118 protein-coding genes, 1 pseudogene and 1 other annotated feature (2 of these 120 cut by a window edge) are annotated in these 112878 nt (G+C 55.5%); of the genes and pseudogenes, 98 read left to right on the forward strand and 21 right to left on the reverse strand.

All coding sequences use genetic code 11. The features are described 5' to 3' along the window. A protein-coding gene (locus tag Q4T40_02935) for an efflux RND transporter permease subunit (GenBank protein ID MDT8900192.1) crosses the window boundary here: on the forward strand, positions 1-1934 show its 3' portion. It extends 1165 nt beyond the left edge of the window; only the last 1934 of its 3099 coding nucleotides appear in the window; its start codon lies beyond the left edge, outside the window; the stop codon is at positions 1932-1934. Positions 1935-2269: 335 nt separating this feature from the next. Here the strand turns inward: Q4T40_02935 and Q4T40_02940 are convergent, their stop codons facing one another. After that, entirely contained in the window at positions 2270-3070 is an 801-nt protein-coding gene (locus Q4T40_02940; GenBank protein ID MDT8900193.1) for a MetQ/NlpA family ABC transporter substrate-binding protein, read from the reverse strand. Positions 3071-3256: 186 nt separating this feature from the next. Between Q4T40_02940 and Q4T40_02945 the strand changes: the two genes are divergently transcribed. Genes Q4T40_02945 through Q4T40_02955 form a run of 3 tightly spaced genes read left to right on the forward strand, consistent with a single transcriptional unit; the run spans position 3257 to position 5272 of the window. Next, positions 3257-3562 (forward strand): YerC/YecD family TrpR-related protein, encoded by a 306-nt coding sequence (locus tag Q4T40_02945; GenBank protein ID MDT8900194.1) that lies wholly within the window; start codon positions 3257-3259, stop codon positions 3560-3562. Then, complete coding sequence (gene hisZ / locus Q4T40_02950) at positions 3559-4761, forward strand: ATP phosphoribosyltransferase regulatory subunit (GenBank protein ID MDT8900195.1); 1203 nt, start codon at positions 3559-3561, stop codon at positions 4759-4761. The genes Q4T40_02945 and hisZ overlap by 4 nt, the downstream gene beginning before the upstream one ends. Next, on the forward strand, positions 4745-5272 hold the full coding sequence (locus tag Q4T40_02955) for an HD domain-containing protein (GenBank protein MDT8900196.1): 528 nt from the start codon (positions 4745-4747) through the stop codon (positions 5270-5272). Before hisZ ends, Q4T40_02955 begins: the two co-directional genes overlap by 17 nt. 54 nt (positions 5273-5326) lie before the next feature. On the opposite strand, the gene Q4T40_02960 is transcribed toward Q4T40_02955, so the two are convergent. Beyond that, the gene (locus tag Q4T40_02960) at positions 5327-6280 is read right to left on the reverse strand and encodes a D-2-hydroxyacid dehydrogenase (protein MDT8900197.1); all 954 of its coding nucleotides are present in this window, start codon (positions 6278-6280) and stop codon (positions 5327-5329) included. Between the two features lie 146 nt (positions 6281-6426). Here Q4T40_02960 and hisG point away from each other — a divergent pair, with 146 nt between their 5' ends. The 8 genes from hisG to hisIE are packed head-to-tail and all read left to right on the forward strand — an operon-like array spanning position 6427 to position 12832. After that, a complete protein-coding gene (gene hisG / locus Q4T40_02965; protein ID MDT8900198.1) occupies positions 6427-7092 on the forward strand; it encodes an ATP phosphoribosyltransferase in 666 nt (221 codons plus the stop codon). Beyond that, a complete protein-coding gene (gene hisD / locus Q4T40_02970; protein MDT8900199.1) occupies positions 7089-8456 on the forward strand; it encodes a histidinol dehydrogenase in 1368 nt (455 codons plus the stop codon). Before hisG ends, hisD begins: the two co-directional genes overlap by 4 nt. Then, the gene (gene hisC / locus Q4T40_02975) at positions 8431-9492 is read left to right on the forward strand and encodes a histidinol-phosphate transaminase (protein ID MDT8900200.1); all 1062 of its coding nucleotides are present in this window, start codon (positions 8431-8433) and stop codon (positions 9490-9492) included. The genes hisD and hisC overlap by 26 nt, the downstream gene beginning before the upstream one ends. 3 nt (positions 9493-9495) lie before the next feature. Continuing rightward, positions 9496-10083 carry an imidazoleglycerol-phosphate dehydratase HisB gene (hisB, locus tag Q4T40_02980; protein MDT8900201.1) on the forward strand — a complete coding sequence of 196 codons (588 nt, stop codon included), beginning with the start codon at positions 9496-9498 and terminating at the stop codon, positions 10081-10083. After that, complete coding sequence (gene hisH, locus Q4T40_02985) at positions 10083-10700, forward strand: imidazole glycerol phosphate synthase subunit HisH (GenBank protein MDT8900202.1); 618 nt, start codon at positions 10083-10085, stop codon at positions 10698-10700. Before hisB ends, hisH begins: the two co-directional genes overlap by 1 nt. Continuing rightward, positions 10697-11431, forward strand: coding sequence for a 1-(5-phosphoribosyl)-5-[(5-phosphoribosylamino)methylideneamino]imidazole-4-carboxamide isomerase (gene hisA, locus Q4T40_02990; protein ID MDT8900203.1), 735 nt, complete (start codon positions 10697-10699; stop codon positions 11429-11431). Before hisH ends, hisA begins: the two co-directional genes overlap by 4 nt. Position 11432: 1 nt before the next feature. Continuing rightward, positions 11433-12191 carry an imidazole glycerol phosphate synthase subunit HisF gene (hisF, locus tag Q4T40_02995; GenBank protein MDT8900204.1) on the forward strand — a complete coding sequence of 253 codons (759 nt, stop codon included), beginning with the start codon at positions 11433-11435 and terminating at the stop codon, positions 12189-12191. Continuing rightward, positions 12188-12832 carry a bifunctional phosphoribosyl-AMP cyclohydrolase/phosphoribosyl-ATP diphosphatase HisIE gene (gene hisIE, locus Q4T40_03000; protein ID MDT8900205.1) on the forward strand — a complete coding sequence of 215 codons (645 nt, stop codon included), beginning with the start codon at positions 12188-12190 and terminating at the stop codon, positions 12830-12832. The genes hisF and hisIE overlap by 4 nt, the downstream gene beginning before the upstream one ends. A gap of 81 nt (positions 12833-12913) precedes the next feature. Here the strand turns inward: hisIE and Q4T40_03005 are convergent, their stop codons facing one another. The 6 genes from Q4T40_03005 to mug all read right to left on the reverse strand — a co-directional run bounded on the left by Q4T40_03005 (position 12914) and on the right by mug (position 18392). After that, entirely contained in the window at positions 12914-13954 is a 1041-nt protein-coding gene (locus tag Q4T40_03005; protein MDT8900206.1) for an ornithine cyclodeaminase family protein, read from the reverse strand. Between the two features lie 40 nt (positions 13955-13994). After that, the gene (locus Q4T40_03010) at positions 13995-15356 is read right to left on the reverse strand and encodes a sodium/glutamate symporter (GenBank protein MDT8900207.1); all 1362 of its coding nucleotides are present in this window, start codon (positions 15354-15356) and stop codon (positions 13995-13997) included. Positions 15357-15429: 73 nt separating this feature from the next. Further along, positions 15430-16515, reverse strand: coding sequence for an NAD/NADP octopine/nopaline dehydrogenase family protein (locus Q4T40_03015; protein MDT8900208.1), 1086 nt, complete (start codon positions 16513-16515; stop codon positions 15430-15432). 161 nt (positions 16516-16676) lie between these two features. After that, on the reverse strand, positions 16677-17537 hold the full coding sequence (locus tag Q4T40_03020; protein MDT8900209.1) for a MurR/RpiR family transcriptional regulator: 861 nt from the start codon (positions 17535-17537) through the stop codon (positions 16677-16679). 156 nt (positions 17538-17693) lie between these two features. Next, a complete protein-coding gene (locus Q4T40_03025) occupies positions 17694-17825 on the reverse strand; it encodes a hypothetical protein (protein ID MDT8900210.1) in 132 nt (43 codons plus the stop codon). Positions 17826-17855: 30 nt separating this feature from the next. Then, positions 17856-18392, reverse strand: coding sequence for a G/U mismatch-specific DNA glycosylase (mug, locus tag Q4T40_03030; GenBank protein MDT8900211.1), 537 nt, complete (start codon positions 18390-18392; stop codon positions 17856-17858). A gap of 88 nt (positions 18393-18480) precedes the next feature. Here mug and Q4T40_03035 point away from each other — a divergent pair, with 88 nt between their 5' ends. Beyond that, complete coding sequence (locus Q4T40_03035; GenBank protein MDT8900212.1) at positions 18481-19314, forward strand: hypothetical protein; 834 nt, start codon at positions 18481-18483, stop codon at positions 19312-19314. After that, positions 19307-20257 (forward strand): hypothetical protein, encoded by a 951-nt coding sequence (locus tag Q4T40_03040; protein ID MDT8900213.1) that lies wholly within the window; start codon positions 19307-19309, stop codon positions 20255-20257. The genes Q4T40_03035 and Q4T40_03040 overlap by 8 nt, the downstream gene beginning before the upstream one ends. A 31-nt stretch (positions 20258-20288) precedes the next feature. On the opposite strand, the gene Q4T40_03045 is transcribed toward Q4T40_03040, so the two are convergent. Genes Q4T40_03045 through Q4T40_03055 form a run of 3 tightly spaced genes read right to left on the reverse strand, consistent with a single transcriptional unit; the run spans position 20289 to position 22712 of the window. Beyond that, on the reverse strand, positions 20289-21179 hold the full coding sequence (locus Q4T40_03045; GenBank protein MDT8900214.1) for a DMT family transporter: 891 nt from the start codon (positions 21177-21179) through the stop codon (positions 20289-20291). A gap of 7 nt (positions 21180-21186) precedes the next feature. Continuing rightward, on the reverse strand, positions 21187-22284 hold the full coding sequence (locus Q4T40_03050; GenBank protein ID MDT8900215.1) for a 4Fe-4S binding protein: 1098 nt from the start codon (positions 22282-22284) through the stop codon (positions 21187-21189). A 14-nt stretch (positions 22285-22298) separates the two neighbouring features. Next, positions 22299-22712 carry an Lrp/AsnC family transcriptional regulator gene (locus tag Q4T40_03055; protein MDT8900216.1) on the reverse strand — a complete coding sequence of 138 codons (414 nt, stop codon included), beginning with the start codon at positions 22710-22712 and terminating at the stop codon, positions 22299-22301. A gap of 118 nt (positions 22713-22830) precedes the next feature. Here Q4T40_03055 and Q4T40_03060 point away from each other — a divergent pair, with 118 nt between their 5' ends. Beyond that, positions 22831-23583, forward strand: coding sequence for an MBL fold metallo-hydrolase (locus Q4T40_03060; protein MDT8900217.1), 753 nt, complete (start codon positions 22831-22833; stop codon positions 23581-23583). A 91-nt stretch (positions 23584-23674) separates the two neighbouring features. After that, a complete protein-coding gene (locus Q4T40_03065; GenBank protein MDT8900218.1) occupies positions 23675-24880 on the forward strand; it encodes a divergent polysaccharide deacetylase family protein in 1206 nt (401 codons plus the stop codon). 1336 nt (positions 24881-26216) lie between these two features. On the opposite strand, the gene Q4T40_03070 is transcribed toward Q4T40_03065, so the two are convergent. The 5 genes from Q4T40_03070 to Q4T40_03090 all read right to left on the reverse strand — a co-directional run bounded on the left by Q4T40_03070 (position 26217) and on the right by Q4T40_03090 (position 31217). After that, a complete protein-coding gene (locus Q4T40_03070) occupies positions 26217-27383 on the reverse strand; it encodes an aminotransferase class I/II-fold pyridoxal phosphate-dependent enzyme (protein MDT8900219.1) in 1167 nt (388 codons plus the stop codon). Then, a complete protein-coding gene (locus Q4T40_03075) occupies positions 27380-27859 on the reverse strand; it encodes an Lrp/AsnC family transcriptional regulator (GenBank protein MDT8900220.1) in 480 nt (159 codons plus the stop codon). Before Q4T40_03075 ends, Q4T40_03070 begins: the two co-directional genes overlap by 4 nt. Positions 27860-27958: 99 nt before the next feature. Continuing rightward, positions 27959-28170: a binding site (T-box leader), on the reverse strand. A 78-nt stretch (positions 28171-28248) separates the two neighbouring features. Next, positions 28249-29043, reverse strand: a complete 795-nt coding sequence (locus Q4T40_03080) for an ATP-binding protein (protein MDT8900221.1) — start codon at positions 29041-29043, stop codon at positions 28249-28251. Between the two features lie 55 nt (positions 29044-29098). Further along, a complete protein-coding gene (locus Q4T40_03085; GenBank protein MDT8900222.1) occupies positions 29099-29920 on the reverse strand; it encodes a TIGR03915 family putative DNA repair protein in 822 nt (273 codons plus the stop codon). Beyond that, positions 29886-31217 (reverse strand): putative DNA modification/repair radical SAM protein, encoded by a 1332-nt coding sequence (locus tag Q4T40_03090; GenBank protein MDT8900223.1) that lies wholly within the window; start codon positions 31215-31217, stop codon positions 29886-29888. Before Q4T40_03090 ends, Q4T40_03085 begins: the two co-directional genes overlap by 35 nt. A gap of 162 nt (positions 31218-31379) precedes the next feature. Between Q4T40_03090 and Q4T40_03095 the strand changes: the two genes are divergently transcribed. Beyond that, a complete protein-coding gene (locus Q4T40_03095) occupies positions 31380-33008 on the forward strand; it encodes a putative manganese-dependent inorganic diphosphatase (GenBank protein ID MDT8900224.1) in 1629 nt (542 codons plus the stop codon). Positions 33009-33068: 60 nt separating this feature from the next. Here the strand turns inward: Q4T40_03095 and Q4T40_03100 are convergent, their stop codons facing one another. Beyond that, positions 33069-33965, reverse strand: a complete 897-nt coding sequence (locus Q4T40_03100; GenBank protein ID MDT8900225.1) for a LysR family transcriptional regulator — start codon at positions 33963-33965, stop codon at positions 33069-33071. 317 nt (positions 33966-34282) lie between these two features. On the opposite strand from Q4T40_03100, the gene pcrA reads away from it, so the two are divergent. The 52 genes and pseudogenes from pcrA (at position 34283) to Q4T40_03360 (ending at position 80504) form a co-directional block, all read left to right on the forward strand. Beyond that, positions 34283-36475 carry a DNA helicase PcrA gene (gene pcrA, locus Q4T40_03105; protein MDT8900226.1) on the forward strand — a complete coding sequence of 731 codons (2193 nt, stop codon included), beginning with the start codon at positions 34283-34285 and terminating at the stop codon, positions 36473-36475. A gap of 5 nt (positions 36476-36480) precedes the next feature. After that, on the forward strand, positions 36481-38517 hold the full coding sequence (gene ligA, locus Q4T40_03110) for an NAD-dependent DNA ligase LigA (protein ID MDT8900227.1): 2037 nt from the start codon (positions 36481-36483) through the stop codon (positions 38515-38517). Between the two features lie 50 nt (positions 38518-38567). Next, positions 38568-38858: an Asp-tRNA(Asn)/Glu-tRNA(Gln) amidotransferase subunit GatC gene (gatC, locus tag Q4T40_03115; GenBank protein MDT8900228.1), complete on the forward strand. Its 291-nt coding sequence runs from the start codon at positions 38568-38570 to the stop codon at positions 38856-38858. Between the two features lie 11 nt (positions 38859-38869). After that, a complete protein-coding gene (gene gatA, locus Q4T40_03120) occupies positions 38870-40333 on the forward strand; it encodes an Asp-tRNA(Asn)/Glu-tRNA(Gln) amidotransferase subunit GatA (GenBank protein ID MDT8900229.1) in 1464 nt (487 codons plus the stop codon). Between the two features lie 3 nt (positions 40334-40336). Then, positions 40337-41770, forward strand: coding sequence for an Asp-tRNA(Asn)/Glu-tRNA(Gln) amidotransferase subunit GatB (gene gatB, locus Q4T40_03125; GenBank protein ID MDT8900230.1), 1434 nt, complete (start codon positions 40337-40339; stop codon positions 41768-41770). A gap of 21 nt (positions 41771-41791) precedes the next feature. After that, positions 41792-43006 carry a diguanylate cyclase gene (locus Q4T40_03130; GenBank protein MDT8900231.1) on the forward strand — a complete coding sequence of 405 codons (1215 nt, stop codon included), beginning with the start codon at positions 41792-41794 and terminating at the stop codon, positions 43004-43006. A gap of 6 nt (positions 43007-43012) precedes the next feature. Continuing rightward, positions 43013-44104: a M20/M25/M40 family metallo-hydrolase gene (locus Q4T40_03135; protein ID MDT8900232.1), complete on the forward strand. Its 1092-nt coding sequence runs from the start codon at positions 43013-43015 to the stop codon at positions 44102-44104. Positions 44105-44269: 165 nt separating this feature from the next. Next, positions 44270-44950, forward strand: coding sequence for a CPBP family intramembrane metalloprotease (locus tag Q4T40_03140; GenBank protein MDT8900233.1), 681 nt, complete (start codon positions 44270-44272; stop codon positions 44948-44950). Between the two features lie 15 nt (positions 44951-44965). Further along, positions 44966-45211, forward strand: a complete 246-nt coding sequence (locus Q4T40_03145) for a hypothetical protein (GenBank protein ID MDT8900234.1) — start codon at positions 44966-44968, stop codon at positions 45209-45211. 170 nt (positions 45212-45381) lie between these two features. Continuing rightward, on the forward strand, positions 45382-47823 hold the full coding sequence (locus Q4T40_03150; protein ID MDT8900235.1) for an ATP-binding protein: 2442 nt from the start codon (positions 45382-45384) through the stop codon (positions 47821-47823). Then, positions 47820-49187, forward strand: a complete 1368-nt coding sequence (gene rlmD / locus Q4T40_03155) for a 23S rRNA (uracil(1939)-C(5))-methyltransferase RlmD (protein MDT8900236.1) — start codon at positions 47820-47822, stop codon at positions 49185-49187. The genes Q4T40_03150 and rlmD overlap by 4 nt, the downstream gene beginning before the upstream one ends. A 368-nt stretch (positions 49188-49555) precedes the next feature. Beyond that, positions 49556-49783, forward strand: a complete 228-nt coding sequence (locus tag Q4T40_03160; protein ID MDT8900237.1) for a helix-turn-helix transcriptional regulator — start codon at positions 49556-49558, stop codon at positions 49781-49783. A 74-nt stretch (positions 49784-49857) separates the two neighbouring features. Continuing rightward, a complete protein-coding gene (tcmP, locus tag Q4T40_03165; GenBank protein ID MDT8900238.1) occupies positions 49858-51093 on the forward strand; it encodes a three-Cys-motif partner protein TcmP in 1236 nt (411 codons plus the stop codon). After that, entirely contained in the window at positions 51090-51875 is a 786-nt protein-coding gene (locus Q4T40_03170; GenBank protein ID MDT8900239.1) for a radical SAM protein, read from the forward strand. Before tcmP ends, Q4T40_03170 begins: the two co-directional genes overlap by 4 nt. A gap of 58 nt (positions 51876-51933) precedes the next feature. After that, a complete protein-coding gene (locus tag Q4T40_03175) occupies positions 51934-53829 on the forward strand; it encodes a hypothetical protein (protein MDT8900240.1) in 1896 nt (631 codons plus the stop codon). 266 nt (positions 53830-54095) lie between these two features. Continuing rightward, positions 54096-54245, forward strand: a complete 150-nt coding sequence (locus tag Q4T40_03180) for a hypothetical protein (GenBank protein MDT8900241.1) — start codon at positions 54096-54098, stop codon at positions 54243-54245. 162 nt (positions 54246-54407) lie between these two features. After that, the gene (locus Q4T40_03185; protein MDT8900242.1) at positions 54408-54800 is read left to right on the forward strand and encodes a sigma factor-like helix-turn-helix DNA-binding protein; all 393 of its coding nucleotides are present in this window, start codon (positions 54408-54410) and stop codon (positions 54798-54800) included. An 80-nt stretch (positions 54801-54880) separates the two neighbouring features. Then, on the forward strand, positions 54881-55075 hold the full coding sequence (locus Q4T40_03190) for a hypothetical protein (protein ID MDT8900243.1): 195 nt from the start codon (positions 54881-54883) through the stop codon (positions 55073-55075). After that, complete coding sequence (locus Q4T40_03195) at positions 55068-55391, forward strand: rRNA biogenesis protein rrp5 (GenBank protein MDT8900244.1); 324 nt, start codon at positions 55068-55070, stop codon at positions 55389-55391. Before Q4T40_03190 ends, Q4T40_03195 begins: the two co-directional genes overlap by 8 nt. After that, the gene (locus tag Q4T40_03200; GenBank protein ID MDT8900245.1) at positions 55388-56524 is read left to right on the forward strand and encodes a DUF2800 domain-containing protein; all 1137 of its coding nucleotides are present in this window, start codon (positions 55388-55390) and stop codon (positions 56522-56524) included. Before Q4T40_03195 ends, Q4T40_03200 begins: the two co-directional genes overlap by 4 nt. A gap of 4 nt (positions 56525-56528) precedes the next feature. Continuing rightward, positions 56529-57110 carry a DUF2815 family protein gene (locus Q4T40_03205; protein MDT8900246.1) on the forward strand — a complete coding sequence of 194 codons (582 nt, stop codon included), beginning with the start codon at positions 56529-56531 and terminating at the stop codon, positions 57108-57110. A gap of 64 nt (positions 57111-57174) precedes the next feature. Continuing rightward, positions 57175-59109, forward strand: coding sequence for a DNA polymerase (locus Q4T40_03210; GenBank protein ID MDT8900247.1), 1935 nt, complete (start codon positions 57175-57177; stop codon positions 59107-59109). A gap of 86 nt (positions 59110-59195) precedes the next feature. Further along, on the forward strand, positions 59196-59978 hold the full coding sequence (locus Q4T40_03215) for a phage antirepressor KilAC domain-containing protein (protein ID MDT8900248.1): 783 nt from the start codon (positions 59196-59198) through the stop codon (positions 59976-59978). Next, positions 59965-60390 carry a DUF4406 domain-containing protein gene (locus Q4T40_03220; GenBank protein ID MDT8900249.1) on the forward strand — a complete coding sequence of 142 codons (426 nt, stop codon included), beginning with the start codon at positions 59965-59967 and terminating at the stop codon, positions 60388-60390. The genes Q4T40_03215 and Q4T40_03220 overlap by 14 nt, the downstream gene beginning before the upstream one ends. Further along, positions 60387-62780 carry a phage/plasmid primase, P4 family gene (locus tag Q4T40_03225; protein ID MDT8900250.1) on the forward strand — a complete coding sequence of 798 codons (2394 nt, stop codon included), beginning with the start codon at positions 60387-60389 and terminating at the stop codon, positions 62778-62780. The genes Q4T40_03220 and Q4T40_03225 overlap by 4 nt, the downstream gene beginning before the upstream one ends. Positions 62781-63220: 440 nt before the next feature. Beyond that, on the forward strand, positions 63221-63511 hold the full coding sequence (locus Q4T40_03230) for a VRR-NUC domain-containing protein (protein ID MDT8900251.1): 291 nt from the start codon (positions 63221-63223) through the stop codon (positions 63509-63511). Beyond that, a pseudogene (locus Q4T40_03235) lies at positions 63508-64876 on the forward strand (DEAD/DEAH box helicase). The gene Q4T40_03230 and the pseudogene Q4T40_03235 overlap by 4 nt, the downstream one beginning before the upstream one ends. Beyond that, entirely contained in the window at positions 64863-65501 is a 639-nt protein-coding gene (locus Q4T40_03240; protein ID MDT8900252.1) for a hypothetical protein, read from the forward strand. The pseudogene Q4T40_03235 and the gene Q4T40_03240 overlap by 14 nt, the downstream one beginning before the upstream one ends. Before the next feature lie 132 nt (positions 65502-65633). Continuing rightward, positions 65634-65987 carry an HNH endonuclease signature motif containing protein gene (locus Q4T40_03245; protein ID MDT8900253.1) on the forward strand — a complete coding sequence of 118 codons (354 nt, stop codon included), beginning with the start codon at positions 65634-65636 and terminating at the stop codon, positions 65985-65987. A gap of 304 nt (positions 65988-66291) precedes the next feature. Further along, on the forward strand, positions 66292-66774 hold the full coding sequence (locus Q4T40_03250; GenBank protein ID MDT8900254.1) for an RNA polymerase subunit sigma-70: 483 nt from the start codon (positions 66292-66294) through the stop codon (positions 66772-66774). Continuing rightward, positions 66767-68035: a site-specific DNA-methyltransferase gene (locus tag Q4T40_03255; GenBank protein MDT8900255.1), complete on the forward strand. Its 1269-nt coding sequence runs from the start codon at positions 66767-66769 to the stop codon at positions 68033-68035. The genes Q4T40_03250 and Q4T40_03255 overlap by 8 nt, the downstream gene beginning before the upstream one ends. 47 nt (positions 68036-68082) lie before the next feature. Beyond that, on the forward strand, positions 68083-69276 hold the full coding sequence (gene dcm / locus Q4T40_03260) for a DNA (cytosine-5-)-methyltransferase (protein ID MDT8900256.1): 1194 nt from the start codon (positions 68083-68085) through the stop codon (positions 69274-69276). Positions 69277-69280: 4 nt separating this feature from the next. Next, a complete protein-coding gene (locus Q4T40_03265; GenBank protein ID MDT8900257.1) occupies positions 69281-69619 on the forward strand; it encodes a hypothetical protein in 339 nt (112 codons plus the stop codon). Between the two features lie 87 nt (positions 69620-69706). Continuing rightward, positions 69707-70018, forward strand: coding sequence for a hypothetical protein (locus Q4T40_03270; protein ID MDT8900258.1), 312 nt, complete (start codon positions 69707-69709; stop codon positions 70016-70018). A gap of 146 nt (positions 70019-70164) precedes the next feature. Next, positions 70165-70362 (forward strand): hypothetical protein, encoded by a 198-nt coding sequence (locus Q4T40_03275; GenBank protein MDT8900259.1) that lies wholly within the window; start codon positions 70165-70167, stop codon positions 70360-70362. Continuing rightward, on the forward strand, positions 70359-71177 hold the full coding sequence (locus tag Q4T40_03280; GenBank protein MDT8900260.1) for a hypothetical protein: 819 nt from the start codon (positions 70359-70361) through the stop codon (positions 71175-71177). Before Q4T40_03275 ends, Q4T40_03280 begins: the two co-directional genes overlap by 4 nt. Further along, positions 71167-71385 (forward strand): DUF4314 domain-containing protein, encoded by a 219-nt coding sequence (locus tag Q4T40_03285; protein ID MDT8900261.1) that lies wholly within the window; start codon positions 71167-71169, stop codon positions 71383-71385. Before Q4T40_03280 ends, Q4T40_03285 begins: the two co-directional genes overlap by 11 nt. Positions 71386-71502: 117 nt before the next feature. Further along, positions 71503-71976, forward strand: coding sequence for a phage terminase small subunit P27 family (locus tag Q4T40_03290; GenBank protein MDT8900262.1), 474 nt, complete (start codon positions 71503-71505; stop codon positions 71974-71976). Beyond that, positions 71976-73565: a terminase large subunit gene (locus Q4T40_03295; GenBank protein MDT8900263.1), complete on the forward strand. Its 1590-nt coding sequence runs from the start codon at positions 71976-71978 to the stop codon at positions 73563-73565. Before Q4T40_03290 ends, Q4T40_03295 begins: the two co-directional genes overlap by 1 nt. Positions 73566-73640: 75 nt before the next feature. Further along, on the forward strand, positions 73641-73901 hold the full coding sequence (locus Q4T40_03300; protein MDT8900264.1) for a type II toxin-antitoxin system Phd/YefM family antitoxin: 261 nt from the start codon (positions 73641-73643) through the stop codon (positions 73899-73901). Then, positions 73894-74202 (forward strand): type II toxin-antitoxin system RelE/ParE family toxin, encoded by a 309-nt coding sequence (locus Q4T40_03305; GenBank protein MDT8900265.1) that lies wholly within the window; start codon positions 73894-73896, stop codon positions 74200-74202. The genes Q4T40_03300 and Q4T40_03305 overlap by 8 nt, the downstream gene beginning before the upstream one ends. A 70-nt stretch (positions 74203-74272) precedes the next feature. Continuing rightward, entirely contained in the window at positions 74273-75511 is a 1239-nt protein-coding gene (locus Q4T40_03310; GenBank protein ID MDT8900266.1) for a phage portal protein, read from the forward strand. Beyond that, entirely contained in the window at positions 75508-76200 is a 693-nt protein-coding gene (locus Q4T40_03315; protein ID MDT8900267.1) for a Clp protease ClpP, read from the forward strand. Before Q4T40_03310 ends, Q4T40_03315 begins: the two co-directional genes overlap by 4 nt. Positions 76201-76220: 20 nt before the next feature. Continuing rightward, positions 76221-77417 carry a phage major capsid protein gene (locus Q4T40_03320; GenBank protein MDT8900268.1) on the forward strand — a complete coding sequence of 399 codons (1197 nt, stop codon included), beginning with the start codon at positions 76221-76223 and terminating at the stop codon, positions 77415-77417. A 14-nt stretch (positions 77418-77431) separates the two neighbouring features. Next, positions 77432-77656 carry a Head fiber protein gene (locus Q4T40_03325; protein MDT8900269.1) on the forward strand — a complete coding sequence of 75 codons (225 nt, stop codon included), beginning with the start codon at positions 77432-77434 and terminating at the stop codon, positions 77654-77656. After that, positions 77649-77915: a head-tail connector protein gene (locus Q4T40_03330; GenBank protein MDT8900270.1), complete on the forward strand. Its 267-nt coding sequence runs from the start codon at positions 77649-77651 to the stop codon at positions 77913-77915. The genes Q4T40_03325 and Q4T40_03330 overlap by 8 nt, the downstream gene beginning before the upstream one ends. A gap of 8 nt (positions 77916-77923) precedes the next feature. Next, positions 77924-78262 (forward strand): phage head closure protein, encoded by a 339-nt coding sequence (locus Q4T40_03335; protein ID MDT8900271.1) that lies wholly within the window; start codon positions 77924-77926, stop codon positions 78260-78262. Beyond that, on the forward strand, positions 78246-78608 hold the full coding sequence (locus Q4T40_03340; GenBank protein MDT8900272.1) for an HK97 gp10 family phage protein: 363 nt from the start codon (positions 78246-78248) through the stop codon (positions 78606-78608). Before Q4T40_03335 ends, Q4T40_03340 begins: the two co-directional genes overlap by 17 nt. Further along, positions 78605-78997 carry a DUF3168 domain-containing protein gene (locus tag Q4T40_03345; protein MDT8900273.1) on the forward strand — a complete coding sequence of 131 codons (393 nt, stop codon included), beginning with the start codon at positions 78605-78607 and terminating at the stop codon, positions 78995-78997. The genes Q4T40_03340 and Q4T40_03345 overlap by 4 nt, the downstream gene beginning before the upstream one ends. Positions 78998-79003: 6 nt before the next feature. Further along, positions 79004-79795 (forward strand): phage tail tube protein, encoded by a 792-nt coding sequence (locus Q4T40_03350; protein ID MDT8900274.1) that lies wholly within the window; start codon positions 79004-79006, stop codon positions 79793-79795. 17 nt (positions 79796-79812) lie between these two features. Beyond that, entirely contained in the window at positions 79813-80172 is a 360-nt protein-coding gene (locus Q4T40_03355; GenBank protein MDT8900275.1) for a hypothetical protein, read from the forward strand. Then, positions 80169-80504 carry a hypothetical protein gene (locus Q4T40_03360; protein ID MDT8900276.1) on the forward strand — a complete coding sequence of 112 codons (336 nt, stop codon included), beginning with the start codon at positions 80169-80171 and terminating at the stop codon, positions 80502-80504. Before Q4T40_03355 ends, Q4T40_03360 begins: the two co-directional genes overlap by 4 nt. Before the next feature lie 71 nt (positions 80505-80575). Here the strand turns inward: Q4T40_03360 and Q4T40_03365 are convergent, their stop codons facing one another. After that, positions 80576-82144: an IS1182 family transposase gene (locus Q4T40_03365; protein ID MDT8900277.1), complete on the reverse strand. Its 1569-nt coding sequence runs from the start codon at positions 82142-82144 to the stop codon at positions 80576-80578. Positions 82145-82304: 160 nt separating this feature from the next. Here Q4T40_03365 and Q4T40_03370 point away from each other — a divergent pair, with 160 nt between their 5' ends. The 10 genes from Q4T40_03370 (at position 82305) to Q4T40_03415 (ending at position 95904) form a co-directional block, all read left to right on the forward strand. After that, a complete protein-coding gene (locus Q4T40_03370; GenBank protein MDT8900278.1) occupies positions 82305-85142 on the forward strand; it encodes a tape measure protein in 2838 nt (945 codons plus the stop codon). Further along, positions 85139-85501: a hypothetical protein gene (locus Q4T40_03375; GenBank protein ID MDT8900279.1), complete on the forward strand. Its 363-nt coding sequence runs from the start codon at positions 85139-85141 to the stop codon at positions 85499-85501. Before Q4T40_03370 ends, Q4T40_03375 begins: the two co-directional genes overlap by 4 nt. After that, positions 85501-89904 carry a hypothetical protein gene (locus Q4T40_03380; GenBank protein MDT8900280.1) on the forward strand — a complete coding sequence of 1468 codons (4404 nt, stop codon included), beginning with the start codon at positions 85501-85503 and terminating at the stop codon, positions 89902-89904. Before Q4T40_03375 ends, Q4T40_03380 begins: the two co-directional genes overlap by 1 nt. Continuing rightward, positions 89901-90911: a hypothetical protein gene (locus tag Q4T40_03385; protein ID MDT8900281.1), complete on the forward strand. Its 1011-nt coding sequence runs from the start codon at positions 89901-89903 to the stop codon at positions 90909-90911. The genes Q4T40_03380 and Q4T40_03385 overlap by 4 nt, the downstream gene beginning before the upstream one ends. 12 nt (positions 90912-90923) lie before the next feature. Next, complete coding sequence (locus Q4T40_03390) at positions 90924-91562, forward strand: hypothetical protein (GenBank protein MDT8900282.1); 639 nt, start codon at positions 90924-90926, stop codon at positions 91560-91562. A gap of 15 nt (positions 91563-91577) precedes the next feature. Then, the gene (locus Q4T40_03395) at positions 91578-92009 is read left to right on the forward strand and encodes a phage holin family protein (protein MDT8900283.1); all 432 of its coding nucleotides are present in this window, start codon (positions 91578-91580) and stop codon (positions 92007-92009) included. 36 nt (positions 92010-92045) lie between these two features. Beyond that, complete coding sequence (locus tag Q4T40_03400; GenBank protein MDT8900284.1) at positions 92046-92630, forward strand: N-acetylmuramoyl-L-alanine amidase; 585 nt, start codon at positions 92046-92048, stop codon at positions 92628-92630. A 3-nt stretch (positions 92631-92633) separates the two neighbouring features. Further along, the gene (locus Q4T40_03405; GenBank protein MDT8900285.1) at positions 92634-93263 is read left to right on the forward strand and encodes a hypothetical protein; all 630 of its coding nucleotides are present in this window, start codon (positions 92634-92636) and stop codon (positions 93261-93263) included. Between the two features lie 75 nt (positions 93264-93338). Beyond that, a complete protein-coding gene (locus tag Q4T40_03410; protein MDT8900286.1) occupies positions 93339-94640 on the forward strand; it encodes a recombinase family protein in 1302 nt (433 codons plus the stop codon). After that, on the forward strand, positions 94552-95904 hold the full coding sequence (locus Q4T40_03415; protein MDT8900287.1) for a recombinase family protein: 1353 nt from the start codon (positions 94552-94554) through the stop codon (positions 95902-95904). Before Q4T40_03410 ends, Q4T40_03415 begins: the two co-directional genes overlap by 89 nt. 117 nt (positions 95905-96021) lie before the next feature. Here the strand turns inward: Q4T40_03415 and Q4T40_03420 are convergent, their stop codons facing one another. Next, positions 96022-96324 (reverse strand): helix-turn-helix transcriptional regulator, encoded by a 303-nt coding sequence (locus tag Q4T40_03420; GenBank protein ID MDT8900288.1) that lies wholly within the window; start codon positions 96322-96324, stop codon positions 96022-96024. 123 nt (positions 96325-96447) lie between these two features. Here Q4T40_03420 and Q4T40_03425 point away from each other — a divergent pair, with 123 nt between their 5' ends. The 19 genes from Q4T40_03425 (at position 96448) to Q4T40_03515 (ending at position 108939) form a co-directional block, all read left to right on the forward strand. Continuing rightward, the gene (locus tag Q4T40_03425; GenBank protein MDT8900289.1) at positions 96448-96672 is read left to right on the forward strand and encodes a helix-turn-helix transcriptional regulator; all 225 of its coding nucleotides are present in this window, start codon (positions 96448-96450) and stop codon (positions 96670-96672) included. Between the two features lie 24 nt (positions 96673-96696). Beyond that, positions 96697-97365: a GGDEF domain-containing protein gene (locus Q4T40_03430; GenBank protein MDT8900290.1), complete on the forward strand. Its 669-nt coding sequence runs from the start codon at positions 96697-96699 to the stop codon at positions 97363-97365. A gap of 11 nt (positions 97366-97376) precedes the next feature. Continuing rightward, positions 97377-97565 carry a hypothetical protein gene (locus Q4T40_03435; protein ID MDT8900291.1) on the forward strand — a complete coding sequence of 63 codons (189 nt, stop codon included), beginning with the start codon at positions 97377-97379 and terminating at the stop codon, positions 97563-97565. 312 nt (positions 97566-97877) lie between these two features. After that, a complete protein-coding gene (locus Q4T40_03440; GenBank protein ID MDT8900292.1) occupies positions 97878-98315 on the forward strand; it encodes an arsenate reductase ArsC in 438 nt (145 codons plus the stop codon). A gap of 89 nt (positions 98316-98404) precedes the next feature. Next, positions 98405-98818, forward strand: a complete 414-nt coding sequence (locus tag Q4T40_03445) for an arsenate reductase ArsC (GenBank protein MDT8900293.1) — start codon at positions 98405-98407, stop codon at positions 98816-98818. 631 nt (positions 98819-99449) lie between these two features. Continuing rightward, positions 99450-99812 (forward strand): metalloregulator ArsR/SmtB family transcription factor, encoded by a 363-nt coding sequence (locus tag Q4T40_03450; GenBank protein ID MDT8900294.1) that lies wholly within the window; start codon positions 99450-99452, stop codon positions 99810-99812. Between the two features lie 92 nt (positions 99813-99904). Further along, complete coding sequence (arsD, locus tag Q4T40_03455) at positions 99905-100240, forward strand: arsenite efflux transporter metallochaperone ArsD (protein ID MDT8900295.1); 336 nt, start codon at positions 99905-99907, stop codon at positions 100238-100240. 1 nt (position 100241) lies between these two features. Then, positions 100242-101129 carry an ArsA family ATPase gene (locus Q4T40_03460; GenBank protein MDT8900296.1) on the forward strand — a complete coding sequence of 296 codons (888 nt, stop codon included), beginning with the start codon at positions 100242-100244 and terminating at the stop codon, positions 101127-101129. Continuing rightward, positions 101122-102015, forward strand: a complete 894-nt coding sequence (locus Q4T40_03465) for an ArsA family ATPase (protein MDT8900297.1) — start codon at positions 101122-101124, stop codon at positions 102013-102015. The genes Q4T40_03460 and Q4T40_03465 overlap by 8 nt, the downstream gene beginning before the upstream one ends. A 12-nt stretch (positions 102016-102027) precedes the next feature. After that, on the forward strand, positions 102028-102369 hold the full coding sequence (locus Q4T40_03470; protein ID MDT8900298.1) for a hypothetical protein: 342 nt from the start codon (positions 102028-102030) through the stop codon (positions 102367-102369). Between the two features lie 14 nt (positions 102370-102383). Further along, complete coding sequence (arsB, locus tag Q4T40_03475) at positions 102384-103445, forward strand: ACR3 family arsenite efflux transporter (GenBank protein MDT8900299.1); 1062 nt, start codon at positions 102384-102386, stop codon at positions 103443-103445. Between the two features lie 364 nt (positions 103446-103809). Then, on the forward strand, positions 103810-104160 hold the full coding sequence (locus tag Q4T40_03480; GenBank protein MDT8900300.1) for a hypothetical protein: 351 nt from the start codon (positions 103810-103812) through the stop codon (positions 104158-104160). Positions 104161-104383: 223 nt separating this feature from the next. After that, the gene (locus tag Q4T40_03485; GenBank protein MDT8900301.1) at positions 104384-104677 is read left to right on the forward strand and encodes a metalloregulator ArsR/SmtB family transcription factor; all 294 of its coding nucleotides are present in this window, start codon (positions 104384-104386) and stop codon (positions 104675-104677) included. Positions 104678-105037: 360 nt separating this feature from the next. After that, positions 105038-105232, forward strand: a complete 195-nt coding sequence (locus Q4T40_03490) for a hypothetical protein (protein ID MDT8900302.1) — start codon at positions 105038-105040, stop codon at positions 105230-105232. 464 nt (positions 105233-105696) lie between these two features. Then, a complete protein-coding gene (locus Q4T40_03495; protein MDT8900303.1) occupies positions 105697-106050 on the forward strand; it encodes a PadR family transcriptional regulator in 354 nt (117 codons plus the stop codon). 30 nt (positions 106051-106080) lie between these two features. Beyond that, positions 106081-107139, forward strand: coding sequence for a permease (locus Q4T40_03500; protein ID MDT8900304.1), 1059 nt, complete (start codon positions 106081-106083; stop codon positions 107137-107139). 84 nt (positions 107140-107223) lie between these two features. Beyond that, a complete protein-coding gene (locus Q4T40_03505) occupies positions 107224-107469 on the forward strand; it encodes a thioredoxin family protein (protein ID MDT8900305.1) in 246 nt (81 codons plus the stop codon). A gap of 266 nt (positions 107470-107735) precedes the next feature. Further along, positions 107736-108296 carry an RNA polymerase sigma factor SigZ gene (sigZ, locus tag Q4T40_03510; GenBank protein ID MDT8900306.1) on the forward strand — a complete coding sequence of 187 codons (561 nt, stop codon included), beginning with the start codon at positions 107736-107738 and terminating at the stop codon, positions 108294-108296. A 70-nt stretch (positions 108297-108366) separates the two neighbouring features. Then, positions 108367-108939 (forward strand): DUF2703 domain-containing protein, encoded by a 573-nt coding sequence (locus tag Q4T40_03515; GenBank protein ID MDT8900307.1) that lies wholly within the window; start codon positions 108367-108369, stop codon positions 108937-108939. Positions 108940-109055: 116 nt separating this feature from the next. Here Q4T40_03515 and Q4T40_03520 read toward each other — a convergent pair whose 3' ends face one another. Together Q4T40_03520 and Q4T40_03525 are read right to left on the reverse strand one after the other, a co-directional pair. After that, entirely contained in the window at positions 109056-112202 is a 3147-nt protein-coding gene (locus tag Q4T40_03520; protein MDT8900308.1) for an efflux RND transporter permease subunit, read from the reverse strand. After that, positions 112202-112878, reverse strand: partial view of an efflux RND transporter periplasmic adaptor subunit gene (locus Q4T40_03525; protein ID MDT8900309.1) — the 3' portion only. The gene runs 436 nt beyond the window's last position; only the last 677 of its 1113 coding nucleotides appear in the window; its start codon lies beyond the right edge, outside the window; its stop codon occupies positions 112202-112204. The genes Q4T40_03520 and Q4T40_03525 overlap by 1 nt, the downstream gene beginning before the upstream one ends.

Consider the following 112878-nt stretch of genomic DNA (forward strand, 5'->3'; position numbering starts at 1 on the left):
CCCTGGGGGCGCTGATTATCGCTTTGGGGTTGCTGGTGGATGACGCGATTATCGCCATCGAGATGATGTCGGTCAAGCTGGAGCAGGGGTGGGAGCGGTTCGATGCCGCCTGCTACGCTTATAAGGCCACCGCTTTTCCCATGCTGACGGGTACGCTGATAACCTGCGCCGGGTTCATCCCGATCGGCTTCGCCAAAGGGAACGCGGCGGAGTTCACCAGCAGCCTGTTCACGGTGATCTCCATCGCTTTGCTGCTGTCGTGGCTGGTTTCGGTCGTCGTGACTCCGCTGTTGGGCTATAAGCTGATCAAGCCGAAGGCGGCGGCCGGCGGGGAGCATGATATCTATGACTCGAAGTTTTACCGGCTTTTCCGGCGGGTGCTGACCTGGTGCCTGCGTAACCGCGGCCTGGTGCTGGGAATCACGGTGGCGGCGTTCGCGGGGTCGATTTTCCTGCTGAAGTTCGTGAAACAGGAGTTTTTCCCGCCCTCGGTGCGGCCGGAGATCATCGTCGAGATGACGCTGCCGGAGGGAGCTTCGCTTGCGGCTACGGAGGCCGAGGCCGGGCGCCTGGCCGAAATGCTGGCCGGCGAGTCCGGGATCGACAATTACAGTTATTATATCGGCCAGGGGGCGCCCCGCTTCGTGCTTACGACCGATCCGGTCCTGCCCAGCGCCAACTACGCCCAGTTCGTGGTCGTGGCGAAGGATTTGCCGGCCCGGGCGAGTCTGCAGAAGAAGATCGACGAATTGCTCGCCAATCATTTCCCCAATGTGCGCGGCCATGTGAAGCTCATTCAGACCGGGCCGCCGTCGCCGTACCCGGTGATGCTGCGGGTCAGCGGCTACGACCATGACAAGGTTCGGGCGCTCGCCGGCAAGGTCGCCGATGCGATGGCCGGCAACCCGAAGCTGTTGAACGTCAATCTGGACTGGAACGAGAAGAGCAAGGTCATGCGGCTGGCTGTGGACCAGAACAAGGCGCGGCTGCTGGGGGTCGACAGCCAGAGCCTGGCATCGAGTCTGCAGATGCAGTTGTCGGGGGCGGCGGTCACCGATTTTCGCGAGAAGGATAGGACGATCGCTGTCGTGTTCCGCCTCGCCGAGGGGGACAGGAGGGATTTGTCGGCGGTGAGGAGCCTGCCGGTCCATATCGGCGGCGGGAGGTTCGTCGCGCTGGAGCAGGTCGCCCGGCTGAGTTACGAGGCCGAGGAAGGGCTGATCTGGCGCCGGGATCTTAAGCCGACGATCACCATCCAGGCGGACGTGGCGCCGGGGATTACCGGCAACGACGCCAGCCGTCAGGTCTACGACGGCCTGGCGTCGCTCAGGAAGAACCTGCCGCCGGGTTACGGCATCGATATCGCCGGCTCGCTGGAAAGGAGCAAGATCTCGATCGGGTACCTGCTGCAGCCGGTGCCGGCGATGGTGGTGGTGATCATAACCCTGCTGATGCTCCAACTGCAGCGGATGTCGCTGATGTTTCTTACGCTGCTGACCGCGCCGCTGGGCATAATCGGCGTGAGTGTCGCGATGCTGCTGACGCAGCGCCCGATCGGCTTCGTGGCCGAGTTGGGAATTCTGGCGCTCGGCGGGATGATTATCCGCAATTCGGTTATCCTCATCGATCAGATCGAGCAGCATATAAAAGCCGGTGAGACGCCCTGGGACGCGATCGTCGACTCGGCGGTGCTGCGGTTCAGGCCGATAATGCTGACAGCCGCGGCCGCCATTTTGGGAATGGTGCCGCTGCTGCCGAGCAGCTTCTGGGGGCCAATGGCGGTGGCGATCGCGGGCGGCCTGTTCGGGGCGACCGTTTTGACGCTGCTTGTGCTGCCGACGATGTACGCCGCCTGGTTCAAGGTGGCGGCGCCGGACGCGGGCGCCGCGGCGCCGGGCGGCGGGCCCGACGCGACGCGGGCTCCGGGCAGCTAGGGCGGGAAGAAATAAAACAACCGGGGGGAGCGCTTGGTGCGCTCCCCCCTCTTCGTACAATTATAATTGTACCGCTACCGTTTGCCGGCAAACGCAAACGTGTCGTCAGTTACCGATATTGAATTGTGGGTCCCAGGTCAGATCCATTGATTCTTCCTCTTCGGGATGACCATGGAACTGTGTTTCGGGTCCGACAGAACCATTCAATGGAATCACCCCATTTCCCAATTTATAAGCTTTGTCTTTTTAGCTCGTCCCTTTGTCTTTATTATACGACATTTCGGGCGGCTTTTCAAGCGGTTTCCGTGTATACATATCGGGACACCCGGCGGGGCTTACCAGGTCGCGACGACCGCGCCCTGAAAGCGCCGGCCGATGTAGTCCTTGACGTGGTCGGAGCGATATGCGGCGATGAGTGCCTTGACGGCGGGGTTGTCTTTGTCTGCGGCGCGGACGGCGATGATGTGGGGGAATGGCGAGTCGGCCCCTTCGCTGACTAGGGCGTCGCGGGCCGGTACGAGGCCGCCGGCGACGGCGTAGGTGCTGCCGAGGGCCGCCAGGTCGAATTCGGCCAGCCGGCGGGCGATATCGGCGGCGTCCACCTCGATGATGCGAATCCTGCGGGGGTTGGCGACGATGTCGGTGGTGGCGGCCTGTAGCCCGGCGTCTTCCCGCAGGGTGATTACGCCGGCTTTCGCCAGCAGCAGCAGGGCACGGCCGCCGCCGATGGGGTCGTTGGGGATGGCGACTGTCGCCCCGTCAGGCAGGTCGGCGGTGCGGGCGATTTTGTTCGAATACAACGCCACGGGAAAGACAACCGTCTTGGCAACCGACACCAGCGGCAGGCGGCGGTCGGCGACGAGGGCGTCGAAGTAGGGCAGCGCCTGGAAGCTGTTGGCGTCGACGTCGCCCGCGAGCAGGAGGTCGTTCGGCTTGAAGTTGTCGTCGTATTCGAGAATTTCGATCGTCACTCCGTCCCTGGCCGCCATTTCTCTGGCCGCATACAGGATTTCGGCGTGGGGGCCGGAGGTTGTGGCCACTTTGAGCGTTTTGCCGTTCGTATGGACGGCGGGGCCGAAAACGCCGGCGAGCAGGCCGGCGACGGCTATGATGATTGCAAGCTTGGCTTTTTTCACTGGGTCCTCCGTCATGCGTTTGAGCGCGGTGCCGCTAATGACAGTTTATACCGCGACCGTCTTTTTTTGCAAGGGAACGTATAACCATTTTCATAAATTAAAGAATAAAAGGAGTGAAGCAGGAACGGGGCGGAGAAAAGCCGAATAATCTAGGAAACGGATGCGGAGGTTAAAGGAGTTGAGTTTATGCCTGTGAATCCGAGGCTGAAAGAGCCTCTCACCGATCAGCTTTTTGCCGGGGTGCTGCTGCTTGAGACAGAGGAGGAGTGCTACCAGTTCTTCGAGGATGTCTGCACCATCGGCGAACTGAAGGCAATGGCCCAGCGCCTTGAAGTGGCCAGGATGCTTAAGCATGGCCGCACCTACGACGATATTGTCGCCAGGACGGGGGCAAGCACGGCGACAATCAGCCGGGTGAAGCGCTGTCTTTATTATGGCGCGGACGGTTATAAGACGATTCTGGCCCGCTTGGACGGAGAGGAGATAAAATGAGCAGAAGCCAATTTTTACCGCAGATTCCTTACGGGACGAAAGATTTTCTGCCCCGCGACGCCAGGCGCAAGCGGGCGGCTGAGAACGCCCTGGCCAGCCTGTTTGCCCGCTGGGGATATGACGAGGTTGTGACGCCGACGTTCGAGTATCTGGAAACGCTGACTGTGGGCGTCAGCGGCGACCTTGTCCAGAGCCTGTTCAAGTTTTTCGACAGAAACAACGCCATCCTCGCCCTGCGGCCGGATATGACCACGCCGATCGCCAGGGTGGCGGCGACCAGGTTTCGCGAGAGCGTCCCGCCGCTGCGCCTTTTTTACCTGACCAACGTTTTCCGGCAGGAGCAGGCCCAGGCGGGGCGGCAGTGCGAATTCTACCAGGCCGGGGTGGAGCTGCTGGGGGCGGGCGGGCCGGCGGCCGATGCCGAGGTTGTGGCCCTGGCGGTTACGGCGCTGCTGGAGACCGGGCTGACGAATTTCCAGGTCGGCCTCGGCCAGGTGCAGTTCCTGAACGGGGTGATGGCGGAAAGCGGCCTGACGGCGGGCGAGCAGCAAAGGGTCAAGCAGTTCCTGGTCAGCCGCGATCTCGTCGGCCTGGGGGAGATTCTGGCGGGCAGCTCGCTGAGTGCCGCCGCCCAGAAACTCATCAGGGAGATACCGCTGCTCCACGGCAATGACAAGGTCGTCAGCGAGGCGTACCGGCTGGTGGGCAACGATGTCAGCCGCGCCGCGCTCGATAATCTGGCCGACATCCGCCGCCTTCTCGCCGGTTACGGCGTAGAGCGTTACGTCACGTTCGATCTTGGCCTTATCCGCGATCTGGATTATTACACCGGCATGGTTTTTGAAGGCTACACGCCCGGCCTCGGTTTCCCGCTGTGCGGCGGCGGCCGCTACGACAACATGGTGGCCGCATTTGGTGTCGATTGCCCCGCTACCGGCTTCGCCATGGGGATCGAGAGGATATTGTTGGCGCTGGAACGTCAGGGGATCGCGCCGCCGGAGGCCGTCCGCGATGCGTATGTGGCCTGGGACGAAGGGGCGCTGGCCGCCGCCATCGCCGAAGCCGGCCGCCTGCGCCACGAGGGTCGGACAGTCGAGATGGCCCTGGAGGCTAGTTCGCGTGCGGAGGCGGAAGCGGCGCGGGCGGCCAAGGGCTATTCCCGGCTGGTGTATTGCGACAATAATGTGGCGGCGGGTTAAACAGGTTCTCGCCGCATTGACCGCCAGGGTGACGGCGGCTGACCGGGAATTCGTCGCCGCATGGCTTGCGCCTGCAGAGCGGGAGCTGTTTTACGCGATGAACCTGCCAGATCAGTACCACGCCCTGCAGGTCGCCTACACCGCCCGTCGCCTCGCCGCCGGGCGGGGCGGCGTCGATTATGGGCTTTTGACGCGTTGCGCTCTTCTTCACGACGTCGGCAAGGTCAAGGGAGATGTAAGTACGTTTGACAAGACGTTCGCCGTTCTCGCCCACCGGCTCGCTCCCGGCCGGGCGGAAGGCTGGGGACGGGCCGGCCGCGGGGGGAGGATCGCCAACCTCCGTCACGCGCTCCACGTATATTTCCGTCACCCGGAACGGAGCGCTGCGCTGCTGGCGGGAATCGGCGCCAACGAGCGGCTTGTCGGGATAATCAGCAGCCATCACCAGCCGCCCGCTCCGGGCGAACCGCCGGAGCTGACGATCCTGCGCGAGGCGGACGATATGCACTGAAAAGAGCCAAAAGGAAAAGTCCTTTTGGCTCTTGGCGGTTATGTTGAACTTGGTTTAGTATCCTTTGACCTTGTCGATAATATTGAACATCTCTCTGTTCTGGGTGAAGCGGTCGAGGTTGTCGACGAACAGTTTGACGGCCCGGTCAAGGTAGTAGGGCGAGATGGCCGCCAGGTGGGGGGTGACGATGACGTTGTCCATCGACCATAACGGGCTGTCGGCCGGCAGCGGCTCGTTTTCGAAGACGTCGAGACCGGCGCCTTTTATTACGCCGAGCTGCAGTGCGAGCGTCAAATCGGCTTCGCGGACGACGGCGCCGCGGGCGATGTTGAAGAAATAGGCGGTGGGTTTCATGGCCCGGAATTCTTCGAGGGTGAACATGCCGGCAGTTTTGTCGGTCAGCGGCACGGCGGAGACGACGAAGTCGGAGACGGCCAGCATTTCGTGGAGTTGTTCGGGTTTATAAAGCTTGTCGACGAAGATTTCGGTCGTCATCTCCTGCTTGGTGGCGACGACCTCCATGCCCATCCCTTTGGCCTTTTTGGCGATTTCGCGGCCGATGCTGCCGAGGCCGACAATGCCGATGGTTTTTTCGTGGACTTCGTCGGTGGGCACCCTGTTCCAATTGGCGGTCTGCTGCTGGCGGATAAGGAGATTGAGGCCGCGGGTGAAGGCCAGCATCATCGCGAAGACGTGCTCGGATACCGGGATGCCGTGAATGCCCTTGGAGTTGGTGAGGATGGTGTCGCTGTCCTGGATTTCCGGGAAGGTCAGGTTCTCGACCCCGGCGCTCAGGGCATGGACCCATTTCAGGCGAGGGGCGGCGAGGTAAAGGGGACGAATGTCCGTCCAGCCCCAGGCTACGAGGATATCGGTGGCGGCAATGTATTCGCGGGCATGTTCGGGATCGGAGACGGAAACGGTGATGCCCGGCATCACCGCGGTGATGGCGTTCTTGTGGCGGTCGGCCAGGTTGTTGAGGACGAGGATATTGAGCGCGCTTGCCATAGTGAGCCCCCTTACGAGGATTATTATCTGTCAAATACTTCTACACATACGTAAAAATTCCTACAAGAGGGGTTGACGATTCAAACACCTTGATGGTATCATGTTAGCATGTTAATACTTTAAATAACTAAAGTGAGGATGCGCTGATGACTTCCAGTGATATGAATTACCTGACGATCGCTCTGCCGAAGGGAAAACTGTTCGCGCCGGCCGCCAGGCTGCTGGCCGCAGCCGGATACACGGCCGACGGCCTGAGCGAGGATTCGCGCCGGTTGGTTATCGCCAACGAGGCGCATAAGATCAGGTTTATCATCACCAAGACGGCCGACCTGCCCACGTACGTGGAGTACGGGGCCGCCGACGTTGGTATAATCGGCAAAGATGTTCTCGCGGAAGAGAATAAGAATGTTTATGAGCTGCTCGACCTCAAGTTCGGGCTTTGCCGCATGGTGGTGGCGGTGCCGGAGGCGCTCAGACAGCCGAAGCTGGCCGATTACGCGCATATGAGGGTGGCGACCAAGTACCCCAATACCGCCGAAAAGTTTTTCCGCGACGCCGGCATCCAGATGGAGATAATCAAGCTGGGCGGTTCGATCGAGCTGGCCCCGATCGTCGGCCTGGCGGAGATGATCGTCGATCTGGTGGAGACCGGGCGAACGCTGAAGGAGAATAAGCTTGTCGAGGTGGCCCAGATAAACCAGGCGACCGCCCGGTTCATCGCCAATCGCGTCAGTTTTAAGATGAAGTTCGAGCGCATCAACCGGCTGACCGAGGAACTGAGGCAGTTGGCCGAAAGCGGGAGCAAAGCATGAGAACGATCGACGCGCGCAATAAATCTGTGGAAGAGGTAAGGCCCCTGCTCGTCAAGCCGCCTTTTGACGCGGTGGAACTGGGCGAGGGGGCGCGCGCCCGGGTGAGGGCGATGTTCGGCCGTGAAATGACGGCCGCCGAGGTTGTGGCGAGAATTATTGCCGATGTCCGTAAGGACGGCGACGACGCTTTGCTTCGTTACACTGAACTGACCGACGGACCGCGGCTTAGCGCCGCGACGATGCCGGTGAGCGAGACCGAGTTCGCCGCCGCCCGGGCGGCGGTGGAGCCGGCGGTGATGGCCTCGCTGATGAAGGCGATCGCCAATGTCCGCAGCTACCACGCCGAACGGGTGCCACAGTCGTGGATGACCGACCGCGAGCACGGGGCGAAGCTAGGCCAACGGTGCCTGCCGCTGGAGCGGGTGGGGGTGTACGTCCCCGGCGGGACGGCGGCCTACCCGTCGTCGGTGATTATGAATATCGTGCCGGCAGTCGTGGCCGGGGTAAGGGAGATTGTCATGGCCGTGCCGCCGGCGCGGGACGGCAGCGTCAATCCTTATGTGCTGGCCGCCGCCGAGGCGGCCGGGGCGACGAAGGTAATCAAGGCCGGCGGCGCCCAGGCGATCGCCGCCCTGGCGTTCGGCACCGCCACCGTCCCTAAGGTGGATAAGATCACCGGGCCGGGCAACATTTTCGTCACCCTGGCGAAAAAAGCGGTATACGGTTACTGCGATATCGACATGCTGGCCGGGCCGAGCGAGATCCTCATCGTCGCCGATGGCGGCGCCGACCCGGCCTACGTGGCCGCCGACCTCCTGAGCCAGGCCGAGCACGATGTGCTGGCAGCCAGCATCCTGATAACCGACAGCCCCGCCCTGGCGGCGGCGGTCGAACGGGAGGCGGCCCGCCAGCTTGCCGCCCTGCCGCGGTCGGGCATCGCCGGCGAGGCGCTGGCGCGCAACGGGCTGATTATTATTACTGACGATATCGATGCCGCGATGGAGCTGGCCAACATAGCCGCTCCCGAGCATCTGGAGATCCTGACCGCCGACCCGTACGCCCAACTGCCGGCAGTTAGGCATGCCGGCGCCGTGTTCCTCGGGCCGTACTCGCCCGAACCGCTGGGCGATTATCTGGCCGGCCCCAACCATGTGCTGCCGACCGGCGGCACCGCCCGGTTTTATTCGGTGCTGTCGGTGGAGACTTTCATGAAAAGGACGAGCGTTATCGCTTATACCGAGGCCGCCCTGAGCGCGGTGGGCGACGACGTTATCCGCCTGGCGACCGCCGAGGGGCTGGAGGCCCACGCCAACGCGGTACGGATAAGGAGGCGCACAGATGTGGCAGATTCGCCCCGGTCTTGACACCCTGAAATCGTATCATGTTCCCGATATTGCCTGGCCGGTCAAGCTGGACGCCAACGAGCGGGCCGAGGCGCCGCCGCCCGCGGTGCAGGCCGCGATCGCCGAACGGCTGGCGGCGGTGGCCGCCAACCGTTACCCCGAGATCGGCCAGCATAGCCTCAAACAGGCGCTGGCTAACGGGCTGAGGCTGGAGCCTGAAAACATCGTGCTCGGCAATGGCTCCAGCGAGGTGCTGGCCGCGATCTGCCGGGTTTTCGGCGGCCCGGGGCGGAAGATAGTCCAGCCGAGCCCGTCTTTTTCGATGTACCCGATTTACTGCAAGCTGGCTGACAGCGTGCCGCTGACGGTGGAACTCGACGCCGGGTTCGCGCTGGCGCCGGAGAAGGTGCTCGCCACCGCGCTTAAGGAGCAGGCGGCGCTGATCATCCTCTGCAACCCCAACAACCCCACCGGCGGCGCAATGGCCCCGGAGGCCGTAGAGTATATCGTGGCCGGCGCCCGCTGCCCGGTGGTGGTGGATGAGGCGTACGGCGAGTTTTCCGGCCAGTCGGCCTTGCCGCTGCTCGGCAAATACCGCAACCTGATCGTGGCGCGCACCTTTTCGAAGGCATACGGCCTGGCAGCCGCCCGCGTGGGCTACGCCGCAGGCGACCGGGAAATAATCGCCGCCATCGGCAAGGTGCTGCTGCCTTATAACCTGAACGCTTTTTCGCTGGCCGCCGCGCAGGCAGCCTGGGAGATGAGGGGCGAGTTCGCCCCCGGCATCGCCGGGACGGTGGCCGAACGGGAACGGCTGGCCATCGCCCTCCGCGAGCTGCCCGCCGTCGAGGTTTTTCCGTCGGCGACGAACTTCTTGCTCGTCAGAACCGGTCGCGCCAAGGCGTTGGCCGAGTATCTGGCCGCCAGGGGCGTCGGGGTGCGGGATTTCAGCGCCGCGCCGTCGCTGGCTGGTTGCCTGCGGATTACGGTCGGGACCGGGGCGGAGAACGACGCCCTCCTGGCGGCGACCGGGAAATTTCTCCACGGTGAGGTGTAGATGATGGAACGTGTCGGCAGTATCGAACGCAAGACAACCGAGACGGATATCAGGCTGACTCTGGCTGTCGACGGCTCTGGTCAGGCCGTGGTAACCACCGGGGTGGGTTTTTTCGACCATATGTTGGTGCTGTTCGCCAGGCATGGTCTGTTCGACCTTGAGGTGAAGGCGGATGGCGATCTTCATATCGATGCCCACCACACGGTGGAGGACACCGGCATCGTCCTGGGGCAGGCGCTTGCCCGGGCGCTGGGAGACAAGCGGGGCATCCGCCGCTACGGGACGGCTTTTGTGCCGATGGACGAGGCGCTGGCGATGGTGGCACTCGACGTGAGCGGCCGGCCTTTTCTCCAGTACGATGTGGAAGCGGCGGCCTGCGTCATCGGCAGCTACGCGGGCGAACTGACCGAGGAATTTCTGCGGGCGCTGGCGGTGAACGCCGGGCTGACCATCCATGTGCGGCTGCTGGCTGGCAGGAACGCCCATCACATCCATGAGGCGATTTTCAAGGCTCTCGGCCGGGCGCTCGCCGAGGCGACCCGCATTGACGGGCGCATTGTCGGCGTAATGTCGAGCAAAGGGGTATTATAGTGAATAATGTTATCGCGATCATTGATTACGGGGTAGGCAATCTGTACAGCGTGGAGAAGGCTTTCGCCCGCCTGGGAGCGGACGCGGTCGTGACCAGCGACCCGGCGGCGATAACGGACGCCGCGAAAGTGGTGCTGCCCGGCGTGGGGGCTTTCGGCGATTGTATGAGCAACCTAGCGGATTACGGTCTTGCCGATGTCGTCCGCGAGGTGGTCGCCAAGGGCACGCCGCTGCTCGGCATCTGCGTGGGGCTGCAGATCCTGTTCGCGGGCAGCGAGGAGGATCCGGGAGTGCCGGGGCTGGGGATTTTCCCCGGCATGGTGCGCAGGCTGGTCGCGCCCGGTCTGAAGGTGCCCCATATGGGCTGGAACAGCCTGGAGTTTGACGGGTCTAGCCCGCTGTTCGCCGGGCTGCCCGGCAATCCCTATGTTTATTTCGTCCATAGCTACCACGCGGTGCCGGACGACCCGGCCATGATAACCGCCCGGACGGAGTACGGCGGCCGGGTGACGGCGGCCGTGGGCCGGGGCAATGTGCATGCCGTGCAGTTTCATCCCGAGAAGTCCGGCGATGTCGGCCTGAAAATCCTGGCGAATTTCAAGGAGCTTGCCATATGATAGTTTTTCCCGCGATCGATATCCGCGGCGGCCGGTGTGTGCGCCTCACCGAGGGCCGGTTCGACGCCGAGACGGTGTACGCCGACGACCCGGCGGCCATGGCCCGGCGCTGGGCGGATGAGGGGGCCGAATATCTCCATGTCGTCGATCTCGACGGCGCTTTGGCCGGTCAACCGGTTAATCTGGCGATCGTGGCGAGGATCGCGGCGGCGGTGAAGATCCCCATCCAGCTGGGGGGCGGCATCCGTACCCTGGCCAATATCGACGCCGTGCTGTCTGCCGGCGTGACGAGGGTCATCCTCGGCTCGGTGGCGGTGCGCGAGCCGGCGCTGGTGAAGGAAGCCTGCGCCGTTTACGGCGACCGTGTCGTGGTCGGCATCGACGCCAAGGACGGCGTCGCGGCCGTGGAGGGCTGGGGCGTGAGCGGCGGCGTGGGGGCGGAGGAGCTTGCCGCCCGCATGGCGGCCGCCGGTGTGGCCCGCATCATTTACACCGATATTTCCCGCGACGGTACCCTCGCCGGCGTGAACGTGCCAGCCACCCGCGCGCTGGCGAAAGCGGCCGGTATCCCGGTTATCGCCTCGGGCGGGGTCAGCAGTCTGGCCGATGTCGTGGCGGTGCGGGCTGCGGCGGCCGACGGGGTGGAGGGCGTCATCATCGGCAAGGCGCTGTACACCGGCGCGGTCGGCTTGCCGGCAGCGCTGAAGGCGGCGAGAGGGGAGGAGGCGTAGCGTGTATACGAAACGGATTATCCCCTGCCTGGATGTAAAGGACGGGCGGGTGGTCAAGGGTACGAATTTCGTCGGCCTCCGCGACGCCGGCGACCCGGTGGAGCTGGCGTCGGTCTATGACCGCGAGGTCGCCGACGAATTGGTTTTTCTCGATATCACCGCGTCGGCCGAGGAACGCGACACGATGGTGGACGTGGTCAAGCGTACGGCGGCCCAGGTTTTCATTCCGTTCACCGTCGGCGGCGGCATCCGCACGCTGGCCGACATCAGGACGATGCTCAAGGCCGGCGCCGACAAGGTGTCGCTCAACACGGCGGCGGTGAAGAACCCCAGCATTCTGGCCGAAGGGGCGAAGCGGTTCGGCCGCCAGTGTATCGTGCTGGCGGTGGACGCCCGCCAGGCGGGGCCGGGCAAATGGGAGGTCTATGTGAACGGCGGCCGTACGCCGACCGGCATCGACGTGCTGGAATGGATAAAGGAGGGCACCGCTCTCGGGGCGGGGGAGATTCTTCTCACCAGCATGGACCGCGACGGGACGAAGGACGGTTACGATATTCCCCTGACGCGGACGGTTTCCGAGGCGGTGGACGTGCCGGTGATCGCTTCCGGCGGGGCCGGCGAGCTGGCCCATTTCTACGAGGTGCTTGTCGACGGCAAGGCCGACGCTGTGCTGGCCGCATCGGTGTTTCACTACGGGCAGTTCACCGTCCGGCAGGTGAAGGATTATCTCCGTTCGCACGGGGTGGAGGTCAGGCTATGAACACGGACATGATAAAATTCGATCAGCAGGGCCTGGTGCCGGCCGTCATCCAGGATGCCGCCTCGGGCACGGTGCTGATGATGGCGTATATGAACAGCGAGTCGCTGGCGAAGACGCTGGAAACCGGAGTGACCTGGTTCTACAGCCGCAGCCGGCGGGCCTTGTGGCAGAAGGGCGAGACTTCGGGGCATGTGCAGAAGGTGCGTGAAGTTTACTACGATTGCGACGGCGATACGCTGCTGGTGAAGGTCGATCAGACGGGGGCCGCCTGTCACGAGGGCACCTTCTCATGCTTCAGCCGCCGCCTGGACGGCGGCGAGACGGAACGGGACACGTCCGCGGCCGCCGACTACAAGCCGGCGATGACGGTGCTCTATGAGCTTTATAATGTCATCAACGACCGCAAGGCCAACCCCAAGGAGGGGTCCTACACCACCTACCTGTTCGGGAAGGGGCGGGACAAAATCCTCAAGAAGGTGGGCGAGGAGGCGGCCGAGACGATCATCGCCTCGAAGAACGACGCCAAGGGGGAAATACTGTACGAGATGGCCGACCTGTGGTACCACTGCCTGGTGCTGCTGGCCCACCACGACATCACGCCGACGGAATTGTTCGCCGAGCTTAACAGCCGGCGGAAATGATCCGGTCGCTTCGACGGAAAAAGCGGTTGAGGGAATATCCCTCAACCGCTTTTGGTTTTTAATCGATGCAGGCAAGCCGGGCTATAGGGCGAACGGGGTGTCCCACAGGCGCAGCTTGGTACCAAGGCCGTTTGCCAGCGCCCGCTTGTAGATGGCCGATCCCAGGGCGACGTCCTGAATCCCCAGTCCGACCGTGTTGAAGTAGACGGTCTCTTTGTCGCTTTCGCGGCCGGGTTTGGCGCCGGCGACGATGGCGCCGATTTCCGCCGTGACCGCCGAATCGTCGATCATGCCCTGAGCGTGCATGATGGCGAGGCTTTCGACGCCGCGATGCTTGATTTGCTCCCAGTCGTCGACAACCCTTTTGTCCATTTTCATTATGGCGGCGAATTCGCACTCGTGGCTGCCGACGTGCGAGTAGAACAGACCCGGGACGACCCAGTCGCTTTTGATTATCGGCGTGGAGGTGGATGTCGCCGTTACGTAGATGTCGGCTCCGTCGAGCGCCGCCCAGGCGGAATTGGCCGGGACCACGGCGCGCCCGGTTTGCGCGGACATGTCTTTGGCGAATTGCTGGCGGCGTTCGGGAACTGGATCGAAGATGCGGATTTCCGCAAGCGACGGCAGTACCTGGAGCAGGGCGGTAAGCTGGGTGCGGTTCTGGACCCCCGCCCCGATCAGGCCAAGGATTTTGGCGTCGGGACGGGCGAGGTATTTCGCGGCGACGCCGGTGTTGGCGCCGGTGCGGACGGCGCTGATGACAGTGCCGTCCATGACGGCTATCGGCACGAGGGTTTCCGGGTCGTTGAGGATGATGACGGCCGAGGCGCGGGGCAGGCCGTGGCGGAACGGGTTCTGCGGGCTGCTGGCGATCCATTTGATGCCGACGGCTTCGATGCCGCCACCGATCGACCCCGGCATGGCGTTGATGCGCCCGCGGGTCCACTCGCTGTCGCCGTCGCCCCAGCGCAGGACGCATTTTCCGGGCAGTACGTAGTTTTTCCGGTGGTGCTCAAGGTACACCTGCTCCATCAGGGGGACGGCGATGCTCATATCCAGAGCTCCGGCCTTGATTACGTCCTCTTGGGACAGAAACAGGATGTCGCATTGTTTGGCGTTCATGTTGTTTACCTCCAGTTTGCTGTTGCGGCGTTTGGCCCGCTTATCTGTAAGCCCCCGGATGCGGTCTGAACCAGCCGCACAGGTAGGCCACCCCCATGAGCGCCACCGCGAGGACGGCGGCAGCGCCGATAACGGCCAGGGCTCCCATTTCATGCACGAAGATGGGCACGACCGCGGTAATGAGGCCGCCGCCGACGAACGGGCTGAAGAACGGACGTTCAAAAGCGAAGGCTTTCGGAGCCGCGGTTTTCAGGTCGGGGTCGACGACCCGCAGCAGCATCAGCCCGACCGCCAGCACGCCGCACAGGGCGCCGTATTCGGCGATGCCTCTTTCGAACCAGGAGTCGGGGAAGATCCGCGGGGCCAGGAACCAGGTGAGGAGGTGCATCAGGACGACGCCCCCGGCCATGAGGATAAGCAGCGGCACGGCGTATTTTATGACCACCGGGATCTTGATCGAGGATACCGCGGCTACGACCAGGAAATCGAGCGCGGTGCCCTGGATGCGTTCTATCACCTGCCTGTTGATGAGACCGTCGGTTTTCGTCATGTTGGCGATAATCTGGATCAGGACGCCCCCGATCATCGCCAGCGGGAACAGCGGTACGGCTTTGAACTTCGGATGGAGGGCGATCAGGCCTTCGTGGATGAACCAGCCGATTATGATCGAGATGCCGACCAGGCAAAGGTGAAGGGCGAACGGCTCGATCGAGTCGGTGGTGATGCGGCTTTTGGCGATGACTTTCTCCTGGTCGGCCGGCAGAATGCCCGACAGGTTGCCGGTTTTGATCTGGTCGGGGGATTCGAGGACCGATGTGTAGCCTTTACGGACCGCGATGTTGATGTAGGCCATGCCGACGATAATGCCGACTACCAGGCCGACGGTCGCGGAGGTGAGGCCCAGGTCGCCGCCTTCGGGGAACCCGAGGTTCTTGAAGACGACGGCCATTCCACCGGCGGTGCCGTGTCCGCCCGCCCAGCCGATCTCGATTATCGTGCCGACAAAGGCGGGGATGTTCCATATCGGCTGAATGATGAAGTAGGCCAGCCCGATGCCGACGATCCATTGACAGGCGACCACGAACCATGAATACACCAACTGTGGTCCCGCGTATTGCCAGATTTGTCTTACCGACGGCACTACCGTGCCGAGGAATACGCAGGCAAAGACGATGTCGATGAGTCGTCCCGGCAAAATGCTCCATGTATTAATCATTGCGACGGGAATGAGTTTCACCCCGAACGGCCCGAGGGCGAGTCCGAGGAAGCCGGCGATGAGGGCCGCCGGGAAGTAAAGGCGCTGGAACAGGGAGATTTTGGCCCGCAATACTTTGCCGATGAACAACAGGCCGCCGAGGTAGGATACGTAAAGCATCAGGTTAAGCAGGTCGGCGCTTTTCAATTTGCATACACCTCTTTTCTTTTGTTATCGTTCGACGTCGACGCGGTTTTTCCGGCAGCCCTCCTTTTAGGTTCTATGTATTAACCATTGCTTGGATGTCGTCCGCAGACATGTTCGCCAGCCCCAGCCGTTCGAGGCTTCTGCCGGTCCGCCGGTAGTCTTTTCCCCGTATCACGCCGGCCAGGCCGATGATGGCGTTCATGAACGGGGCCGGCACTCCGCAGAGGCCGGCGAGGGCGGCAAGCGGCACCAGTCCTGTCGGTACGTCCTCGTCCAGGTAGCGGACGTCGATGGTTTTGGGGGCGATGAGTTCCTGGTAAGCGGGGTTTTTTTGGATGGCTTCGTGAAGGCTGGAGGCGGAGATGCCGTAAGCTTGGCGGAGCCATTCCAGCGCGGACGGCACCCGTTTGCCCAGCTTTTCGGCAACCAGCACGCGTTCTGCGTCGATCAGTTCGAGTATTTTGGCCACCGACGGGGAGATGCCGTCGATGTAGTAACGGAAGGGTACGGGGGAGGTCTCGATCCGCGCGGCGTTCAGCACGGTCGGGGCGGGGTGGAAGATGGCGCCGATGTTGCCGAGGCTTGTTTCCAGGATGTTTTCGGCGGCCGCGAACTGGGGAAAGAACGGTTTCAGCGTGTTTATCACGCCGTGTGCGGCATTTCTGGGCAAGGTGGCAATCGCCACCCGCCGTTTGGTGCCCATGATCGCTACTTTGTTGGGGGGATACCTGCGGCAGGCGAATAGCAATGTCTGGGCTTCGCCGACGATTACCCGCCTGCCGGGGATGAGGGTGTTGAAGATGTTTTTCACTTCGAGGGCCCCGCCGGTTCTGCCGGGATGGAGCAGGACGGTGGCGCCCTGGCCGATGTAGGGCGCCATGGCGGTCGCGATGGCGCGGTGGGTGTCGGCCGGCGTGACTACGAATATTATGTCGGCACCGGCGACGGCTGTGCCGAGGCCGGGGCATACTTCACCGATCGAGGCGAGTGACGATTGTCCGCAATCGGTTACTTCAATCGTGCCCTTGGCCGCCAGATCAGCCATCAGCGCCGGATTGTTGTCGTGGATCCGCACGAACGCGCCGCGGAGGGCGAGGCAGCCGGCGAAGGCCAAACCGCCGTTGCCGGCGCCGATAACGGCGAATTTTGCACTTGTCATGGAAAGTGTCTCCCTTGCGAAAATAAATTGTAGTAATTTAAACTTTATTGATGATAAAAGAAGTGATCTATTCTTTTTTCATACTATTCTGGTTGGCGCGGAAAAATCCTTCCGGGAAAATAAAAAAAACCGGGGTTACCCCGGCGGAAGTTGTATATCCTTTATTTTTCGAAGATGTTGAAGTTCTTGAAGTCTTGTTCTATCAATTCCAGTTCCTTGCGGACGCTGTCTGCGTAACGCACCGACAGGAAGGACAACAGGGCGTCGACAAGGGCGATGGCGGCAATGGCGGAATGGTTGTAATGGGTCGAGGTCGCAGGAAGGTAGAAGGATTGGTGGCACAAAGCGCCGATGGGAGATGCGGCGGAATCGGTGATCCCGATGACGCGGGCACCCAACAGATAGGCTTTCCTGGTGGCTTCGATCGCGAGGCGCGTGTAGCGCGGGAATACTATGGCGACAATAAGATCGTCGGCTGACAGGGATTTCATTTTTTCGAGGAGGTTGTAATCGTTGTCCTGGATTATCACGTTGGGGCGGACCATCGAGAGGTTGAAACCCAGGTATGCGGCGATGGCGCTTGACGAACGCATTCCTACGATAAAGACCCGCTCCGCTGTCATCAAGGAGTCCACGGCCCGGCACAGTTGGTCTTCCGATGTAGCGGTGTACAAGGTCCGCAGGTTTCCGGCCATTTGCCGGAATACCCGGTCTTTTGTGCTGGGTTCTCCTTGTTCCTGCTCCTTGCCGAAACGGTTGACAACCTGATCGAGTCGACCGACCAACGACACCCGCTGTTGGATGATGTCACGCAGGTGGCCCTGCAGCTCAGGGAAGCCGGCGAAACCGAGGGCGCAGGCGGTGCGGATAATCGTAGCCTGGCTGAGATTGAGCTGGCGGGCGACCGCTGTCGACGATTCATAGGCGACGCGTTCCCAGTTATCCATGATGTGTTGGGCGACTTTCCGTTGACTGCGCGGCAAAGATGCGATTTTTCCGCGGATGTCCTCAAATAGGTCCATCTGGCATCCTCCTGCCGGGATAGGTGTGGCTCCGGTCTGTATGCTTCGATTTTGTCGCATGGACTCGCTTTTACACCTATTTCGACGCTATACCGGCAAATCCCCTATCTGATGTGAAAAGAAAATCGTGTTCCGCGACGTGATTTTTGCGTGCAGCTATAGCCGATCGTCGTATTCCTTCTCCAGCTCTTCCCACCTATCGAAGAAGTTGTACTGAAAGCGGCCGGGGCGGAAAGGGTCCAGCAGGTCGGACTGGCCGGTTATCTGGGGGAAGTTGATTCTTTCCACGTCATAGCCCTCCCGTGAATAGTACTAAGGTTAGTGTTTGCCCGGCGCGGCCGCACTATCCGGCAAGGCGGCGAGGCGTTCGAGTTCTTTGTAATAGCGGAGCTGGTCGGCGAAGGGCATGCGGTTGAGGCCGCTGGGGTTTGGCACGACGAAGTCGGTCACGTCCGGCACGACCGTTATCGGCTGCAGGCCGCATACGACATCTTTCTGGGCGGCGAACTCGCGGTAGACGCCGATGCCGGCGTAGCAGGCGATCCGCGGCCGGTAGCGGGCGAGTTTGTCGGTGAGCGCGATTCGTCCGTGGCGGTATTCCTCGCGGGTGATCTCCGCCGCGGCTTTTGTCGGGCGGGGGACGATGTTGGTGATGCCGAAGCCGAGGGAAAGCAGCGTTTTGTCCTCTTCGGGCCTGAGCTGCCGGGAGGTGAGGCCGGAAGCGTGCAGCAGCTTCCAGAAGCGGTTGGAATGGCCGGCGAAGTGGTGGCCTGTCTCGGCGGACCGGATGCCGGGGTTGAAGCCGATGAACAGGATGGTGAGGCCGGGGCGGATGATGTCGGGTACTTCTTGCATTCTATCAGCTCCTTGGCAGGATTGGCGCCCGGCGGACGGGAATTTATCGATAACGGAACTCTTTTCTGCTAACAGAGGAGGCGGCGTAATGACCGGTCAGGTAGTAGTCAGCGTACCGGTGGCCAAAAGGCTGATCGCTCTCGCAATCTACGGGATGCCAGAGGTGCGGGAGGCGAGGGAGCGGGGCAAGATCGTGCTGAAGGCGGGGACCACGGTGGCCGCCCTGGCCGAGCTGTTCGGCGTTCCGCCGCTCCGCCTCGGCGGGCGGATCGCTGCGGACGGGGCCAGAACAGCCAAACGGTTGGTGGAGGCGCCGCACATCGTGTTGATCGAGGGCGGACAATGGCGGTGCGTCGACGGGTGCCTCGCCGAGGAATTGGCGACCATGGATTCCGGCGATTTGTTCATTACCGGCGCGAATGCCCTGGATCGCCACGGTACGGCCGGGCTGATGGCCGGGCTTGCCGGCGGCGGCGCGGCCGGCAAGGCGCTGAGCATGCTGAATTCGGAAGGAATACAAACGATTGTCGCCGTCGGCCTGGAGAAGTTGATACCGGGGTCGATAGCCGACATCTGCCGCAAGGCCGGCCGCGGACGGGTGGACCGCTCGATGGGCATGGCCGTGGGGCTGCTGCCGCTGTTCGGCAGGGTGGTAACCGAGAAAGAGGCGCTGGAAATGATGACCGGCGCGGCGGTGACGGTGCTTGGCGCGGGGGGCGTGGACGGCGCGGAGGGAGCGACGACGATGTTGGTGGAGGGAACGGAGGAACAGGTGGACAAAGCGTTTGCCCTGATCGCGGCCCAGGCCGGCCGGCCAGCGGTGGGCGCTCCCGAGAGTTTCGCGTCCTGCGGTGAGGGCGGCTATTACTGCGCCAGGCATGTCGGCTGCATCTACCGTCGGCGGGGGAAAGGCGATGAGTGAATTGGCCGCGGCCGCCTGGGCGACGGTCGAAATAATGAAAAGCGTGTTGCCGTCCCTGTACGTCGGGTTGTTCCTCGCCGGCCTGTTCACCAGCCGCGGCGGGGTGATCGGCGGCCGGCGGCTGTTGCCCGCCGTGGCCCGCCTGACCGGCCTGCCGCCGGCCTGCGCCTTGTCGGTGGTGCTGGCTGCCGGCGACCGGACCGCGGGGATGGCGGCGGTCGCGCTGGCGAAGGAGCGGGCGGGGCTGTCGAACGGGGAAGTGATCGCCGCCAATCTGGTGGCTAAGGCGCCGTCGGTTCTGCGCTTTTTCGTGTTTTCTTTTATTCCCATCATGGCGGCTCTTTATCCGCCGGGGGTGGCCGCCCGTTTCCTCGCCGTTTATTTTGCCGCCTTCGCGGTTATATCGCTGACCGGGGTGGTTTACGCCCGCCTGTTGAGCGGCGGCCGGGCGGGCGGGTGCCCGGTTCCGGCCGGCAAACCCGTCATGGGCTGGCCGGAAGCGGTACGGGCGGCGGTGGCCGGAAGCTGGCGGCCTTTCGTGAATATGGCCGTCTGGATGGCCGCGATGTCGTACGTGGCGATGCTGTTTATCAAGACCGGCTATCTGCAGCGCTTGACCGACTATTTGCCGATTCTGACTCGAATTGGTCTCGACGCCGGCTTGCTGCCGCTCGCCGGCACCGGGCTGGTCAGCATGATCGGCGGGGTGGCGGCGGTGGGGGCGGCGCTGCGCGACGGCGCCGTGCCGGCCGCTACGGTTGTGCCGCTGCTGCTGACCGTTTCCTTGCTGCACAATTTCTACGACTTGTTCGCATCTTCGCTGCCGCGCGCCGTCGGCGTTTTCGGCCGGCGGCTGGGCGTAAGGGTGGCTGCGTCCGGGTTCGTGGTGACTCAGGCGGTGATGCTGCTGGCGCTGGCGCTGGCGATAAAAGGGATAATATAAACCCCCGGCGGCGGGGGTTTAATTGTTTGTGTTAACCGGCTTTTTCCTTGGCGCGCGCCTTGATAACCAGGGCGGCGCCCGCGAGCACGGCCGCCCCGCCGGCGAGCTGCAGGGGCGTGAGCCGGTCGCCGAACAGGAGGGCGGAGAAGGAGAAGGTGAGGAGCGGCTCGATCATGCTGAGGATGGAAGTGCGGGTGGGGCCGATGAGTTCAAGACTGCGGAAAAGGGCGAGCATGGCCATGATGGTGGCAAAGGCGACGATGCCGGCGACCGCCATCCAGGCGGTGGCGGAGAGGGCGAGGCTGAGCTTGCCGGCGGCGATGCCGGCGACGAGGAGCGAGAGGGCGGCGAAGCTGGCGACAAAGGCGCTGGTGACGAGGGGCGACATTTGTTTCACCAACCGGGTGCCGAGCAGGAGGTAGGCGGAGTAGACGACGGCCGCCCCGAAGGCCATGAGAATGCCGATGAGGTTGACCTCCGCCGGCGAGGCGCCGAGGACGAACACCAGCCCTGTCATGGACAGGACGATGGCCAGGATGTTGCTGCGGGTCAGCCTTTCTTTGTCGACGATGCTGGCGAGGATGGCGACGAACAAGGGGTGGGTGTAGAGCAGCAGGGAGGTGAGGGAGGCGGGGATGTAGTGCAGCGACGAGAAGAAGAGCGAGGACTGGGCGGAATAGCAGATGCCGCCCAGCGCGAACAGCAGGGCCAACTGGCGGCGTGATACCGTGAAGGCCTGCTTCCTGGCGCCTGCGTACGCGAACAGGAAGAGGGCGGTGAGCGTGAAGCGCAGGAAAAGGAGGGTGTTGACGTTGACGCCTTCGCGGTAGGCGAAGATGCCGAAAATGGGCAGCAGCGAAAAGCCCAGCGCGGAGAGCAGGGCGAGGGCTACACCTTTGTAGTACGGGTTCAAATGACTCATAAGCCTCCTATAGTTTGCCTTTTTCCTTTGCGATCCGCGTCATTTGTTCCAGCTTATCCCGGGGAGGGGTGCGGGCCAAGTCGCGGCGGGACAGGGTTATCGCTCCCTGCGGGCAGCTTTTGGCGCAGACGCCGCAGCCGAGGCAGCGTGCGGGATCGACGGCGGCGGACGGCGGCGCGACCGTTATCGCCCTGACGTGGCAGCGCCGGGCGCATAAGCCGCAGGCGGTGCATCTCGCCATGTCGATGCGGGCGATGAAGTTGCTGGGGTGAACGGCCATGACGCCCTGTTCGTTGATAGTGCGGAGCACTCCGCAGCAGCAGCCGCAGCAGTGGCAGACGAACGCGGGCTTGTTGGCGACGTTGTCGGCGAGGTGGACTAGGCCGAGGGCTTCGGTGCGGTCGAGGACGCCGAGCAATTCGTCGACGCCGGCCGGACGGGCGAAGCCTCTGCGGATGAGCCATTCGGCCGCTCCACCGAGCGAGGTGCAGACATCTTCTACCGGGGCGCCGCAGGCGGTGCCCCGGTGGCGGGCCTGGTGGCGGCAGTAGCACATCGACAGGGCGCCCGTGCCGGCGGCGCGGATCATAGCGGACGCTTTTTCGTAGTCGAGGACCTCGGTGGCGATGTCCGCCGGCAGGGCGCTCTCGTACGCCCAGGTCTGGAAGATCTTCGTTTCGCCGCCGAAGAATTCTTCGGCGACGCCACGTTCGTGGTGATAGCGCTCGAACAGACTCGCCAGCTCGCCCAGGGGCAGCGGGCCGCCGGTGCGCATGAAGGTGTATTCGAAGAAGCCGATGACGAGGGGCGAGAGGGAGTAGAGCGCCTTGCCGCGGCGCGGGATATCGACGACGAGACCTTTGGCGGCCATGTTTTCGAGGATGGCGGCGAGTTCGGCCAGCGGCAGGCCGGTTTGCGCCGCCAGCTTGTCGAGGTTGGTGAAGCCCGGCGGGAACTGGCTGCCGACGGCCGCTTCCTTGTCGGTGTACATGATGTGGAGGATGTGCATGAGGGTTTCGTTATAAGGAGCGCCGACGGGGTTTCTGTCCAAGCGGGCGGCGAGGGCGCGGAAGACGTCGCTTTTGCCGTTTCCCAGATGGCCCATGTGGCCACCTCCTTTTATTTTATGCGGCCGATGGAGAGGTGGAGGCGGTAGTTGCCGTGGCGGAGAATTTTTTGGAGCAGGGCGTTGAGCTCGTCGTGAGAGGCGAGGTCGGCCCGCAGCCAGTAGCAACCGTCGCCGCTGACCCGGTGGGCGGCGGTGATGGATTGTTCGTTTTCGAGGAAGCGGTGGAAGGCGGCATGGTCGGCGCTGGCCATGAATACGGTGACGAAGGCGGTCAGCGGTTGACCGATTTTGGCGGCATCTACCCCGGCGGAATAACCGGTGATGACGCCCGCTTCCTCCAGGGCCCTGACCCGCGCGGCGACGGCCTGGCCGGTGAGGTGAACGGCCGCACCGATCTCTTTCCACTGTAAGCGGGAGTTTTCCCTGAGGAGCCTGATGATGGCCAGATCGGTGTCGTCAAGCATTTGCGGTTTTTTCCTTTCCCGGCGAAAGCAAACGCGGGCCGATTCTTTCACCACGCTATCGTTTTTTGCCGCGGCGTTGTTTACAATAGAGGAAGAGAATTAACGGGAGGCTGATGATATGGAATTACGCCTAGTGCGGCATGCGACCCATATTGTGAACATGGGCGGGGTTAAGCTGCTCGTCGATCCGGTTCTCAGTCCGGCGGGAGCGATGCCGCCTATTGACAATTCCCCGAATCCCCTCCGGAATCCTCTTGTCGGGCTGCCGATAAATGAAAGCGATCTGGCGGCGGTGGACGGGATATTATGCACTCACACCCACCGCGACCATTTCGACGCCGCGGCGGCCGAACGGCTGCCCAAGGAGCTGCCGGTTTTTTGCCAGCCGGCCGACGAGGCCAAGTTTCGGGATTTCGGCTTTGTGAAGGTGACCGCTGTCGGGGATACGGCCGAATGGCGGGGCGTTTCCCTGACCCGGACCGGCGGCCGCCACGGCAGCGGCGAGCTGGCCGAGAGGATGGGGCCGGTGTCGGGCTATGTGCTCCGCTGCCCCGGCGAGCCCACACTCTATATCGCCGGCGACACCGTGTGGTGCCCGGAGGTGGCCGCGGCCCTGGCCGAGCACCGGCCAGAGGTGATCGTGCTTTTCGCCGGGGCGGCGCAGTTTTTGAGCGGCGGGCCGATAACGATGGGCACGGCCGACATCGCGGCCGTGTGCGCGGCGGCCCCGGCGGCGCGGGTAATGGTGGTGCATATGGAGGCTTTCAACCATTGCCTGCTTACCCGTCCCCTTCTGCGGGAATTCCTCGAGCGGGAAGGGCTGGCGGCACAGGTGACGGTGCCGGCGGACGGCGCTTCGGTGAAACTGTAAAAGGATTCTGGGTTGTGCGGAGACAATCCCTGGCTTATAATTAAGCCAGGGATTGTCTCGTTTCGACATAAACTTACACAGGAGACGAATGATGTTCAAATCCAGTAAAACGCGCCTGGTTCTGCTGCTGCTGGTGCTCGGCGCCCTTATTCTTTATCTCAATGTGCCGGACAAGAAGGCCAAGGAGACGGTGGTTCCCAAGGACAAGCTTTATACGATCGAAAAAACCGGCGCCGGAGCGGTGGCCGATTATTCGGCAACCGCCCAGCGTATCCATTCCGCCGTGGATAAAGGCCTGGCCGGGGCCAAGCTGGACTCCCGCAAGGTTCAGGAGGAGCGTCGCGAAGCGCCGCGCACGGCGGTGGAAGGCAAAATCCGCTGGCATGCCCGCCAGCTTGCACTTCCGGCCGATTCCCAGCCTGACGCCGTGAAGCGGGCGCTGTCCGGGCAGCTTGTGAACACCGGCGGCGAGGTGTTGGCGACAGAGCAGGATAAATACGAGGGGCAGGCGGCCACCCGCGTGGATGTAGGCATCCGCGACACGCTTGGCGGCGATCCGCTGACGCTTATCACCGACCGGATATTCATCCCGCTGCCGCAAAAGCCCGAACGGCCGACGCCGCCTAAGCCGACAGGCCACGGCAACCTGGCGATCATCATCGACGACTTCGGCTACAGCGGCGAGATGGTGGCCGCTTTTGCCGCCATGCCGCGCCCGGTGACGTTCTCCGTCCTGCCGTACCGGCCCCACAGCGGCGAGGCGGCTTCACGGGCCCTGAGCGCCGGACACGAGGTGATGCTTCATCTGCCGATGGAGCCGATGGCGGCATCCGAACAGTCGGAGGCCAGCACGATCAAGGTAACGATGAGCGATCAGGAGATCCGCGATATTACGGCCAAGGCCCTCAAGGCGGTGCCGGGGATAATCGGCGTCAATAATCACCAGGGTTCGCGGGCGACGTCCGACCGCCGGGTGATGAACGCGGTGCTGGGTGTCCTCAAGGCCAATAATCTCTTTTTCGTAGACAGCCGCACCAGCGCGCAATCGATAGCTTACGACGCCGCCCGCAGGGCGGGGCTGCGCAGCGGGATGAACGAAGTTTTTCTCGACGGCAGAAACGAGGGCGATTATATTAAAGGCCAGCTTAGGACCGCCGCCCGCCTGGCGGTTAGGGAAGGGAGCGCCATCGCTATCGGCCACGCCCGGCCGGCGACCGCCGTCGCCCTGCGCGAGATGATTCCCGAACTGGAGGCTACCGGCGTGAAACTGGTTTACGCCTCCCAACTGGTTCGGTAACCGATGACGAGCAAGCCCCCCCGGCATGAACTGAACCCGAAAAAACGGACATTGAGCAAAAAAGCCTCCTGTTGTAGGATAACTACGATAGGAGGTTTTGTATGTCACGGAAATGGACAGATATGCAATCGGCTGAGCGGATTATCCTGCAAATGCGACAAGATGGAAGAACCAGGCGGGAGATAGCAGATGCCTTGGGTCTTGAAAAAGTACAAATCAAGAACTGGATTAACCGGTACAATCGGAGACAGACCACCCTTCCGGCATCCCCCAAGAAGAAAGGCCGCCCCAGAAAAAGCCCGATAACTGCACACCACGCGATGGAGCTGCGGATACGGGAACTTGAAAGAGAAGTGGAACTATACCGGTCTTTTCTTCACGCTGCTGGAAGGATGTGAGAGCACAGGTTAAGTACATAGCCATAGCGCAAAATGCCGGCAAGCATCCGGTTGCGGTCATGTGTAATTTCTTTGAGGTATCAAGAAGCGGCTACTACGCGTATCTCAAACGGAAAGACCGGTCATCCGCCGAGGAGAAGTTGGCCGCCTTGATTCAAAAATGCCAGCGGCAGACTAATGGAACTTACGGTTATAGGCGTGTGGGGATATGGCTTGAGAGGCGAGGCATTAAGAAAAACCATAAGGCGGTGCTGCGCATCATGAACAAGTACGGGTTGCTGGCGCAAATCCGGCGCAGAAAAAAGTACCGGCAGATGAGCGGTCAACTGCACCGGTATCCGAATATCCTCGGCCGCGATTTCACAGCCATCAAACCTAATCAGAAATGGGTAACGGATGTTTCCTATATCCAGACGCCGCAGGGAACCTTGTATCTATCCATGATTCGCGACCTGTTTGACAACAGTATTGTCGCCTACCAGACTGGAACCGAGCAGTCGGTCAACCTGGTTCTGCGAACCGTTCGGCAAGCCAAGGCAAAAGAAGCGGTCACTGCAGAGTTGCACCTCCACAGTGACCAGGGGTTTCAATACACTTCCCAGGCATATTTCACCCTAACTCAAAATTACGGCATTACTCCGTCCATGTCAAGGCGGGGAAACTGCTATGACAACGCGCCGGCAGAAAACTTCTTCAGCATCCTTAAGACCGAGTGTATCCGGCGGCATAAGCCAAAGACGGTCGATCAGGCGCGTCAGCTTATTGATAACTACATTTTTTTCTACAACCACGAGCGTATTCAACTCAAAACAAAACTGACGCCGCTCGAAAAGACGCCAGTTTGCGTAATCTCATCTAATCCTACGATAGGGCTTTTTATCTGTGTCCATTGGCCGGGGTTCAGTGCAGCATTCGGGGGGCTTTTCCTTATATATACTTTATATATACTTTTTTACGAAGCGGCCGATGCGGGTCAGAGCTTCGGAAAGGTTGGCGGTCGAGGAGGCGTACGAGCAGCGGACGAAGCCTTCGCCGCTTTCGCCGAAGGCGTCGCCCGGCACGAGGGCGACCTTTTCGGCTTTGAGGAGTTCCTCGGCAAAGGCGAGGGAACTCAGCCCGGTCTGCTTGATGGAGGGGAAGATGTAGAAGGCGCCCTTGGGTTCGAAGCAGTCGAGGCCGATGGTTTTAAATCCGTCCACCATCAGGCGGCGGCGGCGGTTGTACTCTTCGACCATCCGCAGCATGTTGCATTGTCCGTGGCGCAGCGCTTCGACCGCCGCCACCTGGGCGGTGATGGGGGCGCAGAGCATGGTGTACTGGTGAATTTTGGTCATCGCGCCGATGAAGTCGGGGTTGGAGAGGGCGTAGCCGATCCGCCAGCCGGTCATGGCGTAAGCTTTGGAAAAGCCGTTGAGGAGGATGGTGCGGTCGCGCATGCCGGGCAGAGAGGCGAAGCAGGTGTGGGCGCCGTCGTAGGTGAGGCTGGCGTATATTTCGTCCGAGATGACGATGAGGTCGTGTTTGAGCGCGAAGGCGGCGATGCCTTCCAGCTCGGCTTTGGACATGATCGCGCCGGTGGGGTTGTTGGGGTAGCCGATCAAGAGCGCCTTGGTGCGGGGAGTTACCAGTTCTTCGAGCTGGGAGACCGTCACGCGGAAGCAGTCGGCCATCCTCGTCGGCACCGTCACCGGTACGCCGCCGGCTAAGGAGACGCACGCCTTGTAGGATACGTAGCACGGTTCGGGGACAAGGACTTCGTCGCCGGGGCTGAGGATGGCCCGCATGGCAAGGTCGAGCGCCTCGCTGACCCCGACCGTGACAAGCACCTCTTTACGGGGGTCGTAATTCACTCCGTAGCTGGCGGCGCAGTTTTTGGCGATCTCCTCGCGGAGTTCGAGCAGGCCATAGTTGGACGTGTAGGCGGTGTAGCCCTGCTGGAGGCCGTAGACGCAGCTTTCGCGGATATGCCAGGGGGTAACGAAGTCGGGCTCGCCCACTCCGAGGGAGACGACCCCTTTGGTTTCGGCGACGATGTCGAAAAAGCGGCGGATGCCGGAAGGGGGGATGGCCCTGACGGCGGGCGAGATGCGCTCGGCCCAGGTCATGGCGACACCACCAGCCTGCGGTCCTCCTCCTCGTCCTCGAGGATGACTCCCGCCTCTTTGTACTGTTTGAGCATGAAGTGGGTGGTCGTGCTGATGACGCCCTCGATGGTCGACAGCTTGGTGGAGACGAACTGGGCCGCCTCCTTGAGCGTTTTGGCCTCGACGATGACGAGGAGGTCATAGGCGCCTGACATGAGGTAGAGGCTGCGCACTTCGGGGAAACGGTAGATGCGCTCGGCGATGGCGTCGAAGCCCACTTCCCGCTGGGGGGTGATCCTGACTTCGATTATTGCGGTGACCCGGTCGGCGCCGGCCTTTTCCCAGTTGACGATCGTCTGGTACTTGACGATCGTTTTGTCCGCCTCGAACTGTTTTATCAGGGCGGCGATTTCATCCTGCGGCTTGTCGAGCATGACGGCCAGCTGTGCCACCGTCAGCGTATGGTCCTTTTCCAGAAGTTCCAGTAGTTCGCGCATGATAATCCACCTCTCAATAGTAGTTACTGTAATAACGGTTTTTACTGTTTCGCCGCCTGAGGCCGTATAGGAGGCCGATAAATAAAAAACCCGTCCTTGAACAAGGACGGGTTTTATTATCCCGCGGTACCACCTAGATTAGCCGCCGAGCGGCTCGCCTCTGCCCTTTAACGCCGGGGACGCGGTGGGGCTTACTGTGCTTCGGCCCACAGCTCGCGGGGGGCTTTCCGAACGCTTTTCCTGCCGGCTCACACCTTGCCCGGCTCTCTGGGAGGATGCGGCGCTCTTACTTTCCCGCTCATCGCCTTTGCGATGTGGATTTGGTACTTATGATAGCACGAAACGAGATTCTGATGCAAGCGAAAAATTCAGAAAAGTTATGCGGGTTATCAGCAATCTGGATCGTCTTTGCCCCAGAAGGCGCGGTGCATCGCCTGCAATTCCGGCCGCGACGGGGTCTGAGGCCAAAGCTCGGTAGCCGGGCTTTGGCGCATGGCGGCGGCCAGGTGGCTGAAGACATGCCTGTCGGCACGTTCCCAGCCGCGAATCAGTTCCTTTACCTCCTGGCGTTTTGTTTTGCCGTCGAGTGGGCAGGGGCTGGGGATGGGGGTGAAGCCGTGCAGGCGGGGCGTGGAGCGGAGTTCTTTTTCGCGGAAGTAGATGAGCGGCCGGACGACGGTGAGACCGGTGCGGTCAAGCTTGGTTTTGGGCAGGAAGGTTTGGAGTTGGCCGGTGTAGAGCAGGCCCATGACAAAGGTCTCGACGGCGTCATCGTGGTGGTGGGCGTAGGCGATTTTGTTGAAGCCGTTTTTGACGGCGAAGCTGTTGATGACTGCCCGGCGGAAGTAGGAGCAGACGAAGCAGGGGCTTTTGCCGCCGCCCTTGGCGATGGCGCCGGCAATGTCGGCATTGAGGGTGTGGTGGGGCACGCCGAGGCTGGCGCAAAACGCCGTCAGCGGCGCCGGGTCGAAGTCGGCGCTGAACTGCGGGTCGAGGGTGACGGCGGCCAGTTCGAACGGGCGGGGGGAAGAGGCGCGGAGGGCGGCCAGGGCGTAGGTGAGGAAGACGCTGTCCTTGCCGCCGGATAGGCCGACGAGGATGCGGTCGCCGGCGGCGATGAGGTCGAATTCGATGATGGCCCGCCAGAGACGGCTGTAGAATTTCTGGGGCAGTTTTTGTTTCATTGTCCGGCCTCGCGCAGAAGTTTTTTTCTATTATAGCGTGGCCGAACCGCCAACGTCAATTTTCCGCCCCGGCGGCGGGGTTCAACAATTTGCCGGCGGAGGGAAGCTGCTTAGGCTTGACGCTGTCTTGCGGGCGGTCGAACTCGGTCATGTATTTCCAGTAGCGTTTGGGCATATGGCTCATGCGGCAGGCCGGGTTGTACCGTTCCCGGATGGCGATGGTGTCGTAGAACAGCTGCCAGAGTTCGCGGAAGGTTTGTTCGTCTTCGCCCAGTTCCGGCAGTTCGAGGCCGGCGATGGGCACGACTTTCGCCTGATGCGGCTGATACAGCAGGCCCATGCCGTGGGTTTTATCGACGATCAGGAAGCGTTCTTCCGGGTAACGCTCGCAGAAGTGCCGCGTGAGCAAGGGGAGGACGAAGTTTTTCGGCTCGATTTCGCCGACGAGAACGCCGTTGCAAACCGAAAATCGCAGGAAGCCTTTAAGCAGGTGGCTTTCCCGGTTCAGGTGGTTGACTGCTTTGAAAAGGGTGTTGACAATTCCGTCGGCCAGCATGTTCATTACCGCGGGGCCGTGCTTGTAGCCCAGGCGCAGGAAGAGCAGGATGTACAGTTCTTTGCGCGGCAGGCAGGTCAGAAAGGCGTGCTTTACGAAGCTCAGCGCCGCTGGTCCGAGCTTTTTCGGGATGGAGGCCAGCACGCGGTCCGCTCTGTGCGGGTCGGTCGGGATGGTCCGGCCGGAAAAAAGCTGGGGTGCGGCTGCGGCTGTGAGGATGTCGACGGGGATCTCTTTCTGCTCATAGCTCTCGAAGACGCAGCACATCAGCCCGTCGAAGCTGCCGTCATAATAGTAGGCGAAGTCCGTCTGGGTAGCCATTGTCGTTTGTCCTCCCGGCGTATGGATGGGTCGGCGGCTGGTCGAACAGCGCAAGTTGCTCAAGCGCGAAGCCGAAGCGGTATTGTTCCAGTGTTTTTGCGGACAACAGGGAGCGGAGCATCGTGTTTTCGGTGATTTTCACGCCGTCAGCCGTTTTTCCGCCACAGGTGATGAAAACCCGGGCCCGTTTTAGGACGACCCCCAGGTTTTTCAGGTCGTCGATACGGAGGGCGCCGGTGCGGCGGGCAGTGATAATCCGTTTGGCGCTCGTAACGCCGATGCCGGGTATCCTCAGCAGGTCGCGGTAGGCGGCGCGGTTGACGTCCACCGGGAAGAAATGCAGGTTGTTGAGCGCCCAGGTGCATTTGGGGTCGAGGTATGGGTTGAAGTTTTGGTGCTGTTGGTCGAGCAGCTCATCGGCGGTAAAATCGTAATACCTCAGAAGCCAGTCCGCCTGATAGAGCCGGTGTTCCCGCCAGAGCTGCGGCTTGGTGTCCGGGGCGGGCAGGAGGCTGTCCTCGGCAACGGGTGTGTAGGCGGAGAAAAAGACGCGTTTGAGGTTGTATTTTTTGTAGAGGTTTTCTGTCAGGTTGAGTATCTGGTAATCGGTGTCGGGAGTGGCGCCGATGATCATTTGCGTGCTTTGGCCGGCCGGCGCGAATTTGGGCGCGTGCCGGTAGCGCACGATGTCGCGCGCGTTTTCCCGGATGGTTTCCCGGATGTGGCCCATGGGCGCGAAGATGGATTCCTTGGATTTGTCCGGGGCCAAAAGCCGCAGGCTGCTCTGGGAGGGCAGCTCGATGTTGACGCTCATCCGGTCCGCCAGCATGCCGAGGCGGGTGATGAGGGCGCTGTCCGCCCCGGGGATGGCCTTGGCGTGGATGTAGCCGGAGAAACGGTAGTCATCGCGCAGGATGCGCAGGGCTTCGATCATTTGCTCGCAGGTATGGTCGGGGTTTTTCAGCACCCCGGAGCTGAGAAAAAGCCCTTCGATGTAATTGCGGCGATAGAAATTTATGGTCAGTTCCGCCAGTTCCCGGGGGGTGAAGGCGGCGCGCGGCGTGTCGTTGGAGCGCCGGTTGACGCAGTACTTGCAGTCGTAGGCGCAGATATTGGTCATCAGCACCTTCAAAAGCGAGATGCAGCGGCCGTCGGCCGAAAAACTGTGGCAGATGCCGCAGGCGGCCGCGTTGCCGATGCCGCCGGCAGTGGCCCGCTTGTCCACCCCGCTGGAGGTGCAGGCGACATCGTATTTGGCCGCGTCGGTGAGTATCTTCAGTTTGTCGAAAATATCCACTTGAACACGCCCTTTTCCCTGTATTTTGGCACGGAAGGCTCCTGATACTATTATAGCCACAGAACATCAGTTTGACAAACGTTTGTTCGTAAAAGTGGCGGTTAATTTGCCGGGGCCGGTCGTGCTATAATAGGGTAAGGATTTAGAGCCAAGGAGGATCTGATGGCTAAGCCGCTTTATGTCATCGGGCACCGCAACCCGGATACCGATTCCATTTGTTCCGCGATCGCCTACGCGCACCTGAAAAAGGCCCTGGGCGAGGAGGCTGTGCCCGCCCGGGCCGGCAAAATAAACGCCGAGACCAAATTTGTGTTAGATTATTTCGCGGTGGAGGCGCCCGTCCTCGTGACCGACCTTCATCCGCGGGCCGATGACGTTATGCACCCGGCAGCCGTCACGATCAGGCCGGAGGATACGCTACGCGAGCTGGGCACCGTGATAAAGCGCCATGGGGTAAAGTCGGTCCCGGTGGTGGCGGAGGACGGCCGCCTTGCCGGCATCGTGTCGGTGGGCGATCTGGCGAAAAGGTATATCGAGGAACTGGAGATGCAGGACCTGAAGGAGGCCGGGGTAACTTTCGCCGGCGTTGTCAGCGTCCTGGACGGCAAGCTTGCCGTTGGCGAGGACCCTGACCGCGAGGTGGCAGGCAAGGTCTGGATCGGCGCCGCCAAAGCCGAGACGATGGCCAGGGTAATAAAGCCCGGCGGCGTCGTTCTGGTGGGCAACCGCGAGGAGGCTCAACTGGCCTGCATCGCTTGCGGCATCTCCTGTCTGATCGTCACCGGCGGTGCCAGGGTATCCCCGGCGGTGCGGGATGCCGCCGGCGCGAGCGGCGCCGTCGTGATCGTAACTCCCCACGATACTTACACAGCCGCCAGGCTCCTTAACCAAAGCGTGCCGGTGCGGATGGTAATGCAGCGGGAGGTGGTCGCTTTCAGCCCCGGCGACCTTGTGGCTGAAATCAAGAATGTCATCGTGCGAACCAAGCACCGTAACTATCCCGTCGTTGACCAGGGGCGGCTGGTGGGTATCCTGGACCGCGACCGGCTGATCGTGCCGGAACGGGAAAAGGTCATTCTTGTCGACCATAACGAGCGATCCCAGGCCGTGGAAGGGATCGAGGAGGCCAATATCGTCGAGATCATCGACCATCATCGCCTCGGCGGCCTGGAGACCGGCGAACCGATATTTATCCGCCACGAGCCAGTGGGCTCGACGGCGACGATCGTCGCCAACATGTTCTGGCACCGGGGGGTGGAGATTCCGGCGCCGCTAGACGGGCTGCTGCTGGCCGCGGTGCTGTCCGATACCGTGCTGTTCCGTTCGCCGACCGCGACCGCCAAGGACAGGGACACTGCCCGGAGGCTGGCGGATGCCGCCGGCGTCGACATCGATTCTTTCGGCCAGGCGATGTTCGAGGCGGGGTCGGCGCCGGGCAGCCTGTCGCCGGGCGAGATTATCGCCAGCGACCTCAAGGAATTTCAGATTGGCGAGTACCGGGTGGCGATCGCGCAGGTTTCGGTTATGGACCCCGGCGCGCTGCTGGCGGCGCGGGAAAAGCTGCAGGCCGCCATGGAAGCGCTGGGCCGGCAGGATGATTACGATCTCGTCGTTCTGATGGTTACCGACATTGTGAACGAAACGAGCCATCTGGTCTATGCCGGGCAGGCCACCAGCCTTATCCCCGCTGCGTTTGGCAAGGCTGGCGCGGGCGGGGTGCTGAGTCTGCCGGGGGTGATGTCGCGGAAGAAGCAGGTGGTGCCGCCGCTGGTGGAGGCTACGCGGGGATAGTCGTATAAATAGTGAAGCTGTAGAAGGTTTAGCTTTCTACAGCTTTTTGTGTATGTTCTACTAGAGGCTTGCGCCGCTAGCGATAAGGTATTCCCAGAACGCCTTCACGCACGCCGGCACCAGGGGCGGGCGGCTGACGGCGTAAAACCGCCGGACGATCTTCATTGCCGGCAGGGGGATGACGGCCAGCCGGCCGGACGCCAGGCCGTCGGCAACCGCCCAGCGGGAAACGAATCCTACGCCGGCCTGGCTGGCGATGGCCGCCTTCAAGGCTTCGTTGCCGCCTACCTGAAAGGCGATATGCAGGCGGTCCTGTCCGATGCCGTGGGCCGAAAAAGCGTCGAAGACGGCCCGCATCGAACCTGAGGATTCGCCTCTGGCGACGAGCGGCAGGGCCAGAACGTCTTCCGGGGACGGGGATTCGCCCAGACGGGCGGCCATTTCCGGATGGGCGACCAGCACCAACTCGTCCTGCCACAGGGGGTGGGCTTCGCATTCGCCCGGCGGGCGGGAGCCGACGACGGCGATGGACAGCTCGCCGCGATAAAAGGCGTCCAGCACGGTCTGGCTGTCGCCGGTCTTAAGACTTACCTCGATGGCGGGGTTGGTTCGCAAGTGCGCGGCTATCAGCCCCGGAAGGATGTACTCGGCCGGGATGGTGCTGGCGCCGAGGATTATTCGGCCGGAGGCGCCGGACGTCATCGCCTTGAGCTGGTTCTCGGTCGATTTCAGCATGGCCTCGGCCTTGCGGGTGTTGGCGTACAAAACCTCGCCGTAAACGGTCAGGCTGGTGCCTCTTGATGCTCTTTCCACCAAGGGGCAGCCGAGCTTCTTTTCCAGGTTGTCGATATGGAACGATACGGTGGGCTGGGTTAGATCGAGCCTTTTCGCCGCGCCGGACAGACTGCCTTCTTCCGCCACGGCGAGGAAAACGGACAGCGATTGCCAGTGGGACATGGATGTCACCTCGAAAAGTATCTGAATGTATACCTCCTTCGTCGCGAAGGAGGTTTTTCCTTGGCTATCCCGTTGACAGAGGGATTTTTTTCTTGCCAGCGGTAAGGAGTAAAAGTAAAACCATAGAATGAGTTTGGCGGTTTCATATATAAACCGGCTTCAATCACGGCCGTGCGAGCACACATAGCAGCGGCGCTGGCCGCATGGCGGGTATCTGGCGGCGGCGGTGCGGCCCTATTATTTTACCTCGGTTTACAGGAAATACTATCCTGGTGGGCGAATTTACTCATGTTCAAAGCATAATTCCGGAGGACAAGATGCCGAAAATACTCGACAAGCTCAACCCTGCCCAACTCGAAGCCGCCACCCACCTCAACGGTCCCCTGCTCGTCATCGCCGGGGCCGGGTCCGGCAAGACCCGCGTACTCACCGCCCGCATCGCCCACTTGCTCGAACAGGGGGTGCCGCCGTACGCCATCCTCGCCATCACCTTCACCAACAAGGCTGCCGCGGAGATGAAGGAGCGGGTCTACAGGATGGTGGGGCCGCAGGCCAAGGATATATGGCTGAGCACTTTTCACGCTTTCTGCGCCAAGTTCCTCCGCATCGAGGCCGAGCGCCTGCCCGGACTCACCAAGAGTTTCGTCATTTACGACGCCGGCGACAGCCTGGCGCTCGTCAAGGGCTGCCTGAAGGAGCTCAATCTCGACGATAAGCATTTCCCCCCGGCCGGCGTGCAGGCCGCTATCTCGAACGCTAAAAATTCCCTTCTCGACCCCGGCGCGTTCGCCCGCGAAGCCGACAACTTCCACCAGCACAAGGTGGCGGAGGTGTACGACCTCTACCAGCGTAAGCTGCGGCACCACAACGCCGTCGACTTCGACGACCTGCTGTTCCTCTCCGCCCGCCTACTGGCGACCGACCAAGAGGTGCTGGCGAAGTATCAGGACAAGTTCCGTTATATCCTTATCGACGAGTACCAGGACACCAACCGGGCCCAGTATATGCTGGCCCGCCACCTGGCCGCGAAGCACCGCAACATTTTCGTCGTCGGCGACGTCGACCAGAGCATCTACGCCTGGCGCGGCGCCGATATCCGCAATATCCTCGATTTCGAGGCCGATTATCCCGAAGCCCGCGTAATCAAGCTTGAACAGAATTACCGCTCGACCCAGACCATCCTCGACGCCGCTAACACCGTCATCGAGAATAACCGCGACCGCAAGCCGAAGACGCTGTGGACGGACAACCCCGCCGGTGAGCGGCTGACCCACTACCTGGCCGTGGACGAGCGCGACGAGGCGCGGTTCGTGTGCGACAACGTCATCAAGCAGAACACCGTTTACCGCGTGCCTTACCGCGATATGGCCGTGCTCTACCGCACCAACGCCCAGTCCCGCGTCATCGAGGAGGCGTTCATGCGGGCCGGCGTGCCGTATACAATCGTCGGCGGGCTCAAGTTTTACGACCGCAAGGAAATCAAGGACATCCTCGCCTACCTGCGGGTGATCTTCAACCCTGCCGACGCCGTCGGCCTGCAGCGCATCATCAACGTGCCGCGGCGGGGCATCGGCGATACCACGGTCGGCCGGCTAAGCGATTACGCGGCCGAACGCGGCGTTACCCTGTTCGACGCCGTGTCGGGGGCGGACGCCGTTCCCGGCCTGACGTCGCGGGCCAGAAACCAACTGGACGGGCTGGCGGCCCTGATTTTCGGCTTCACCGCCAAGGCGCCGGCTCTGCCGGTGTACAAGCTGATCGAGACTGTCATGAACGATTCGGGCTATCTCGCCGAGCTGGAGAACGAGCAGACGCCCCAGGCCGAGGCAAGGATCGAGAACCTGCGCGAGCTTTTGAGCGTGGCCAAGGAGTTTGCCGCCGGCGAGATCGAGGACACGCTGGAGAATTTCCTCAGCCACGTGGCGCTGGTGTCTGATGTCGATGCCGCCGATACGGACGGCGACAAGGTGACGCTTATGACGCTCCATTCCGCCAAAGGGCTGGAGTTTCCGGTCGTTTTCCTCGCCGGCCTGGAGGAGGGCATCTTCCCCCATTCCCGCACGCTGATGAACGATGACGAGGTGGAGGAGGAACGCCGCCTGTGTTATGTCGGCATTACCCGCGCCCAGCGCAAGTTATTTATAACCAACGCCAAAATGCGGACAATATACGGCAACACGGTGATGTATCCGTCATCGCGGTTTTTGCAGGAAATCCCCGAGGCGCTCGTGGAGAAGCATAACGTCAAGCGCGACCGCTACAGCCAGGCCCTAACTCCGGCACCGACACCGTCGCCGCTCCGCACGCCGGTTGCGCCGACGCTCAAGACGGACAGGCCCGCCGGTAACTGGCGGGCGGGCGACAAGGTGGAGCACGCCAAGTGGGGCGTGGGCACAATCGTGGAGGTCCGCGGCGAAGGCGACGGCCAGGAGGTCAAGGTGGCTTTCCCGGGGATGGGCATCCGCCAGTTGATGGCCAAATTCGCGCCGTTGAAAAAAGTGCAGGAGTGAAAGTGATGTCCGCTAAGGTACCCGCGAATATCGAGGAGGCCGCCCGCCTGGCGGCCGAACTGCGGCAGGAGCTAAACCACCACAGCCATCGCTACTATGTTCTCGACGCCCCCGAGATTTCTGACGCCGAGTTTGACGACCTGATGCGCCGGCTGCAGGCGATCGAGGCCGCTTACCCGGAGCTTGTAAGCCCCGATTCGCCCACGCGACGGGTTGGCGGCGCGCCGGCCGAGGGGTTCGGCCGGGTGGCCCACCCGACGCCGATGCTCAGCCTCGGCAACGCCTTGTCACTCGACGAATTGAAGGCTTTCGACGCCAGGGTGAAAAGCGGGCTGGACGGCAAAGAGGTCGAATACGTAGTCGAACTGAAGATCGACGGTCTGGCGGTCAACCTGTTGTATGAAGGGGGCAGGCTCGTGCGGGCCGCGACCCGCGGCGACGGGCAGTACGGCGAGGATGTGACCGCCAACGTGCGTACCATCCGCGCCGTGCCTCTAGTCCTTCACGGCGACTATCCGCGCCGTATCGAGGTGCGGGGCGAGGTATACCTGCCCCGCCGCGAGTTTGAGCGCATCAACAAGGGCCGCGAGGCCGCCGACGAGGCGCTGTTCGCCAACCCGCGCAACGCCGCCGCCGGCTCGCTTCGCCAGCTTGACCCGCGCATTACCGCCGAACGCGCCCTTGACGTCTTCGTCTACGGCGTGGGGGTGCGGGAAGGCGTGGAACTCGCGACCCACGCCGGCACGTTGGCGTACCTCGGGGGCCTGGGGTTCAAGATCAACCCGCACTACAAGGTGTTCGGGGCCATCGAGGAGGTGGCCGCCTACTGCGAGGGCTGGGCCGACAAGCGGGCCGAGCTGCCGTACGACATCGACGGCCTGGTAATCAAGGTCAACAGCCTCGCCGACCAGGCGGACCTCGGCTTTACCGCCAAGGACCCCCGCTGGGCGATCGCCTATAAGTTTCCCGCCGAGCAGGCGGTGACGGTGGTGGAGGATATCATCGTCAGCGTCGGCCGCACCGGCGTCCTGACCCCGACCGCCGTCCTCCGCCCGGTTCGCCTGGCCGGCACGACGGTCAGCCGCGCCACCCTCCACAACGAGGACTATATCCGCGACAAGGATGTCCGCATCGGCGATACTGTCCTCGTCCACAAGGCGGGCGAGATCATCCCCGAGGTGGTCGCCGTACTGGGTGAGCGGCGAACGGGCGCGGAGCGGGAGTTCTCTATCCCGGAGAGCTGTCCGGAATGCGGCAGCCCGGTCGTGCGCCAGCCGGGGGAGGCGGCCCACAAGTGCACCAACCTGCAGTGCCCGGCCATTCTCCGCGAGGGGTTGTTCCATTTCGTGTCCCGCGACGCGATGGATATCGATGGCTTGGGGCCGGCGGTCGTCACATCGCTGCTGGCCGCCGGGCTTGTCAAAGACGCCGCCGACCTGTACGGCCTGACGAAGGAGGAGCTGCTGACGCTGGAGCGGAAGGGCGAAAAATCGGCCCGGAACCTCCTCGACGCCATCGACAAAAGCCGCCAGGCCGGCCTTGCCCGCCTGCTGTTCGGTCTTGGCATCCGCTTCGTGGGGGTGAAGGCCGCCGGCAGTCTCGCCCGCCGGTTCGGCGATATCGACAGCATTGCGGCGGCGACAGCCGAGGAACTGACAGCCGTGGAGGAGATCGGTCCCAAGATCGCCGGCAGTGTGGTAAGCTGGTTCGCCGACCCGGCCAACCTCGCGTTGGTCGATAAGCTCCGTCGCGCCGGGGTCAAGTTGACCGAGGAGCGGCCGTCGGCCGTCGGCCCGCAGCCTTTCGCCGGCAAGACCTTCGTCCTAACCGGCACCCTCGCCGCCATGACGCGGGGCGAGGCGACCGCCCGCATCGAGAAGCTGGGCGGCAAGGTGGCCGGCTCGGTGAGCAAGAAGACCGACTATGTGGTGGTCGGCGAGGAGGCGGGCAGCAAGCTTGACAAAGCGAGGAGCCTCGGGGTGACCGTGCTGGATGAGGAAGGCTTCGGAGAGTTGCTGGCCGCAGCGCCGGATATGGTATAATACTGCTTATATGGCATTTGTCGAGATATTTGATTTGGTGGTGACAGATGATGAAAATTACCCGTAAAGACGTGGAACATGTGGCCCTGCTTTCGCGGCTGGAGCTTGGCGAGAACGATGTGGAGAAGTTCACCGGCCAGCTTAACGCCATCCTGGATTATATCGACGTACTGAACAAGGTCGATACTTCCGGCGTCGAGCCTACCGCCCACGTACTGCCCCTGAAAAACGTCATGCGCGCCGACGAAGCCAGGCCTTCGCTGCCGCGGGAACTGGCTCTCGCCAATGCCCCGGAGCAGGAAGACGGCTACTTCAAGGTGCCGAAGATTCTGGAAGGTTAGGGGGGAGACGCTTGGAACTGCATAAACTTACCGCTCACGAACTGCACGCGCAGCTGACCGCCAAGGAAGTCTCGGCCGCGGAGATCGCCGCCGCGGTGTTCGACCGCATCGACGCGGTCGAGGGCAAGGTGCGCGCCTACATAACCCAGACTCGCGACCTGGCGATGGCCCAGGCGAAAGCCACGGACGATAAAATTGCGCGGGGCGAGGCGATCGCGCCGCTGGCCGGCATCCCCGGCGCCCTCAAGGACAATATGTGTGTCAAAGGGGTCAAGACGACTTGCGCTTCGCAGATCCTGGCCAATTTCGTTCCCCCGTACGATTCGGCCGTGGCCGAGAGGCTGGCGGCCGCTAACGCGGTGGTGACGGGGAAGACCAACCTCGACGAGTTCGCCATGGGCTCCTCGTGCGAGAATTCTTCGTTTTTCCCCACCCGCAACCCGTGGGATACCGCGGCGGTGCCCGGCGGTTCGAGCGGCGGCTCAGCGGCGGCGGTGGCGGCGGCGGAGGCGGTGTGGGCCCTCGGCTCGGACACCGGCGGCTCGATCCGCCAGCCGGCCGCGTATTGCGGCGTGGTCGGCCTCAAGCCAACCTATGGCCGCGTTTCCCGCTACGGGCTGGTGGCTTACGCCTCGTCGCTCGACCAGATCGGGCCGATCGCCCGCGACGTTACCGACTGCGCACTCGTCCTCGGCGCGATCGCCGGTCACGACGGCCGCGACTCGACCTCGATTGATGCGCCCGTGCCCGACTACGCCAAGGCGCTCGTTCCCGACGCCAGAGGACTCAAGATCGGCCTCCCCAAGGAATATTTCGTCGCCGGCATGGACCCGGCGGTGGAAAAGGCGGTTTACGCCGCCATCGACCAGCTCAAGGCGCTGGGGGCGGAATACAAGGAAGTTTCCATGCCCCATACCGAATACGCGCTGGCCGCCTATTACCTCATCGCGACCGCCGAGGCCAGCTCCAACCTGGCCCGTTTCGACGGCGTCGGCTTCGGCCACCGCGGCGAGGGCAACGATATTATCGCTATGTATAAGCGCTCCCGCACCGAGGGTTTCGGCGAGGAGGTGCGCCGCCGCATAATGCTCGGCACCTACGCTTTGAGCTCGGGCTACTACGACGCTTACTACCTCAAGGCGCTGAAGGTCCGCACCCTCATCAAGCAGGACTTCGACAAGGCTTTCGGCGAGGTGGACGTGCTCGTCGCGCCCATAGCGCCGACGACGGCCTTCAAGGTGGGCGAGAAGGTGGACGACCCGCTGGCGATGTATCTGCAGGACGTTTGCACCGTGCCCATCAACCTCGCGGGCCTGCCAGCCATTTCGCTGCCGTGCGGCTTCGTCGGCGGACTGCCTATCGGGCTGCAGATCATCGGCCGGCCGCTCGGCGAGGAGACCATCCTGCGGGCGGCGTACGCTTTCGAGCAGGCCAACGACTACCACCGGCGCCTGGCGCCGCTGGGGGAGGTGTAGGAGATGGAATACGAAGTCGTTATCGGCCTTGAGGTTCACACCGAGCTTAAGACCGCCTCGAAGATTTTTTGCGGCTGCAGCACGTCGTTCGGGGCCGAGCAGAATACCAACGTCTGCCCGGTATGTCTCGGCCTGCCGGGCGTACTGCCGGTTTTGAACGCCAAGGTGCTGGAGTTCGCCGTCCGCACCGGCCTGGCTTTGGGCTGCCGGATACTGCCCTTCAGCAAGTTCGATCGCAAGAATTACTATTATCCCGATCTGCCGAAGAATTTCCAGACCTCCCAGTACGACCTGCCGATCGCGGTCGACGGGCACCTCGACATCGAGGTGAACGGCGAGACGAGGCGGATCGGCATCACCCGCGTCCATATGGAGGAGGATGCCGGCAAGCTGGTTCATGCCGGCACGATCGCCAGGGCCGACTATACGCTCGTAGATTACAACCGTACGGGGGTACCTCTGTTGGAGATCGTTTCCGAGCCCGATATCCGCTCGGCGGAGGAGGCCAAGGCCTATCTCGAAAAGCTCAAGGCCATCCTCCAGTATATCGATGTGTCCGACTGCAAGATGGAGGAGGGCAGCCTGCGCTGCGACGCCAACATCTCGCTGAGGCCGAAGGGTGAAACCAAGCTCGGCACCAAGGCGGAGATCAAGAACCTCAACTCCTTCAAGGCGGTGCAAAAAGGCCTCGAATACGAGGCGTACCGCCAGGCGGAGGTGCTCGACGAAGGCGGCCGCATCGTGCAGGAGACCCGTTCGTGGGACGACGCCCGCGGCCAGACGGTGTCGCTCCGCAGCAAGGAGCAGGCTCACGATTACCGCTATTTTCCCGAGCCCGACCTCGTGCCGATGGTGGTCGACCCCGCCTGGGTGGAGGATATCAGGCGCAGCCTCCCCGAACTGCCCGACGCCCGCCAGGCCCGCCTCATGAAGGACTACGGCCTGTCGGATTACGACGCCGGCGTCATCACCGCCAGCCGGGCGATGGCCGACTACTTCGACGCCACCGTGGCCGCCGGCGCGGATGCCAAGGCGGCGGCCAACTGGCTCATGGGCGAGTTTTCCCGGCTTCTCAACGCCGCGGGGCGGGAGATTGGCGATTGCCCGGTGGCGCCCGGCCAATTGGCGGCGCTTATCGACCTACAGGCCAAGGGCACTGTTTCGGGGAAAACCGCCAAGACGGTGTTCGAGGAGATGTGGGCCAGCGGCAAGGATGCCGCTGTGATCGTCAAGGAACAGGGGCTTGTGCAGATTTCCGACGAGGGGGCGGTCGTAGCGGTGGTCGACAAGGTCATCGCCGCCAACCCGCAGTCGGTGGCGGATTTCAGGGCGGGCAAGGAGAGGGCGCTGGGCTTCCTGGTCGGCCAGATTATGAAGGAGACCAAGGGCCGTGCCAATCCCGAGCTCGTAAACAAGCTGCTGCGCGAGCGGATGTAGCGATGATGCCGGGTTAACGTTATGCAAAGATCGTCGGTTCGGTCGCTAAGCTTAAGGTATATAGTCGCTCTTAGTCTCATCGCCCTGCTGGCGCTGGCTGCCTATTTCACGCTGCGGGAACTCATAGTCGGCGAACAGGTGAGCGCGGCAGTGATCAATATCAGCGGGCGGCAGCGGATGCTGTCGCAGAAGGCGGTGCTGCTCAGCCAGCAATTGGTGATAACGCCCGTCCCGGCGGAACGGAAACGACTGCGGGCCGAACTGCGGCAGGTCATCGCATCGATAAGCGAGGCTCATTACGCGCTGGTGTACGGTGACCCCTCATTGCGGCTGCCGGGCGGCCTGTCGCCGGCGATGAGGGCGCTGGTGTTCAACCCGCCTGTCATGCTTGATGCGAAATTGCAGCAGCATTTCGTCGCCCTCGGGGCGCTGCTGGCGCTCGAGGATAACCAGCTTACCTACGATAACCCCCAACTGGCCGCAATCCTGGCGTCGGCCGAGGGGCTTCTGGCCGCTCAGGACGCGATGGTCGCCCAGTTTCAACGGGAGAGCGAGGAGCGGGTAGTAAGGCTGCAAGCGCTGGAAAGACTGGTGCTGGGGCTGACGCTGCTGGTGCTGGCGATGGAAGCTTTGTTTATCTTCCGCCCCGCCGTGCAGGCCATAGCGCGCGAGCAGGAACAACTGGCGGCAGCCAACGATGAGCTGCAGCGGCTGTCCAACCAGGACGGCCTGACAGGCATCGCCAACCGGCGGGTTTTCGACGACTTCCTGGACAGGGCCTGGCGGCAGGCCGTGCGGGACCGTGAACCGGTTTCGCTGCTGCTGGCCGATATCGATAACTTTAAACTGTTTAACGACACTTACGGGCACCAGGCGGGCGACGACTGCCTGCGTCAGGTGGCCTGGGCGATAGCCGACGGCGCCTGCCGGGCCGGCGACCTGGCGGCCCGTTACGGCGGCGAGGAATTCGCCGTTGTCCTGGCCGGCACTGATTCCGCAGGCGCGGCGGTCGTGGCCGAAAAAGTCCGGGCGGCGGTAGCCGGCCTGAATATCGTCCACGCGGCCGGCGTAGGCAAGGTGGTCACAATCAGCCTGGGGCTGGCGACGATGTTTCCGAGGGACGGCGAGCGAGCCGAGAGCCTTATCGTCGCCGCCGACCAGGCGTTATACGGCGCAAAGCAGCAGGGGCGCAACCGCGTTGTTGCGGCGCCTGATAATAGTGAAAGCGAGGGATGAGCATCTATGGATAAAACTAAATTGCTTGAACTTATCCGCAGCCTGACCGCCCTGCCGGGCGGCGCCGGGCGCGAGCAGGCGGTGGCGGCTTATATGGCCGAGGCTTTCCGCCGCCACGTTTCGCGGGTGGAGGTGGATGCGGTCGGCAACGTGTACGCTTACCTCGGGCAAGGTGAGCGCCGGGTGATGGTGTCGGCCCACACTGACGAAGTGGGGATGTTTGTCAAGCACATCAGCGAGCAAGGCTATATCTATTTCGAGGCCAACGGTATCCTCGACGAACGGGTGCTGCTGGATACCAAGGTCGAGGTGATTTCCGGCGACGGCGCCGTCCATGTCGGCGTTATCGGCATCAAGAGTCGTCATCTCATGACGCCGGAGGAACTGGCCCGGCCGGTCAATATCGGCGACCTGTGGCTGGATGTCGGCGCCGATTCGGCCGCCGCCGTTTCCGCATTGGGCATTAGGGTCGGCGACCCGATCGTCTATCGCCGCCATTTTGACCTGCTCGCCGGCGACCGGTTCACGACCAAGGCTATCGACGACCGGGCCGGCTGCGCCGTGCTGCTCGCGGTGGCCGAGGCCCTGGCCGCCGCACCGCTGCCCTATACCCTCTGCCTGGTAGCCACAACCCAGGAGGAGATCGGCTCCCGCGGCGCAAAGGTGGCCGCCCAGCGGCTGAAGCCGGATATCGCGCTTTGCCTCGATACCGTGCCGGCGGCCGACCCTTACACTCCGCCCCAGCAGTCGGCGGTCAGGCTGGGCGGGGGGCCTGTCATCCGCACGGCCGATTTCCTGACCCACGCGCTGCTTGGTTCGGTATACAGCGCAAAAATCGTCCGGGGTCTGCGGGCCGCCGCCGAAGAAGCGGGAATTCCCTATCAGGAGGATGTCTTCCGTACCTGGACGGACGCGGCCACGGTCGCCTATTCGGGCGACGGGGTGCCCAGCGGCGGGGTCTTTATGCCGCGGCGGTGCAGCCACGCTCCGGTGGAGGTGGCCGACATCGGCGACATCGCCAACACCGCCGCCTTGCTCGACGCTTTTTTGCGCCGGCTGACGGCGGAAGCGGTGGAGGATTTGAAGAAGTTCCTGTAAAACTTATACGGGAGTTTTATTGAAAAGCTGCCTGAAAGGTCCGTCACGGACCTTCAGGCAGTTTCGTCATTATGGGGCTAGGCAAAACAAAAATTTCTAATGCATGAAGGGAAAATGGCACGCGCATAATGGTACTGTGACCTGCCCGAAAAGGAGGCGAAAAAAATGCAGCGCGGCAAAGCGCCGTGGAGTATCCGCGATGTGGCTCTTGTCCACCTTATGCGCCTGGCGGTGGGGTTTTTCGTCGTCAGGTTCATATATCCGCTGTTTTTTGCCGCTCCGCCGCCGGTGGTGGAAGTTACCGACCGTCTGGTAGTTATCGGCCTCGTCTGGTTTGCCGTCCGGCGCCACGGCGGAACGCTCGCTTCCTGGGGGCTGGCCTTTGCCAGGCCGGCACGCAATCTGGCCGCCGGGCTGGGGGGCGGGGTGCTGCTTCTCGCGGCCAGCCTTTTTACTGAGCGCATCTACACCACCGCGCTGTTCCTGTCACCGACCCAGCATCCCCTGGTCGCGATGGTCGAGCAGGCCTTTTCGTGGCGAGATCTGCTCCTGCCCTTGTTCTTGGCCGGGCTGGCGGCGCCGGTCGCCGAGGAGGTGCTTTATCGCCTCTTTACCTTCACAGCCCTCCGGGACCGTTTCGGATTATGGGGCGGGGCGGCGGTGAGCGCCGCGATATTCGCCCTTTTTCACTTCAATCCGTATTGGTTGGCCGAGATGGTGGTCGTTGGCGTCGGTCTGGCGTTTCTTTACCACTGGACAGGGTCGTTGCTGGCCTCCATCGTCGCGCATTCTTTCATCAACACGACCAAAATCGCGATGTTGTTTTACAACGTGCCGCTTATCTGAAAAGGAGGTGCCGTCATGCCATACTGCCGTTCCTGCGGCAACAGACGCCTGTTCGCAGCCAGCAAAGTTCCACCCGCCGCTCCGACCGCCAACGGTTTTGCCTCCGGGCTCCTCGGCGATTTCGACACCGGCGGCGAGCTTGTTACCATTACCCGCCTGGGGGCCGATAAGGTGACCGCCAGGTCCGCCGGCGGGCAGCCGTCGGACTATTTCGATACCTGCCTCGTCTGCGGCAGCCAGGATGTGGAATGGTCAGGCTGAGGGCAAAAAGGAATACAGGCTTGGGAAAGGGAATAGTTATCCATAAACGCCAGAGGGAGGAAAGGGAATGATTTCTCAAGCCTGCATGAAGCGGACCGGGAAAGAAGCCGCACCGTCTGTAGAAGTCGGGGCCGCCCTGGTGGCGATTTTTGGCGAGGGGGTTTGGAGGAATGACTAAACGGCTGGAATTGCCGCCGGAGAAGCTCCGCTATTTTTGCGCCGACGCCACTCTCCCGTTCGAGACTACGGCCACTGTGGCGCCGCTCGATGTAATGATCGGCCAGGAACGGGCCGTCAAGGCCATCGAATTCGGCCTGTACGCCAAAAACTTCGGGTACAACATCTACGTGTCGGGACTGGTCGGCACGGGGAAGATTACTTACGCCAAGGCGGCGGTGACTAAAGTCGCCTGCGGTGAGCCGGTACCGCAGGACTGGTGCTATGTGAACAATTTCGAAAACGCCGGACAGCCGATCGCGCTCAGCCTGCCGGCCGGTATGGGCAGCCTTTTCCGGCAGGACATGCGGGAACTGGTCGACGATCTCAAAAGCGACATTCCCAAGGTTTTCAGCGGTGACGACTACGAGCAGGCCAAAACGGCCATTATGAAGAAGTTCCAGGACAGCCGCGGGCAGGTGATGGAGGCGTTCGGCCAGCAGGCCGAACAGCACGGTATTTTGCCACAGTGGACGACCACCGGGTTCGTCGGCCTGCCGGTCGAAGACGGGAAGCCCCTGACTCCCGAGGAGTTTCAGAAACTTGACCGCGACAAAAAGGAAATGATCGAAAAACGGATGCTGGCCGTCCACGAAAAGGCCATGGAAGCCATCCGCCAGGTGCAGCACCTGGAACGGGAGGCGAGGGAGGAGATGAAGGGCCTCGACGCCAAGGTCGGGCTGTTCGCCGTCGGCCATTTCATCGACGAGCTCAAGGCCAAGTATGAGGCATTTGATACGGTTGTCGCGTATCTGGAGGCTGTTAAGAACGACATTGTCAAGAACATCAACGATTTCAAGCCTGCGAACGAGGATGAGAGCAACCCGCTGCTGATGTTCCGTAAGAGCATGCAGGAGGCGGTCAAGGACAAATATCAGGTCAATCTGCTGGTCGACAACCATGGGCTTGAGGGCGCCCCCGTAGTGGTAGAGGTCAACCCGACGTACTATAACCTGATCGGGCGGGTCGAGTACGAAACGCGCATGGGCGTTGTCAATACCGATTTTTCGATGATCAAGCCGGGCGCCCTACACAGGGCCAACGGCGGCTATCTCATCCTCAATATCAAGGATGTGCTAGCCAATGTCGGCGCCTGGGAGGGTCTGAAACGCGTCCTTAAGACGAGAAAGCTCCATATCGAAAATCTCGGCGAGCAGTATGGGATGCTGGCGATGGCGTCCGTCAAGCCCGAACCCATACCGATCAACGTCAAAGTCATCCTCATCGGCAACCCGCAGCTTTATCATCTGATTTTCAATTATGACGAGGATTTCCGCAAGCTGTTCAAGGTTTATGCCGACTTTGACACCGAGATGGCCAACAATGAGGCCAACATCGGCAAATTGGCCGGTTTCGTCGCGTCCACCGTCCAACGGGAAAACCTGAAGCACTTCGACCGGGCGGCGGTGGTCAAGGTGGTGGAATACGCAACCCGCCTGTCGGGTAGCCAGCAGAAATTCACCACCCGTTTCAGCGAGGTTGTCGAGCTGTTGTGCGAGGCGGATGCCTGGGCGAGCGTCGACGGCGCCGAGCTGGTGGGAATGGCTCATGTTCGCCGCGCGATCGACGAAAAGCGGTTCCGCTATAATAAATACGAGGAAAAGCTCCGGGAGATGTTCGCGGAGGGTAAGCTGCTGATCGACACCGACGGCGAAAAGGTAGGCCAGGTAAACGGCCTGGCGGTGCTGTCGGTGGGCGAGTATATGTTCGGCAAGCCTTCGCGGATAACGGCGAATACTTTTCTTGGCAAGGGCGGGGTCGTGAACATCGAGCGGGAGACGAAGATGAGCGGCACCAGCCACAGCAAGGGTGTAATGATTCTTGCCGGGTACCTGGGCCAGCAGTACGCTCAGGAGCGGCCGCTAACCCTCACCGCCAGCCTGACCTTTGAACAGCTTTACGACGGGGTGGACGGCGACAGCGCGTCAAGCACCGAATTATACGCCATCCTGTCGAGCCTGTCGGGTGTGCCTATCCGCCAGAATATTGCCGTAACCGGTTCGGTTAACCAAAAAGGCGAAATTCAACCCATCGGCGGGGTAACGGAGAAGATCGAGGGCTTTTTCGCGGTGTGCAAGATCAAGGGACTGACCGGCCAGCAGGGCGTGATGATCCCTCACCAGAATGTCTCCAACCTCACCCTTGACGACGAGGTGATCGAGGCGGTTAAGGAGGGCCGGTTCCATATCTGGCCCGTGGCGACGATCGACGAGGGGATTGAAATTCTTACCGGTGTGCCGGCGGGGGTCAAGGGTTCAGACGGAGTTTTCCCGCCCGACAGCATCCATGCCCGGGTAGGCAGGCAACTGTCTGCCTACACCGACACGCTCATCAAGATGGGCCGGTCGGCTGAGGAGCACGGCGGCGGGATCGGTGCCAAGGAAGGCGGGGCATGAGCGGGCAGCCTGTTGAGCGGGGCGGAAGATACGAGATTGAAATAACCAGTTTGGGTCACAGCGGTGAAGGCGTGGGCCGGTACCACGGCTTCACCGTCTTCGTGCCCGGAGCGCTGCCGGGCGAAAAGGTGACGGCTACCGCCGAGGTCGTCAAGCAGAATTATGCCAAAGCGCGCCTGGACGCGGTGCTGGCACCTTCGCCCGACCGCGTCATGCCCCGCTGCCCTGTCTATGAGCGCTGCGGGGGCTGCCAGCTCCAGCACCTCGCGTATCCGGCCCAGCTTGTCGTCAAACGCCAGACGGTGGTGGACGCCGTCACCCGGATTGGCAAATTGAACGGCGTTGTTGTCCATCCCACTCTTGGCGCGGCCGAGCCGTGGCATTACCGCAACAAGATGCAGTTTCCGGTGGGCATGGTCGGTGGACACCTTGCGGTGGGGTGCTTCGCTCCCGGCAGTCACAATATCGTCGATGTTGACGACTGCCATATTCAGCATCCCGCCAATAATGCCGTCGCCCGCGCCGTGCGCGCCGTGTTGGCCGGGCTGGGCATCCCGCCGTATGACGAGAAGAGCGGCGACGGCGTTGTCCGCCATGTTCTCGGCCGGGTGGGCACGGCCAGCGGCGAGATTATGGCGGTGATTGTCACGGCCACTGCCGACCTGCCCCGCAAGGATAGCGTGATTGCCAGTCTCAGGCGCGAGATTCCGGGGCTGGTGAGCGTCGTCCACAACGTCAACCCGGCGCGGACCAATGTTATTCTCGGCCGGCAGACGACGACAGTCTGGGGTAGGGATACCATCCTCGACCGTATCGGCGATTTTTTGTTTCGCGTCTCGGCCCGGTCGTTTTTTCAGGTTAATACTGCCCAGGCGGCGGCGCTATACAGGAAGGCGGAGGAATACGCCGGTCTAACCGGGACAGAGACGGTAATCGATGCTTATTGCGGCACCGGCACGATCACTCTTTTTCTTGCCCGACACGCCACCAAGGTTTACGGTATAGAGGTCGTGGCTGACGCTGTCGCCGATGCCCGCGCCAACGCGGCCGCCAACGGCATTGGCAACGTGGAGTACATCGTCGGCGACGCCGTCGCGGTGATGCCGAAACTGCGGACGGGAGGCGTAAGGCCTCACGCCATCGTTGTCGACCCGCCGCGCGCCGGCTGTGCGCCGGTGGTGCTCGATACCTTCGTCCGCATGGGGCCGGAGCGCATCGTGTACGTGTCCTGCAATCCGGCGTCAATGGCTCGCGACCTTGCCGTTCTTGCCGGGGGCGGGTACAGCGTGAGGGAAATCCAGCCGGTCGATATGTTTCCGCAGACGTATCACGTGGAGTCAGTCACGTTGATAGAGCGGAAGTAGCTTGAAATATAAGGGTTTGCCGGTTTGGAAAAAACTAAAAATGTGTTTCCATGTTCGCCTAGACGTAAGGTTTAGGCGATTTTTCTTTCGGATGGGGGTAAACTTTTTCGCGAAACAGAACCCTTTCGCGTAATTCAAGAGGTATTTTGCGAAAAGGTATAATGGGAAAGGGGAGAATGAAAGGCATTCTTTTATAAGCTTTGGGTGTCGTCTTGTTTCATGCCGGCTTCTTGATAGAACAACCAGATCAGAAATAGAAATGCTACAACTCCAGATATGCAAAACAGTATTTGGAAAAATCAAATTATTGTTGTGTGTTAACGTAGAGCGTGATAAACTGGAAAATGTATACAGAAGAGGTGTTTCGAATGGAAGTAAGTTACAATAAACTTTGGAAATTACTCATTGATAAAAAAATGAAACGGATCGGGTTGATGGAGGCTACAGGCATTGGGACTTCAACCCTCTCTAAGCTTGGAAAAGATCAGTATGTCAGCATGGAAGTGCTAGTAAAGATATGTCAAGTGCTTAATTGCAATATAGGTGATATTGTGGACGTGGTGAAAGCAGCGGTGCCCCATGAAAAAATCGACTGACGAAGATATAAAGTATAGATACATTACAACTGCCATCGAGCAGGGTGCTCAATAAAATTGTGAAGGGGGTTTATATGGCTAAAGACAATAGCACGTTCTTCATAAGAAAAAATAGTTGGTCAGAAATAAAGGACCGATTGCTTAGCGGTTATCTCCCACAGTATTTTCAAAAGTTGTTGATGACGAATAAGCCCATAGTCTATGTTGACTGCTTTGCGGGTAAGGGTAAGTTTGACGATGGCGGTGACGGTTCGCCTCGCATTGCCCTGAAAATCAGGGACGATTGTATTGGGCGAACAAATTCGCAGAATGCCCGAATTGATGGTTGTTTTATCGACCTGAACTATGCCGATGAATTAACAACTAATATTGCGGATTATTGCAACTGCAATGGCACACCAGTGGTAATCTCCGGCAAATACGAAGAAAAAATCGAGACACTATTGTCTGATAAACTTGGCAAGAATGTCTTTCTGTATATAGACCCTTATGGGATTAAGGCTCTGGACTATGGACTGTTTTCCAAGTTTGCCAATTATGGTTTTAACAGTATTGAAATGCTGATAAACATGAACTCTTTCGGCTTTTTTCGAGATGCTTGCCGTGTAATGAGAGTTGACTATAAAAACGACGAAGCTCTTTATAACCTTGATGATATCGTAGAGTATGAACCAACGGAAGTAGATGTTTCTCAGCAGTCTGAAATGCTACTAAATAGTATTGCCGGAGGAGATTACTGGAAAGCAATTGTCAGGGATTATAAGGCCGGAAAAATAGACGGCTACCAAGCTGAGAAGCGTTTTTCAACCGAATATAAACAGCGTTTAAGGCAGATGTACACATATGTGCTTGATATGCCAATCCGTATGAAATCTGGGCAACGCCCAAAGTATCGAATGATTCATGTTTGCAACCACGAACAAGGTTGCATTCTGATGGCGGATAATATGTCATCTCGCTTCGATGAACTGTTTATTGATATACAAAATCAGGGTCAATTGATTTTATTTGATTATACTCCAGAAAATGTAATTATTGACAGGAACGACATTCAAGCAAAAATGCTAATTTTTCTCTCGAATTTCCCCAATGGCATGACTGCAGACAAGCTGATTGCCGCTTTCTTTACGGAATATGGAGTGTTGTGTAAATCTGGAACTATTCGCGAAATATGGCGAGACATGGAGAAAAGAGGGGCTATCGAGGTCACGCGAATTCCCCCAACTACCCCATCGACTGGTAGACCGTCTAATTTCTTTACAGAAGATAAGCGCAAAAAACAGAGCGTGACAATCAGGAGGAAGCCATGAAACCGGTCAAAGGATACATAACACGAAAATCGATGCTCTACAAAACCGGTGTAGAATATGGCGATTATACCATGAATCATGTTTTTGGCTGTTCGCATGGCTGCAAGTACCCCTGTTACGCTTTTCTGATAGCGAGGCGTTTCGGAAAAGCCGATTCTTATGAAGACTGGTTAGAGCCGTTTTTAGTTAGCAATACGCTAGAAATTCTCGACAAGGAAATCCCGCGATTAAAGTCAAAAATCAAGTCCGTGCAGCTCTGCTTTACCACAGATCCATTTATGTATGGTTATGAAGAAATAAAGAGTGTGAGCCTTGCAGCCATTCGGAAGCTGAATGATGCCGGTATAAAATGTACGGTACTAACCAAAGGGATACTACCAATTGAACTTGCGTCATTGTCAAAGGAGAATGAATATGGTATTACACTCATTTCTCTGGATGAGGAGTACCGCGAAAGAGTTGAACCAGGAGCAGCACCATATCATGATAGGCTGGCAGCATTGAGACGATTGCATGACGAGGGCTGTAAAACTTGGGTTAGCATTGAACCCTACCCAACGCCCAATTTAATCAAACAAAACTTGTCTACGATCCTTAATGCTATTGCCTTTACAGATAAGATTATCTTTGGGAGGACGAATTACAGTAAAGAAATTACAGCCTATCAAAATCACAGGATTTTTTATAACAACCAGGCAGAGAAAGTAATTAAATTTTGTTTGAATCAAAGTATCCAATATCACATAAAGAATGGAACGATAAGCAACATGGAAGAAAAGTGATAATGTCTTGTCTTCTTTTTTGAAAATCGTGCCAACTGTTGAAAGGATGTGTGATTCGATGCCCAACCGCACCAATGAGTTGGAACAGTTTATTTACCAGAAATGCTATGACCGCATCTGGGAAGCTGTTTACGGATATGTAGCAGCGCATCCGAACTCGCTGGAGTTAGGCTATTCGCGCGTTCAATACCCCGACTCCGCTATGCTCGAAGATATGATACTGGAGTTTTCAACCAACATCAACATTGATGAGGACACACTGTCTTTTGATGCAGTCGTTAGCTGCGTAATTATGCTTGAGCAGGAAACCTATCACGACACGGTGACTGCTGAGGTCAGTCAGTGGTTTAAGGTTCACTGCTTCGTGGTTGTCGAGGATGGAATCAAAAACTTTAATGTTCACGATATAGACATCTACTCAAAAGGGAAACGGGCAATGACCACCGGTGTCGCCGCAACGAACAACATAGTTCCTATTATTTGTAAAAATCAATTGGAGACTGAAGCGACACGATTTCTTGAAAGGTATTGCCCAGAAGCGTTACAGATTCCGATGGCGGTACCGATTGAGAAAATCGTAAAGGAGAAGATGGGGCTTAATATTTTGCACGGGAATCGGCTCACCGATGATTTCAGCCTTTTCGGGCAAATATGTTTTTCCCAAGGTAGCGTAAAAGTCTATGACCTGCTGACGGATACCTGCCAAGAAGTTGAAGTTGAACGCGGGACAATTTTGATCGATGCATATACCTTTTGGGAGCGCAACATCGGGTGTGTCAACAATACCATCGCCCATGAAGCATTTCACTGGCATCGGCACCGCGTTTACGCCGCGATAAAGAGCATCCTTCGGGGCGAAAAGCTTATTGCCTGCCGATGCCCTACAAGCTCAAAGGGCGAAAAGCAGGATGATAGTTGGACGGATGAAGACAGCATGGAATGGCAGGCTTCTCAAATTGCACCAAGAATACTGATGCCTATAGAAACGGCAGCGGTAAAAATCAAGGAACTACTGGATATGTACGGCTATTCGCCAGGCAGCGCGGACAAGACCGAAATATTGGAATGCGTCATTGATGAGTTGGCATCCTTTTATAAGGTGTCCAAACAGTCCGCCAAAATTCGAATGATCGATCTCGGCTATAACGAAGCTGCCGGGGTTTATAACTATAAAGACAGCTACGCCCCTTATTTTTCGAACATTAGTCCTCGTGATGCTTTTTACGAGTATTGCGATAATGAGGAATTCCGAGCCGTTATTGATTCGGGACTTTTCCGCTATGCAAGCGGCTATTTCATTATCAACAACGAAAAATATCTGACCCAAGACAGCACCGGACAGTATGTGCTTACAAACTATGCCTGGAGCAATCTTGCGGAATGTGCTCTACAATTTACATACCACCGTGTTAACATGCGAGAGCATGGCCGTTTTCACACGGATGTGTTTCACAGGGCTAATAGGCAGGCATACGAAAAACTGCCGCGCTTTGATGCTGATAGGAATATTTCTGTTATCGATAATGCGGAGGAACTCCGCAGAAAACAAGAGGAATTTGAAGAACAGTTTGCCGACTACAGAGCAATCACACCTACGTTTGCACAACTCGCCGCCGACCTGATGAAGCGCAAACGCTGGAACAGCGTTACATTCAAAGAAAAAACTCATCTTGATGACGCAACATATAGCCGCATCGTCAACAACGAGGAAAAGGAATGGTCGCTTAGAACCGTCATGGCAGTCTGTGTGGGGCTTGGCGTTAATGCACGAACTACTGACAAGCTGCTGGCCGCTGCAGGACATACGCTCAGTACTTCCCGTGAACACCAACTTTTCTCTTTTTTACTTACGTCTTTCGAAGGCCAATCTATCGACGAATGCAATACCTTCCTGGAAAGCATGGAGATAATGCCGCTTGGAAACAGACCACGCAAAAGGGAAGCCGTAAGTTAACAATAAGGTCTCCACACCGCGCATCAGAAATAGTGCGCGGTATTTTTTTGCCCTTTTTTAAAAATTCATTTTCACGGCGTGTAAAAAAGTGACGGCATTTGCGGTAGTTCTTTCTATGGGCACATCCTCACTACACTGAAAAGACGCGCAGTTACGCGATTCCCCCTTTACATCCCGTGAAAGGACAAGCTGCGTCGCAATTGCTAAGATTTTCATAGATAGACGGTCAGACAAGCCGTATTTTTCAGGAAAGGAGAGCCAATGCGATGCGAGACATAAAAAACAGCAAGGGCAAGATGGTCTGCCGCTTGGACGAAAAGGCCAGCATCGTCGAAATTGTGCATAAAGGCTGCAAGACGCTGATTCATTTCAAACCGGACGGCACGGCAGAAGTTATCAACACAGAAGCTGTATAACCGTAAAAACAAGTCAATAGCAAAAATCCGCAGAACCGCGAGACGGGCAGGATGACACCAATCACTGGTGTTCCCGCCCGTCTCTTTTTGTTTCTACGGATTTGAGACATCGGCCTCCTGCGGATTTTCAAACCAAATTTTGAAAATCGCAGGAGGAAAACGATGTTAATTAATTACAAAGACGCTAACGGCAATTCTATTGAACTTGAGGTGTCCGATGAGGTCGGTACCTTCTATCTTAGTTCAGTGGAAGCGGAAAAGAAAAATACACGAAGAGCAACACGCGCTGACCGCCACACCTCACTTGAATCCTTTGTATATGAAGATAAAAGATTCTTCGATGCCGGTGTCAACTTGCTTGCCGATTTTATTGAATCCGAATTCATCAAAAACGCCATGTCGCATCTGACCGAACGGCAGCAGTACCTCATCCGAAAAACTTGTCTTGAGGGCTGGAAATATACCGAACTTGCCGCCTTGGAGGGGGTTGACGAGTCGGCCATTCGCCACGCCGTCAACCGTGCGAAAAACAAAATCAAAAAGATTTTGTCATAGACCATCCGATTTGCCTTCCGCAGGTGGCATAAGGCAGAAGGCGCACAAGAATCAGCCTTCGGAAAGGCAAGGTGATCTGCATGAAGCACACGCTTAGAATCAGTGTTTCAAAGGAAGAACAGAATGGCGGGATTATCGGCTGCCGCCATGTCACCGTCCGGGAGAAGCTGCTCCGAATGCTCCTCGGAGACAAACGGCGGCTGACGGTTATTATCCCTGGGGACAGCGTTAAGGCGCTGTCAATTGTTGAGGTGGGAGGTGAAAACCGTGAGTAAAATCAAGCTGCTACTTGACCTCGCTCGTGACTTGCATTCCCTTGCAGACAGCGTTCAAGCGGTCGCGGAAGCAATGGAGGACAATGAATTCGCTGAAACGGCGCAGCCGGAAACGCCGGTACCCGTGAAGGAAGCGGAGCCGATGGTAAAGACAGTCACGCTGGAACAGGTTCGTGCGGCGCTGGCCGACAAGAGCCAACTGGGGTTTACCGCCCAGGTGCGGATTCTGTTGGAGAAGTACGGTGCGCCAAAACTCAGTCAGATCGATCCGGCGAACTATGCCGCGCTGCTGGCGGATGCGGAGAGGCTGAAATGAGCGGAGAAAAACGACACGCTCTGCTGTCTGCTTCTGGCGCGCATCGCTGGCTGAACTGTACCCCATCCGCGCGGTTGGAACAGGAGTTTGAGGACAATAGCGGAGAAGCCGCAGCCGAAGGCACGGCCGCCCATGCGCTCTCGGAACACAAGCTGCGGCGCGCGCTAAAGATGCGCTCGAAGAAACCAGTTTCAAAGTACGACTCCGACGAGATGGACAGTTACACGGGTGGCTACGTGGAGTTCGTGCTGGAACTCATCGAACAGGCAAAACAAACCTGCTCCGACTCCAAGGTGCTGATTGAGCAGCGACTAGACTTTTCCGGGTATGTGCCGGATGGTTTCGGCACGGGCGACTGCTTGGTTATCGCGGACGGAACGCTCCACATTATCGACTTCAAGTACGGTCAGGGTGTTTTGGTGGATGCTGAGGACAACCCGCAGATGAAGCTGTATGCCCTCGGCGCCTTGGAACTCTTTGACGGCATCTATGACATCGACACGGTGTCCATGACTATCTACCAACCTCGCCGCGAGAATGTCAGTACTCATATGGTGTACAAGGAAAGCCTGTACCAGTGGGCGGACGAAGTTCTCAAGCCCACTGCTGAACTAGCCTTTGACGGTTGCGGCGAATATCGCTGCGGCGCCTGGTGCCAGTTCTGCCGGGCGGCTGTAAAGTGCCGTGCGCGTGCGGAGGAAAAACTCAGGTTGACCCAGTTTGAGTTTGCTTTGCCGCCGCTGCTCACGGACGGGGACATTGATGAAATCCTCTCCAAGCTGGACGACCTCACCTCGTGGGCGAACGGCATCAAGGCTTACGCGCTGGAAGCGGCTGTCAGCCACGGCAAGGAGTGGAGCGGATTCAAGCTGGTGGAGGGGCGCTCCAACCGCAAGTACTCCGACGAGGATGTCGTCGCGGAGACGGCAAAGGCGGCCGGGTACCGCGATATCTATCGACAGAACCTTATTACTATCACCGAGATGGAGAAGCTTATGGGAAAATCCAAGTTCAATGAAATCCTCGGAGGGCTTATCGAAAAGCCTCCTGGGAAGCCGACGCTGGTTCCGCTTTTGGACAAGCGGCCGGCGATGAATACATCTAACGCAAAAATTGATTTTACGGAGGGATAAAACCATGTCAAATACAGCAAACAGAGTAAACACCGGGGCAAAAGGCAGCCCGACCAAGGTCGTCACGGGCGTTGTGCGCCTGTCTTACGCAAACGTCTGGGAACCGAAGTCCATCAACGGCGGCGCGGAGAAGTACAGCGTGAGCCTGATTATCCCCAAATCGGACACCAAGACCATCGCCGCCATTCATGCGGCTGTCGAAGCGGCGATGGAGGAAGGGCGCGGCAAATTTGGCGGCAAGATTCCGAATAAATCCGCTCTCAAACTGCCGCTACGCGACGGCGACATTGACCGTCCGGACGATGAAGCATACGCGGGCAGCTATTTCGTGAACGCCAACAGCAACGCCGCGCCGGAAATCGTGGATAAGTCACTCAACCCAATTTTGAACCGTTCGGAAGTCTACTCCGGCGTGTACGCGAGGGTCAGTGTCAATTTCTACGCCTTCAATTCCAACGGCAATCGCGGAATCGCCTGCGGCCTTGGCAACATCCAGAAAGTTCGTGATGGTGAGCCGCTTGGCGGGAAAACAAGCGCCGCCGATGATTTCGTCTCGGATTACGACGGCGACGACTTTCTGGAGTAAAGACAAAAAGAGCAGGGACAAGGGCGGCGGGATTCTTGCCGCCTTTTTCCGCTATGGAGGGTGTATGAAGAATCTGAGTTTGGATACAGAAACCTACAGCAGCGCCGACCTTGCCAAGTGCGGCGTGTATAAGTATGCCGAAGCGCCGAATTTTGAAATACTGCTACTTGGCTACGCCGTTGACGGCGGCGAAGTGAAGGTCGTTGACCTCGCGAGCGGCGAGTTTTTGCCGGAAGAGATAAAAGAAGCATTGACGGATGAAGCTGTAACAAAATGGGCGTTCAACGCGCAGTTCGAGAGGGTCTGCTTGTCGCGGCACCTCGGCGAATGGATGGAGCCTGATTCCTGGCGTTGCACGATGGTGTGGGCGGCGTACATGGGCCTTCCCCTTTCGCTTGAGGGCGCGGGTGCGGCGTTGGGTTTGGAAAAGCAGAAGCTAAAGGAAGGCAAAGAACTCATCCGCTATTTTTCTGTGCCGTGCAAGCCTTCAAAAACTAACGGCGGCCGCACACGCAATCTGCTGGTAGATGCGCCGGACAAATGGGAACAGTTCAAAGCCTACAATGCCCGCGACGTAGAAACCGAAGCGTCGATCCAGGCGCGCCTTCATAAATTCCCTGTGCCGGAAGATGAGTGGCGAAACTATGTCCTCGACCAAAAGATCAACGACCGTGGAATCCGGCTGGACATGGATCTGGTCAGGGAGGCTATCCACTGCAACGAACGAGCGAGGGTGGAGCTTACGAACGTTATGCGAGAACTCACTGATGTAGAGAACCCCAATTCGGTCGCCCAGATGAAGGCGTGGCTCACGGAAAACGGGCTGGAGACCGACACCTTGGACAAGGCGGCGGTTAGGGAAATGCTCAAAACAGCGCCGGAGCCGCTCGGTCAGGTGCTGGAACTGCGTCAATCGCTCGCCAAGTCCAGCGTAAAGAAATACACAGCCATGGAGAACGCCGTCTGCAAGGACGGCAGGGCCAGAGGACTTTTGCAGTTTTACGGCGCGAATAGAACCGGCCGCTGGGCTGGCCGGCTGATTCAGGTACAAAATCTTCCGCAAAATCATCTGCCGGATTTAGCACAGGCGCGAAACCTTGTTAAGGCTGGCGACTTCGCCGCACTTGATATGCTCTATGGCTCCGCGCCGGAGGTGCTTTCTGAACTCATCCGAACAGCCTTTATTCCAAAACCGGGTTGTCAGTTTATCGTTGCCGACTTCAGTGCAATTGAAGCAAGAGTCATTGCGTGGCTTGCAGGGGAAGTGTGGCGCAATGAGGTGTTTGCCACCCACGGCAAGATCTATGAAGCTTCGGCAAGCCAGATGTTCCATGTCCCCGTGGAGGAAATCACCAAGGGTAGCCCGCTACGGCAAAAAGGCAAAATTGCGGAGCTGGCTCTCGGTTACGGCGGCTCGGTCGGTGCGCTAAAAGCGATGGGGGCGCTTGACATGGGTGTCGCCGAGGAAGAACTCCAGCCGCTGGTGACGGTATGGCGCGCTGCCAACCCCAACATCGTGCGACTTTGGTGGGACGTGGACAAAGCGGCCATGACCGCAGTCCGGGAACGGACGAGTGCGACAACCCATGGCATCCGCTTTGAGTGCAAAAGCGGCATGATGTTTATTACCCTGCCCTCCGGCCGGCGGCTTGCCTATGTGAAGCCCAGAATCGGGCAGAATCGCTTCGGCAGTGAGACCGTGACTTATGAGGGGGTCGGCAGTACGAAAAAGTGGGAGCGTATTGAAACCTACGGACCTAAACTTGTTGAGAACATCGTCCAGGCGATCAGCCGTGACATCCTTTGTTATGCCATGCGGCGGCTGGACAGCACTGGCTTTTCCATTGTAATGAGTGTGCATGATGAAGTAGTTCTTGAGGCTGCGCAAGGCGTTTCGCTGGAAGACGTTTGCCGAACTATGGCAGAAACGCCGCCCTGGGCGGAGGGGCTACTGCTCCGTGCCGATGGTTTTATGAGCCCATTTTATAAAAAAGATTAGGAGATGACCGTCCGATTCCGCTCTCCGGGGTGGCTTATACCGAAGGCGCAAAACAAAAATTCATGCCTTCGGAAGGAACGATCAGTATGAACAAACTTCAGATTTTCTCCTACGAGGGAAAAGAGGTTAGAACCATCCAGAAAGACGGCGAGCCGTGGTGGGTGCTCAAAGATGTGTGCGAGGTGCTTGAGATTGGGAACAGTCGCGATGTTACTGCTCGCCTGGATGAAGATGAAAAGGGCGTCGGCATTATCGACACCCTTGGCGGACGGCAAGAATTGACGGTAATCAACGAGAGCGGGTTATATAACGTGATTCTGCTTTCTCGCAAGCCGGAAGCCAAGCACTTCAAACGCTGGGTTACCCACGAGGTTCTCCCGCAAATCCGCCGGCACGGTGCGTACATGACCACTGACAAATTGGAAGCGCTCATGAACGATCCCGATGCCTGGATTCAGCTGTTGACCACACTCAAACAGGAGCGGCAGGAAAAAGCGCGGCTCCAACTCCAAGCCGTCGAGGACAAGCCGAAAGTGGTGTTCGCCGATGCGGTGTCGGTATCTGACGGCACTATCCTCATTGGCGAGCTGGCAAAAATACTCAAAGGCAACGGCGTCGATATCGGGCAAAACCGACTGTTTGAACGACTCCGTCAGGACGGCTTCCTCATCAAACGCAAGGGAACCGATTACAACGCGCCGACCCAGAGGTCAATGGAACTGGGGCTGTTCCGGGTGAAAGAGACCGCCATCACCCATTCGGACGGTCACGTCACCATCAGCAAGACGACCAAGGTGACTGGCAAAGGGCAGCAGTATTTCGTCAACTACTTTCCCGCCGGAGGAGGGAGCATTGATGGACAGGCGTAACAGCGAGGGCTATCCAGACCTCACCGCCGCCGAAGCCTTGGCAAATGTGGCGCGGGAAGAAAGGGCAAAGTCAAAGCAATACCGTCCGCTCGTTTACATCTGCTCTCCTTTCGCGGGCGAGACCGAATACAACATCAGCCGTGCGCGGGGCTACTGTCGGTTTGCGGTCGGAAACGGGTGCATTCCCCTCGCGCCGCACCTCCACTTTCCGCAGTTTATGGACGATGATGACCGCAAGCAGCGTGAACTCGGAATATTTTTCGCTCTTGTCCTGCTTGGCAAATGCGATGAGGTTTGGGTGTTCGGCGGCAGGGTGTCGGACGGCATGGCGCGGGAGATTGACACAGCCAGACAACGGGGCATCCAAGTTCGGCGGTTCAACGAGAAATGTGAGGAGGTACAAGGCGCATGAAGATTGCCATCGGCAACAGTCGTATGGATAAGAAATGGAAAAACAAAGACATCTCCTGGGAGGACTTTAAAAACGCCGTCCGCACGACAAAACGCACGACGGAAACCGTCGCTGAATTTCGCAAGATGAGCAAAGCACAACAGGATTGCGTGAAAGACATCGGTGGTTTCGTTGGCGGTGCCTTGCGTGAGGGCAAGCGCAGAAATGGATATGTCCTTTGCCGCTGCCTGCTTACTCTTGATATGGACTACGCCGTACCCGGCGTATGGAAACAGATAGAAGCACTCCATGACTGGTCGTGCTGCATTTACAGCACCCATAAGCACACGCCGGAAGCGCCGCGCCTACGGCTCATCATTCCGCTGGCACGCGAGGTTAGTGAAGACGAATACCCCGCTCTGGGACGCATAGTGGCAAAAGAAATCGGAATTGACGCCTTTGACGACACCACCTATGAGCCCTCACGGCTGATGTACTGGCCGTCTACCTCGTCAGACGGAGAATTCGTCTTCAGGGAAAAGGATGGCGCATTGCTTGAACCGGGTGAGTACCTCTCCAAATATGCCGACTGGCGCGATACCTCCGTGTGGCCGACTTCGAAGCGGCAATCCGAGGTCATAAGCCGCAGCCTGAAACAACAGGCAGACCCTCTTACAAAAGAAGGCATTGTCGGCGCATTCTGCAGGGTTTATACCGTTGAGGACGCCATGGGTACATTCCTCTCGGATGTTTACGAGCCAAGCGCGATGGAAGGTCGCTACGACTATATCCCCGCCGACTCAAGCGCTGGCGTGGTTATTTACGAGGGCAAGTTCGCCTATTCGCACCACGCCACCGACCCGGTCTGCGGGAAGCTATTGAACGCCTTTGACTTGGTACGGCTCCACAAGTACGGCGATATGGACGACAAGGCATCGTTCAGGGCGATGTGTGGACTGGCTCTTGGTGACGTGAAGGTGAAAACCGACATGGCTGAAATGGCAAAGGTTCAGGCGGCTGAGGAATTCAGCGACCGTGAAGAGGACCCCTTCCCTTTCATCATTTCGGGCAAGCGCGGAAACGCATCCGTAAGTCCGCCAAGGCTGGCTCAGTATTTCCGTGACAACAACTGCTACTTTCTGACCAGAGGGCAATCTGGCGGCGTTGCGTTCTGGATATACGGGGATGGCGTGTATAAGAAAATCTCGGACATAGCCGTCAAGGGCACGCTGATGCGGTATGTGACAGCCTTTTCCCAGGACTTGGTGAAAACGGCCGAAATGACTGAAGCCTACAACCAGCTTGCGGCAGATGACAACTACAGAGATTTGGAGGAACTGGACGCCGATGAGAGCATCGTGGCGCTTGAAAACGGGCTGTACCATCTGGACACGGGAGCGCTTACCCCGCATACACCGGACTACTTAGGCACCATTAAGCTGCCGCTTTGCTGGAACCCGGATGAAAAAGAAGCTGTGGTATTTAACAGGTTTCTCTCTGAACTGACTGGCGGCGACGCGGAGAAGCAGCAGTTTCTGAAAGAGTTCATCGGCGTGGCGCTGTCCAACATCAAGGGCTACAAAACGAAAAAGGCGCTGTTCCTCGTCGGCGAGGGCAACACGGGCAAAAGCCAGATAAGGGCGCTGGTCGAGCGGCTACTCGGCGCGGAGAACTGTGCCAGCGTGGATTTGGCGACCCTTGAGCGGCGATTCGGCACCGGGCTTGCCTTCGGCAAAAGGCTTGTGGGAAGCAACGACCTCGGTTTTGCCGACTTGCCGGAATTACAGGTGTTCAAGCAACTTACGGGCGGCGACAGTATGCTCATGGAAAACAAGTTCGCCGATGGATTCACCGCCGTCTACAACGGGGTTCTGTGGTTTTCCATGAACCGGCTTCCAAGTTTCGGCGGCGACCGTGGGAGACACGTTTTTGAGCGCATCGCGATTATCGAGTGCGGCAAACCATGCCCCGCCGAGCGTCAGGACAGAGGGCTTCTCGACAAGATGTACGCCGAGCGAGAAGCGGTAGTCCGCGAATGCCTGTACGCTGCAGGCGAAGTCGTGAAAAGAGGTTACAGGTTCAGTATTCCGGGTTCTTCGGAAGAAGCGACCAAACGGTACGAAATGGAGCTTTCCACCGTAAAATCCTTTGTCAGCGAATTTTGCGAGCTATTCCAGGACGGCAACTGGGCGGGCATCAAAAGTTCGGAACTCTACCGCCACTACCGCGACTGGTGCGGGATGAACGGTTACCGGGCTGCGTCCGCGAAGATGTTCACGCGAGAAGCAGCCGAGCACTACGGGCTGAACGTGAAGGAATTCAAGACGCACAAACGCGACGGCGATTACTACGCTCTGCGCTTCAACGGCCTTGGCAAAGAGGAATTCGGCTTCCTGGGAATTGCGGAGTAGGCAGGCTGTGACCTGTGTGGTCGCTGTGATGGAATTTTCTTATTCTTCGCGTCTGAGCAAAACGCAAGAACGTGCTTTGGAGAAAAAAGAAATTAAATAATAGTATAAACGCGCGCGAGGATTCCATCACCCTATCACACAGCGCACATCCATAACAAAAACCTGAAATCATAGGAGGATCAATATATGAATTTACAGCTAACGATAGAATCTTTCGCGGAATTCAAGACGAACGGAGGGATGGCGCGGCTCCTGCGTGTCCGTGACGCAAACGGCTCCCTTCTTTGCCACTGCGTACAGTATCGTGGCGGCGGTCATTATTTCACGACCGCCGCAGAGGTGTATGCGTATTGTATTGGGCGTGGATGGATGGCCAAAAGCCAAGACCCATATCACATTTTTCATCCAGACTTTGTGCGGGCAAACGGGGTGGGCGGCTTATGAGGGAAAAGCAAATTGAGCAAAAGCTCATCCGGACGGTAAAGGCGGTTGGCGGTCTGGCTCTCAAGTTTACTTCGCCGGGGATGGATGGAATGCCGGATCGCCTTGTTATTTTGCCAAGCAACAGGATCGCTTTCGTTGAGGTCAAAGCGCATGGAATGAAAACCCGGCCTTTGCAGATAAAGCGGCATGAACTGCTGCGGCGCCTGGGATGTAGGGTATACATCTTGGACGATGAGACGCAGATACAGCAATTGCTGTCAGAGATTAAGGGAGGTGATGCCACATGAAGTTCATACCGCACGAGTATCAGCAGTACGCGATCGACTATCTTCTGGAAAAGCCTGTCGCGGCGATATTTCTCGATATGGGCTTGGGTTAGCAAAACCGTGATCACCCTGTCAGCCATCTTCGACCTGACCTTGGACAGCTTTCAAATCCGAAAAGTCCTGGTCGTAGCACCACTCCGTGTCGCCAGAGACACCTGGTTCGCTGAGATTGAGAAATGGGATCACCTTCGCGCTCTGACTTATTCCGTCGCCGTTGGGACGGAAGCCGAGCGCAAGGCGGCTCTTAGGCAGAAAGCCCAAATCTACCTCATCAACCGGGACAATGTACCGTGGCTTATTCCTGATAGCGGACTGACTTTTGACTTTGACATGATTGTGGTTGATGAATTGTCATCCTTCAAATCACATCAGGCCAAGCGCTTCAAAAGCCTTATGAAAGTCAGGCCGGGTGTTCGAAGGATTGTGGGGCTGACCGGCACTCCTTCTTCCAACGGCTTAATGGACTTATGGGCGGAGTTTAGGCTACTCGATATGGGGCAGCGGCTGGGGCGTTTTATCGGAAACTACCGAAATAGCTACTTCGTGCCGGACAAGCGCAACCAGCAGATGGTGTTTTCCTATAAGCCCAGACCCGGCGCGGAGGAAGCCATCTACCGCCAAATTTCCGACATCACCATCAGCATGAAGAACACAGATTACCTGAAGCTGCCGGAATTGGTGATGAACGAAGTCACAGTGCGGTTGTCGGATGATGAGTGGCGACACTACCAAACCCTAAAAGACGAGATGGTGCTTTCCCTGAAAGGCAAGGAAATTGACGCCGCCAACGCCGCCGCCCTGTCGGGCAAGCTGCTACAGATGGCCAACGGCGCGGTTTATGATGAGAGTGGCATCGTTGCTCACATTCATGACCGCAAGATGGAGGCATTGGAAGATATACTTGAAGCGGCAAATGGCAAGCCGGTTCTTATCGCCTACTGGTTCAAGCACGATCTTAAGCGGATACTGGAGCACTTTCCGGGTGAGCAGCTGCACAGCGAGGATTCGATTCGCCGCTGGAATGCTGGGAAGATCCCGGTGGCCCTGATTCATCCGGCATCAGCGGGGCATGGTTTAAATCTGCAGGCGGGCGGCTCCGCCCTCGTGTGGTTCAGTTTAACGTGGAGCCTGGAGCTTTATCAGCAGACGAACGCCAGGCTCTGGCGGCAGGGACAAAAAGAAACTGTTGTGGTTCATCACATCATTGCCAAGGATACGATCGATGAGAACGTCATGGCGGCGTTGGTTAAAAAGGAAGTTGGACAGACAGCGCTGTTACAGGCGGTTAAAGCAAGAGTTGGGAGGGGCGAATATGAGTATCGATGATATCGGGGCAAGGAGACTTATTGCCAGCATTCTGAAGAAAGCCTGTGACGATTATGCAAGCGACAAAGGATGCCCAGAGTGGTGTTCGTTTAAAGATACGTGTAAGCTGAAGCAATTTGATGCCGAACACTGCGATGCCAAGCGCTTTATTCACTCCGCCTGGTGCGCGACGCTTTGTGACGGTCTGAATATTGACTATGAGGAATATGTGGCAGTTTGCATCAAAAAGCATCGGCTTAGTAAGAATACATTCAAGTTTGTCGAACAGGAAATCCGCCAGTATAAAAATAACTTGAAGGAATTGAACCGACTCAAAAACGATATTATCCTGGAAGCGCCAGAAAAACAGGAAGGTCGGAGTAATGCGATTGGCAACAGTACTGCCAGCAAAGCCATCAAGATCAGTATGGACCGAAAAATTGTCGAGTTGGAGAGAACACAAAAAGCGATTGAAACAATCTACCAGCGTCTGTGTCATGATAAGCAGGCTGTCATGGAGGAGTATTGGAAGAGCCGGTACACGACTTCCGGACTCGCGGACAAGCTTGGAGTAGATGAGCGTACTATTCGGCGGTGGAAACAGTACATCGTTTACTCTGTGGCGGCAGAACTAAATTATTTGTAAAATGTCCGCCAATGTCCGTTTTGGGGTGTTTTTAGGGTGTAAGATTATATCATGGAAGAATAATCGAGATGAGAAAGTCCTTGGAGCAACAAGCTTTGAGGGCTTTTCTTTATGCAAAGGTGGCTGCTAGTCATGCCCACGAAACCTAAGCGACCGTGCAAGCATCCTGGATGCCCGCGTTTGACAAACGATCGTTATTGCGACCAGCATGCCAAACTCCATATTGGCGATAGAGCGAACGCCTTTGAGCGAGGCTATAGCAGTCGATGGCAGAAAGCTAGAAAACGATTCTTGGTAAAGCATTCTCTTTGTGCAGAGTGCGAGCGGACTGGAAAACTGACGCCGGCAACGGTTGCAGATCATATCAAGCCGCATCGTGGAGATACGGCGTTATTCTGGGACGAGAATAACTGGCAACCGCTTTGTAAGAAGTGCCACGACAGGAAAACCCGGACGAGGGATCAGCATCAGGAATATAACTACTAACAATCATGCTAAGAAACGACTGTGAGCCGAGGGGAGGGGCGGGTCCAATCTCTACGGCCTTTACCCCCCAGACCGCCGCCCCCCTTCGCGTGAAAAATCGCAGAATTAGGCAGGGGGGATACCCGATGAGCGTTGGAACACCTGCAAATTTTGAAAGAAATAGCGAAAACGCCAATGAAAATTAGCAACGGATGCATCGGCAGTTTTGCGCAATTATTACGGTTAAGGCTGTAAAACACTTGCCCAAATGCAAGGTTTTGCGGCCTTTTTCTATGCAAAGATTTTACGAAAAGGATGTGAAGCAATGACGAGTGTCCAGGAAAAACAGATACGGAATTTCCGGATGAAAGGAATCGGCTACAAAGCCATTGCTTCCATTCTTGGACTTTCTCGTGATGTGGTTCGCAACTACTGCAAAAGCCATGGACTTGACGGTTATGCGACAGACGTGGTTGTGAATCTGAAAGAACAGATGCAGCAAGGCGACGTTTGCGGATACTGCGGTACAGTCATTCTGCAGCCGGCGATAGGCCGAAAGCGAAAATTCTGCTCGGAAAAATGCAGGCGGGAATGGTGGGCCGCCCATCCGGAGGAGTCGCGTAAAAAGGAAGCGGCTTTTTATGAAAAAACCTGCGTTTATTGCGGTCAGCATTTTACCGTATACGGCAACAAAAACAGAAGGTACTGCAGCCATGAATGTTATGTGCATGACAGGTTTTGGAGGGCGGAGGAAGGCAGAGAGCCATATGCAAGTCCCGCCCGATATGAGGAGGAAAAGCATGAGTGAAATGAAATGGCAGTCATTGTCGGTAGAGGTTCTTCGTCCGGCGGCATACAACCCGCGCAAAAAGCTGAAGGCGGGGGATAAGGAATACGAGAAAATCAAGAATTCCATTTTGGAATTTGGTTATGTGGAGCCCATCATCGTGAACTACGACATGACGGTTATCGGCGGACACCAACGGCTGACGGTTCTGAAAGACCTGGGGTATGCCGAAGTGCAGTGTGTTGTGGTTGAAATTAAAGATGAGAACAAGGTCAAGGCTCTGAATATTGCTCTCAATAAAATCACGGGAGCATGGAATGAACAGCTTCTTGCCGATTTGATCGTGGATTTGCAAACGGCAAATTTCAATACGGATTTTACGGGTTTTGAAGCGCCGGAAATCGAACAGCTTTTCTCAAAGGTCCACAACAAGGAAATCAAGGAAGACGATTTCGATGTGGACGCAGCCTTAAAGAAGCTGACCATTTCACAAAAAGGCGACATATGGCTGCTTGGCAGGCACCGGCTTATTTGTGGCGACGCTGTTTTACCGGAAACTTATACCGCCCTTATGGAGGGCAGCAAGGTCAATCTGGTGGTGACCGATCCGCCATATAACGTCAACGTGGAGGAAACCGCCGGGAAAATTAAAAATGACAATATGCCGGATGCGGACTTTTACAAGTTCCTGTTCGCGGCGTTCGTCAATATGGAGCAGAACATGGAAAGCGACGCTTCCATCTATGTATTCCACGCTGACACCCAGGGGTTTAACTTCCGCAAAGCCTTTGCCGATGCCGGATTTTATCTTTCCGGGTGCTGCATCTGGAAGAAAAACGCGCTGGTTCTTGGCCGCTCTCCGTACCAATGGCAGCATGAGCCATGTCTGTTCGGATGGAAGAAGGGCGGCAGGCACCAATGGTACTCCGACCGCAAGCAGACCACCGTCTGGGAATATGATCGCCCGAGATCCTCCAAAGAGCATCCGACAATGAAGCCGGTGGCTTTAATGGCTTACCCGATTCAGAATTCCAGCATGAGCAATTGCATTGTGCTTGACCCCTTTCTGGGAAGCGGCTCCACGCTGATTGCCTGCGAGCAGACGGGACGCATTTGCTATGGCATTGAACTGGATGAGAAATTTGCAGACGTCATCGTTAATCGTTTTGTTGAAGCCGTCGGGGATTCATCCGGCGTCTTTTTGCTGCGTGACGGGATTCGAATTCCCTACGATGAAGTCCGGAAAGCGGCGGCCGATACAAGTGAAGAGACAGAAATGTAAGGCATGGAGTGTTCCGTGCCTTTTGCTTTTGAAAGGGGCGGACAATCATGGCTGATGCAAGGCAGCTTACTTTTATCGATTTCTTTTCCGGCATCGGCGGTTTTCGCCGGGGCTTGGAACTGGCCGGCATGAAGTGTGTCGGATTTAGCGAAAACGACAAATTTGCGGTGCGGTCTTACCGCGCTATGTATAATACGGAAGGAGAATGGTATGGAGGTGACATCACGAAACTCCGAGCAGATGATATTCCTCAAGCAGATATATGGACTGCGGGAAGTCCTTGTCAAAACCTCTCTGTTGCAGGAGGAAGAAGCGGGCTTCACGGTGACCGAAGCGGACTGTTTTTTGACTTCGTTGACCTCCTCAAAAGCAAAGCGGAAGAAGATAAACCCGAATGGGTTATCCTCGAAAATGTTAAAGGCCTTTTATCTAGCAATGCCGGATGGGATTTCCTCGAATATCTCTGTGAGCTGGCCAAAGCTGGGTACGATGTCCAGTGGCAGATTTTCAATTCCAAAGATTACGGAGTCCCCCAAAACCGGGAGCGGGTGTATACTGTCGGACATCTTGGAAGCCGCGGTCGACGAGAAATACTACCTTTCGGACGAGAGAGCGGCAGCGGTCTTAGGCAAATTATCGGCGGGATGCAAGGCTACCGGGTGTATGACCCAGCTGGAATAAGCGTGGCTTTGGCCAGCCAGGCGGGCGGTGCCGGGGCAAAAACCGGCCTGTATTTTGTAAACCGGCCGACGATTGGCCGGTATAAAGCAAGCGATTGCTGCCAAACGCTGAAGGCGAGGGACTATAAAGCGCCGGTCATGGCTATTCAGAAGACCCATGGCGCTACCACCACCATCAAGCAGGAGGAAACCGGGAGCCTGCAAGCCGCGCGGCTTGATAAAATTCCCTGCGTGATGCCGGTTCTGACGCCGGACCGGAAAGAAAAAAGGCAGAACGGCAGGCGGCTTAAAGACCCGGATGAGCCGATGTTCACTCTCACGGGGCAGGACAGACACGGCGTAGCCGCCCTGGAACACGCCCGTTTTCGGATACGGCGGCTAACTCCCAAGGAGTGCTGGCGCTTGCAGGGGTTTTCCGATGAACTGTTTGAGAAAGCCAAGGCGGTAAACTCCGATTCGCAGCTTTACAAGCAGGCCGGCAATGCGGTCACTGTAAATGTGGCGTTTGAAGTTGCCTGCGCATTGCTAATTTCAACTTTGACGGAAGCTATGGAGGTGTGATTCTGTGGAACCGACCCGGAGAACTGATTTTGTCCTATTTATTCAAGATAAGTTCGAGGAAATTCAAAAGCTGTTTGCCAGAAAAAATGAAGGCTATGGCGCGAGCGGCGATCTTTTCTGGAATTTTCGCCAGACTGCCGAGCGGCTATACCCAGCAATGTATGCTCAGGACCCTTTCGCCGCCATGTTCCTGGTGGCCGAAACGCTAGTGGACAAGCACAACGTAGCGCTGGCCAAAGGCATTACGGTCAGCGAATGCGAAGAACGTCTGCTGGATCGGATTGTATATTCTCTGCTGCAGCTGAAAATGGTCTATGACCGCTCCGAGAGCCAGGAATCGTAAATGTGCGGGTATATTTGCCAAAAAGCTTGCTATTATCTGTGTTTAGAGTGATATATGGTGTAACGAAAAACACAGGAGGTGCTTAGCATGAAAGCGCATTTTGGCAGGAAAATACCCAACCTTGAAGCCCTAAAAGCCGCCACCCGGCAGGCCAAACAAGAAAAACATTCCGGTTCGGCCTACACGGTAGTCAGGGAGATTGAATTCAGCGACGAGGAATTCAAGAATTTTGCCGAGGACTTGCTGGAGGATCAGCCTTGGATCGGCGGAACAGACGGCGGGATGAACCAAGCCGGGGAAATCCGGTGCATTCGGGTGAGAAACGCCCAGACGGGCGAGCGGATTTTGGTGAACAGCGAAGGCTACGATTACCCAAGATACACAGCCATCGAGGAATAAAAAACAGAACCATTAGGAGCGGGCCGAAAGGCCTGTTTCTTTGTTGTTCCGATTTAGGAAAAAGCTGATTATATTTGCACATTCCGCTTGCTAATTCCTGTGTTTAGAGTGATATATAGACTACCAAAACACAGGGAGGGAAAACCATGAGAATTCAAAAAGGCGACCGGTTTAAAGCCACCTACTCAAAGCAAGGTTATGTAATTGTTGGAAAATGGGGCGGCAACCTGGTGCTTGCCCCGACTGCAAAGGACAATGACGAATGCCTGATCTACTCGGTTGGCGAAATTGAAGAATTGGTGAACACCTTAAAATGGATTCGGGAAGCGGGGTGTGAACAATGACTCGCAAAGAACTGGTGCAGGCGCTGGAAACAAAATGGGGAGTCAAAGCAAACTATCTTGGCGTGCCAAGCTGCGCGTATGAAATCCATTGCGAAGCGGGAAGCTTCCTAATCGACCGCCATGGCGTGGTCAAAGATATGGAGGGGCGCGAGTTTTCCGCCGAGAAGCTATTGAGCCAGCCAAAAGCAAAACCAACTGAAGAGCCAGCGCCAATCGAACCGAGTGAACTGCAGATTGGGGAATATGTGGTTGAATTGCCGCTGGAAGGCCATACGGCGGTGAGCCTGCTGAACTTGGTCAACATGCTCGCCAGCAAGCAGCACTTGCTTGTCAGCGCCTTTGGCCTGACGGAGCCACTGATCGACACAAATTTAGCTGAGGACTTGCATCACAAGCCGATGGAGGACATGGATTCCTTTAAAACGGCCTGGACTGATGTAGAGACACAGCGTTCCCTTGGCCTGGAAATGAATTTTGAAAAGCATACTCTGGCTATCAAGCTGTTAAAAGATAATCCGACACCGGACGAAATGGCGGCTTTTCTTGACCTGGCGGCTTGCATGAATGAGAATGCCAGAAAGCTTAAGTATTCTTCCTTCAAACCCGCCCAAGAGGACAACCCCAAATACGCCATGCGAACCTGGCTGCTTCGGCTGGGTATGAGCGGCGACGCTTTCAAAAAGACCAGAAAAGTCCTGCTGGCCCGTCTTTCCGGCAGCGCCGCCTTTCGCACACCGGCAGAGGAGGAAAAGCATAAGACCCGCTTGCTGGCCAGAAAACAAAACCCGTGCGAGGAGGATGGCGATGTTTATTAAAAGAGAAATAGTCGAGCGGCTGCGCAAGCAGTATCCCATTGGCACAAGGGTTGAGCTTGTGCGTATGAATGACGAGCAGGCGCCGCCCATTGGCACTCACGGAACGGTAAACGGCGTGGATGACCTTGGCAGCATTATGGTTTCCTGGGACAACGGCGGAAGCCTGAGCGTGGTTTACGGCGAGGATTTGTGCAGAAAGATAGACTGAAATAGCATATTAGGACGCGGCCCTTGCGGGGGCTGTTTCTTATACAACCATACACAAGGCTTCTTCGGAGGCCTTTTTTTCGTGCCATGAAAGCTGATGAGAGGAGGTGAGGGGCTTATGGCGCAGAGAGGAAGAAAACCAAAACCGACCGTTTTAAAGGAACTTGAAGGCAATCCGGGCAGACGGCCGCTGAACAAAAATGAACCCAAGCCTAATAAAAAAGCCCCGTGCTGCCCTTCTTGGCTTGAAGAGGAAGCAAAAAAAGAATGGAAACGCATGGGCAAGATTTTAGAGCAGATGGGGCTGCTGACGGAAATGGATATGGCGGCCTTCGCGGGATATTGCCAGGCGTATGCCCGCTGGAAGGAAGCCGAAGAATTCATCACCCAACATGGTACGATGATCCGAACCCCCAACGGCTATTTGCAACAAGTGCCACAGGTGTCCATCGCCCAGACAAACCTAAAAATCATGCTGAAATTCTGCGAACAGTTCGGCCTGACACCTTCGGCTCGGAGCAGAATTGCGGCGGGCGAAGGCTCTGTTGACCCTGCCGACGAAATGGAGCAACTGTTGGGAGGCGGTGAATGATGCCGTACCACTACACGCCTTCGCCCTTTATGCTTGCAACTTCCCATTATGAGAAGGCAAAGGCTGACCGGGCGGTAGCCTTCATTGAAAATCTCTGCCATACCAAAGGCAAGTGGGCGGGAAAAAAGTTTCTGCTATTGCCTTGGCAGGAGCAGATCGTCCGGGATCTTTTCGGCATTGTCGGCGAGAACGGCAAACGGCAGTTTCTTACTGCCTATATAGAAATACCGAAAAAACAGGGCAAGTCGGAACTCGCAGCCGCCATTGCCCTTTATCTTTTGTATGCCGACAACGAACCTAGCGCCGAAGTGTACGGAGCCGCTTGCGACAGGTCGCAGGCTTCCATTGTGTTCGACGTGGCCAAGCAGATGGTCCAGATGTCGTCGGCTTTGTTAAAACGGTCGAAGATTACAGCCGCCACTAAGCGTATTGTGAACTACTCCAATGCCGGGTTTTACCAAGTGCTTTCGGCGGAAACCGGGACCAAGCATGGTCTGAACGTGTCCGGTCTTGTTTTTGACGAAATTCACGCTCAGCCGGATCGCAGGCTGTATGACGTTCTGACCAAAGGCTCCGGCGATGCCCGCGAGCAGCCGCTGTTCTTTATCATCACCACCGCAGGCAATGACAAGAACAGCATCTGCTATGAATTGCACGCCAAAGCGCTGGACATCAAGGCAGGTCGCAGAAAAGACAACACTTTTTACCCTGTTGTATATGGACTGACTGAGCAGGACGATTGGAATGATGAAGACAACTGGTACAAGGCAAATCCGTCTCTCGGCCACACCATCACTATAGAGCGTGTCCGCGAAGCCTATAAAAACGCGCTGGAAAACCCCCCGGAAGAAAATGTGTTTAAACAGCTCCGATTAAATATCTGGACTTCGGCGACCGTGTGCTGGATTCCGGAGCATATCTACAGCCGGGGCGATCTTCCCCTCGACATGGATTCGCTCCATGGCAGAGAGTGCTACGGCGGGCTTGACCTTTCAAGCACCTCGGATATCACCGCGTTTGTCCTGGTGTTCCCGCCGCGCGCGGAGGGAGAGAAGTATGTCGTGCTTCCGTTTTTCTGGCTGCCGAAGGATACTTTGGATCTGCGGTGCCGCCGCGACCATGTGCTTTACGATGTGTGGGAATTGCAAGGCTATATTCAGACCACTGAAGGCAACGTCATTCACTACGGCTTTATTGAAAAGTTCATAGAGGAACTGGGCGAGAAATACCACATCAAAGAAATTGCCTATGACCGCTGGAACGCAACGCAGATGGTGCAAAACCTGGAGGATATGGGATTTACGGTTGTTCCCTTCGGACAGGGGTACAAGGATATGTCTCCGCCGTCCAAGGAACTCTATAAGCTGCTAATGGAGGGCAGCATCAATCACGGCGGAAACCCTGTTCTCAAGTGGATGGCGCAGAACGTGGTCATGCGCCAGGACCCTGCCGGAAATATCAAGCCGGACAAGGAAAAGTCTGTAGAAAAGATCGACGGAATTGTCGCCGCCATTATGGCGCTTGATCGCTCGATACGAAATAAAGGCGAGACAAGCGTTTACGACGGGAGAGGGATTTTATTTGTGTAGTTTTCAAATGAATGGAATCGTTGATTGCGGGGTATAATTGTGGTACAATTAAGCCATAAAAGGAGGTTGGTAATTATGCCGCAAATCATTCCGATCCGGGATTTGAAAAATACCAGTGAGATTTCTCAACGGTGCCATGCATCCAATGAGCCTATTTTTGTTACGAAGAACGGTTATGGAGATATGGTAATCATGAGCATGAAAATGTACGAAGAGAAGATGTCTATGCTCGATGTCTATAGTAAGCTTGCTGAAGCTGAAAAACAGCTGGCGGAAGGAAAAGTGCTTGACGGCGACGCTTCGTTAAAAAGCCTAAGAGAAAAATATAATGTATAAGCTGGTCATCACGGAACTTGCGCATCAGGACTTGGACAGTATCGTTTCGTACATCGCCGTACAACTGTCCAATCCCAAAGCAGCCGGAGATTTTATTGACGAAGTGACCGTTTGTTATGGCTTTCTAAAAAGCAACCCGATGATGTACGAACGATGCCAAGATAGGCGGTTGGGAGAAGAAGGATACCGGAAAGCGGTAATCAAGAATTACGTGCTTGTGTACAAAATCAATGAAGCGTCTAAAATTGTCAGCATTATGCGCTTTTTCTATGGCGCGCAGGATTATACAAAGTTAATATGATTTGCTATACGCTTTAAGGCATCTGTTACGGACAGGTGCTTTTTTCATGCCCGTTTTCAGGAGGTGACTCATGAAAATCCCTTTTATATCAAGATTTTTTCAAACAAGAGCCAGTCCGAAAAACAGCTTCTGGGGAAGCGCCTACAGCTTTTTCTTCGGCGCAAGCTCCAGCGGCAAGACGGTAAATGAGCGGACCGCGCTGCAAACCACAGCAGTCTATGCCTGCGTTAGAATTCTGGCGGAAACCATCGCATCTTTGCCTTTTCACACCTACAGATATACGTTAAACGGCAAAGAAAAAGCCATAGAGCATTCAATATACTACCTGCTCCACAGCGAGCCAAACCCGGAGATGACCTCATTCGTGTTTCGCGAAACACTGATGGGTCATCTTTTATTATGGGGCAACGCTTATGCCCAAATTATCCGCGATGGCAGGGGCAGAGTACTTGGCTTGTATCCTCTGCTCCCGAACAAAATGCTGGTCAACCGGACCGATCAGGGAATCCTGTACTACCAGTACGAAAAAGACGGTCAGACATATTTTCTTAGAAATTATGAAGTCCTGCACATTCCAGGTCTGGGTTTTGACGGCCTGATCGGCTATTCGCCGATTGCAATGGCCAAAAACGCCATCGGTATGGCCATTGCCACCGAAGAGTACGGCGCTAAGTTTTTTGCCAACGGGGCAAGTCCCGGCGGAGTCCTGGAGCATCCTGGCGTGGTCAAAGACCCGGCACGCATCCGGGAAAGCTGGAACGCCGTTTACCAGGGCAGCGACAACGCTCATCGGGTAGCCGTGCTGGAGGAAGGCATGAAGTTTCAAAGCATAGGCATACCTCCGGAGCAGGCGCAGTTTTTGGAGACGCGCAAATTTCAAATCAACGAGATAGCCCGCATTTTTCGTATACCACCCCACATGATAGGAGATTTAGAGAAATCCAGCTTCTCCAATATCGAGCAGCAGTCGTTGGAGTTTGTCATGTACACCCTGGACCCGTGGGTGGTGCGCTGGGAGCAAGCCATCCAGCGGGCTTTGTTCAGCGAAAGCGAGAAACGGCAATACTTCGCAAAGTTCAATGTGGATGGGCTGCTCCGGGGCGACTATCAGAGCCGGATGAACGGCTACGCTGTTGGCAGGCAAAATGGCTGGTTGTCTTCTAACGATATCCGTGAACTGGAAAATCTAAACCGGATACCGGAAGAGCTTGGCGGCGACTTGTATCTTATCAACGGCAACATGGCCAAGCTGGCTGACGCAGGGGTCTTCGCCAAAAATAACGCAAAGGGAATGGAGGGAAGCAAATGAGAAAGTTTTGGAACTGGGTAAAAAACGAGGATGGACGAACCTTGTATTTTGACGGCTATATTGCCCAGGACAGCTGGTTTGACGATGACATCACTCCGAAAAAATTCAAGGCTGAGCTTACAGCTTCCACTGGCGACATCTCGGTTTGGCTCAATTCTCCGGGCGGCGATGTCTTTGCGGCCAGCCAGATCTACACCATGCTCAAGGAGTATGATGGCAAGGTTACGGTCAAGATTGACGGAATCGCAGCCAGCGCCGCATCAGTGATTGCCATGGCCGGCGATGAAATTGTGATGTCGCCGGTGGCCATGATGATGATCCACAATCCGGCAACTGTAATCTTCGGTGAAGCATCGGATCTGCAAAGCGGCATCAAGATGCTGAGCGAGGTTAAGGAAAGCATCATCAACGCCTATGAACAGCGGACGGGCCAGCCCCGCAGCAAAATATCAAGCATGATGGACGCGGAAACCTGGTTCAGCGCGCAAAAGGCGGTGGAACTAGGCTTTGCCGATAAAATCCTCTACGCGCCTGAAACACAGGAGGCGGCAGAGGGTTTTATTTTTGATCGCTTAACCGTCACCAACGCTTTTTTGCGAAAGTTTCCCAGGGAAAAAGAGAAGCCGACGGATGTCTTGGCGGGGACACCTCATAAAGAACTGCTGACAAGACTTGAACTCTTGAAATAACAAAACGGGAGGAACTGGATATGAATAAAATACTGGAACTGCGCGAGAAGCGCGCCAAGCTTTGGGACAGCACCAAAGCTTTTTTAGATTCCCGGCGGAATGAAAACGGCCTGCTGTCGGCCGAAGATACGGCCACCTATGAAAAAATGGAAACTGATGTGGTGAACTTGGGCAAAGAAATCGACCGGCTGGAACGCCAAGCGGTTCTGGATCTCGAACTGTCTAAGCCGACCACAACCGCCATTACCAATAGGCCCAGCCAGCACCAGGAGGCTGAAAAAACAGGCCGGGCTTCGAGCGATTACAAAGCGGCCTTCTGGAAGGCGATGAAGAACAAAAACAGCTTTGATGTGCAAAATGCCCTGCAGGTTGGTACTGACAGCGAAGGCGGCTACCTGGTGCCCGATGAATTTGAGCGAACCCTCATTCAAGCTTTGCAGGAAGAAAATCTTTTTCGTCAGCTAGCCACGGTAATTAGCACCTCCTTCGGAGATAAAAAAATACCGGTGGTTGCATCCAAAGGCACTGCCTCGTGGGTTGAGGAAGAAGGGGTTATTCCTGAAGCTGACGATGCTTTCGGCCAGGTTTCTCTCGGCGCCCATAAACTGGCTACCATGATTAAGATTTCGGAAGAACTGCTAAACGACAGCGTGTTCAACCTGGACCAGTATATCGCCAAGGAATTTGCCCGGCGTATTGGGGACAAGGAAGAAGAAGCCTTCTTTATTGGCGATGGCAGCGGCAAACCAACCGGCATTTTCAATGCCACCGGCGGCGCCGGGGTAGGGGTTACGGCCGCCAGCGCGACGGCTATTACCTTCGATGAAATCATGGACTTACTCTACTCCTTAAAGTCGCCGTATCGGAAAAATGCCGTTTTTGTAACCAATGATGCCACAGTCAAGGCTATTCGAAAGCTAAAGGATGGTAACGGCCAGTATTTGTGGCAACCGTCCGTTACGGCAGGAGAACCAGACACACTTTTAAACAAGCCGGTAAAAACTTCCGCCTATGTACCATCTCTTGTCGCAGCCGCAAAAGTAATTGCTTTTGGCGACTTTAGCTACTACTGGGTAGCGGATCGTCAAGGGCGGGCGTTCCAGCGGCTTAATGAACTATTTGCCGCTACAGGGCAAGTCGGTTTTAAAGCCACCCAGCGTGTTGACGGCAAGCTGATTCTCGCAGAAGCCATTAAAGTGCTGCAAATGAAGGCGTAACGAGGTGACGTGATATGACAGTTAAAAACTATGCAGAGCAAGGCGGCGACAAATGGGTGGTGAACGGTACCCTCGAAATTACCACAGAGGGTGAAGTGCTCCTAGATGGGGTTCCACTAACGAGGGCCGTGAATCAAGCGGAAAGCTCGGCAACAACCATTGCCGAGCTGAAAGCGGACTTCAACGCGCTGCTAGCCAAGCTGAGAGCCGCCGGCCTAATGGATCAAAGCCATGGCTGAGCCGATAACACTGACGGAAGTAAAAGAATACCTGAGAATTGACAGCGAGGAGGAAGATACCCTTCTCGCTGGTCTCATATTGGCGGCGAAAGAGCACTGCGAGGCTTATCTGCAGGCTGCTTTGCCGAGCGAGGTACCCACCCCAGTCAAACAGGCCTTGCTCATTTTGACAGGGCATTTTTATGAACAGCGCGCGGGCGAGGATATTCCCAAGGTGGTGTATGTGTTGCTGTCGCCGTATCGCGCGCACCTTTGGTAGGTGATGGAATGAACCCAGGAGAACTGAACTGCCGCATTACGCTTCAGCGCGAAACCAAAGCGCCTGACGGGCAGGGCGGATACGCGACTGTTTATGTACTCCGCGCCAAGCTTTGGGCGAAAGTAGTGGCCGTAACCGCTAAAACAACAGATCAGTATGAACAAATGACGCCGGAGCTATTGCACCGCATCACCATCCGCTATCGCCGCGATGTGGCGGTTACGGACCGGATTCAATACGGCAGCAGGGTGTTTGAGCAAATTGGACCGCCCGTTGATGTGGAAGAAAAGCATGCCTATTTAAGGTTGGAATGCCGGGAGGTGGTGGCCGATGCGGCCGACGATTAGAGTGACAGGGATTGATCGATGCGTTTCCTTCGGCGATCTCATTTCCACCAATGTCAGTCAGGTCATTGAAAAGGAAACAGAGCTAGGTGCCAAAGCAGTGCGAAAGCGGGAACGGGAGATGGCTCCGGTCAAAAGCGGCCTGTTGCGCAAAAGTATCGTGAACCGCAAGGGAAAATACGGCGTCTCCCGCATGGTCAGGGCCAAAGCGCCGCATGCGCCGCTGCAGGAATACGGCACGAAACGGGGCGTGAAGGGCAAACATTTTGCCGAGCGGGCGCGCCGTGAGCTGCTGCCGGGCATTCAGGAGAAGCTCCGGACAGCGGTGCGAAATGAGGTGCGACGATGAAGCGTTCACCGGTGTCGCCGCTTAACAAGGCGCTGTATGAGCGGCTCAAAAACAAAGTGACTGCTCCGGTGTATGATTATGTCCCTAATGGCAAAAAAGCGCCCTATGTAGTGCTGACCGACACGACGGCGCAAAGCTGGAGCACTAAAACAGTCTCTGGCGCCGAGGTTATGGCCACCCTCAAGGTCTACAGCGAGTACCAGGGAGATAAGGAAGTGGCGGAGCTTTGCGACGGAGCCATTTCGGCGGTACAAAGTGAGCCATTTGTCTTTACTGAGGACTGGCAGGTGGTGCTTTCAAGCGTGGAGAGCCATTCGGTGGAACGCCTGGAAACGCACCGTGAAGCGATGGTAACCTTCAAGTTTACGATTATTGATTGCAAGGAGTGATGAAAAATGGCTTTAATTCCAAGCGATGGCGTGGATTTTCTGTTGAAAGTAAATACAGGAACAGCCGAAATACCGGTCTGGACAGTAATTGGCGGCCAGCGCGGAGCAACCTTGAGTTTGACCGCGGAGCAGATCGACGCCTCCAATAAACAGTCAGGAGCCTGGAAAACCAGCGTGCCCGGCATGATGTCCTGGAGCATTGACGCTGACGCGGTTATGCTTACCGACGCCTCGGGACTGAGCATCGATGCCGGCCGGGCCAAGCTGCTCACGGTGTTTGCCAACCGCGAACTGGTGCATGTGCGGTATGTCCGTAAGGACGGCTCGAAATTCCAAGGCTACGCGGCCATAACCGATTTAAGCGAAGAGTCCCCGCACGACGGTGTGGCGACGTATAAAATCACCTTGGCCGGAGCGGGCGCGCCGGAAGAGGTAAACGGCACCAAACAGGTGGAAACGGCTGAGGTTGCCGGCACGATTACGACGGCCGGCAATGCCACCTTCACGGTGACTGCCGCTGGAATGACCGGCTCGCCCAAAGCGATCAGCGTAGCAGTAGCGCTTAATGATTCGGCGGCTGTGGTCGCGCAAAAAGCCCGTGAAGCACTGGCGGCGGACAGCGCAGTAACTGCGAAATTCAGTGTGGGCGGCTACGGAACAAAGGTGGAACTGACGGCTCTGACCGCGGCGGCTAATGACAGCACTCTCAATATCGCTATTGCCAACGGGACGTGCGCCGGCTTGACGGCGGCTCCGGTTTCGACTAATACGACTCCAGGCGTCGCGCCTGCAGCATAAAAACGGAGGAATGATCGATGACAGGACCCGTATTTATTACGCTTGGCGGCAAGGAGCGCCGCCTTCGCTATGATATAAACGCCGCCGCCGAGATGGAAGAGATGATGGGAGGAAAATCCCTGCTCTATGTGATGAGCAACCCCATGGCTGCTGGATTTTCGGCGATCCGCATTTTATTGTGGGGCGGTCTCAAGCATGCGGATAAAGGGATCACTCTGCAGCGGGTGGGGCTGATGATGCAGGAATACATGGAAGCCGGCGGCAGCTTTGGGGAACTGGCCGGCAAGATCGGAGAAGCCATAAAAGCCTCAAAAATCATGGGCGAGAGCCTGGCCAGTGACGAAGCTAAAGAGGAGACGGATGAGGGAAACGAGTGACCACCGTAGCCCAGTGGATAGAAAGAGCCGCGCCGGTGGCTTACGGTCCTTTGGGATTAAAGCCGTGGGAATTTGGCCGCTTGACCTTCGGCGAGTTTTACGAGCTGGCGGAAGGCTATCATTGGCGAACCAAGCAGGAACAGATAATGGCAGCGGGTTTTGTGGCTTCCATCATTAATACCTGTACATCGCGCGACCTGAAGAAGACGGTTACGGTGGACATGCTTATTGGTCAGGAACCGAAAGAAAAGCAAGTAAAAACGAGAGATCAAGCTAGGAGAGTGTTTCGAAACCCCTGTATACTGTGGCCATTGAGTACCCATCATGGTTAAAAAGGCGGCCCGTCACCTCAATTTAGGGATATGCCGGAAAGAATAACGTTTGATTCTATCCCCTATGGCCCTTACTGACCCACCAGGACCGCTGGGAGCCCGACCGATGGGCAGACTTGGTCCCGGGTAAGTGTATAGAGCCGTTTGATATTCACCACTGCTGCGGTAAACGCGACCTGAAGGAGCGTTTTGGTTCTGCCTATATATCTGGCTTGACGCATTCCTTTGCGAATCAGGTGCGCCACTTTTCGCTCCACCTTGGCCCGCTTCACGTACAGCGTTCGGAATTCTTCTGTGGCCATCTCGGCCAGAATCTCCCGCCGCCGCTCTTCCTGCGAATGCAGCTCAATCGTCTTTCCCTTGCCGTGACGGGTGCACTGGTCCCGGAACTTACAACGGTTGCAGGTCGCTTTGGGGAAAACAAACACATCAATGCCGCCCTTGCGATGCCGGACCGTGGCCGTGATTTCTCCCGCCGGACACCAGCAGATTCCTTGCCCAAAATCGATGGTAAAGTCCTGTTTGCCAAACCGTTTCTTCGGGGCGTGAGCCCCTGGCAGCGGCGCCACCGGCGTTACTTGATGTTTAGCCATCTGATCGCGGGCTTCGAGTGTGCCGTACGCGGTATCCCCGAGCAGCTTGCCAGGCTTGACGAGGGTTCCCGCCAACAAGGGATCGACCGACTCGCCATCCGGCCGGTTTCCGGCAGTGATATCGATGCCGGTAATAAGTTCACTGGCTTCGTCCATGAGAATCTGGCTCTTATGGCCGTTGAACCTGCCGCTTGAGGTTTTGTGTCCGTGCCTCATGTCCGGGTCCGTTACCGAAAGAATGCGGTCAGGAGCCACGCCCTGTTTGAGATGGATACCGGTGTCATCGGTGACAATATCCTGCTCGGTGACATTACCCAGGAGTTCCATGGCCGTCTTTTCGTCCGCCGTCAATTCGGCCCCCTTGAGCGCATCCAAGATGGCGCGACCGTCGCCGACCAACTGGCGGAGGAGCTGGGTTCTGGCTTCAGCATCATCCCACCGGATCTTCTCCTTGCCGTTTTGGCTGTAATCCAAGGACAAAGAAAGGGCGTTCAACCGGTCCCGTGCCGTACCGCCGGCATGACTGCTTACGGCGAACATCTTCTGGATGGCCTTTTTAATTAAGGTGTAGGTGTCCTGGAGAGCGCCCGCTCCCAGCACCTGGGTGGAGTCAAGAATCTGCAGTCCCCGGTCCTTCAAGATCCCCGTTTCTTTGGCGAGGCGGACAAATCGTTCAAAAACCAGCTTCTGTTGCTTATTGAGCAGCAGCCGGGTACGAAACCGGCACAGGGCCGTATGGTCGAAGCCCGTTTCGTTCAGGCCCAGACCCAGCGCTTTTTTCCAGCGCAGGTCATAGCGGGCGCGCTGTTCCGCTTCCCGATCCGAAACGTTGTCATGATACATCAACAACAGCACTTTCGACAGCAGAGCCGGAGAAACCGAAGGCCGGCCAACGGCACTGTACAGGTCGGCAAAGTCTTCTTCCCGGATGAGGCGCTCGCCCCACCGGGCAAACAGTCCGTAAATGCTATCGGGATCGACCAGCGGACCATCCAGCCACGCTTCTAAATCCAATAAGCTGGTCTGTTTATCTTGGCTTCCTAACACGGCGTTCACCTCTACAGGTAAATTCGCCGTCAGGCCTTGATTTCCCTGGTTTCAAGGGAATCTCCGGTTTGATTTCAATGGGTTTTGCAACACACTCCTAGAGCAGAAATAAAAGATTTACTGTCGAAAGTGGGGTGAGACTATGGCCGGGAATGCAGCAATGACGATTTTTATCGGCGGAGATAACAGCGACTTCCTGAAAAAATGGGAGAGTACCAAGCGAGCTTTGCGCAAAGGACTTGGATCGGAAGCGATGGCGGCGTCAGAGGAAATTGCAACCGGCCTAGCCGCCGCTGCCGCAGCGCTCGCCGCTTTTGGCATTGCCAGCGTCAAGTTTTCCGGCGACATGGATGCCAGTCGCAAAGCCTTGACCACGTTGTTGGGAGATGCTAAGGCAGCGGAAAAAATGTTTTCGGATTTGGCAACCTTTGCTGCAGACACCCCGTTTGAACTACCGGGACTTCTCACTGCAACGAAAAAGCTCCTGGCTTTCGGTTTCGCAGGCCAGGACATCATTCCCATGCTGGCGGCAATCGGCGATGCGGCGGCTATGCTTGGCATCGGTCAGGAAGGCATTGACCGTCTGACCAACGCCATCGGGCAGATGCAGGCCAAAGGAAAAGTATCTGCTGAAGAAATGATGCAGCTGGCGGAAGCGGGGGTGCCGGCGTGGAAATTCCTGGCCGATGCCATAGGAAAGGATATTCCTACTGCCATGAAAATGGCCGAGCAAGGGACGATCGACAGCACGACCGCCATCAACGCTCTGCTGATGGGCATGCAGGCAAAGTTTGCCGGCGGTATGGAAGCGATGAGCAAAACTATCCCCGGACTTGCTTCGACCATCAAAGACAATGTCAAAATGGTGATGGTAGAGATCGGCGACAGCATATCTAAAAGCCTGAACATCCCAGAAAAAATGCAAGCGGTTGCTGATTGGCTGTCTCAGTTTGCCGCGGCGGTAAAAACACTTGGCCTTAAGGAAGCCCTGCAGGGTATGATACCGCCGGAAGCAATCGCGGCGGTTTTTGTTTTATCCGGGGCGCTTTTGGGCGCGGCCATTCCGGCGATGGTGGCCTTTGGCATTTCCGTATGGACGGCGCTGGCCCCTCTCTTGACATTCATCGCTATCGGGGCGGCAGTGGGGCTGTTGGCGTATGAGATATGGGTAAACTGGGAGCCGCTGTCCGAGATGTTCGGCACTCTTTGGAACACCATTACTGAAATATTTACGGATGCCTGGAACAAGATAAGCACCGGCATCACACAAGCGGCCAATACCATTGCGGAAACCTGGAACGCGGTGCTGAATTTTACCACTGATATCTGGAACAGTATAGTGGAAGCAATAGACAAAGCCTGGAACTGGATTACTGGCGCTGTCAGCGATTCTGTTGGCGCAATTGCCGATTTTGTCGGCAAGGGCTGGACTGCGGTGGGGGAAGTTACCGCCGGAATCTGGAACAGCATTGTGGACTATATCGACAGCGCCTGGGCAGGCATTAAAGAAGTCGTGGCCCAGGGGATTAACTGGATTGCGGATAAATTAAGCCCATTAAAAAACTTTTTCGCCCAGTTCATTCCAGACTCTGTAGGCGTTTGGTTTGACAAAATATCAGACAGCATAGGCAAAATCGGCGCGGCGGCAGGAAAGCTGAGTTTTGGCTTTACCCGCAAGGATATTTCTGCCCTGCTTCCTGAGATGACAAAGCCTAATACTAAATTCACAGGCCTGACTAACGCTGCTCCAGGAACCGCTTCTCCAACCACGGGCGGCGGAGCCGATAAGGAGTACGAAAAGCTGCAGAAAAAAGCGGAGCAGGCGAGCAAGGCGATTGAAAAGGAATGGCTACAGCTTACCGCAACCCAAATGGATGCTCTTGAGGCCTGGTTTGCCGATGAAATGGACACCTTGAACGAATCCAAGGAAGCCAATGAAAACTATGAGCGGGATGTTCTGCGGCTTAAAGAGATTTATGCCGACAAAAAGAAGAAAATTTTGCAGGACGAGCAAAAGGAAAACAACCGGATTGCCGACCAGGCGGCGGATTTAGCCAAAAGTCTGCGCGATAAACTTGGCGGTCTTGGCTTATCGGGTGTCGACAAACAGAAGTTTGATATAGAAACCGACGCGACGCGGCAAATTGATGACGTTCAGAAAAAATACAGGGAGCTTGCCCTGGAGTATTCCGCTGGCACAGCCGCCCAGCAGGAGCAGTTTCGCAAAGCCTGGGAAGCCAACGGAATACAGTTCACTATTACGGAAACAGGAATGGTGGATTTCAGCCGCCAGGCAGCTGCTGAACAGGTCGCCATTGAGGCGGAGAAAAACCAGAAAATCAAAGACCTGCACTATGAACGCGTCAAATTCCAGGAGGGATTGGACCGGGCGCGCGAAGACGGCGATCTGGCCCGTTTTCAGGAACTCTTGGGTAAAGAAGAAGCCCTGCAGGAGCGGGACTTGTCCGGGCGGCAGCAGATGATCGATTCCTATTATAAAATCTGGCAGGAAGCGCACCGGACCTCCATGTCGTATATGGCGGAGCTTACTGACGGCTTGTACAGTGGCTTTTCGACTTTCTTTTCCGATGTCCTCTCCGGCACAAAGTCAATCGGCGACGCTTTTCAAGATTTGGGCAAAAGCGTGCTGAAAATGATCAACGACATGATTGCCAAGTGGCTTGCCTCCAGAATTATGATGGGGCTGCTTGGTAGTGACTTTGGGAGTAGCTTTCCCACCTTTGCGGCTGGCGGCAATTACCCCGGAGGCTATGCGCTTGTGGGTGAAAAAGGGCCGGAGCTTATCAACTTCAACCGCGGCGGCTATGTCTACAACGCGCAGGACACCAAGCGGCTTTTGCAAAGCGGCGATACCTATCATCAAATCAGCGTGCCGGTGAGTGTTGCCGGTGAAGAAAATCCGAAGCTTGCCGGACGGCTTCGCTCTGAAATCACCGAACTGGTGCAGCGCATCATCTATGAGGAGGCGAGGGCATGATTATCGGTGGCATCACCTTGCCGGAGCAGTATACGCCGCTAGACTGCACTAAACCGAGAGCGACGAGAACGACCGCCGTGGTTAGCACCTACGGCGGCGTTGCTGTTTTTGACTGGGGCAGCATCCTTGCCGGCAAAGAAATCAAGCTGACCTGGAAGTCTATGACGGTAGCCCTGTTTGAAACGCTGGACGCTTTGTACCAGGCGGGGAATGCGATAGTGTGGGACAGCAGCATAGGCGGCAGAGTCTACCATGTGAAAATCACCGTCTTCGACGGTTCGCTGCTCTTTGACAAGAACAACGAATACATGCTGAATGTCGCCATGACCCTGATTATCTTAGACGAGGTGGTGACGTAATGGCCAATGTGTTAAGCGCTGCGCTGCTCGCCGCCCAGGATAACGCAAACCGTTATCCCCTTGTGGAGATCAAAGCGGGGCAGTTTGCCGAAGATCTGCCGCTGGCCGGCCAGCGTCTGAACACAGAGACGCTGGATCAGACCGGCGCCGCGAGCCTCCTTCATTCCAGCGGCCGGCTGGTCGCTGCCTATACGCAGGATGAATTTGACAATATTAATTATCCGGCAAGGTCGGTCAAGCTGGTCTATACCGATCCTCAGCGGGTGGAGTTCCGCTATGCGGACTTGTTTTCAACGACCGGAAGCGGGAAGTTCTGCGATCTGTCACTGACGGAGATGGCGGACGGCAACTTGGCTCTGGTCTATGTATTACTGGACAGCAGTGGAAAGTATAACCTGAAGGCCGCTGCTTTTGCTTATGACGGTTCTGGCGTTACTCAGTATAGCATCAAGGCGGCGCAGACGCTGCCCATTTATTCGCCGTCCATTTGCAGGGCGGGAGCAGGCTACCTAGTGACTTACATCCAGGATATCGCCATATCGGCGACGCGAAGCGGGGCCTATACCGGAACAAATGACAGCACAATTTATATTGAGGTTACAGCGGACGGCACGCAAACAACGGCGAAATTCAAATGGAAAAAAGGCGAGGGTTCCTGGTCAAGCGAGATTACCATGACCGGGACAGCCCAGGCCATCACGGAAGGAACGAGCATCACCTTTGCCGCTGGCACCTATTGGACGGGGCAGAAGTTCTGGTATACGGTGGCGGCGGCCAGATTTGCTGTCGGCACAATCACTGTGGAAGGAATGCCGCTGGACGGCGATACTGTTGTGATTGGCGACAAGACCTATACCTGGCGCACGACGCTATCCACGCCGGCTGTTGCCAACGAGGTCAAAATCGACACGCTGGGCCGCGAGATCTGCGCCGAGAACCTACGGTGCGCCGTTACGGCGGGAACCTATGAAGGAACAGGCGAAGGGGTGCGCTACGGCACCGGAACCGTTGCCAGCACCAAGGCGAGCGCGGCCAGAAATGACAGAACACTCACGCTCACGGCACTGACAGCGGGAACGGCAGGAAACATCCTGACCTTGACCGTTGACGGAACGCGGCTGAAGAAGACCGCTTTCAGCGGCGGAGCGGCTTCAGTGGTGGGGACGCTGTACTGGACACCCGGGAGCAAGCTTTATAAGACAACGACTCCCGCACTAAGCGGCAGCTGGAGCACGGCTGCGGAGCCTGCGATATCCGGCGTTCTGGCGAGCCGGAAGAAGCTCGACACCTGCCTGTTTCGGCAGGCGGACGGGACCATTTGGCTGTTCTTCACCTACATGAGCGCCGGGGATACGGACGCAACGGCCGTCTATAACCTTTATTACAGTAAAAGCAGCGATGACGGGGCAACCTGGAGTGCTGCGGTCAGTCTGACCAGCTTTAACGCTCCCTCGGAAATCGCAAGACGGCCGGCCGCGGTGCAAAAACTAGCGACGGAAATCGTGCTGGCATATGATTCCGTCAGAACCTCGCTCACCATGGACAAATCCAGTCCCTACTGGACGGATGAGAGCAGCCAGGCCATAAAATACCTGTATTTTAATCCCTCTACGCGCAAGCTGTATGCCGTGTACGGCAATACCTCCACAGGCACCAAATACATCTATGGCATCGTGCGAATCGACGTGGATACTTGGGCGATTGACCGTTTCTGGAACGGGAATACTGTGCCGGCCATCCCGCAGTTTTTCCGGGAAAATCATGTTTTCTATTGTCATGGCAGCGGCACTGTTTTGGCTATGCTGGCGCAGGATGCGCAGATTCTGGTGCTGGATGATTCCGCCAACAGCATGCGAATACTGTCGCTGGAGGACAACAGCAGCTATGGCCTTACGCAAAATGTGGCCAATGTTCCTTGGAGCAGCACTTATCATTGGGAATGTCTGGCCGGGGTCCAGGTTGATTCGGATACGAATACACTGTACTTCGGCTTTATGAAAACGGGCAACAGCTGCACAGCCCAAATACTGACGCTCGATTATACGCAGGCTGCTCCGTCATGCACTGTCTTTACGACTTTTACGACCGACATTTTCAGCGCAACTATTCCGGATACTATCGATACTATGGCAGACAGCATGGTGCTCGATAAGGCAAACGGGTATCTGATCTATTGCACAAAAGGAATTGCCGGCGGTCTTTCGTGGGGTGGCAGCATCCGGGTTTTTCTGCTGAACGGCGGGGGCTTGTACCGACACTACTACTATCAGGACAGCATGACCAATTTCCCGTATTTCGGGGCAGTCAATCCGGTAATTGTCGGTGGCAAGCTTTATGCTGGGCAGTGGCTCTATACAACAAGTTACGGACAGTCAAACTACTGGGGTGTCGTATCGGTCGACCTGGCGATCGGAGCGGTAAAGTGGTATCTGCCGTCCGGGATTATCGCAGGCGGTCCGCAGGATGCCCAGTTTAGGAGTCTTACGGCGACCCAAACGGGGAATATTGTAGTGTCTTGTAAGGCTGGCGTGGCCTTGCTGGACACGCAAACCGAAACGTGGAGCTTGATCAACAACACGACTACGCCGGGAGTATTTCCTACAGGCATCAGTGAATTCAGCGGTTCAAGCGTTGCCTATGATGCCGGCAATGAATTGATATTTATGGGCGTAACCAATCCATCAAATCAGTTTGCGGGTGTAGTTGCTTTTCCGGCGGCCGGGAAAATTGAGCAAACCCAGTATTTTGACGCGCTGTATTCCGGTGGGGTGTGGAATTTTGGAACGGCGGCTCCACTGGTAAAGGGCAGTCGTGACTATTCCGCCGCTCTTGCGGTAGATCCAGCTACCAGCGGTCTATATGCCTTTTGGACCCGCTGGAACAGCAGCTCAGGAGAACAGCTATATTGGGACAAGGAAGCCGGAATGCTTGACTTGTCCGTCGGGCTGGTGCGGGGTCAGGCGATTGAGCAGACAAGGAGCATGGACGGGCAACCGGGCAAACTGACTTTCGCGCTGGACAAAGGCCACTTGTACGATCCCCACAATCAGGCTTCCTTATTGTCGCGTTATCTGAAGAAGGGGAAGAAAATCACCCTGCGTTGGGGCGAGAAAATCGGTGGCGTGGATTACTGGCAGGAAGGGACCAGCGTGTATGTGCTGACAGGAGTTAAGCTGTCGTATAAGCGCGGGAGCTACCCGGTCATCTCCGTTGAGTGTGAAGACAGGAGAACGCTGTGGGAAAACTTAGGCATTGTCGCTAGTGTGTATTACAGCGGGATTACGCCTGATGCGGCCTTGAGCGATCTTTTGCAGAGCTATGCGGGGATTGCTCAGACAGAAATGGATCTAAGCGCCATGAGCAGTGAAGAAGTATTGTACTACCAATGGCTGGATACGACCATCAAAGCGGCGGTGGAGAGCATCACCAACCGCTATGGCTACTTTATGGATGTTTCGCTGGCGGACGATACCGTCCGAGCGCGGCGCATTGCCAAGAATAACCCCATCGATCATGTCTACGGTTCAGTAGCCAATCTGCTGGAGTTTTCGCCTGATGACAGCTACAGCAACCTGACGAATCGGGTTACCGTCACCGGTGAGGGACGCACTTCCCTTGATGTGGAAACGGCTGAGGAAAGCATCGGCAGTGAATCCGGGACGCTTGGCTTTTTCCAGCATAAGCAGGTTCACCGGATTTACTACAGCGACGACCATCAAAAGAGAGCGGTGCGGCCGAGACTTGAGATCACACAGAATGTGTCGTCCATCGGTTTTAAGATGGGTGGTCAGATGAGGCAGTGGATATCGGCGGTTGACCCAGAAGGGCATTGGGTGGAGGTAACCTCGGAGGGGCCGAACCTGATGCCGGTGCTGATAGCGGCTATCGCCTTATTTGTGCTGGGCAAAAGCCAGCCGCCCGCTGTGGGTACGATCAGTGAACCGGCGGAAAGCAAGCGGGGGAGCTGGATGAAGGATGCCGGACTCTATATCGCTCTCCAGTGCTTGGCGGCTGTCGGAAACTATGCTTTTACCATACATGCCTGCCCGATAGGCGAGACCTACCAGACCTTCGAAGCGTCCGCCAACGACACGGAACTGCAGAATGACCTGCGGGGAACGGTCATTGAAACCCGTATCGATGATCCGCTGGTTTATGACGCCAGCCAAGCGCAGCAGGTGGCACAGCGGGAACTGTGGATTCTGCAGGCGCAGCGCCGGCGGGTAAAATTCTCTAAAACAGCCCATCTGCAGGATGACGCCGGGGACACCTTGCAGGTTCCTCATCCGTATACCGTCGCGCCGCTCAAACTGTTTGTGACCAATCTGACCAGGAGGATGGCCATTCCCGGCGGCAGCGGAAGCGGCGAATATACGGACAGCATCGAGGGGTGGGTGCTATGAGGACCTATGGCAAGCGTTTGATTCGTGGGGCTGCGGACAAAGCGACAAAACAGGCTGCGGAAAGCCGGGATGCGGTGCTGTGGGACATCCTGCTTACAGAGCAGGTTTGCCGCTGCAAGATCCAAGGCTCGAGTGAACTGATTATTGCCCGCTTTCCGCAGAACTGGGCGACTGTGCCGGAGTGGGCGAAGCCAGGACAGGCGGTGCGGATCGCCCATCGCGGCGGCATCCGGGGCTACATTGAAGTGGTGGGTTTCGGCAGGGCCATACCGACGCCGGTTAGCGGCAGCGCGACACCGACACCGAGTACGCCGGACAATGCCATCTTGGAGGGCTGCTTGATAAAGGCAATTCCCCAGAATCCTGGGATGAGCGTTTATATTACTACAGGACGGGCGAGGTTTAATGGTGTGGAATACACGGTTCCGGCGGTAGCTATGGCGGCTGGCAGCGCTTTAAAAATGAACATGGGCATCGCTATGGGCGAAGCGGCTGGGGTGTTCAGTATTTCAGCGCCGAGCGCGGGGCAGTTCCGCTACGACCTGTTCAGCCTTTCTCCTTCACTGGTTGTCACCAAGACTGCCGGAGCGGCGTTCACTACAGTCGAAAGCAAGCCGGCGCTTCCCAGTGGCCATTTGCCGATAGGCTATTTGCTTGTGCGAGGGGGACAGACAGTCATTGCAGCCGCCGATATCGGCCAGATTTGGTCAGTGCCGGTGCCGGCATCTATTGCCACAACCGCAACCGACAACGGTATTGCCTGGAGCATCGTGGCCAGCGTGAAAGACCAGTACGGCAATGCCATTACCACTTCCTTGGGCTGGAACCTGGCAGCCGCCATCGCCAGCGGTGACGGCAGCATAACGCCGGCCAGCGGCAATACGGGAAGCGGCAGCAGTTTAACCTTCACCTATACCGAAGGCACTGCCGGGACGCTGGTCATCATCGAGATTACTCTTACCCAGGGCGAGTACTATGCCTATGGGCAGGCACTCATCAAACTGTAAGGAGGAGATGAAATGGGGGCCAATTTTCATACGGCATATGCGGATGGAACGACGATCTTTGCGGCGTCCTCAATGGAGTCGCCGCTTTCGGACTTGGACCGGGCCATTTCCTATGCCAAGAACGTCATTGTCCACTCTGACGGGGTTATCAATTACTCTTCGGCCAGCGGGCAACTCACATGGAACGGAACACTGCGGATTTTATTTGTCCGCGCTGACGGCCAGCTGATTCAAAATGCCGTTGCCGCGGGCGGCGTCACGCTCAGCGACAATCAGATGGCGTATGCGGATCTGTCGGAAACAAATGACGCGGCGGTTACTGTGTATGCGGCAACCTTGACCACTGCTGCAGCCAGCACAACGAAAGCCTATAACCGGCTGGTGCTGGGGTATCGCAATACAGCCAGTGATGCCTTTTATCCTGTGGGTGTGAAGCTGCCGGTCAATCCTTCCGCAGTCGGCTTTTTTGGTTCGGTTCCGGTAACGAAAACAACGGTAACCCTGGGCAATACCGACAATGAGATCGGCGGGCTAGCCATCAGCGCGACTTATTCGCAGGCGGAGGTGCAGGCGCTGCGGGATAAATGCGAGGAACTGGCCGATGATGTGCGGGCGCTTAAAGCGGCGCTAAGCAGCTATGGTTTAGTGTAAAAAGGGGGCTGAGAAATGCTTGAGTACACACAAATAGAGCTGCGCATCATGGCCTTGTTTTCAGCCATAGGCGCAGCTTTTTCCTTTCTTGTCGGCGGTGTCGACAAGCTGATTACGGCGCTTTTGGTTTTTGTTGTGCTTGATTATGTGACAGGGTTAATCGCTGCGTGGAAGACGGCAACGCTCGACAGTAAAAAAGGCTTTGAGGGGATAAAGCGCAAGGTTGTTATGTTGGTGATCGTCATTATGGCCCACTGGATTGATGCGAGCATTTTTGGCATCAGCACCTGCCGGTCCATGGTGATCTTTGCGTATCTGGGCAATGAAGGCTTGAGCATCATTGAAAATTTAGACCGCATGGGGTATAGCGAGTATATTCCCGCTCTTATTCGGGAGAAGCTTGTGCAGCTAAGACAAGAAAAAGAGTCCTTAAACGACCGGAAGTAGTTTTCTTTCGGATTACGCTGAAATGGGGGACAGAGTATGAAAGTAGTCATTGATCCAGGCCATGCTGGCCGAAACATTGATCCCGGCGCGGTGCATGCGGCAACAGGCTTGCAGGAGGCGGATGTCGCGTTGATTATTTCGCGGCTGGTAGAAAATTATTTGCTTGCGGTAGGGTATGAGGTGAAACTGACCCGAACCGGCTGGGAACAAGCAGAAACAGACGATTTAGGCTATCGGACGACTCTGGCGAATGACTGGGGCGCCGATATTTTTATTTCACTTCATTGCAATAGCGCAGCGAACCAGAGCGCGGAAGGCTATGAGGTTTGGACTTCGCCGGGGGATACGCAGGGGGACAAACTTGCGACGTGCATATATGGCCAAATTGCAGGGGAGTTTTCCGACCGGGCAGGGAGAACAGATTACTTTGACGGCGATCCCGATAAAGAGTCCCGCTTCTATGTATTGGTTCATACCGATGCTCCCGCCTGTCTGGTGGAAATGGCATTCATTTCTAATGATGAGGAAGCCGCGTTGCTGGCAGATTCAGCTTGGCGGGACCGGTATGCTAGAGCAATAGCGCGGGGAGTGACTGATTACGCAGCGACGCTGGGGGGATGAGGTATGATCCAGGTATTCCAAGCTTGGGGAGCGGCCTTTAAGCAAAATAAGTGGCTGATGATACTGCTTGTTCTTTTCCTGATAGCTTGCGCAATGCTTTTCTGGCTTTGGCAGCGTGCCCAGCAGGCAGAGGAAAAGTACCGGCAAGCTGTGGTGTTGCAGCAGGAGCAACTGGAGCAGGCTCAGGAGCTTGGCAAAGCCCTTGATATCTCACAAATTAACGCTAAGGAACTGCAGGCGGCTTATGACGAACTGAAAACTAAGCCGCCTGTTGCCAGTTTTACCGTAAAAGCGCCTTCTCTGGAGGTTGCGGCTGAGCAGGTGGCGGAGAGAATCAACAAACAGGATGCGACCTTGCCGCCTGCCGCGCTGGAAAAAACCGACCGGACAGCAGTGGTCAAAAACGATAAGGACTACAAGGTGGACGTGCTGAAGATTAACCTGGACAAGTCGTGGGAGCTTTCCACAGGGGTAGGTAGCCACCGGGGCGATGCCTATATACCGATTGGGGTGCAGCGAAACTATGCTTCTAATAAAGCTGTGGCGGCAGAAGTGCATCTGGTGCCGGAGGAACTGGCAAGGGGAAAAATAAAGACCTCCGGCTGGGAGATCAGGCATGTGTGGCGGTTTTGACGGCTCTATTAACTTGACTTTGCATGGGTTCGGAGTGATGTATAGTACTGTAAATTGATAGAAGGGAGAAGGCTTATGAGGGTCAAAATTATTGAACCGTTAAATGTAATTGAGTCAAAACGCAAGCGGGTCTGTGCCTATGCTCGCGTATCTACTGTAAGTGAAGCCCAAGGTGAGTCGCTGGAAAACCAAACCACCTATTACCGGAACCTGATTGAAGCCAATCCGGAATATGAGTATATTGGCGTTTTTGCCGATCAAGGCATCACCGGCACCAAGGATGAGCGGCCAGAGTTTCAGAAGATGCTGAACCTGGCCAGAGAAGGGGAGATAGACCTAATCCTAACGAAATCCATTTCCCGCTTTGCCCGAAATACGACGCTTGTGCTGGAGGTGGTCAGGAAGTTAAAGGATCTGGGGGTAGAAGTCGTTTTTGAAAAAGACAATATTTCAACCTTTACTGGGGACGGTGAGTTAATGCTTACCGTCCTCTCTTCTTTTGCCCAAGAAGAAAGCAAAAGCGCCAGTGAAAACTTAAAGTGGCGGTACAGGCGAAAATTTGAGCAAGGTGAACTGGCTGTCAATGCCGCAAGGTTTTTGGGCTATGACAAAAACAAACATGGCGATCTCGTCATCAACCGAAGCCAGGCCGAAAGCGTGAAGCGAATTTTCACCGACTATATCGGCGGCAAAGGCACCTTTATCATTGCCAAAGAACTCAATGCCGAAGAGATGCTCACCGTTGCCGGTGGCAAGTGGCATTCCAGCACCGTATTGAACATCTTGAAAAACGAAAAATACAAAGGTGATGCCAAACTGCAAAAAACCTATAGCAAGGATCATCTCAGCAAAAAGAAGTGTGTCAATCATGGCGAAGTAGACAGCTTTTATATTGAGAATAACCATCCGCCAATTGTAAGCAAAGAAATCTGGGATGAAGCGCAAAGACAGATCGCTTTACGCGCTAAGGCCAAAGGCAATGTAGGGGAAACAAAAAATAAGTATCAGAACCGCTATCCGCTGACTGGGATGCTGCTGTGCAGTAAGTGCGGAGCACCTTTGCGCCGGAGGATTTGGAACAGCAAATATTCCTGCAAAAAAGTTGTGTGGCAATGCAGCACCTACATTAAAAACGGCAAAAACGCCTGCCACGGCACAGTGATTGACGATGCTGTAATTGCCAGAATGAATATACAAAGCGAAACCGTAGTCGAGGAGGTTGTGGAAGATGGCAAAAAATATTACCGTTATACCAGCAAGGGTAAGTCGGACAAGCCTAGCGGAAAATCTGGAGCCGCAGAAAAAACGTGTAGCCGCGTACTGCCGGGTATCGACCGAGCAGGCCGAGCAGTTATCAAGCTACGAAGCCCAGGTTAATTATTACACTACTTATATTGAGGGGCATCCGGAGTATGAATGCGCCGGCATTTATGCCGACGAAGGCATCAGCGGCACCAATACCAAAAAGCGTGAGCAGTTTAATCGAATGATAGAGGATTGTAAGGCCGGAAAAATCGATATGATCATAACGAAATCCATTTCACGGTTTGCCAGAAATACGCTCGACTGCCTAAACTTTGTAAGGCTGCTCAAGGATTTAGGTATCGGAGTCATTTTTGAGAAGGAAAATATTAATACCCTCGATAGCAAAGGAGAAGTCTTGCTTTCGATTCTCAGTTCGCTCGCGCAAGATGAGTCGCGGTCAATCTCGGAAAATTCGACCTGGGGCATCAGAAGGCGTTTTGAGCAAGGCAAGCTGCATATCAACCACACTAAGTTTTTAGGCTATGACAAAGATAAAGACGGCAACCTTATTGTCAATGAAAGGCAGGCAAAAGTCGTTAAACGCATATACAAGGAATTCCTTGACGGAAAAGGAGCCAACCGGATCGCAAGAGACTTGGAATTGGGCGGCGTATTAAACTGGCATGGCAAAGCAAAATGGTATGAAGGTAGCATCCGGAAAATGCTTACCAATGAAAAATATAAAGGCGATGCTTTATTGCAGAAAACCTATACCGTTGATTTCTTGAACAAAAAACGAGCAGATAACACTGGCCAGGTACCACAGTATTATGTGGAAGACAGCCATCCGGCGATTATAGATAAAGAGATGTGGGAAGCAGTACAGCTTGAGATGGAACGCAGACGAAACTTCGCGCTAAAGTATGACATTCAGAAGCTTGAATACGCGACAACTAGTAACCCCTTTGCAGGCAGAGTCATCTGCGGTTCTTGTGGTCAAATTCTTGGCAGAAAGGTATGGAATTCTACCGACGAAAGGCTCAGAAGGATTATCTGGCGATGCAACGGCAAATATGTTGAGAAGGGAAAGAAAGGGTGCGATAGCTGGCATATTGACGATAGGGTTTTGTACCAGGCGTTTATCCACGTGTTTAACGCGATGGTGGAAAACAAGGACTATTTTCTGGCTAAGTGGCAGGAACGGCTGGCAAGCGACAACGCGCTGATGCGGTATAAGGCGAAACAGTTTATGGGGATATTCACGGAAGCCGTGGAGATAGACAGGTTTAATGTAGATTTGTATTTTGCACTGGTGGAGAAGATCACGGTTTATGATAGCGGCATATTGGTTGTGAGTTTGCTTGGCGGGACTGATATTGAGTGCGAAATTGAATAGAGGGAAAAAATAAGCCGGTTGGGGTAGTAGAAATACTGTAAATTAAAACCGACCACATTATGGCCGGTTACATATCGGACTAGATATTTGACTTTCTTACAAAGAAGAGCCGCTATGTCAACTTTTCATCCGTTCTAAGAATAACTGCAAAGCTTCTCTCTGGCCGGGAGTTAAGGTCTTGGCAATGCGGACCAGTTGCTTGATATCTATCGGGAGCTCGGTTGCCTCATCAGAAAAGAAATCACTCAGGCTGATACCTAAACCGTCACATATTTTGCTTATCGAATCAACGGTTGGCTGTTTTTCGCCTAATTCTATTTGCCGCACAAAACCTTGTGATAATCCTGAGATAGTTGCGAGTTTATTAGTGCTATACCCTTTTGTTTCACGTAGTTCAATAATTCGTTTTGCGATGTCCATTTTCAACCACCTTAAAAATAATTCTATAGTAATAATATAACACACAATTTCTTACAGTAATTAACATCATAGTATTGACTAATCAATACTATAGAATTAACATATAAAACAAGGGGGATCAAAATGACGCTTGAAGAATTGCGGGTGGCGAGAAACATGTCCCAGCAGCAACTTGCGAAAGCAACGGGATTAACCCAAGGTTATATTTCCGCACTTGAGCGAGGTGCAAAGAAGAATCCGGGTCAGGTAGTGGTAAAGAAGCTAGCAATTGCTCTTGATGTCTCAACCGACGTGATTTTGGGATTATTTCCTGATACATTCGTCAACGGCGTAAAGGAGAGCAAATAAATTATCGTGCAGAGAGGTATTTAAATGCTTGGCAACTATCGTTATGCTTCCTTGGCATTGGGAGGATTTGGGGCGATAACTAGCGCTACAGGCTTTTATTTGGATACGGTTTGTCCTATTACCTTTAATTGGCTAGTGTGGCTGGGGATCGGCATTCTCTTCTGTTTGAGCGGCTATATGGCCGGCAGCTTGATTGAAAAGCTGGATTTAAGCTCTCATACCGATTATCTGACAGGGCTATGGAACAGGAGATATTTCTATTTAAGGCTGAACGAGGAGAAGGCACGGTCGGTTAGAAAAAAGACGCCGCAATGTGTTGCAATGGTTGACGCAGACGATTTTAAAGCAATAAACGACACGTATGGTCACGTTGCAGGAGATGCGCTATTGTCCGACCTCGCGGCGGTTTTGAAGAAAAACACCAGGGGTACGGACATTGTCGTTAGATGGGGCGGCGATGAGTTCGTGATCCTTTTTTCGGAGGCTTCACTGGGAGAAGCTCTTGAGGTTATGGAGAGGATACGCCACGCGGTCGAGGCTAAATATAGTTCTTCCTATAGTCTTACCATAAGCACAGGAATCATATTACTGGAACCGGGCCATGACATAACAGACCTGCTTATCAAAGCGGATCAAGCCTTGTACAAGGCTAAAAAACAAAAAAATTCGGTCATTAAGCTGGCCGAATTGTAGAGAGGTTAATTTTGCGTAAATCGGCGGAATACAAACAAAGAGAAAACGAGATATGCGATAAGATTCGTGAAATATCTGATGAAGTTGATCAGCTTGTTAAGACGGGGAAAGACGCTACTGAAGCCCTTCAGCGGCTTGAAGCGGCTTTGCGAGAGTTTGAGCAATTTAGGCGTGGGAAAGCGACAGGCTGGTACTACTGATGTGGATAAAGCTGGTGGACAGAAAACGGATACTGGAGATAAGCCTGTAGGGAGCTTTGGCTATCATCCTGATAATCATATTAGATGCTATTGGTATGGAGCTTGATCTATGAGGGTATCGGTATAAGCTCACTCTGATCATACCTTTACTATTGACTCGCAATTGATGAAAGACGGATAATACGACGATAGTCACCCGTGTGCACATATTGCATTTTTAACATAAGCTTAACATACTGCGTATTGATGGTTTAGGTAAAATGTCGTTTAATATATTCATAAATGCAAATATGATAATGGAGTGATAAAAGAATGCAGCACCCTCGACTGGTAATCATTTGTACGCAAAATAGTGCCCGGAGCCAGATGACGGAAGCATTTTTCAAGAAATATGGAAATGATGTTTTGGAAGTGCACAGCGCCGGCTTCGAGCCGACGGAAGTCAACCCATTGGCGAAGCAGGTAATGGCTGAAGTAGGCATTGACATCAGTTCTCAGCGTTCAAAAAGTGTGAAAGAGTTCTTGGGACGCATGCAGTTCGGCTATGTTGTTGCCGTCTGCAAAAAGGCTGAAGGTCGTTGCCCCACAATCTTTCCGGGAGTGCGTAAGCTTTTTTCCTGGCCCTTCGACGACCCTGCCGCAGTTGAAGGCACGGATGAGGAAAAGCTTGAAAAGTTCAGGGAAGTGCGCAATGATATTGAAATTAAGGTCCAAGAATTCGTGAATGATTATCGGAAAGGGTTATATTAGGAATAATTTTGATTTCGTATATAATTTTGTGTAATTTTTCCATGAGTATTTTACAATATATATATAAAGATGAATATGATGGAGGATTTATGAAAAAGCGCGTTCTCTTTCTCTGTACCCATAACTCTGCTCGTTCTCAAATGGCAGAGGGCTTACTTCGGGGGTTGCTTGGCAATGACTACGAAGCATTTAGTGCCGGAACCGAACCCGGACGCGTAAACCCATATGTCGCCCGGGCTATGAGCGAAATTGGCATCGACCTGTCAACCCACCGCTCTAAGCATCTTAATGAGTTCATTAATCAAGACTTTGACTATATAGTTACCGTCTGCGATAACGCCAAGGAGGCGTGCCCGTATTTCTCCGGCGGGCAGAAAGTGATACATCACAGCTTTTCTGACCCATCTGCTTTTAAGGGCACGGATGAGGCAATTATGGGAGGGGTCAGGCAGGTGCGTGACGAGATAAAGGCATGGATCGTGAAACAGTTCGACGGAAAGTAAAACGCGTGCGGGACTATGCCAAGTTTATGACTGTTTGGAATGGTAAAATCCACTTCTCCACTATAGATTACCCTAGTAGTAATCTATACGCTCTGCCAATGGGTATTAGAAGAGTAGCGCAGTCAAAATATAAATGCTGTAGCTCTGACAGCATGGATGACGCCTACTTTATTTGCGGATTATTCAATAAACAATGGTGCGCCTAGGTTGACGGTGACGAGTATATCCCTGTGTTTCCGGACGAAATACTAGCAGTGCAGTTTTTTGAAGGCCGGCATATTTTTTATTTTGCCGGGTAACATAGGATTCAAGAAAATTACCTAGCATGCTCTGCTGGGGTTTTTAGTGCCTGAAGACAATAACAGACAGCTCCCTGAAGAGCGAGTAGACCTTTCCATGAACATGGAAAGGTCTACTTTGGCAACGATAGGATTGACGTTAATTCGTATAATCGAATATAATCATATGCAGGAGGAGAAGATGAAATTTTATATGACAAAGATAACCAATGAAGGCGATTGTTTGTGGGCGCGTGATCTTATTGTGTGTCCATAGAGCATCCTGATTCAAGCATAATTCGTTTTAAAGAAGAAAATAGAATATATTGCTTATATATGGACGGGGGTGGATCATGGACATCGTACAAGTACTCAAAGCGCTAGGGGATGAGACAAGAATACGGATATTAAATTTACTGCGAAAAGAAACTTTATGCGTATGTGATATTGAGGAAGTATTAAAAATTAATCAATCAAATGCCTCGCGGCATTTGACTAAACTGAAAGATGCCAAGATTATTGCCGGAGAAAAGAAAGCCCAATGGGTATACTACCGGATTAACGAAAATATTCTCGTGAAATATTCTTTTGTAAACGAATTATTGGACAGGGAATTGGATGAACACCCGCAGTGCCAAAAAGACCTTACGCGACTGAAAAAGTACAGAGAGCGCGGCGGCAGTTGCGAGCATACTGTTAAAATTACGGACGAGTAAAATTTTTTTAATTAGTATATGATTAAATCCAATTATAATCATATACTAAAGTGATAACACTTTATCTAATCCAATATACGGAGGTAAACAAAATGGCCAACGCTAGTGAAGAGACGACAACCCGACTGGAATTTTTTGAACCGCCGATGTGCTGTTCTACCGGTCTTTGCGGTCCCAGTGTCGATGAAAAACTCGTGCAATTAAATACCGACATTGAGACATTAAGAGAAAAATATCCCGGCATGATAATCGAACGCTATATGATTACCCAGCAGCCGCTGAAATTCCGGGAGAACCCGGTGGTGTACCAACTGGTCAAGGAAAAGGGCAAAGAGGTATTGCCCATAACGGCTTTAAACGGAGAGGTTATCAAAACCAACCAATATCCGGATTTGGCGGAAACAGAAAAAAGAATCGCAGGTGTTTAAGATGCAAACTAAGTTTATATTTTTTTCCGGTAAGGGTGGCGTAGGCAAGACTTCGATGGCTTGCACCACGGCGGTCCACTGGGCCGATGCCGGGAAAAGAACCTTGATTGTTACCACTGACCCGGCTGCCAATCTGTCCGATGTGTTTGAACAAGAAATCGGCCACAACATCACGCCAATTAGCGGGGTAGATAATTTATTCGCCATGGAAATTGACCCGGATATTTCGACGAAAGAGTATAAGGAACGGTTGCTGGCTCCCATGCGGGATCTGTTTGATGATGAAATGCTCAAAATTGCGGAGGAGCAGTTAAGCGGTCCTTGTACTGAAGAGATGGCGTCGTTCGATAAGTTTATCGACTTCATGGAAGATGGTACCTACGAGGTTATCATTTTCGACACTGCGCCCACCGGGCATACCATCCGGTTGTTAGAGCTTCCTGTAGATTGGTCTAAGCATATTGAGGAAAGCTCAAAGGGAAGCGGTCAGACCTGCATGGGACCGGTGACCCTCATTCAAGAGAACAAGAAGAAATTCGATGATGCCATTGCCAAACTGAGGGATACCACTCAAACGGAATTTATTTTTGTCATGCAGCCGGAGCAAACCTCGCTGGATGAAACTGTGCGGGCTTTGCAGGAACTGGGTAAGCTGGGGATTCCCACATCCAGCCTGATTATGAACGGCCTGATTCCGGTCGCTGAAACGGGCAATGCGTTTTTCAAACAACGCTATGACATGCAGCAGACCTATATGGCCAAGGCCCGGCAAATTTTTAGCAATATGCGGATGAAGACGATGGAACTGTTTGATACCGAACTGAAAGGCATCGATATGTTCCGGAAATGCGGTGATAGACTGTTCGCAGGAAATGATACCCATGAATAAGTTGAATGAATTGTTATATCCCCAGGCAGGGAAACGCAAACACATCTTTTTTTCTGGCAAAGGCGGCGTGGGCAAGACCTCGATGGCATGCGTCACGGCAGTAGAGGCGGCGAGTCAAGGGTACCGCACGCTATTAATGACTACCGACCCAGCCGCCCATATCGGCAGTGTTCTTGAACGGCCGGTGCTTGATGAAGTTACACAAATGGAGGCAATACCAAACCTATATGCTATAAAGATTGACCCCAAGCAAGCGGCAGAGGATTATAAACACAAGATTTTAGAGGACGCCAAACAGAAATTTAGCGCTAGTACCGTCCTGGGGATGGAGGAAGAATTGAACTCGCCTTGTACGGAGGAAATGGCCGCGTTTCAAAAGTTTATTGACTATGCCAGTCAAGATGATTTTGACGTGATTGTCATCGATACCGCGCCCACCGGCCATACCTTAAGGCTGTTGGAACTTCCCATGGATTGGAGCAAGCAACTGCAGCTAAAGGCGGGACTGTCCGCCGAGGTCAGCGACGAGGACCGTGCGCAACAAGCCAAATTCGACAAGATGATTGCCATGATGAAAGACCAAACTGCTACGACCTTTGCGTTTGTTATGTATCCGGAAAAAACACCGATAATTGAAGCCTACCGTGCATCGCAGGAATTGGCGTCCTTTGGTATTCAAACGCAGCTGGTTGTTGCCAATTTAATCATCCCGGCTGAGCAGGCAACCACGCCGTTTTTCCAAAACAGGCGGAATATGCAGCTCAAATATATTGAGGAAATCAAGACTAAGTTTACTGGAGCAACATTGCTGCAAGTTCCGTTGTTCAACCAGGAGATTAAAGGAATAGGTATGTTGAATACGGTAGCCAAGCAAATTATTAACTAGGGGGAAAGGAAAATGAGTAGTAAAATTACAATCGAGGTTTTCGGTCTCCGCAATGAAAGCGTCAATGGAGGTGGCTGTTGCGATGGCGGTTGCGGCCCGGGCGGCTGTGGTCCCGCCCCTACTATGGGCGAGATGTATCAGGAGTTGGTCGAGTTTATGGAGCAGAGTGAACTGAAAGACAAGGTAGCCCTGCAGTTTATTGATGTTATGGCCGATAATCTGGACGGGTATGAGTCGGTTAAAAAGGTACTGGACAAAGGGCTTGGCTTACCCGTGACGGCAATTAACGGGAAAGCAATATTTTATGGCGGGTTGTCGGTACCAAAGATTTATGATGAAGTAAAGAAAATATAAAGGGGGCTATAAAGATGGCAAACACTCGTCGGTTATCATTTCTTGATCAGTATTTGACATTGTGGATTTTTGTGGCAATGGCTATTGGGGTCGGGGGCGGTTATCTTTTTCCTGGAATGGCAGCCTGGCTGGATTCTTTGTCAATTGGAACAACCTCAATTCCGATTGCGGTTGGTTTAATTGTAATGATGTACCCGCCTTTAGCGAAAGTTAAATATGAGGAGATTGGTAAAGTATTTAGTAACGGTAAAGTTGTGGTGTTATCGCTGGTACAAAACTGGATCATCGGTCCGGTGCTAATGTTTGCGCTGGCCATCATTTTTTTGCCTGATAAGCCTGATTATATGGTGGGATTGATACTGATTGGGCTGGCTCGCTGCATAGCCATGGTCATTATCTGGAATTCACTGGCGGAAGGTGACAATGAATATGCGGCGGCGTTAGTGGCGTTAAATTCTATTTTCCAGCTTGTACTATATTCGGTTTTTGCATATTTTTTTATCACCGTACTCCCCGGCTGGATCGGGTTTAAGGGAATGCAAATCTATGTATCCATTCAGGATGTTGCGATGAGCGTGGCGATCTATCTTGGCATTCCTTTCGTGGCCGGGTATTTGACAAGGCACTTTCTGTTGCCGGCCAAAGGCCGGGAATGGTATGAAAAAACTTTCATCCCCAAGATTAGTCCGTTAGCGCTGATTGCGTTGCTGTTTACGATTGTGGTGATGTTTTCGCTGAAGGGCAGCTATATTGTCAAGTTGCCGATGGATGTGGTGCGTATCGCCATTCCGCTCATTATCTACTTTGCCGTTATGTTTCTGGTATCTTTTTTCATAAGCTGGCGTGTGGGAGTTAACTATGAGCAAACAACCACACTATCATTTACGGCCGCCAGCAATAACTTTGAATTGGCGATTGCGGTTGCGGTAGCTATATTCGGAATAAACTCCGGCCAGGCGTTTGCCGCTGTTATCGGACCGCTTATCGAAGTACCGGTTATGATCGGCCTTGTTAATGTCGCGCTGCGTTTTCGGAAATATTTCGTAGCGCATGGTCAGATAAAAGTAAATGAATAAAACACTGTTCGCATTTTCTAGGGTCAACGGCGTGGATAGTGAAAAGCAGAATTTTTAAGGAGACCACGGACTACACTTAATTACCGTCGGGGGGTTAGATTGGCGCCAGCGACTTTTTCGGATTGGCGGTTGGCGGTTACCATTTCGCTGTAGGCTTGAAGTCAGGAGCGACATGGACATCGTTGTGGAGCGTATTGGTTGAGGCCCTGTCATGTTGTCAGTGTGCAGCATCTGCATCCGGCTTCGGCGCTGGTTTGACTTTATGGCTCAACCGACAAATAAAAACTCTAGGCGCTATGGATGGCAGCAGTCGCTCTACTGCCATCCATAGGCCCCGGTGTCGTGGAACAAGGGGTAATGTGACGTGCGAACATTCGTGAAAAAGATGGCCCAGTGTCTAGCCGACATTGGGACCTCCTGTCCGTATACGATAGTGGGTAAAAAAATAGTGCAATCTGCCAGGGGGAAACAGAGCCGAACGGACAAAGTGAACAACGACCGGGAAAACGAACTGGCGGCTCGGGTGAAAACCGGTCGCAATGTTACGCTAATCGGAATATTTTGCCCGTTTTTCTGGTTTGCACTTTTTTCCGGAGCGCCGGCGAATGAAGTCTATTTTAATGCGGTGCATTCCGGAATTGTGGTCGCTATCGGCTTAGCCATAATGCTAAAAACTCGGATGGATTTAACCGAGGAGCAAAGACGCCATAAGTGAGTATAGAGGACGGTGCGTGACTTGGATTGCCAGATAAACGGCGGAGATATTGAATAGCAATGTTCTTATTGCCCGGTGAGAGGTGAAGGGCAATTTTCTGGACAGCTAGCTACGCTGGTAGCGACAATTGTATCCGAGCCGCTGGCGATGCTGATTGGCATACCTTGTTTACCGCCATTTTGGGCTTTGTGGGATGGATGAAGCCTAAGCGGGAGTGAGTGCTATGTGGTGTTTAGCTGATACTTTAAAAGCTCTTGGTGACGAATCAAGGCTCAAAATAGTTAAAATGCTGCAGGAAGGCAAACTACCAGTGGGTGAAATTGCTCAGCGGTGCGGTTTATCCCAACCAACTGTGTCATACCATTTAAAAATACTCAAACAAGTAGGGATAGCCATAAATAACCGGGATGGCAAATGGATCTACTATAATTTGAATCCGGACATTTTCGTCTATTTAGCATTGTTCATGCAATATAGAAAAAGGCGCTGGTTCGGCATCCGCTGCCGTGAGCAATAGCCCTGATGAGACTTATGGTAGAGAGGGGAAAAGGTGATGTTTGATTTAGGGCAACAGGTGATTTTGTTTCTCATATCCTGGGTATTTTGGTTTATTATTATTTATTTATTTGCTTATCTTTTTCAACGGAAAATAGGAAAAACTCTGGGTACCCGGGAAAGGGTATTTTTAGTCGGCAAAGTGTCTTTACTATGCGCCGCCGCCAACGTTGCTATCAACATTGGATTGAGGCTGTATCATACGATATAGAGATAGGATTCGTTACATAAGGTGAACTTAATTATCGGCAACATTGTTCCCATGTGGTTTTACTTGAGAGGACCATTTCTTTTTATCAAGTAATTAGGGGGTGATAGTAAAATGATAAAAGAGATTGATGATTTCTATAGTTGTCTAGGGAAGCTTGAGGAGGCCTATCAGACAGAAAGTTCAAATTCCCAAAATAGTTTAGCGATAAATGAGGCTAGGTTGAAACTGGAATCTGCTATTTCAAAGGTAGAAATTCTTCTAACTGAATTGATTTCGCTAAAAGAAGTCCTAGGTGCGCGGATTTAAAAGGACCAGATCAAGGGGTGGATTGTTAAGACGGATGGCGTACGCAATGAAAAGAATATGGGGGGATTATCATGTCTGAAACGTGGTACCCAATTATCGATTTAGAAAAATGTATGGGGTGCCAGATATGCGTGAAGTTTTGCAGGCAGGGAGTATACATTGAACAGGACGGTAAACCGGTTGTCGTCAAGCCAGTCGGTTGCGTCCACGGCTGCCGTGGCTGTCAGAAAAAATGCCCGGCAGGTGCTATTGAGTATGCGGGCAGTGGCGAAGGCGGAAGTTGTTGCGAATGTTGAATTGTAATTGTCAGTCAGAGTAGATGGGATAGTCGCAGATGCTGCGACTATCCTTTTTTGCTATTGATTTTATAAATTGGCTTGTTAGACTATTGACAGTTAGTGGTGGATTGCATATTATATATATGAGAACAATGCATATGGGAAATATGCATCTAGGGGGTATATATGCGGAAATATGAATCTAAGGATTACTGGGCAAGCCTGATAAAGATGAGCCTTTCGCGTTTCTTCATTCTGCATGTGCTGCATAGGGAGCCTCTGCACGGTTATGAAATAGCCAAGCGAGTTGCTGGCATAACCTGTGGCTGTTGCGCGCCTACTGAAGGGAGCCTATACCCGGTTTTGAAAGAGTTTGAGGACAACGGACTGGTCAATGTCGAGTTTCAACTTGTCTCCGGCCGTGAGCGAAAAGTATACACCATAACTGACGAAGGCGAACAGGCATATCAGGTAGCCGCTCAGGCGTGGTGCGAAGTGTCCGCCTATATCTTACAGGCGGTAAACAGCAAAGATCTATAGCGGAGTATTCTTATTATCAGGGGGAGATGAATGTTGTCTAAAGAAAACACACTCTTGAATCCAAAAAGCCTCAGAATATTGGTCTACGGATTAGTATGGTATTTCCTCTATATTCAATTAGATCCGTTCGCCAACTGGTTTACTTATGAATTACTTGGATTTGCAAATGATAGCCACTTGGGAGGGGCAATCGCTTTTTTTATAGCTGATGCACCCAAAGTGTTGATACTTTTGGTAGTTATCACGTTTATCGTTGGGGTTGCCCGTACATTTCTCTCACCTGAGCGCATACGAGCGTTATTATCCGGGCGGGGGGAACTCGCAGGGAACATCCTCGCTGCGCTTGTTGGCATTCCGACACCGTTTTGTTCTTGCTCGGCGATCCCCCTATTTCTAGGTTTTCTACAATCGGGAATACCCATTGGCGTGTCGATGGCTTTCTTAATCTCCTGTCCTGTGGTCAATGAGGTGGCGCTCGCACTTCTCTTCGGTCTGTACGGTTGGAAGGTAGCCGGTCTCTATGCTTTACTGGGGACGGCGAAAGCGGTGATCGGGGGAATGGTTATCGCCAGGCTGCGCCCCGAACGCTTCCTGGAACCGTGGGTGGCCGAACTTCTGGCTAACAATACAGGTCCTGCGTTGGACGAAGGCGATGGTAAGTATTTACCCCTTACGTGGGAGGACAGGATTGCCGATGGCAATAAGGCTGTGCGCGATATATTGGCTGGTGTGTGGCATTATCTAGTCGGCGGTATCGCTCTGGGGGCGGTAATTTATGGCTATATGCCTGTAGATTTCGTAAGTGAATATATGGGCAAGGAAGCTTGGTGGAATGTACCGGTAGCAGTGCTGCTGGGAGTACCGCTCTATGCGAGCGCCGTCGGTGTTATTCCCATTATTCAGGCGTTTATCATTAAAGGCGCTGCACTCGGGACAACTCTCGCCTTCATGATGTCTGTTATCGGGATATCCATTCCCGAGTTGGTGATGCTTCGGAAAGTTATAAAACTTCAACTCATATGGATTTTTGTTGGTATCGTGGCACTGGGATGCGTTGTGATCGGGTACGTGTTTAACGCATTAATATAGCCCGTGTCGCTCCAAGGCTATAGAATGGAAGTAGGTTCATTGAATTTTTGTGCTTTGCGCACAACGAAAGGGATGTGATAAGGTATGGTAGTAAAAGTTTTCCTGTCGTGTTGTGGTGGAGACAAGGTTGTAGAAGTAGTAAAAGAAGCTGTTCGTCTGTCCGGAATCGAAGCTCAAATCGAGACGGTGAGCGATTTCACCGAGGTAGCCAAGGCAGGGATCATGTCGACCCCAGCGATTAAAATCAATAACCGAGTCATAGTCAGTGGAAGAGTACCAAAAGTTCAGGACCTAGTAACCGCACTTACTAATATTGCTAAAGAGTCTTGAAGAACCAAACCAGTCTTATGAAGCAGACTTGAGCAGCAATACTTAGGCACGTCGACGGGCTCTGGATAGATTTTGATGAAGGACGATCACAGTGGATATAGGGGATATAGGGGATAAGCACATCGTCCAGAAGAGGTGTGCTTATTCCCTTATAATGAATTTCTAAGAGAACAACAATTTGGCCCGCAAATATCTTTGCTGAAACTATAATTTCGTATATAGCCTTTGCGTGATACAATTATGTCGAAGGGGGGCGGGGTGGAGGAATGAATAACAATGCGAAGGACATCACGGAAGAGTTTGCGAGACGTCTGAAAAACTTTGTTTACAAGCGAATCTCCAGCCCGCAGGACGCGGAAGACATCTTGCAGGAGGTCTATTATAAAATTCACAAGAATATCGACGAGCTTAACGACGCTGGTAAGCTGTCCGCCTGGATCTTTCAAATAGCCCGTAACGCGATTCATGACTATTATCGAGCCCACAGGCAGGAAGAACCGTTTGCCAAGCCCCCTGAGCCGGAAGAGGTCAGGGCGGACGAAAACGATAACAAGGAAATCGCCGGTTGCCTAAAGGCCATGATCGACCATTTGCCCGATAAGGACCGAGCGGCAATAGTGCTTACGGAGTATAAAGGGCTGACGCAGAAGGAACTGGGCGAATTACTGGGCTTATCCTATTCGGGTGCCAAATCGCGGGTACAACGGGCGCAACAAAAATTGAAGAAAATGCTCGGCGAGTGTTGCAGCCTGGAACTCGACCGTCGCGGCAACATCATCGCTTATAAGCTCAAAGCGAAGACAAATCCGTTTTGCAATTTAAAATAATGTGCGTCCTTTTGACGATACCTCCGTCTTAATATGCGAACCAACCTTATAATGACGGGAGGAAAATCGAATGAATCAAAAGGCAAAAAGCTGCGGTTGTCAAAGTACTGATAAACCTGTTACGACCGGGTGTTGTTCCGGCGTTGCCGCCAAAGGCGCTGAGTGTTGTGCTTCCGAGGGACAACCGAGCAAGCGATTGCTCATCGAATTCATGTATATCGACCTGACGGTATGCGACCGCTGTCTGGGTGCTGACACCAGCCTTGACGAGGCTATAGCGGAAGTATCAAACTTACTGAAAAACACCGGTTATGAAATCGAAATTCGCAAAATACTGATCGAAACCGAGGACCAGGCTCACGAGCTTGGCTTCGTCAGCTCGCCGACTATTCGCGTCAACGGGCAGGACATCCAGCTTGATGTCAAGGAAAGCCTCTGCGAATCCTGTGGCGATGTCTGCGGCGAAGAGGTCGACTGCCGGGTATGGGTCTGGCAAGGTCAGGAATACACCACGCCACCCAAGGCAATGATTATCGACGCGATACTCAGGCATGTCTATGGAGGTCCGCAGGCGGTAGAGAATGTTGCCAAGGATGTGCCTGACAATTTAAAAAAATTCTTTGCGGCAAAAGCGAAAAAATAAGCTATACGGAGAAGGTAGCTGTTGCGGGGTTTAAAACTCAGTAGAACTAAGTAAATAATGAGACCGTCCTAAAAGTTGTTAGCTTATCGGACGGTCTCATTATTGATTAGCCTTGTCTAAGCATTGGTATTCTTATTAACCAGAGTTATCGGTATGCGTTTAATCCAGGCGGTTTTGGCTTCCCAGGAATCCACGTAGGTGTAGGCCACCGGCACGACAACCAGAGTAAGGAGCGTGGAAGTCAGGAGACCGCCGATGACGGCAATGGCCATTGGTGCGTTGGCTTCCGAACTAGTGCCAATGCCGAGGGCAATGGGTATCATGCCCAGCACGGTGGCGATGGTTGTCATTAGGATTGGACGGAGCCTTACCGGGCCGGCGGTGAGCAACGCTTCCCTTTGCTCAAGGCCGCTTTTCCGTAGAGTGTTGGTATAGTCCACTAACAAGATTGCGTTTTTGACGACGATGCCAACCAGCATGATCAGCCCGATGAACGCGGTCAGGCCAAAAGCTTTGCCGGTTATGAGAAGAGCTAGGACCACGCCAACAATGGATAGTGGCAACGACAGCATGATCGCCAAAGGGTGGGTGAGGGATTCAAACTGGGATGCTAGCACCATGTAGACTAATAGTATGGCCAAGGCTAGCGATAAAGCAAGGCTGGCAAAAGATGATTGCATTTCTTCCTGGTCGCCGCCTAACCGGATGCTGTACCCTGGAGGCAGAGGTAATTCGGACAGCCGTGTTTGCAAATCTTTGGTAATGGAACCCTTATCACGGTCAAAGGCATTGGCGCTTAACAGAATCATTCGACCGCGATCTTCGCGGGTAAGGACGTTCGGCCCAGTTTGTTTTGCGATTAGGGCTAGGTCTTTTAATAGTACGGTTTGGCCATTCGGTAGCGATATATTCGTATTGTAGAGGTCAGAGGGAGTTTTGCGTTGGTTTTCTAAAAGCTGCACGACGATGTCGATCTCATTTTTCGCTGTTGCCAAGTTGTAGCGGGTGGCTGTACTGCCGCCGACGGCGGTTCGGATTTGGCCGGCGATGCTTGCTGTACTTAAGCCATACTGGGACGCCTTGGTGCGGTCAATGGCAATTTGCAGTTCAGGTGAAGCATCGTCTACTTCAATGTTGACATCCCGGATGCCGTTGACTTGTTTCATGAGTTTTTCCGCTTGCTCGGTCAAAAGTGACAATTGTTTGATATCCGGGCCAAAGACTTTGACTTCAATCGGTGACTTGTTCGCCGTAAGGAGTTGGGTTATCAGGTCGGTTACGGCAAAGCGGATGCTAACACCTGGGATGCCGCTTAATTTGCTGCGAAGATCCTTGATCACATCTTGGGTGTTTTTCGTACGGGTACTTTTGTCAGTTAGAGTTACGGAAATATAGCCGACATTCGGGGCGGGGCGGCTGCCAAATTTTAATACTTTTCCAACGACGGCATATTCTTTGGCAATTTCGGGGGTTTGCTGCAACACTTGCTCCACCTGGGCAAAGCTTTGATTGGTTTTATCAAAAGCGGTACCAATGGGAGTTTTAACATATATCGTAAAATTGCCACTATCGGTTACCGGCATGAGTTCGGTGCCGACAAGCGGCAGTAAGGCCAGACTGATGGCAAGCATGCTTGCGGCAAGCAGAATGGTTTTTCGGGGATTATTGAGAGCGTTGGCTAACACGGAGCGATATTTGACTTCGAGGTAGTGAAAGAAATGATCCCACACCGCAAGGGCCTTTTCCAAGAGGGCGGTTATGTACCGGGGTGACGCGGTTGGTAAAGAACCTGCCGGCGATTTTAATAGTTGCGTGGCCAGGCAGGGAACGACCGTTAGAGCCATTGCTAGTGATACGCCGATAGAAAAAACGACGGCCAAGGCAAACTCCGCGAAGAGCATTCCGGACATACCTTCGGCAAAGGCAATGGGCAAAAAGACTACCATCACTGTGATGGTGGTGGAAATAACCGCGCCACCGATTTCCGCAGTAGCATCATCCACCGCTTGCCAAATGGCTTTTCCTTGCTCTAAGTGGCGGTAAATGTTTTCGATGACGACAATAGCATCATCAACAATCATGCCCACGCCCAGGGCTAGCCCGCCCAGGGACATTAAGTTGATGGTCAGGCCTTTGAACTGGAACATCATAAAGGTCGCAATCAGGGATATCGGTATGGACAGGGCAACAATAAAGGTGCTGCGAGCGCTACGTAAAAATAGGTAAATGACCAAAATGGCCAAAATACCGCCAATGATGGCGTTCTCCTGTACATTCATGACCGAGTTTTTAATATAGGCTCCTTGGTCATAGGTAATGGTGACAGCGACATCAGGATATTCCTGCTGTATTTTTTGTAAAGCTTTTTTAACGCCGTTTATGACATCTAACGTATTGGCATCAGGCTGTTTGCGCACGTTTAGACCAACAGCAGGCGTTTTATCAAGGGAAGCCAGAATGCGGGCCTCTTTGTGGGAGTCCTCAACAGTAGCAATATCCTTCATGCGTATCGGCACGCCACTCGGCGCAGTTAGGACGGCGTCTTGAATGTCGCTAAGTGATGCGAACCGAGCCAGGGTGCGTACGAGATATTCCGCCTTGCCTTCAGTGGCAAAACCGGCAGAAGAGTCCACATTCTCCTGAGCCAGGCGGTCACTCACTTGTTTTAAGGACAGACCATAGGCCTGCAGGCGGCCTTGGTCAACACCTACCGATACCTCTCGTTCATAGCCGCCGTCCAGGTCGACGGAACCGACACCAGCCACCTGTTCCAGGCGATCCTGGACAACCTCTTCGGCGATGCGGCGAAGTTCGCGGAGGTCTTTGTTGCTGGTCAATGCTAAAATAACGATAGGTCTGTTGGCTGTATCAATTTTCCAGACAACTGGAGTTTTAGCCTCGATTGGCAACGTGTCGCGGATGCGGTCAATACGGGCCCTGGCGTCATTGGCCGCAACATCAATGTCCGTTCCCCAGTTGAATTCAATATCTACCATCGAACGGCCTTGCATAGAACTGGACGATATTTTGCTTACATTGTTCACCCGGGCCACCGCTTCCTCGATGGGGCGGGAAATGAGGTTTTCAATTTCTTCCGGACCGGTGTTTTCCATGGTGGTTTGCACCACAATATGGGGCGCAACGATATTGGGCATTAAGTCAACCTTTAGTTTGGTATACGACAGTAAACCGAGGATAACAACGGCCAGTACGGCCATTGCAACTGTTATCGGGTGACGGGTGGAAAACTTCGCGATAACCATTATTTATCGCCACCTCGTTTGCCGCTGGCTACTTTATCATTGTCGTTGAGGCTTTCGTGTCCCCAAACGCTGACCGGCGTTTCGGGAGCTAAGCCGGATGAAATTTCAATTTCCGTGTCGCTTTCCAGGCCGGTAACAACGGGAGTCAGCTTGGCGGCGCCGTCCTGGATAACAAAGACGAAAGGTTTCTGGTCACGGATGATCAGCGCGTCTTTCGGGACTTTAACCGCCTGGTCGATCTGTTTATAGGACAGGTTCACCCGGGCAAACATCCCGGAGCGGAGCTTTTGGTCAGGGGTGTCACAGAGTATCCAGGCCTTAAAGGTGCGGTTTTTAAGGTCGGCGGCCGGGCTGATTTCGCTGACAATGCCGGCAAAGGTTTGGCCGGGGTAGGCATCCACGGTGAATGTTGCGGTTTGCCCTATTGCCAGTTTGGCAATGTCACTCTCGCCGACGCTGATTTCCACTTTTACCTTTGAGGTATCCACAAGGGTCATGAGGGGCATGTTGGGGGATGCCATATCACCCAACACGACGCGTTTGTTAAAAATGTAGCCGGAAAAAGGGGCGGTCAGGACGGTGTTAGCCAACTGCGACTGATACAAATTGATTGTTGCAGAGGCTTGAGCCACCTGGGCGTCATAGACGTAATACTGCGTATTGGCGTTATCGAGCT

It is taken from the genome of Selenomonadales bacterium 4137-cl, from assembly GCA_032334055.1.
GTDB lineage: Bacteria > Bacillota > Negativicutes > Sporomusales > UBA7701 > Anaeroselena > Anaeroselena agilis.

Coding starts and splice junctions, on each gene's coding strand:
- Q4T40_02945 (MDT8900194.1), top strand. CDS start 3,257: ATGCCTGTGAATCCGAGGCTGAAAGAGCCTCTCACCGATCAGCTTTTT.
- hisZ (MDT8900195.1), top strand. CDS start 3,559: ATGAGCAGAAGCCAATTTTTACCGCAGATTCCTTACGGGACGAAAGAT.
- Q4T40_02955 (MDT8900196.1), top strand. CDS start 4,745: ATGTGGCGGCGGGTTAAACAGGTTCTCGCCGCATTGACCGCCAGGGTG.
- Q4T40_02960 (MDT8900197.1), bottom strand. CDS start 6,280: ATGGCAAGCGCGCTCAATATCCTCGTCCTCAACAACCTGGCCGACCGC.
- hisG (MDT8900198.1), top strand. CDS start 6,427: ATGACTTCCAGTGATATGAATTACCTGACGATCGCTCTGCCGAAGGGA.
- hisD (MDT8900199.1), top strand. CDS start 7,089: ATGAGAACGATCGACGCGCGCAATAAATCTGTGGAAGAGGTAAGGCCC.
- hisC (MDT8900200.1), top strand. CDS start 8,431: ATGTGGCAGATTCGCCCCGGTCTTGACACCCTGAAATCGTATCATGTT.
- hisB (MDT8900201.1), top strand. CDS start 9,496: ATGGAACGTGTCGGCAGTATCGAACGCAAGACAACCGAGACGGATATC.
- hisA (MDT8900203.1), top strand. CDS start 10,697: ATGATAGTTTTTCCCGCGATCGATATCCGCGGCGGCCGGTGTGTGCGC.
- hisIE (MDT8900205.1), top strand. CDS start 12,188: ATGAACACGGACATGATAAAATTCGATCAGCAGGGCCTGGTGCCGGCC.
- Q4T40_03005 (MDT8900206.1), bottom strand. CDS start 13,954: ATGAACGCCAAACAATGCGACATCCTGTTTCTGTCCCAAGAGGACGTA.
- Q4T40_03015 (MDT8900208.1), bottom strand. CDS start 16,515: ATGACAAGTGCAAAATTCGCCGTTATCGGCGCCGGCAACGGCGGTTTG.
- Q4T40_03020 (MDT8900209.1), bottom strand. CDS start 17,537: ATGGACCTATTTGAGGACATCCGCGGAAAAATCGCATCTTTGCCGCGC.
- mug (MDT8900211.1), bottom strand. CDS start 18,392: ATGCAAGAAGTACCCGACATCATCCGCCCCGGCCTCACCATCCTGTTC.
- Q4T40_03035 (MDT8900212.1), top strand. CDS start 18,481: ATGACCGGTCAGGTAGTAGTCAGCGTACCGGTGGCCAAAAGGCTGATC.
- Q4T40_03040 (MDT8900213.1), top strand. CDS start 19,307: ATGAGTGAATTGGCCGCGGCCGCCTGGGCGACGGTCGAAATAATGAAA.
- Q4T40_03045 (MDT8900214.1), bottom strand. CDS start 21,179: ATGAGTCATTTGAACCCGTACTACAAAGGTGTAGCCCTCGCCCTGCTC.
- Q4T40_03050 (MDT8900215.1), bottom strand. CDS start 22,284: ATGGGCCATCTGGGAAACGGCAAAAGCGACGTCTTCCGCGCCCTCGCC.
- Q4T40_03055 (MDT8900216.1), bottom strand. CDS start 22,712: ATGCTTGACGACACCGATCTGGCCATCATCAGGCTCCTCAGGGAAAAC.
- Q4T40_03060 (MDT8900217.1), top strand. CDS start 22,831: ATGGAATTACGCCTAGTGCGGCATGCGACCCATATTGTGAACATGGGC.
- Q4T40_03065 (MDT8900218.1), top strand. CDS start 23,675: ATGTTCAAATCCAGTAAAACGCGCCTGGTTCTGCTGCTGCTGGTGCTC.
- Q4T40_03070 (MDT8900219.1), bottom strand. CDS start 27,383: ATGACCTGGGCCGAGCGCATCTCGCCCGCCGTCAGGGCCATCCCCCCT.
- Q4T40_03075 (MDT8900220.1), bottom strand. CDS start 27,859: ATGCGCGAACTACTGGAACTTCTGGAAAAGGACCATACGCTGACGGTG.
- Q4T40_03080 (MDT8900221.1), bottom strand. CDS start 29,043: ATGAAACAAAAACTGCCCCAGAAATTCTACAGCCGTCTCTGGCGGGCC.
- Q4T40_03085 (MDT8900222.1), bottom strand. CDS start 29,920: ATGGCTACCCAGACGGACTTCGCCTACTATTATGACGGCAGCTTCGAC.
- Q4T40_03095 (MDT8900224.1), top strand. CDS start 31,380: ATGGCTAAGCCGCTTTATGTCATCGGGCACCGCAACCCGGATACCGAT.
- Q4T40_03100 (MDT8900225.1), bottom strand. CDS start 33,965: ATGTCCCACTGGCAATCGCTGTCCGTTTTCCTCGCCGTGGCGGAAGAA.
- pcrA (MDT8900226.1), top strand. CDS start 34,283: ATGCCGAAAATACTCGACAAGCTCAACCCTGCCCAACTCGAAGCCGCC.
- ligA (MDT8900227.1), top strand. CDS start 36,481: ATGTCCGCTAAGGTACCCGCGAATATCGAGGAGGCCGCCCGCCTGGCG.
- gatC (MDT8900228.1), top strand. CDS start 38,568: ATGAAAATTACCCGTAAAGACGTGGAACATGTGGCCCTGCTTTCGCGG.
- gatB (MDT8900230.1), top strand. CDS start 40,337: ATGGAATACGAAGTCGTTATCGGCCTTGAGGTTCACACCGAGCTTAAG.
- Q4T40_03130 (MDT8900231.1), top strand. CDS start 41,792: ATGCAAAGATCGTCGGTTCGGTCGCTAAGCTTAAGGTATATAGTCGCT.
- Q4T40_03135 (MDT8900232.1), top strand. CDS start 43,013: ATGGATAAAACTAAATTGCTTGAACTTATCCGCAGCCTGACCGCCCTG.
- Q4T40_03140 (MDT8900233.1), top strand. CDS start 44,270: ATGCAGCGCGGCAAAGCGCCGTGGAGTATCCGCGATGTGGCTCTTGTC.
- Q4T40_03145 (MDT8900234.1), top strand. CDS start 44,966: ATGCCATACTGCCGTTCCTGCGGCAACAGACGCCTGTTCGCAGCCAGC.
- Q4T40_03150 (MDT8900235.1), top strand. CDS start 45,382: ATGACTAAACGGCTGGAATTGCCGCCGGAGAAGCTCCGCTATTTTTGC.
- rlmD (MDT8900236.1), top strand. CDS start 47,820: ATGAGCGGGCAGCCTGTTGAGCGGGGCGGAAGATACGAGATTGAAATA.
- Q4T40_03160 (MDT8900237.1), top strand. CDS start 49,556: ATGGAAGTAAGTTACAATAAACTTTGGAAATTACTCATTGATAAAAAA.
- tcmP (MDT8900238.1), top strand. CDS start 49,858: ATGGCTAAAGACAATAGCACGTTCTTCATAAGAAAAAATAGTTGGTCA.
- Q4T40_03170 (MDT8900239.1), top strand. CDS start 51,090: ATGAAACCGGTCAAAGGATACATAACACGAAAATCGATGCTCTACAAA.
- Q4T40_03175 (MDT8900240.1), top strand. CDS start 51,934: ATGCCCAACCGCACCAATGAGTTGGAACAGTTTATTTACCAGAAATGC.
- Q4T40_03180 (MDT8900241.1), top strand. CDS start 54,096: ATGCGAGACATAAAAAACAGCAAGGGCAAGATGGTCTGCCGCTTGGAC.
- Q4T40_03185 (MDT8900242.1), top strand. CDS start 54,408: ATGTTAATTAATTACAAAGACGCTAACGGCAATTCTATTGAACTTGAG.
- Q4T40_03190 (MDT8900243.1), top strand. CDS start 54,881: ATGAAGCACACGCTTAGAATCAGTGTTTCAAAGGAAGAACAGAATGGC.
- Q4T40_03200 (MDT8900245.1), top strand. CDS start 55,388: ATGAGCGGAGAAAAACGACACGCTCTGCTGTCTGCTTCTGGCGCGCAT.
- Q4T40_03205 (MDT8900246.1), top strand. CDS start 56,529: ATGTCAAATACAGCAAACAGAGTAAACACCGGGGCAAAAGGCAGCCCG.
- Q4T40_03210 (MDT8900247.1), top strand. CDS start 57,175: ATGAAGAATCTGAGTTTGGATACAGAAACCTACAGCAGCGCCGACCTT.
- Q4T40_03215 (MDT8900248.1), top strand. CDS start 59,196: ATGAACAAACTTCAGATTTTCTCCTACGAGGGAAAAGAGGTTAGAACC.
- Q4T40_03220 (MDT8900249.1), top strand. CDS start 59,965: ATGGACAGGCGTAACAGCGAGGGCTATCCAGACCTCACCGCCGCCGAA.
- Q4T40_03225 (MDT8900250.1), top strand. CDS start 60,387: ATGAAGATTGCCATCGGCAACAGTCGTATGGATAAGAAATGGAAAAAC.
- Q4T40_03230 (MDT8900251.1), top strand. CDS start 63,221: ATGAGGGAAAAGCAAATTGAGCAAAAGCTCATCCGGACGGTAAAGGCG.
- Q4T40_03240 (MDT8900252.1), top strand. CDS start 64,863: ATGAGTATCGATGATATCGGGGCAAGGAGACTTATTGCCAGCATTCTG.
- Q4T40_03245 (MDT8900253.1), top strand. CDS start 65,634: ATGCCCACGAAACCTAAGCGACCGTGCAAGCATCCTGGATGCCCGCGT.
- Q4T40_03250 (MDT8900254.1), top strand. CDS start 66,292: ATGACGAGTGTCCAGGAAAAACAGATACGGAATTTCCGGATGAAAGGA.
- Q4T40_03255 (MDT8900255.1), top strand. CDS start 66,767: ATGAGTGAAATGAAATGGCAGTCATTGTCGGTAGAGGTTCTTCGTCCG.
- dcm (MDT8900256.1), top strand. CDS start 68,083: ATGGCTGATGCAAGGCAGCTTACTTTTATCGATTTCTTTTCCGGCATC.
- Q4T40_03270 (MDT8900258.1), top strand. CDS start 69,707: ATGAAAGCGCATTTTGGCAGGAAAATACCCAACCTTGAAGCCCTAAAA.
- Q4T40_03275 (MDT8900259.1), top strand. CDS start 70,165: ATGAGAATTCAAAAAGGCGACCGGTTTAAAGCCACCTACTCAAAGCAA.
- Q4T40_03280 (MDT8900260.1), top strand. CDS start 70,359: ATGACTCGCAAAGAACTGGTGCAGGCGCTGGAAACAAAATGGGGAGTC.
- Q4T40_03285 (MDT8900261.1), top strand. CDS start 71,167: ATGTTTATTAAAAGAGAAATAGTCGAGCGGCTGCGCAAGCAGTATCCC.
- Q4T40_03290 (MDT8900262.1), top strand. CDS start 71,503: ATGGCGCAGAGAGGAAGAAAACCAAAACCGACCGTTTTAAAGGAACTT.
- Q4T40_03295 (MDT8900263.1), top strand. CDS start 71,976: ATGCCGTACCACTACACGCCTTCGCCCTTTATGCTTGCAACTTCCCAT.
- Q4T40_03300 (MDT8900264.1), top strand. CDS start 73,641: ATGCCGCAAATCATTCCGATCCGGGATTTGAAAAATACCAGTGAGATT.
- Q4T40_03305 (MDT8900265.1), top strand. CDS start 73,894: ATGTATAAGCTGGTCATCACGGAACTTGCGCATCAGGACTTGGACAGT.
- Q4T40_03310 (MDT8900266.1), top strand. CDS start 74,273: ATGAAAATCCCTTTTATATCAAGATTTTTTCAAACAAGAGCCAGTCCG.
- Q4T40_03315 (MDT8900267.1), top strand. CDS start 75,508: ATGAGAAAGTTTTGGAACTGGGTAAAAAACGAGGATGGACGAACCTTG.
- Q4T40_03320 (MDT8900268.1), top strand. CDS start 76,221: ATGAATAAAATACTGGAACTGCGCGAGAAGCGCGCCAAGCTTTGGGAC.
- Q4T40_03325 (MDT8900269.1), top strand. CDS start 77,432: ATGACAGTTAAAAACTATGCAGAGCAAGGCGGCGACAAATGGGTGGTG.
- Q4T40_03330 (MDT8900270.1), top strand. CDS start 77,649: ATGGCTGAGCCGATAACACTGACGGAAGTAAAAGAATACCTGAGAATT.
- Q4T40_03335 (MDT8900271.1), top strand. CDS start 77,924: ATGAACCCAGGAGAACTGAACTGCCGCATTACGCTTCAGCGCGAAACC.
- Q4T40_03340 (MDT8900272.1), top strand. CDS start 78,246: ATGCGGCCGACGATTAGAGTGACAGGGATTGATCGATGCGTTTCCTTC.
- Q4T40_03345 (MDT8900273.1), top strand. CDS start 78,605: ATGAAGCGTTCACCGGTGTCGCCGCTTAACAAGGCGCTGTATGAGCGG.
- Q4T40_03350 (MDT8900274.1), top strand. CDS start 79,004: ATGGCTTTAATTCCAAGCGATGGCGTGGATTTTCTGTTGAAAGTAAAT.
- Q4T40_03355 (MDT8900275.1), top strand. CDS start 79,813: ATGACAGGACCCGTATTTATTACGCTTGGCGGCAAGGAGCGCCGCCTT.
- Q4T40_03370 (MDT8900278.1), top strand. CDS start 82,305: ATGACGATTTTTATCGGCGGAGATAACAGCGACTTCCTGAAAAAATGG.
- Q4T40_03375 (MDT8900279.1), top strand. CDS start 85,139: ATGATTATCGGTGGCATCACCTTGCCGGAGCAGTATACGCCGCTAGAC.
- Q4T40_03380 (MDT8900280.1), top strand. CDS start 85,501: ATGGCCAATGTGTTAAGCGCTGCGCTGCTCGCCGCCCAGGATAACGCA.
- Q4T40_03385 (MDT8900281.1), top strand. CDS start 89,901: ATGAGGACCTATGGCAAGCGTTTGATTCGTGGGGCTGCGGACAAAGCG.
- Q4T40_03390 (MDT8900282.1), top strand. CDS start 90,924: ATGGGGGCCAATTTTCATACGGCATATGCGGATGGAACGACGATCTTT.
- Q4T40_03395 (MDT8900283.1), top strand. CDS start 91,578: ATGCTTGAGTACACACAAATAGAGCTGCGCATCATGGCCTTGTTTTCA.
- Q4T40_03400 (MDT8900284.1), top strand. CDS start 92,046: ATGAAAGTAGTCATTGATCCAGGCCATGCTGGCCGAAACATTGATCCC.
- Q4T40_03405 (MDT8900285.1), top strand. CDS start 92,634: ATGATCCAGGTATTCCAAGCTTGGGGAGCGGCCTTTAAGCAAAATAAG.
- Q4T40_03410 (MDT8900286.1), top strand. CDS start 93,339: ATGAGGGTCAAAATTATTGAACCGTTAAATGTAATTGAGTCAAAACGC.
- Q4T40_03420 (MDT8900288.1), bottom strand. CDS start 96,324: ATGGACATCGCAAAACGAATTATTGAACTACGTGAAACAAAAGGGTAT.
- Q4T40_03425 (MDT8900289.1), top strand. CDS start 96,448: ATGACGCTTGAAGAATTGCGGGTGGCGAGAAACATGTCCCAGCAGCAA.
- Q4T40_03430 (MDT8900290.1), top strand. CDS start 96,697: ATGCTTGGCAACTATCGTTATGCTTCCTTGGCATTGGGAGGATTTGGG.
- Q4T40_03440 (MDT8900292.1), top strand. CDS start 97,878: ATGCAGCACCCTCGACTGGTAATCATTTGTACGCAAAATAGTGCCCGG.
- Q4T40_03445 (MDT8900293.1), top strand. CDS start 98,405: ATGAAAAAGCGCGTTCTCTTTCTCTGTACCCATAACTCTGCTCGTTCT.
- Q4T40_03450 (MDT8900294.1), top strand. CDS start 99,450: ATGGACATCGTACAAGTACTCAAAGCGCTAGGGGATGAGACAAGAATA.
- arsD (MDT8900295.1), top strand. CDS start 99,905: ATGGCCAACGCTAGTGAAGAGACGACAACCCGACTGGAATTTTTTGAA.
- Q4T40_03460 (MDT8900296.1), top strand. CDS start 100,242: ATGCAAACTAAGTTTATATTTTTTTCCGGTAAGGGTGGCGTAGGCAAG.
- Q4T40_03465 (MDT8900297.1), top strand. CDS start 101,122: ATGAATAAGTTGAATGAATTGTTATATCCCCAGGCAGGGAAACGCAAA.
- Q4T40_03470 (MDT8900298.1), top strand. CDS start 102,028: ATGAGTAGTAAAATTACAATCGAGGTTTTCGGTCTCCGCAATGAAAGC.
- arsB (MDT8900299.1), top strand. CDS start 102,384: ATGGCAAACACTCGTCGGTTATCATTTCTTGATCAGTATTTGACATTG.
- Q4T40_03485 (MDT8900301.1), top strand. CDS start 104,384: ATGTGGTGTTTAGCTGATACTTTAAAAGCTCTTGGTGACGAATCAAGG.
- Q4T40_03490 (MDT8900302.1), top strand. CDS start 105,038: ATGATAAAAGAGATTGATGATTTCTATAGTTGTCTAGGGAAGCTTGAG.
- Q4T40_03495 (MDT8900303.1), top strand. CDS start 105,697: ATGCGGAAATATGAATCTAAGGATTACTGGGCAAGCCTGATAAAGATG.
- Q4T40_03500 (MDT8900304.1), top strand. CDS start 106,081: ATGTTGTCTAAAGAAAACACACTCTTGAATCCAAAAAGCCTCAGAATA.
- Q4T40_03505 (MDT8900305.1), top strand. CDS start 107,224: ATGGTAGTAAAAGTTTTCCTGTCGTGTTGTGGTGGAGACAAGGTTGTA.
- sigZ (MDT8900306.1), top strand. CDS start 107,736: ATGAATAACAATGCGAAGGACATCACGGAAGAGTTTGCGAGACGTCTG.
- Q4T40_03515 (MDT8900307.1), top strand. CDS start 108,367: ATGAATCAAAAGGCAAAAAGCTGCGGTTGTCAAAGTACTGATAAACCT.
- Q4T40_03520 (MDT8900308.1), bottom strand. CDS start 112,202: ATGGTTATCGCGAAGTTTTCCACCCGTCACCCGATAACAGTTGCAATG.